Below are 113,603 nucleotides of genomic sequence, written 5' to 3'. Positions count from 1 at the left end.
GGTCTTCCGCGAGACGATCGACGACTGCGGACGCGTGCTGCTGCCGCTGATCGGTCTGGAACTGCGCGACCTCATGTTCTACGGGGCCGACGCCGAGCTGATCGACCAGATCCAGTACACCCAGCCCGCGACCGTCGCCATCGAACTGGCCCTCGCCGAACTGTGGAAGTCCTGGGGCGTGGTCCCGTCCGTCGTCACCGGGCACAGCGTGGGTGAGATCGCCGCCGCGGTGGTGGCGGGCGTCATCGACCGCGAGACCGGTCTGACCCTGGTCGCCCACCGGGCGCGGCTCATGTCGGGCACGGGACGCGGTTCGATGCTCTCCCTGGCCGCCTCCCTGGACCGCGTCACCGGCTGGATCGCCGGCACGGCCTGCGACGTGGCCGCCGTCAACGGGCCCGAGTCGGTCGTGGTGGCCGGCGTCCCCGAGGACGTGGCCGTCGTCGCGGAGCGGGCGCGGGCCGAGGACGTCAAGGCACGGGAACTGGTCATCTCCTCGGCCGCGCACTCCCGCCTGATCGAGCCCATGGTCCCCGAACTGGCCGCGGTGGTCAGCGCGATGGAGTTCCGTGCGCCGACCGTGCCGATCGTCTCCAACCTCACCGGGAAGGTGGCGGCGGCCGACGAGTACGGCACCGACTACTGGCCCCGGCACGTACGCCGGCCCGTGCGCTTCTACGAGGGCGCGCAGGAACTGCACCGCGTGGGCGCCGACTTCTTCCTGGAGCTCGGCCCCGACCAGACGCTCATCAACATGGTCACCGCGGCCGGGATCGCGCCCGCCGGTGGCGCCGTGGCCTCCCTCCAGCGGGGCAACGCGGAACGCGGCAGTCTGCTCACCGCCGCCGCCGCGCTGTACGAGCAGGGCCAGGACCTGGTCTGGAAGCAGGTGCAGTCGGCGACCGGCGGCGCGCGCGCCGAGGCGCCCGGCTACCCGTTCGCCGAGACCCGCTACTGGACGAAGGTCACCCCCGCCCGCCCGGCGGCCGTCGAGGCCGCACCGGCCACCCGGCAGCGCAGGCACTGGGGCGAGGAGCTGAGCTCACCCGCGCTCACGGGGCGGGTGTTCGCCTTCGAGCGCACCGCCGAGTACCCGCTGTACCTCAACGACCACCGGATCGAGGAGACGGTGCTCACCCCGGCCTCCTCACACCTCGCGACGATCCTGTCCGCACTGGCCGGGCAGGGCAGGCCGCTCGCCATCGAGGACTGGGTCTGCCCGCGGCCGCTCATCATCCAGGACGGCGAGCACTACGACGCGCAGATCATCGTCGACGACGGCGCCGCGGTGCCCACGGTCACCCTGCACAGCCTGACCGACCCGGCCACGGGCCGCTGGGAGAAGCACCTGTCGGGCCGGCTGGTCGACCCCGGGACGGTCCGGCAGCCCGCCGCACCGGACACCGCGGCGTTCATCGCGGCCGCCGACCGGCACATCGGCAGGGACGCCTTCTACACGTACTTCCGTGAACTCGGCTACACCCTCGGCCCGTCCTTCCGCTGGATCGAGGACGTCTGGGTCAAGGGCGACGAGGCGCTGGTGCGCTACACCGAGCAGGAGGTGCCCGACAGCCTGGACGACTACGAGCTCTACCCGGGGCTGATCGACTCGTTCTTCCAGATCATCGCGGCGTTCATGGTCGACGACGAGGTGCACCGGGCCGCCAGCCTGGCCATCCCCTTCTCGGCGTCGGCGCTCTCGTTCCCGGGCCGACCGGAGCGGGGCGGCGAGCTGTGGGCGCACGTACGAGCCCTGCAGACGCAGCCGCTGCCGAACGGCCGCATGCGGGTCGAGACCTCCGACCTGCACATGTTCAACGGCAACGGCGACAGCGTGGCCGTCGTGGACGGTTTCCGGGTGCGCAACGCCCGGCGGGCCGCCCTGCGCCAGAGCCTGCGCGGCGGAGAGCCGAACGCGTACGAGCTGTCCCTGATCGCGGACCCCCGGTTCGACGGGCAGGGCCGGCCGGGCCGTGAGATCGCGGTACTCGGCGCGGACACACCGCTGGGCGCAACGATCACCGAAGCCCTCACCGCACTCGGGCACACCGCCGCCGCCCGCACACCGGACGGCCTCGGGGCGCCGGGCGTCGACGCCGTCGTGGACGCGCGGTTCGCAGGGGGCACCGACGCCTCCGACGCCCTGCAGGCCTCCCTCGCTCTGGCCGGGACACTGACGGCCGCCCCCAGGACGGTGCCGTACGTGGTGCTCGGCGAGGCCGGTGCGGCGAGCGCCGGGCCGCGCGAAGCCCTGTGGGGGATGCTGGCCGCCCTGGAGGCGGAGGACGCCGAGCGACGGCTGCTGAGGATCACGCTCGATGACGGCTGGACCCCCGAAGGTCTCGCGGGGACGCTCACCCTGGCGCTCGACCAGGACGTGCCGGAGACCCGGCTGGTGCTCAACGGCAGCGGTACGCGCATCGCACGGCTGACCGCGGTCCCGTCCGTACCCGACACCCCCGAGTGGCGCGGCAGCGTCCTGGTGACCGGAGGCCTCGGCGCGCTGGGCCTCAGCGTCGCCCGGATGCTCGCCCAGCAGGGCGCCCCGGCCATCGCGCTGATGGGCCGCTCGGCGCCCGACGCCGCGGCACAGCAGGTGATCGACGAACTCACCGCGAAGGGCACGGCCGTCCGGGTCGTACCCGGCGACGTCACCGACGCGGCGGACTGCGCCGCGGCCGTGGCCGCCGCCTCCCAGGACGCGCCGCTGTGCGCGGTCTTCCACCTCGCGGGCGCCACCTCGGACCACGCCTTCGACCGCCTCGACGCCGCGGACTACGAGAAGGTGTTCGCCGCCAAGGCCCGCGGCGCCGAGAACCTCGCGCGGGCCACCCGCACACTCGGCCTCGACGCCTTCGTGCTGTTCTCGTCGGCCGCGAGCCTCCTCGGCTCGGCGGGACAGGTCAACTACGGCGCCGCGAACGGGTTCCTCAACGGCCTGGCCGAATCCCTGCGGGGATCGGGCACCCCGGCCACCAGCATCGAATGGGGACCCTGGGTCCCGGCGGCCAAGGGCGGAATGGCCGCGGCCGCCGAGGTGGAGCGGGCGGCCGAGCGCCTGGGCATCGGACGGCTCACCGACGAGTCCGCCGAGGTACTGCTCTCCCTGGCCCTCACCGGCGACAAGACGCGCATGCTCGCCGCCGAGGTGAACGCGACGGCCTACGCCACCGCGCTGCGCGGACACCCGCGGGCGGAACTGGTCACCGAACTGGTCACCGACAGCCAGCCGGCTCAAGCAGCGGTCCCCGGCCCGGCCGGCCCGCCGCAGGACGCGCCCGCCGAACGCGCCCGCGGCTGGCTGCGCGACCTGCTCGGCGAACTCTCCGCGGAGGAACGTGACGACCGGCTGCGCGACATCCTGCGCGACCTGGTCACGCAGACACTGGGCGACCCCGACGTCGTCTTCGACGACAGCCTCGGGTTCGAGGACGCCGGCGTCGACTCGATCATGGCCCTCGACCTCAGCGACCTGCTGGGGCACGCGCTCGCCACGGAGATCTCGGCCACCGTGGCCATCGACTACCCGAACGTCGGCGAACTCGCGCACTTCGTCATGGAGCACACCCTGTCCGATGACCCGGCAGAGGCCACCGTCCCGCCCGCGCGCAGCACAAGCGGGACATCGGTGCAGGACCTCACGGACGAGCAGGTCATCAAGGCACTGCAGAGCGATCTGACCGTAGAACTGTGAGGTGAACGATGGATTCCAACGAGATACGCCAACTGATGGAACAGCAGCTCGCGCAGTCCAAGAGGCTCAAGGCCCGCGTACGCGAGCTGGAGGCCGAGCGCAACGAGCCGCTCGCCGTGGTCGGACTGGGGCTGCGCTTCCCCTCCGCGCTGACCACACCCGACGCGTACTGGGACTTCCTCATGGAAGGCGCGGACGGCACGTCGGAGATCCCCGAGGACCGCACGGGGCTGCGGTCGGTCTACGCACCGGGCGGCCAGCAGCCGGGCCGTTCCTACGTCGAGCGAGGGGGGTTCCTGCGGGACGTCTCGCACTTCGACGCGGGCTTCTTCGGAATCTCGCAGCGTGAGGCCGACGCGCTCGACCCGCAGCAGCGCCTCCTGCTCGAGACGTCCTGGGAGGCCATGGAGCGGGCGGGGATCGCGGTGCGACGGCAGGACCGGCTCAACGCCGGCGTGTTCATCGGCATCATGAGCGCCGACTATCCCGACCGGCTCGCCCACCAGGCGGACAAGAGCGGCATCGACCCGTACTACGGGACAGGCGGCGGCCACTCGCTGGCAGCGGGCCGCATCAGTTACGTGATGGGCCTGTCGGGCCCGGCGATCAGCGTGGACACCGCCTGTTCCTCCTCGCTGGTGGCCCTGCACACCGCTGCCCAGAGCCTGCGCCGCGGCGAGTGCCGCTACGCCCTGGCGGGCGGGGCCAACGTGATCTTCGCGCCCGACCTCATGGTGTCCCTGTGCCAGAGCAAGGCCCTCGCGCCCGACGGCCGTTCGAAGCCCTTCCTCGACTCCGCCGACGGCTACGGCCGTGGCGAGGGCGTGGGCGTCATGGTCCTCATGCGGCTGTCCGACGCGGAGCAGGAGGGCCGGCCCGTCCTGGCGGTCCTGCGCGGCAGCGCGATCAACCACGACGGCGCGTCCTCCGGCCTGACCGTGCCCAACGGCCCCGCACAGCAGGAGGTCATCCGGGCGGCTCTCACCGAGGCCGGCATCGCGCCCGAGGACGTCGGCTACGTCGAGACACACGGCACCGGCACCTCGCTCGGCGACCCGATCGAGGCCCGCGCCCTGGACGCCGTCCTCGGCAGCGGCGCTCCGGGCCGCTCCACTGCGCTGGCCATCGGCAGCGTCAAGGGGCGCATCGGCCACCTCGAGAGCGCGGCGGGCATGGCCGCGCTGATCAAGGTCGTCCTGATGCTCCACCACGGGCGGATCCCGGCGGCCGGCAGCGACACGGACGGCGAACTGAACCACCTCATCCCCTGGGACCGGATGAAGCTCAGCGTCGGCCGCGAGCCGTCCGCATGGCCGGAGAGCTACGGCCGTCGCATCGCCGGGGTCAGCGCGTTCGGGATGAGCGGCACCAACGCGCACGCGGTCCTCGAGGCGTACGAGGCGGCCCCGGCCGACGCCGTCGGCCGGCCCGCGGGCACCGAGCTGCTCACTCTCTCCGCCAAGAACCCCGACAGCCTCAAGGCGCTCGTGGACGACACGGTGGCGTACCTCGCGCGGGTGGACGAGCACCGGCTGGCCGAGGTCTGCGCCACCCTGCGCGACGGACGGGTCGCCTTCGAGCACCGCATCGCCGTCACGGCCGCGACCGCCGGGGAGCTGGCGGAGCGACTCGCCGAGGCCGCCGACGCCTACACCGCGCCCGCCGCACGGCAGGCCGTCACCGAGGTCACGCTGCGCGTCACCGACGACCCCGCGCCGCTGCGGAAGTCGGCCGACGCACTGCTCGACGCTCACCCCGCGCTGCGCCAGGGCCTGAAGAAGGTGCCCGAGCGAGCCGCGGACCAGCTGACCGAGGCCCTGAAACTGCTCGGTCTGCGGGTCCGTACCGCCGACGGCGCACCGCGCACCGCCGGGGCGGTGGCGGAGCTGGAGTGGGCGGGCCACGTCCGGCCCCTGCTGACGGAGGACACCGAGGCCGCCGCGGACCTGCTGTACGGCGTCCTCGCCGAGCTCTTCGACAGCGGTGCGAACCTGCGCTTCGAAGGAGTGCGGCCGCCGGGCACGGGACGTTCCTGGGATCTGCCGACGTACGCCTTCTCGCGCAAGCGCTGCTGGATCGACGAGCCGTCGGTCGAAGGCGCGGCCTCCGGCGGCCAGGACGACGACCAGCAGGCAGCCGCGGACGCGGGCCTCGACCGGCAGGGCGTCATCGACTTCCTCGACGCGGAGCTGCGCGGTGTGATGCATGCCGACGGCCCGCTGGACGCGGACCAGACGTTCCTGGGCGCGGGCGGCGACTCGTTCACCGCGATGCAGCTCACCATCGCGATCGAGGACGAGTACCAGATCGAGGTACCGATGGAGGAGTTCGACGTCGAACTCACGCTGACCGACCTCTTCGACCGCCTGAGCGGCTACATCATCCGTCACCGCGCGGCGGAGCCGGACAAGGAGCTGAGCATATGAACCCGTTCGTGCGTCCGCACCGCAGCGACGATCCGGAGATGCGCCTGTTCGGCTTCCACCACGCGGGAGGGTCCGCCGCGGCCTACTACCCCATGATCAGGGAACTGCCGCAGAGCTGGGAGCTCCTGCTGCTCGACCTGCCGGGCCGGGGCAAGCGCCACGGGCAGCAGCCCCTGGAGCACATGGACCAGGTCGTCCGGCGAGCGGTCGCGGACATGGAGCCGTGGCTCGACGGCCGGCCGGTCGCCCTGTTCGGCCACAGCTTCGGTGCGCTGGTCGCCCTGGAGGTCGGCCGGGTTCTCGAGAGCATGGGCCGCACCCCCCTCTGGCTCGGCGTCTCGGGCCGGGTCCCGCCGAGCGTCCGCCGGGTGCCCAAGCTCTCCGAGCTGAACGACGAGCAGCTGTTGCGGGCCCTGGTGACCATGGGCGGCACGCCGGAACGCCTCGGTGACATACCGGAGTTCCGGGACCGCTTCCTCGGTATCACCCGGGCGGACCTGCGGGCGGCGGAGTCCTACGAGCCGGACCCCGGCCGGACCCCCCTGTCCTGCCCGCTGACGGTGTTCTGCGGTACGGACGACGCCTGGGCACCGCTGTCGACGATGTCGGGATGGGCCGCGGAGACAGCGACCGGGATGCGGCAGCGCGTGTACAGCGGCGGTCACTTCTACTTCCAGGGCCGCCGGGAGCTGAAGCGCCTCACGCACGACCTCGTCGACGAGATCCAGGCCGTGGCCCCCGTTACCGCCGAGGGCTGACGAAGCCTCATGACACCGGAGAGAAGCCCCGCGCCATGCGACTGATCGAGACCTCCGTCGACATCTCCGCCGACACGAACGACGTCTGGAACATCCTGGTCGATTTCGACCGCTACGCGGAATGGAACCCCTTCATCGTCCATGCCCGGGGCACGGCTGTCCGGGGCACTCTCCTGGAGATCACGATGCGTCTGGAAGACCGGGAGATGACATTCACCCCCCGGGTGACCGAGGTGGAGCCGGGCCGCCACCTGCAGTGGCTCGGCCAGTTCCGGATACCGAAAGTCTTCGACGGGCGGCACGAATTCATCATCGAACCCGCGCCGCACGGCGCGACGTTGAGGCACAGGGAGTCCTTCGCCGGGCTGCTTCCCCCTTTCCTCGGCTCGATGCTGGCCAGGACGGCCGCGGCGTTCGAGCAGTTCAACCTGGCGATCAAGGCAAGGGCGGAGGGCACGGCATGAGGACCGCGACCGTCGGTCCCGTGCGGCAGACCGCGATCCAGCTGCTGACGCCCGAGGGCGAGCGGGTGGAGCACCCGGACTACCACGTGGACCTGACACCCGAGGAGCTGCGCGGTCTGTACCGGGACATGGTCCTGACGCGCCGCTTCGACACGGAGGCCACCGTCCTGCAACGGCAGGGCGAACTGGGCCTGTGGGTACCGCTGCTCGGGCAGGAGGCCGCCCAGATCGGCTCGGGCCGGGCCGTGCGCGACGACGACTACGTCGTACCGAGCTACCGCGAGCACGGCGTCGCCTGGTGCCGCGGCGTCGACCCGATCAACCTGCTGGCCATGTTCCGCGGCGTGAACAACGGCGGCTGGGACCCGAGAACCAACAACTTCCACCTGTACACCCTCGTCATCGGTTCGCAGACACTGCACGCCACCGGCTACGCGATGGGCCTGGCGAAGGACGGCGCGGACGCGGCGGTGCTCGCGTACTTCGGCGACGGTGCGAGCAGCCAGGGCGACGTGAACGAGGCGTTCACCTTCTCCGCGGTCTACAACGCGCCGGTGGTGTTCTTCTGCCAGAACAACCAGTGGGCGATCTCGGCGCCGACCGAGAAGCAGACCCGGGTGCCGCTGTACCAGCGTGCGCAGGGCTTCGGCTTCCCCGGCGTGCGCGTGGACGGCAACGACGTGCTCGCGTGCCTGGCCGTGACCCGGTGGGCCCTGGAGCGGGCGCGCAACGGTGAGGGGCCGACGCTGATCGAGGCGTTCACGTACCGCATGGGCGCGCACACCACCTCCGACGACCCGACGAAGTACCGGAACGACGAGGAGCGCGCCGAGTGGGAGGCGAAGGACCCGATCCTGCGCCTGCGGACCCATCTGGAGAAGGCCGGCCTGGCCGACCGGGAGTACTTCACCTCGCTGGAGACCGAGAGCGAGGAGCTGGCCCGCCGGGTCAGGGAGGCCGTGAGGTCGATGCCGTCGCCCGGCCCGACGGCGATGTTCGACCACGTGTACGCCGACGGGCACGCGCTCGTCGACGAGGAGCGCGCCGAGTTCGCCGCTTACCAGGCGTCCTTCGTGGCCGAAGCAGCCGGGGAGGGCTGAGGACATGGCGGTACAGAAGCTGCCGATCGCCAGGGCGATCAACGAGTCGCTGCGCAGGGCGCTGGAGAACGACCCGAAGGTCCTGCTCATGGGCGAGGACATCGGCAAGCTGGGCGGCGTCTTCCGGGTCACGGACGGCCTGCAGAAGGACTTCGGCGAGGACCGGGTCTTCGACACCCCGCTCGCCGAGTCCGGCATCGTCGGCACCGCGATCGGCCTCGCGCTGCGCGGCTACCGCCCGGTGGTGGAGATCCAGTTCGACGGCTTCGTCTTCCCCGGGTACGACCAGATCGTCACGCAGCTCGCGAAGATGCACGCGCGCTCGCTGGGCAAGGTCAGGGTTCCGGTGGTGATCCGCATCCCGTACGGCGGCGGCATCGGCGCGGTCGAGCACCACAGCGAGTCGCCCGAGGCGCTGTTCGCCCACGTGGCGGGGTTGAAAGTGGTCTCTCCCTCGAACTCCTCGGACGCGTACTGGATGCTCCAGCAGGCCATCCGGAGCGACGACCCGGTGATCTTCTTCGAGCCGAAGCGGCGCTACTGGGACAAGAGCGAGGTCACGCTGCCCGAGCGCGGCCCCGCCGCGGACCAGGCCGTCCCGCGCGATCTGCACAAGGCCGTCGTGGCGCGTGCGGGCAGTGACCTGACGCTCGTCGCGTACGGGCCGATGGTGAAGGTCTGCCTGGAGGCGGCGGCCGCCGCCGAGCAGGAGGGCAAGTCCCTCGAGGTCCTCGACCTGCGGTCGATCTCGCCGATCGACTTCGACTCCGTACAGAAGTCGGTGGAGAGGACGCGGCGGCTCGTCGTGGTGCACGAGGCACCGGTCTTCTTCGGTTCCGGCGCGGAGCTGGCGGCCCGGATCACCGAGCGGTGCTTCTACCACCTGGAGGCGCCCGTGCTGCGGGTCGGCGGCTACCACGCGCCGTATCCGCCGGCGCGCCTGGAGGACGAGTACCTGCCGGGCCTGGACCGGGTGCTCGACGCCGTCGACCGCGCACTGGCGTACTGAGAAGAGAGTGGAACCATGGTTCGCGAGTTCAAGATGCCCGATGTGGGCGAGGGCCTGACCGACGCCGAGATCCTCAAGTGGTACGTGCGGCCCGGTGACGCCGTCACCGACGGGCAGGTCGTGTGCGAGGTGGAGACGACCAAGGCAGCGGTGGAACTGCCGATCCCGTTCGACGGGGTGGTCGAGGAGCTGCGGTTCCCCGAGGGCACGACCGTCGACGTCGGCCAGGTGATCATCACCGTAGCCGCGAAATCCGCCGAACCGGAGCCGGAGCCGGAGCCGGAGCCCGCCGGCCGTACCCCGGTGCTGGTGGGCTACGGAGTCGCCGAATCCGCCACCGCACGCCGGCCGCGCCGTCCGGCTTCCGTACCGCAGCAGGCCGCGGCGCCCGTGCTGCGGGCGCTGGCCAAACCCCCGGTGCGCAAACTCGCGAAGGACCTCGGGGTCGACCTCGCCACCGTCAGTCCCACCGGCCCCGGTGGCGTCGTCACCCGTGAAGACGTCCACGCCCTTGCCCGTCCGGCTCCTGTCCCGGCTCCTGTCCCGGCCCCCGCCCCGACCGCCGTTCCGGCCCCCGCCCCGGTGGCCGCCGGTGTGAGGGAGACACGGGTTCCCATCAAGGGCGTCCGCAAGGCGACGGCCGCCGCGATGGTCGACAGCGCCTTCACCGCACCGCATGCCAGCGAGTTCGTCACCGTGGACGTCACCCGGACGATGAGGCTCGTCGACGAGCTCAAGGCAGACAAGGACATGGCGGGGCTGCGGGTCAACCCGCTGCTGCTGGTCGCCAGAGCGCTCCTGGTGGCCATCGGGCGCAACCCCCGGATCAACGCCTCCTGGGACGAACCGGCCCAGGAGATCGTCCAGAAGAACTACGTGAACCTGGGCATCGCCGCGGCGACCCCGCGCGGGCTCATCGTGCCGAACATCAAGGACGCGCACGCTCAGACACTGCCCGAACTGGCGGCCTCACTGCAGGAGTTGGTGACCACGGCCCGTGAGGGCAGGACGTCCCCCGCCGCGATGCGGGGAGGCACCGTCACCATCACGAACATCGGCGTCTTCGGCATCGACACCGGTGTCCCGATCCTCAACCCCGGTGAGTCCGCGATCCTCGCCGTCGGCGCGATCAGACCCCAGCCCTGGGTCCACCGGGGGAAGGTGAAGCCACGCCAGGTCACCACCCTCTCGCTCTCCTTCGACCACCGCATCGTCGACGGCGAACTCGGTGCCCGGGTCCTCGCCGACACCGCTGCCGTCCTGGAACGTCCGAAGCGCTTGATCACCTGGAGCTGAGGCGGCTGTGAAACGGACTCTGGTCTTCCTGGACGCCCGGCCGTGCAGCCTGGCCGCGGTCCGCCACGCGATCCCGCTGGCCTCGCAGGACGGTCTGCTGCAGGTGGTGCTGCTCACCCCGCGGATGTCGCACGGTGTGGCCATTCTCTGGTCGCAAGGGGTGCACATGCCCGACGTCCAGGAGGACGTCACGGAGGGCACGTTCCGCGACGTGGCGGCCCTGCTGGCACCGACGGGCCTGCCATGGGACTTCTGCGAGGCGGAACACCGCGCCGTCCGTTCCCTCCCGCCGGCGGCGGACCACGACGCCCCGGCGCCCGGCGCCGCCGTCGCGGTACGTCACGAGGGCGGCCCCCTGCACATGCTCTTCGACGCCCATCGAGCGGAGAGCCTCGCCCGTATCTGGCCGCGGGGCGCCGGCGCGCCCCTGGTCGTCCCGTGCGACCACCGCCGGCGCGACGCGGGCCGGGACAGACGTATCACGGTGCGAACGTAGAAAGGGCGGGCAACCCGGCCGTGCCGCAACCGGGTTGCCCGCCCTCGCCCCGCCGCCCGGTCAGTCCAGGGCGACCGGGATCGACTCGTACCGGTACAGCTGCAGGCCGGGAGTGCGAAGCGGAGCGCCGGCCAGGCGCAGGCGGGGGTGGCGGCCGTACAGCCGGCGCAGAACCTCCTCCATCTCGAGCCTGGCCAGCGCCGCGCCCAGGCAGTAGTGGACGCCGAGGCCCATGTTCAGGGGGCGGGCGTCCGCGCGGTGCAGGTCGAGCCGGTCCGGGTCCGGGAAGCGGGACGGATCGCGGTTGGCCCCGCCCAGGAAGACGATCGTGCTGGTGCCCGCGGGAATCCGGACGCCGTCGATCTCCGCGTCCTCCAGCGCCATCCGCCGGGTGGCCTGCACCGATCCGTCGAACCGGCCCAGTTCGTCGATCACCGGGCCCAGCTTCTCCGGTGACGTCGCCAGAACGGTCCGCAGCGCGGCCATCTGGTCCGGATGCGAGGCGAGCGCGACCACCGTGTTGCCGATCAGCCCCGCGGTCGTCTCGAACCCCGACCCGAAGACGAAGGCGAGCAGGTCGACCAGTTCCTGCGCGCTGAGCCGGTCCCCGTCCGCGTCGCGCACCGCGATCAGCGCGGACAGGAGATCGTCGCCCGGCGACCTCCTGCGTTCGTCGACCAGTCCGGTGAAGTAGTCGAGTACGTGGGTGTACGCGGCATCGGCCTCGGCCAGCCGCTCGGGCTCCACCGCGACCTCGAAGACGACACTGGCCTTGCGGATCCACGCGTCGAAGGGCCCCAGGTCCTCGGGCGGCACGCCCACGAGGCGGGCGATGGTGCCCATCGTCACCGGCAGGGCCAGCTGCGAGGGGATGTCCACCACTTCGCCGCTCGCGGCTCGTTCGGCCATGGCATCGAGGGCCTGCTCGGTCAACTGGGCGGTATAGGGCCTGACCTGCTCGATCTGCCGGACGTTGAACGCTCGCGCGACCAGCCCGCGCAGCCGTGTGTGGTCGGGGTTGTTCGCCCCGGCCAGCGAGGAGAAGACGCTGACAAGGAGGGGACTCTCACGCCAGCCCGGCTGGTTCTTGTCGAACCACTCCGCGCCGACCGTGCCGAACTTCTCGCCGGAGAGCACCGCGCACGCGGCGTCGTACCCGGTCACGAACGCGCCGCCGAGCGCTTCGCTCACGTGGACGGGCGCGATCGCGCGCAACCGCGCATAGCCGGGGAACGGGTCGCGCTGCCCTTCCGGGGTGAACAGCTGGAAGAGCTCGGCGTCGGCGGGGCAGGGCGCTGGTGGATCGGGCCGGGTCGTCGTCATCGTGTGTCCTTCGGTGATCGGTCGTGCTGCGGCGTGGACGGTGGTCAGGCCCTGCGTGCGCCGACGGCGAGGCCGAGCCGGTTGGCGGTCTCCGAGTGGATCCGAAGCCCGCACTCGCGCAGGAGGCGGCGCAGGGCAGGGGCGCTGAACGACTCGGAGCGGAACCCCTGGGCACCGCGGAAGACGGTGCCGCCGTAACGGCCCGGGGCCGGCTCCGCCAGCCCCCTCGTGCACCGGGCGTAGTAGGCCCTTCGCACGGCGGTGGTGCGGGGCTGCTCGTTGAAGACGGAGACGAGGACGGTGCCGCCCAGGGAGCGCAGCCCCATGAGCGCGCGCCGGGGATCGGAAAGGTTGCCGAGGAGGTTGAACGGGAGCACGAGCAGGGGCCGGCGGCCGGGCACCTGCGCCGACCAGAGCACCGACTCCTGCGCATTGCCGACCACGGCGGTGGCCTGGGCGTCGAGGCCCTCGTCACAGATGCGCTCGCGCAGTGCGGCCACCGCACCGCTGTTGATGTCGATGCCGCAGTAGGGCAGCCCGGCGGCCCGCGCCACTTCCAGGGCCCGCCCGTCGAAGCAGCCGAGTTCCACGACGGCGTCGCACTTCTCGTCCAGCGCCGTCTTGAACGCCGCCAGACACTCCATCTGCAGATAGGTCAGGATCTCGTCGGGGAAGTGGGCCACGCTCATGATCGCGCAGGCGCCGCCCCCGTCCCGGTAGAAGTGATCAAGGTACTCGGAGGACAAGGGGGGCGGTGCCGATGCCGGTTCCGTGGTGGCGAGCAGCCCTGCGCGTGTCATCGGGCGGCTAGCGTCTTGGCGAAGTACGCGGTGTCGAAGTACTCGTGCATGCGGGTGATCCGGCCGTCCGCCACCGTGTAGACGGACACGATGCGGTTCTCGTAGGGCACCTTGTCCTTCGTCACGGAGCGGGACAGACACTCGACGGCGACCTGGTCCCCGTCGGCGATCATGCTGCGCACCTCGATCGTGTAGCCGGCCCCGGGGTCGAACAGCGCGCCCAGCGGCAGGAGGAAGCCGCCCACCACCGCGTCACGCCCCTTCCAGGTTCCGCACACCGGGTGATCGCCGGCGATCCAGAACTCCACGTCTTCGCCGAGCAGGCCGAGGACGGTGGCGGCGTCCCGGTCCGCGATCGCGCGCAGGTAGCGCTCGACGGTGGCCTTGGGCCCGTTCGCAGGGCTGTTCACGAGTGACCTCCGAGCTCGGGAACGAAAACCGGCTGGTCCGCTCCGGGGTAGATGAGGGTCTTGCGCAGCAGCCCGGCCAGGACGGCGCTGGGCATGAAGCGGGCGGCGACGTCGCGCAGCAGCCGCGGGACGGGGCGCTCCAGCTGTTCGAGGCGGGCCATGGAACGCGAGACCTCGACCATCGTGCGGGTGCGGTCGCGCTGCAGGTCCTCGTAGGACCGCAGCGCGGCGCTCAGCCCGCCGAGCCGGTCCGCCGCGTTCAACCGCCCGGCAAGGACGACAGCGTCCTCGATGGAGGAGCTGCCGCCCTGGGCCAGGCTCGGCAGCATCGGATGGGCGGCGTCGCCGAGCAGCGTCACGCGGCCGTCGCCCCACTGCTCCAGGAAGGGGCGGTCCTGACAGGGCGTGGCCATGATGGCGGACTGGGGGGTGGCGCGGACGACCGCCGTGACCTCGTCGGCCCAGCCCGCGTAGGTGCTCAGGATCTCGGCCTTGTTGACGGTGTGGGCGCGGGCGGCACGCTCGGGCACGTTCAGGCTGCCCCACCAGTAGAACCGTCCGTGCCCCACGTCATGGATGCCGAAGCGGCGGCCCGCGCCCCAGTAGTGTCCGCTGAAACCCGTCGGAAATCCGGGGTGGGCGAACTCGGTGATCGCCAGCCAGCAGAGGAAGCCGCCGTAACGGGGGACGGACGGGCCGGTGTGGGCGACCTGGTTGCGGATCACCGAACGGATGCCGTCGGCGCCGATGAGAACGTCCCCGTACGCGTCGCTGCCGTCGGCGAAGAGCACCCGCACGCCGTCGTCCGACGTCTCGTAGCGCAGCGCGGTGGCGCCCAGGTTGACGGGGGTGTCGCCCGCGGCCTCCCACAGCGCTTCCTGCAGGTCCCCTCGGTACAGGCAGATGGTGGGGGCGCCGGCCTCGCGGTCGACACGGGCGTGCGGGAGGTCGAACAGCGGGCGCCCGGTGGGCGTCATGAACTTCATCTGCTCGACCACCTGGCCGCGCTGCGCCAGACCGAGGTCCAGGCCGAGGGTGGACAGCGCGCGAATGGCGTTGGAGCCCACCGAGATGCCGAACCCCGCGGGCTTGAGCTCGGGCGCCCGCTCGTAGATCTCGACCTCCATGTCGATCCGGCGCAGAGCGACGGCGGCGGCGAGACCGCCGATGCCCGCGCCGATGACGAGGGCCTTCTTTCCAGCGACACCAGCAGCCATGTCAGTACCTTCCGGTGAGTTGGGCCGACGGCTTCGCCGGGCGTGCCGTGGAGTCGGTGAGGACCTCGGCGACGTGGTGGACGTAGCGGTCCTGGACGATCTGCATGTGATCGCCCGGGACGTCCACGACGCGCACGGCGCCCGTGGTCAGCCGGGTCCAGCCGTTGGCCGGGTCGTGGTAGAGGCTTCCGGCGAGATCGTGGACGGGTCTGAGCACGTCGGGCAGCGAGCCCTGCGCGCGGATCAGGACGAGGTCCTGGTCGGTCGGGGCGGGGCGCCAGTTGATGAGGGCGTCCCAGTTCGCGCGGAACATCTCGAAGACGCGGCGCAAGGAGGTGTCCGCGTCGCCGGCCGCGAGCATGCCGGTGCGTACGGCGAGTTCGCGGACGCTCGCGTAGGCGTCGTCCTCGTCGCGCAGGGCCCGGAACGCGTCGGGGGGCACGTCGCCGCCGTGGTCGAGCCAGAGCAGTTCCCAGAAGAACCAGGTCATGAGCGACAGCGCGTCGACCTCGGGGCGGCCGGCACTCTGGTCGAGGGCGTCGGAGTCGATGAGGAGCACGTCGGCGATCTCCTCGCCGGCGGCCCGCAGCTGGGCGGCCATCTCGAAGGCGATGTGCCCGCCGAAGGACCAGCCGCCGATGGTGTACGGGCCATGCGGCTGGACGCCGCGCAGAGCGGTCACGTAACTGCGGGCGATCTCCGGGACGGTGCGCAGGGGCTCGGTGCCCGGCGCGAGCCCGGCTGCCTGGAAGCCGTAGAGCGGCTGGTCCGGCGGCAGGGCCCGGACCAGGGGCAGGTAACACAGCACGTTGCCGCCGGTGGGGTGCGCGAGGAACACGGGCCTGCGCGTTCCGGAGCTCCGCAGGGCGACCAAGGGGCCCTGCGCGGGGGCGGATCCGCCCTCGATGTCGCGCAGGAGAGCGGCCAGGTCCCGAATCGTGGGCGCGGTGATCAGAGCCGAGACCGGGACGGCCGTGCCCAGGCGTTGTTCGATGCGGATGACCAGGCGCATGGCGGTCAGGGACGTGGCGCCCAGCTCGAACAGGTCGTCATGGACCCCCACGGCGGGCAGCTGGAGCGTCTCGGCGGCGATCTCGGCGAGCCGGCGTTCCAACGCGTCGGACGGCGCGGCGGAGGTGACCGCACGGCGGGCGAGCGGCATGCGGCGCAGCGCGGCGTCGTCGCGCTTGCCGCTGGGGGTGCGGGGAAGGACGGGCAGGCACTCCAGGTGGGAGGGGACCATGTGGCCCGGCAGCTGGGCGCGCAGTTCCCGGCGCGTCGCGTTCAGGTCGACGCTGTCCGGGTCGGCGACGAGGAACGCGGCCAGGAAGGAGGCCGGGCCCTCGCCCCGTGCCACCACCGCGGCCTCGCCGACCCCCGCCTCGCGGGCCGAGGGCGTCGCGGTGAGATGCAGTTCGACCTCGGCGGGCTCGATCCGGAAACCGCGGATCTTGACCTGGGTGTCGGTACGGCCCAGGCAGACGATGTCGCCGCTGGGGAGGGTGTAGCCGAGGTCGCCGGTGCGGTAGGCCCGTACGCCGGTGGGGTGGCCCGGCCGGGCGGGGAGCCGGACGAAGCGCTCCGCGGTGAGCTCCGGCTGCCGCTCGTAGCCGTCGGCCAGGCAGGCGCCGGTGGCGTAGAGCTCGCCCGTGGCCCCGACGGGCAGCGGGCGCAGAGCGCGGTCCAGGGCCGTGACCCCGCTGGCGTCGATGGCGGTGCCGATGGGCGGCAGCGCGGGATAGCGGGCCGGGTCGCCGGTCATGGTGAAGCCGGTGACGATGTGGGTCTCGGTGGGCCCGTACTGGTTCTCCAGGATGACGCCGGGGGTCGGCAGCGCTCCGCACAGGCGACGGATCTCGTCGGTGACACGCAGCTGTTCCCCCGCCGAGACGATCACTCGCAGCGCGCGGGGCACCAGACCGAGCGCCGCGGAGGTCTCCGCGAGCTGTTGCAGGGCCACGTAGGGGAGGAAGACGCGCTCGACTCGCTCCCGGTCGAGCAGGCGCAGCAGCGCGGGGAAGTCCAGGCGCTGTTCCTCGCTGACGAGTTGCAGCGGGGCGCCGGCGCACAGGGTGGCGAAGATCTCCTGGAGGTGGACGTCGAAGCCGAGCGCCGAGAACTGCAGCGTGGGACCGCTCACCGCGCCGCTGGGAACGCGGTTCTGCCAGTCGACCAGGCCGGACAGGGCCCGGTGCGGCATGGCGACAGCCTTGGGCCGGCCGGTGGAGCCGGAGGTGCACAGGACGTAGCAGGTGTCGGCGGGGTCGATCGGGGGCGGCTCGAAGGGAGCGGCGTCGGCCGGGAGCGAGCCCTCTGCCGTGAGCAGGGATTCGGCCGTGAGCAGGGATTCGGCCGTGAGCAGCGGGGCGTCGCCCAGCAGTCCCGCGTGCTGTTGCTGGGCGATCACCGTGAAGGGCCGGACCGCTTCGACCACCGCGGAGATACGGGCCGGTGGGTATCCGGTGTCCAGCGGGGCGACGGCACAGCCCGCGCGGAGCACGCCGAGGACAGCCGCGACGTACAGGGGACAGCGGTCCATGGCGACCCCGATCCGGGCGCCGGGCGGGGCGCCGTCGGCCAGCAGCCGACGGGCGATCACGTCCGCGGTCCGGTCCAGCCGACGGTACGTCCAGCGCTGGTCCTCGAAGGCGAGAGCGACCGCTTCGGGTGCCTCTTCCGCGCGGGCGCGGACGGTCCGGGCCAGGTCGGTGAACGCGGCGCCCGCCCCCACGCCCCCGGCGGGGGGCGCGGCCGGCTCCGGGGCCAGGAACGCCAGGTCCGCCTGCTCGTCGGGGTGGTCGACGAGGCGCTCCAGGACACGGAGGCAGGTGTCCGCGATCAGCTCGGCCTGACCGGTGGTGAAGGCGCGCCCGTCACAGTCCAGGCTCAGCCACAGGCCGCCGCCGACCGGGTGGACGATGGCGCTGACCAGCAGGCCGACGCCGCTCTCCTCCCAGGTACGCACGGACAGCAGGTCCACTCCGGGCAACTGTCGCAGCGCGTCCAGGGCGTGCAGGTGCACGTAGTTGAACGCGGTGTCGAGCAGCGGGCCGCCGAAGTCCTCCTCGATGCGGTGGAGGGGGTAGTGACGGTGCGGATAGCTCTCCCGCTCGCGGCGGAAGACCTCCTGTACGTGCTCGCCCAGGGTGCGTGGGGCGGCGTCGACACGGATCGGCAGGGTGTTGAGGAACAGTCCGGCGGTGCGGTCGGCGCCGGGCAGCTCGGAGCGGCCGTGCACGACCAGGCCCGTCGTCACGTCGTCCTGACCGGACAGCAGTCGCAGCGTCAGGCTGTACGCCGCGAACAGCGTCGACTTCAGGGGCAGTCCGTGCGCGCGGCTGAAGTCCCACAACCGGCTCCGCAGGCCGTCGGGCAGCGCGGTCAGCCGGGTGAAGCGGCCGGTGCCGCCAGGCTGCTCAGCGGTCGAGAACCTGGGCAACTGGAGAGGCACGGCCCCCCGCAGCCGTTCCTCCCAGTGGGCGCGGGCGCCCGCGGAGCGCAGCGCCTCCAGCTCCGCGGCCACGTAGAGCGCCGGTGACGGCGGGGACGTGGCATCGACGGCCGGGACGTCCGCGCCCAGTTCGTGCAGATAGTCCTGCAGCAGCTCGCTCAGCAGGCCGGCGACGCTGCCGCCGTCCAGGACGGCGTGGTGGAAGCCGAGGACGAGGTCGACGCGGTCCGCCCGGGCGTGGGCGCGGAGCTGATGGAGCGGGCCCGCCTCGAAGTCGTAGCGGTGGCAGCGCCGTTCCTCGATGTACCGGGCCAGCTCGGCATCCGCCTCGGCCTCGCCCGCCGCGCGCAGGTCGCGGCACTCGAGCGTGCCGGGAGCCTGCGGACGCACGATCTGCAGTGGCTCGGAGAAGCCGGACAGGGAGACGACGGAGCGCAGTGCGGGGTGCCGGGCCGTCAGCCGGCCGTAGGCGCGGCGCAGCCGCTCCTCGTCCCAGGGCATCCGCAGGCTGTAGTGGAAGACGTCCCGGTAGGGGCCCAGATCCTGCCGTCCTGCGCCCCCTGGTTCCGGGGCGGACGCGGAGCGCAGGCTGTGGTACACCATGCCCAACTGCAGGCGGCTGAGCGGAAAGGCGTCCCGCGCCCCCTGCCGGACATGCTGGTCCGCCTGCGACACCAGCGCGAACGGCGCGAGCGCCGTCCGTTCGCCGGCCGGGGCGGTGTGCTCCGCCAGCGCGGCCACCGTCGGATGGCGCATCAGGTCGCGGATCTCGAACCGCAGCCCGCGCCGCTCCGCCTCGACCTGCACCCGTAGCGCCAGCAAGGAGTCCCCGCCGAGGGCGTAGAAGTCGTCGTGCACGCCGGCCTCCACGCCCAGGATCTGTGACCAGACGCCGGCCAGCACGGACTCGGCACCCGCACGCGGCTGCCGGGAGGGTTCCGCCGGGTGCTCGGGCGCGGGCAGCGCGGCCTGGTCCAGCTTCCCGTTCGGCGTCGACGGCAGGGCCTCGACCCTCGTCCAGAAGGCCGGTATCAGGTGGGCGGGGAGGCTGCGGGCCAGTTCGGCACGGAGCGTCGCCGGGGAGATCTCGTGCTCACCGGTCCAGTACGCCACCAGATGGGTGCCCCGCTCCGGTGTGGTGCGGGCCACGACCGCCGCGGCGCGCACCCCCGCGACGGCCGTCAGCGCGGCCTGGACCTCGCCCGGCTCCACCCGGTGCCCACGGATCTTGACCTGGTCGTCGATCCTGCCGAGGAACTCGAACTGGCCGTCGGCCGTCCGGCGGGCCAGGTCACCGGTGCGGTACAGACGGCCGCCCGGGGTGAACGGGTCGGCGATGAACCGCTCGCGGCTGAGTCGCGGCCGGCCGAGGTAGCCGCGGGCCACCTGGACACCGCCGATGCACAACTCGCCGGGGACACCGACCGGTTGCGGTTCGTCGCCCGGGCCGAGCACGTACAGCTGCGTGTTGTCGACCGGCCGGCCGATCGGCACGCGCTTCCGGCTCCGCGCGGGGCGGCCCGAGCAGTCGTAGCAGGTGACGTCGACGGTGGCCTCGGTCGGACCGTAGAGGTTCACCAGCCGCGGGGGCCGTTCCAGAGTGGAGAAGAGGGCGTCGAACCGGTCGACCAGACCTGGCGTGAGCGCTTCACCGCTGCAGAACACGGAGCGCAGCGACGCCAGACCGGACAGCGAGGCGGGCTCGTCCTCCAGCATGTCGAGGAACGGGCCGAGCATGGCGGGGACGAAGTGCACGACGGTGACGCGGTGTTCGGTGACCGCACGCAGGATCTCGCGCGGGTCGCGGTGGGCCCTGGGCGCGAGCATCGCCACTGCCGCGCCGGACACGGCCCACCAGAACAGCTCCCACACGGACACATCGAACGTGGCCGGGGTCTTCTGGAGGATCACGTCGTGCGGGCCGACGGGGTAGCGGCGTTGCATCCACGCCAGACGGTTGACCACGGAGCGGTGCTCGACCATGACCCCTTTGGGGCTGCCCGTCGAACCGGACGTGTAGATCACGTACGCGAGACTGTCGTCGGACGGCTCGTCGGACGGCTCGTCGGACGGCTCGTCGGACAGCTCGTCGGACGGTTCGTCGGACAGCTCGTCGGCAGCCGGTGGTCCGTCGGGCGTGCGCAGGCCGTCGACGCGGATCACCGGCACGGTCGCCCCGGCCGGTACCAGATGGGCGGTCGCCTCCTCGACCAGCAGCGCGGTGGCCTCGCTGTCGCGCAGCAGGTACGCGATGCGCTCCTGCGGGTACTCGGCGTCGACGGGCACGAAGGCGGCTCCGGCGCGCAGCGTGCCCAGCAGGGCGGCCGGCAGCGCGTGGCCCCGTTCGACGAGCACCGCGACCCGGTCCTGCCGCACCACCCCGGCGTGCCGCAGGGCAGCCGCCACCTGACCGGCGTGTGTGTCGAGCGCGGCGTACGTGGTGGTGGTGCCGGCGCCGGACACCGCGATGCGGCCGGGGGTGCGCCGGGCCTGCTCCGCGAACAGGCCGTGCACCGTCGCACCGTCGGGGAGCGGGACGGCCGGCCCGTGGGCGGCCAGGAGCGCGTCCGCCCGCCCGGCGGTGTCCAGGAGCGGGATGCGGGCCGCGGCCCGGCGGGGGTCGGCCAGACCGTGCAGGAGCAGCGTACGGAGATGCTCCGCCACCTGTGCCGGTGGCAGTGCGTCGTCGAACACGTCCGGGGCGCAGTCGAGTTCGATGCGGATGGAGTCCGAGCTCCGGTGGTGGACGACCAGGATCGCCAGCGCGTCCTGGTCGTGGCGGCGCTGGTGCCCGGTGCGCTCCTGGACCAGGTTCGCGACGTCGGGCAGCTCGGGCAGGTTCAGGTAGGAGATGGTGGTGTCGAACAGCTGCCGCCGCGCGTCACCGGAGGCGGCGACGGGCCGGGGCATGTCTCCCAGCGCGAGCCTCTCGTGGCGGCGGTAGGCGCGGACGTCAGCGGCTGCCCGCTCGGCCATCGAGGCGAGTGTGCCGGTCGGGGAGACCGGGACGAGCAGCGGCAACGTGGTGGCGAAGTGCCCCACGGTGGTGCCGTGCAGCGGGCTGCGCCGGTTGAGGAACGCGACACCGAGGATCGCCGAGTCCGTGCCGTGCAGGCGGGCGAGGTAGGTGCCGAGTGCCGCGGCGACGTAGGAGAAGACGGACGTGCCGGTGGCCCGGATCGCGGCTACTTCCCCGGACTCCAGGGTGACGGACACACGCCGGTCCGCGGCGGCGGGCGCCGGGTGCCGGGTGAAGAGCGCCGGGACCGCGCCGCTGAGCCGCTCACGGAAGAAGTCCTGGTCCGCCTGGTGCTCCTCGGAGCCGCGGTAGACGATGTCCTCCTCGACGAACGGACGGTACGACGAGGAGGCCCCACCGGGTTCACCGGACCCCTCGGGTTCACCGGACCCACCGGGTCCACGGGCACAGTGGCCGTCGTTCAGCCGCTGCTCGTAGTCGGCCAGGACCTGCGTGAAGAACAGGTCGAGGGCGTAGCCGTCCGCCACGATGTGGTGGGCGCGCAGGACGATGTGGACGGTCCGCGCGTCCTGCCGCAGCAGCGTCGCGTGGAACAGCCGGTCGGTTCCCAGGCGCATGGACACGGTGAGCGCGGCGTCCACGGCCCGGCGGCACGAGGCTGCCGGGTCCGGGACCCCGCGCAGGTCGAGAACCTCCGCGCGCAGCGGCTCGCGGTCGGTCCACTGGTAGGGGACGCCGTCGAGCTCACCGAACCGGGCGAACAGTGCGTCGTGCCGGCGTGTCACACGGTCCAGACTCTCGGCCAGCACGTCGGTGTCCACCGGCCCGTGCAGCCGCTCATGACCGGCGATGGTGAACTGCGACGACTCCGCGCCGGAGCGGCACACGGTCCAGATGTCCCGCTGGTAGGCGCTGAGCGGGAAGCGCTCGTCCGCCGCCGCACCGGCGGTGCGCGTGTCACCGGGCTGCCCCCGGTCCTGTTGTTCGCCCTGCACGTCCCCGGTCTCCTCCATGTCACGCCCTCCCCGGCCGACTGTCTGCCCGAGACCGTTTCAGGGCGGCCTAAAGGCGCTCTGAAAACCGCTGCGGACGGGGTTGTGGGTGCTGCCCGGAGTTCATCGCGCGGATCTCATCGCGCGAGAGGTGAACCCGAGAGCCGGAAGACCGGATGGTTCGGTGACGAGCCCGGGGCTTCCGTCACCTCGACGCGGTCTCCGACGAAGACCGCGTCGGCGCCGCACCGGCCGCCGATGACGGTGGAGCGCACGCGGACGCCCTCCTCGAGTTCGACGACGGCCACCGCCTGAGGCGCGGCGGCAGCGCGGCGCACGACTTTGATGCTGCGCACGGTGCCCAGGCCCGCGCTGCGTTCTTCGTCGAGGTCGCCACAGCCGCAGGCAGGGCACAGGACCCGGCGGTAGGAGGCGGTGTGGCACCAGCGGCAGCGCTGGAACATCAGGGGCCCGCCGCCCGGTTGCGTGTCAGCGGTGCTCAGGTGCGCGGGGTGAAGGGCAGTTGGGGACACGCGGTCACATCCTCGGGCCGATGGGGTTACCGGTCGAAGGATGGGGGAGCGCGCTAAAGGGCGCGTTGAGCCGCGACGGGAACGGGAGCCGCCCTCACCCGTTTCCTGAGCGCGGAGCCCGGCGAGGTGCTCGGACGCGGGACCTTGACGAGGTCCGTCACACGACCGGACCGGCCGGCTGCGACGCGGGCACGGACTCCGGACCGAGCACAGGCCGCACCCTGCCTACTCGACGGAATCCAGCCAGTGATCGACCGGTCCGGCGAAGGCGTCTGAGGGGCCATCGCCGCCGCCCGCGCCCGCGCGCCGTGTCTGCGGCCCTGTGCCGCACGACCGTGCCGGCGAACCCGGCGGCGTCCACACCGGATCACCGGCCGCGCGGCGCGGACGTGCGGGACGGGCCCCGCTCCCGTTACCGCGAGGTGAGCAGTGACGTCACCGTCGCGGTGAACGGCACCTCGTCGCCCTGGTGCGCGGTGATGCGCACGATCTCCCGGCCCCGGGTGCTGCCGCACCGCTCCGCCGCGACGAAGCACGGTTCGTCGAACTCGACGAACCGGGTGAATCTCGCGTCGATGCTGGTCATGACAGAGGGACGTGGATACAGCGTGGAGTGGGCCGCCTGGCGCGCCGCCTCCAGGAGCAGCATGCCGGGGACGTGGTCGACGGGGTGGTCGAACAGGACCGGGTGGCTCACGTCGACCCGCAACTGCCAGTGCCGGTCGCCGCGTCCGGGTGCCAGAGTGACGTCCTGCGGGTCGATCCGGCCGGCCTGGTCCGGTGCGAGCGGTGCCGGAAGGCGGACCGCGCCGGCCATGGCGCGGGCGGCGTCGCAACGCGGCCCGCGCAGACGCCGGTAGACGGCGGGCGCCTGGTTGGTGAACCGGGTCACGGCGAGCCCGACGCGTCGCCCGTCCCGGACCGCCGTGGCCCGCAGCGCCATCCCGCCCAGACGTCCGGCGCGCCTGACGACGTCGGCGCCCGTCAGGTGCATCTCCACATCGGCGGGCAGCCGGTCGTGGCGCAGTCCTTCGGCCGAGACGGTGCAGCGGAAGCGGTCCCAGATCTGGCGGTGGTCCATGGGCGCCCCGTAACCGACGTGGCTGACCAGGGGCATCGTCTGACGGACACTCTCGGCGAAGAGCATCGGGTCGTGGAAGCCGTGGGCCGGGGTGTAGAAGCTGTGCGCCCGGGGCCACTGCGCGGGGGCGTGGAACGAGTCCTCGCCGATGTTCTGCCACCCGCATATCAGGACTTCGGCCTGGGCGGTCTTGTGCACGTACTGACGCGGGATCGCGCGCATCGGCAGAGGGATGTCGGCGACGGCCTCGCGGGCAGAGCTGGAACGAAGTGGTGCAAAAGTGGTGGCAGTCACGGTATACCTCTCTGCGGATCTCGTACTGACGCCAGTGCCTGCGGTAACCGCGGCCGGTAGGGATAACCTAGAGAGCGCTCTGTTTCTTTGTCGAGGGAGGATCTATGGCCGGCCCACAGCAGGAGCGGGCGGTAAAGACGAGGGCGGCCCTCGTCAGGGCCGCCGCGGAAGAGTTTGACCTGCACGGATTCTCCGGAACGAGTACGACCAAGATCGTCAAACGGGCCGGTTCGACTATGGGAGCTCTTTACTTTCACTTTGCTTCCAAGGACGAGCTGGCCCACGCCGTGATGGCCGAACAGGCCACGGATCTACCGGAGTTGGAGGGGAACGGCGGTCTGCAGCACCTGATCGACCTCACGCTCGTCCTCGCGCGGGAGCTGCAGCGCAACGTCCTGTTCCGAGCGGGTGTGCAACTGGCGGTCGAGCAGGGCGCCTTCGGCCTCCACGACGACTCCGCCTACCAGCTGTGGATCGACAACTTCGAAGAAGAGCTCCTGGTCGCCAAGGCTCTCGGCGATCTCCGGGAGGAGGTCGACCCGGCGCGGTTCGCCCAGGTCCTGGTCGCCGCGTACACCGGGACGCAGCTGCTGTCCCAGATCAAGGCGGGCCGGGAGGACCTCTCCGAGCGGATCGCGGAGCTGTGGTCGTACCTCCTTCCGGCCGTCGCCGCGCCCGGGGTCGTCGAGCGCCTGGACCTCACGGGCAGCGCCGCGGGGGCGCGCGAATGAGGCCGTGGACGGTGGCGCTCACCGGTGCCACCGGATTCATCGGCAGCGCCGTGCTGCGGCAGTTGGCCGGCTGCGTGCGGGCCGACGGCGGCCGGGTGCGGGTACGTGCGCTGGTGCGCCGCCCCGATGCCGTGCTGCCGGGCGGCGGCGCGGTCCGGCAGGTACGGGCCGATCTCACCGATCCGGCCTCCCTGGCCGGGGCCCTGGACGGGGTCGACGCCCTGGTGCACGCCGTGTCGTACGTCGGCAAGGACGCCGAGCGGTGCGCGGCGGTCAACCTGGAGGGCACCACCGCCGTCTCGGCGGCGGCCCGCGCGGCCGGGATCGGTCGGATCGTGCATCTGTCGACCGCCGCTGTCTACGGTGCCGGTCCGCACCGCGGCATCGACGTCGACGGCAGCCCGCCCGCTCCGGTCTCGGCCGCCAGCCGCAGCCGGCTCGCCGCGGAGCGGCCCGCCCTCGAGGCCGGCGCCCTGGTGCTGCGGCCGGGCCTCGTGCTCGGTGCGGGGGACCGCTGGGTCGTCCCGGCGTTCGCCGAACTCACCCGGCGCGTGCCGCCCGAGTGGCTCGGCGGCGCGGGGCTCCAGTCCCTCGTGGACGTCGGCGATCTGGCCCGGCTCGTGGCCGCCGCCGCGACCAGGCCCGACCCCCTACGGGGCGTGCACCACGCGGCTCATCCGGTACCGGTGGCGACCGGCCGCCTCAGAGCCGTGCTGAGCGCGTACGGCCTGGTGGCGCCCGCCCGGGGCAGCGCCGACTGGCAGCAGTGCGGTGCGCTCCTCGAGCGCACCCGAGGGCAGTGCGGCAAACGGCAGCTGGAGCTGCTGGCGCGGGACCACCACTACCTCAGCGAGCGGATCTGGCAGCTGCTCGGCACGGACCCGGGGCCCGGCCCGCTGGTCCGCCTGGAGCAGGCCGCGGCCTGGTACCGCGCCTTCATGACGCGCCCTCAGGACGTGTCCGCACGGCCGTGAAGCGTGCCGATGCCCTGCAGGGCGGTCTGCCACAGTTCGTCGAGGTGCTCCTGGGCGGTGGGAGGAGGGAGCGTCGCCCTGCGGGGCCGGGGCAGCAGCCCCGCCTCGACCCCGGCCACGAGGCTGCCCACCAGGAGCGCGGCGGACTCCGGCCGGGTGCCCGGGCGCAGTTGGTCGAGCACCTCCGCCTGGCGGAACCGGGCCCGCACCAGCGGCAGCCAGCCGGCCCGCCAGTCCGCGCGCAGCGCGGGCCGCTCGCGGGAGAGCCGGGCGGCCGCCCGCGCCACGCAGTCGTCGCTCAGCAGCGCGGCTATGGCCCCCACCATGCCGCCCACCGACTGCAGCGGTGTCAGCCCCCGCCGGTCGGCCTCCTCGACCACGGCGCGGGTGGCCTCGATCCCCGCGGCGCACACGGCCTGGGCCAGGGATGCCTTGCTGGGGTAGTGGAATGTGAGCGCTCCCATGGTGACGCCGGCGGCCTTGCAGACGCGGGACAGCGAGGTGCCGTCGTATCCGTGCTCGGCGAACTCCGCGGCGGCGCTGCGCACCACCCTTTCGCGGGTCAGCGCCGCGCGAGCCTGGTTGCTGTGCCCCGCCATGCGGTTCTCCTCCTGGTGTCTGTTCGCCCGGCTCGGTTCCCCCGGCCCGACACGTCAAGGCGTGAGCGCCGCAGCGTCGCGTACTCGGAGGCTAGGCCGGGCCGTCTGCTCCGTAGTCGACTTTTTGCCAGGTCAGCGCGGTGGTCACAGCCATGCCGAACGCCTCGGGGTCCAGGCGCCGGTCGTGCGCCCTTGCGCACCGGAACCAGAAAGAGAGTACTCTCTATGTTTAGCTGTGAAAGGCCGGCCGGAGAAGAGGCCCACCGCGGGTCCGCGAGGGAGGGGAGCCCGCGGATCTTGTTCGGCCAAAAACAAAGAGAGCACTCTACTTAGTATGCTCCGTCTCCCAGAAAGGGGTTGTCGCCATGGGGGCTCCAGCGATCCTGGCGGAGGACGTCTACCGCGAGGAACTGGCGAGGATCGGCGCCGAGGACGGCCGAGTGGTGTGTGTGGAGGCGCTGCCGGGCGGCGCACGGCACCCCTTCGAGACGGCCCATCCGGACCGGTTCTTCCACCTGGGGAGCGTCGAGACCGCGATGGTGAGCATGGTCGAGGGACTGGTCACCGCGGGGTACCGGGTCTTCGTCTGCGGACTGGGCACGGGCATCGGTGCGGAGCGGCTGCCCCGCCTCGCCCTGGCCCACCTGCGGACGGGCGCGTCGGTCGTGGTGCCGGATTCCCAGGTCGATCCGGTGGAGCTGCTGCGCACCCCGGGCATCCGGATCGCGGCACCCAGCGGCGTACGGGAGATCAGGGCGGTGGTGCGCAGCGCGGCCCGCTCGGGACGGCCCCATCACATCCGCATCGGCGGCGGAGCGCCGGCCGATGCGGCGGCGGACTGGGCCGGGACGGTCGACGCGGAGATCCCTCCCGTCGTCTGGGACGTCGCCCGGGACTCCGGAGCGAGCGCCGACGCGGACGTCTGCCTGATCTCGGCCGGCGAGGACGGCACGCGGCTCGCGCTGACGGTCCGGGAGCGCCGTGCGGACCTGGTCCACGCGCACCTGGTGTACCTGGACGACGGGCACCTGGCCGCCGCGGCAGGTGAACTGGCCCGGCGCCACGACCGGTTCGTGGTGCTCGGCGGTTCCCGCGAGACGGACAGGACGCGGGACCGGCTGAGCCGGCTGATGCCCGGCTGCGTCGTGCTGGAGCTGGCGCCGAGCGGCGACCCCGCCGTCGACGCCGGCCGCGTGCTCAGGGCCGTCGAAAGGCTGCGGCGATGAGCGGGTGCCGGGGCGCCCGCGCGCGGGCGCCCCGGGCCGGACGCGCTCCGCGGTCAGCCGTCGCGCGGCGGGTCCAGGAGGTCGGACCGGGCCAGCAGGTAGGCGAGGTGGGCCCGGCTGCGGCCGCCGACGAGGTCCGACGCCTTCTTGATGTGGTAGGAAACGGTCCGGCTGCTGATGGCGAGCCGCTTGCCGATCCCCGCGTCCGTATGGCCCTCCACCATGAGCTTCAGCACCGCCCGGCGGGTCTCGTCGGTCAGCAGCGGCAGCTTGTGGCCCTGGCCCAGGGTGACCGGCTCGGCCCGCTCCCAGGCATGGTCGAAGACCTTGACGAGGTAGTGGATGAGCGCCGGGTGCTCCACGGCGAGGGCGGTCGTCTGCTGGTCGTAGCGGGCGTCGGGGATGAAGGCGATGGAGCGGTCGTAGACGATGAGCCGGTCGACGACCTCGTCCAGCGTGCGCACCTGTGCGCCGGCGTCCGTCACCCGCTCGATGTAGGCGAGCGTCGGGCCGTGCGCGCGCACCGAGTGCTGGTAGAGCGTCCGCTGGCGCACTCCGCGTTCGTTCAGGCGCAGAGTGCGGGGCAGGGTCTTGCTCAGGGCGTCGGGGTCGCGGGCGCCGCCCGGATGTGCCGTGAGCAGCTCCTCGCGGCAGGCCTCCGAGGCCCTCTCCAGCGCCGCGTAGATGACATCGGCGCCGTGCAGCAGACGCACGGACGCGGCCGAGGCGCGCTGCTGCGTGCGGTACACGTCCTCGGCCGCGGACAGCGCGTCGTAGATGCCCGCCACCGTGTGCTGCTGGGCGAGGATCGCGCGCTCCAGCGGACGGGTGAGATCGTGCGACGCGATGTCCGGGGGCACCGCGACCCAGCGGCCACCGGATTCGGCCGGGCGCCGCATCAGGCTCAACTCCACGAGACATTCCGGGACTTCGTCGGATGTGGCGCCTTCCGCCAGAGCGCGGCGGTAGTGATCCAGCCCCCGCTCGCACAGGGGTACGACGTTGGGTTGTGGGCTTATGTCCGGATCTCTACACACATTTTCCCCTTGCTGAATCCCGCAATGCGCGATCCTGAGCCTACCCGCCCATGGGTTTCAGCCTTTTGCATGCCATGCTTTTTACGGCGGAAGGACGCGACGTCCATTCCGCCGAGTGGAAAGGATGGAAATGCAGAGCGGTACGATTTCGGCCCTATTTCCGCATCGGGGGCCCGGACGCCCTGTCGTGGCGGACGACGACGAGAACTGGAACGCGGTTCCTTAGCGGGACGCCTTCCGGATGAATCCGGAATAAGAACCACTATTCATATTCGCGGGGGGGCAGTGGGCGTGAATCGGCACGAGGAGACGGTCGGCATCATCCTGGCCGGCGGCAGAGGCGAGCGCGCCAAGCCGATCACGCTCAAGTCATCGGACTACATCCGGAGCAAGGCGCTCATCCCGTTCGTCGGGCGGCGTCTGGTCGAGTGGATGATGGACGCCTGCCGGGCGCAGGGCGTGCGCCGGTTCTACGTCGTGACCCACGGCCTGGAGAACCGCAACCAGATCAAGCTCCTGCTGGGCCACGGCGAGCGCTTCGGCGTGGACATCACCTACTCGCGATCCCGGTTCGACCGCTACAACGTCGGCTCGGCCGGGGCCACGCTGCACAACCTCGAACAGTGGGACCTCCAGGGCCGCGCGCTGGTGCTGCCCGTCGACTCGCTCTTCGACTTCGACCTGGCGGCGATGGAGGCGACGCACAGCGCCGAGGACGCGGTGGTCACCGTCGCCTCCGTGGCCCGTACGGCGGCGGAGATCGCCGGCAAGTACGGCGTCATGCGCACCGACGGACGCGGCCTGGTCCGGGGCTTCGTGGAGAAGCCGGGCACCGGCGAGCTCAGCTCGCTCTTCCCGGCCACCGCCGGCGACCCGGCCGCCACGCTGGCGACCAACGCCGGGATGTACCTGGTGGACTGCGGCCGCCTGCGCATGCTCGCCCGCGAGCCGGAACTCTTCCGCAGGTCCCACCAGCGCCTGGACTGGGGCGGCGACCTGCTGCCCCACCTCGTGGAGCGCGGGGTACCGGTGGCCACCCACACCATCGGACGCCTGGGCGACCTGGGCAACGTCCCCGACTACCTCCAGACGGTCCAGCTCGTGCTCGACGGCGCGTACGAGCAGATGAACCGGCTGATGGCCGCCCCCGACCGGGCGGATCCGCGGTGCTGGATCCACGAGACCAGCCTGCACACGAAGGACGACGTCGACGGCACCACCCTGGCCAAGAAGATCGACGACGGGTCGGTCGTCATCGGTCCTGGCGTCCGCATCGGCCGCGACGTCGAGATCGGGCCCGGGGTGCGCCTGGAACACACGGACGTCGGCGACGGCGCCGAGATCCGTGAGGGCGCCACCCTCGTGCGGTCGGCAGTCGGCGAGTCGGCCGTGGTCGGCAGCTGGGCCGACATCACCGACACCTACATCGGCCCCATGGCCCAGGCGCTCTCGGAGCGCGTCCGGCCGCTGCGGCTCGAGCAGTTCTCGGCCGTCGGCGACGGAGCCGTGCTCTGGCCGGGATCACGATTCTGCGGGGTCACCGTCTACCCCCGACTGCGGGTTCCGGCGCTGGTCGGCGTCCCCGCACAGACCGAGCTGAGGCGCGCCGACGACATCCTGCGCTGGGTGTGACGGCGCTCATCCCTGGAGGGCAGCACCATGCACAGCCCCATTGCAGTCATCGGAGGGGCCGGCCGGACGGGCGCGATCATCACACGTCGCCTGACCGAGGAAGGCCGGAACGTACGAGTCGTCAGCCGCGAGCCGGAGCGCACGGTGCTCCCGCCCGGAGTGGAACGCCGCCGCGCCGACGTGCGGTACGCGGACTCCCTCGGCCCCGCGCTGCGGGACTGCTCCGGCATCGTGTTCGCCGTCGAGCCCGGCATCGCCGACTCCGGCCCGCACAGCCCCGGGACCACGGTCCACGACGGGGTGCGCAACGTGCTCGCCGCGGCCGCCGACGGCGGCCTGCGCCCGCACTTCGTCCTCATCAGCCAGATATACGTGACCCGTCGTGAGCACCCCATGAACGCCTACGGACGCCTGCTCGACTGGCGGCTGCGCGGCGAGGACGAGGTACGCGGATCGGGCCTGCCCTACACCGTCGTCCGCCCCAGCTGGCTGACGGACGGCGAGGACGCGGGCGCCCGGGTCCGTCTCGAACAGCACGACCGCGGCGACGGCTGGGTCTCCAGGAAGGCGCTCGCGGAGGCGTGCGTGCAGTCCCTGCACCTGCCCGCCGCGAACGGCACGACCTTCGAGCTCTACAACGAACCCGGACAGGAGCCCGCCGACTGGGCCCCGCTCTTCGAGCAGCTGACCCTCGACCGGGTCCCCGCGGGCCCGGGGGCGCTGCGCTGAGCGGCGCCTGAGCGCCACCGCACGTCGGGGAGGTGCCGGCCGGCACCTCCCGCTCAAGACCTGCCGGGCATTCCCCCGTCACCGGCAGGAGGGACACGGGACCGGCACCACCCGCCGGTCCCGTGTCCGCCACCGCTTCCTCGCTCCGGCCGCCCCCACCGCGTGTCGCATCCCGTTTCCGGCACGCGTCGGTGAGGCCTGCCCGGATTCGGCGGCCCCTTGTCCCTGCAGCAGTGATCCGTGGCCCACCGGGATGTGGCTCACGTCTTTGATGGAGAGGGGAGAACAGTGTCCGCAGAAAACCGGCAGACGCTTCCCGAAGGCATTTCACCGGACGAATTCGCTGAGGTTCTCTCTGCGCTGCGCTCCATTCCGCGAAGCGACCAGCGGCGCTGGGGAGAAATCTATGTAGGCGGGCTGCTCTCGGTCCGCGGAAAGAAGACCATGCGCGCGGTGGCCAATGGCGCGGGCAGCGGGGCCGAGCAAAGTCTTTACCAATTCATCAGCAAGTCTCCGTGGGACGCCGACCTGGTCCGCGGCGACCTGGCACGGCTGCTCATCGAGCGGGCGCAGCCCCGCGCCTGGGTGGTGCAGCCCCTCGTGATCCCGAAGGTCGGCCGGCACTCCGTCGGCGTGGAGCGGCAGTGGGTCCCCCGGATCGGACGGGTCGTCAACTGCCAGCAGGCGATGAGTGTCTGGCTCGCCGGGGACCGGGGAAGCTGCCCCGTGGACTGGCAGCTGGCACTGCCCGAGTGCTGGACGGACGAGGAGGACCGGCGCCGCCGTGCCTCCATCCCCACCGAGGTCGGATCGTGCCCGCCCGAGCAGTGTGCCGTCGACTCGGTGAGCAAGATGGCGCGGGAGTGGGGTCTGCGCGGCCGCCCGGTGGTGATGGACCTGCGCGAGACGCCGCCGCAGCCGGTCTGCGCGGAAATGACGGAGCGTCAGATCCCGTACGTGGTCCGTATCGACCCGTCCACCATCATCCCGGTGCCGCCCGCTCCGACGCCCGTGCCGGGCGGCCCCGCCGACCAGGCCGGGGGCTGGGTCGGCTCGGCCGGGCTGCTCTCCGCGCTGCACAAGCAGCGGATGCCGGTGGAGTGGTTCGACCACACGGCCCGCAGCATGCGCGCCACCTCGGTCGGCGCCGCCCGCATCGCGCTGCGCGGGCCTTCTTCCGCGTCCGGTCGGCCGGAACGCCTCGACCTCGTCCTGCTGGCCGCCTGGGCGGACCCCGGCCGGCGCTCCCCGAGCGAGTTCTGGCTCTCCAACCTCGCCCAGGCGCAGCTCGGCACCCTGTACCGCACGGCCATGCTCACCCGACGGGTGGAGCGCGATCTGGCGGAGGTGAGCGACGGTCTCGGCATCCGCGACTTCGAGGGCCGCTCCTACCGGGGCTGGCACCACCACATGACGATGGTGTCCCTGGCGCACGCGGTCACCCTGCTCTCGCCGCCCCGCGCACAGGACCCGCCCGCGCCCGCGGACCGGGTGGTGCTCACCTCGTCCCGGGACCGGGACGACACCCAGGTGTCGTCCCGCGACAGGAACGACACCCGGGTGAGCGCCGTATGACCGGGACCGGCCGGCCCGCCGCCCTGGCCCCGAGCTCCGACGGGCTGCGCGCCGGGGACCTGGACCCGATGGTCGGGGAGCTGTGCCGGCTGCTGCCGCGCTGGCTGCCCGGCAGGCGCTGGTACGCGGGCAAGGACCATGCGCTGTCCGAGGTCCGGCCCCTCCTCGCGGAGGTCGTCGTCCCGGGCACCCCCGCGCTGGTGCAGACCGTGTTCCGCACCGACGACGGTGCCTGCTACCAGCTCCTCGTCGGCGTCGTGCCCGGCCCGGCCGGGGCCCGCCCCGGTGTCGGCGGCGACGCCGTCATCGGCAGCGTCCGTACGGCGGACGGGCGGCGGCTCACCCTCTACGAGGCGAGCACCGATCCCGGGCTGCTCTCCGCACTGCTCGAACGCTTCGTCGCGGCCGAGCCGTGCGGGGCGCTCGAGTTCCACCACGTCGGCGGGGCGGTGATCCCGGCAGGACTGCCGGCGAGGCCGCTCACCGGGGAGCAGTCCAACACCTCGGTGGCCTTCGGCGACCGGCTGATGCTCAAGGTGCTGCGCCGCGTCATGCCGGGCGCCAACACCGAACTGGAGCTGCTGACCGCGCTGGAGCGGGCCGGTGACGTGCCGAGCGCGGCGCCCCTTGCCTGGGCGCAGAGCGCCGGGTGGCAGGGGGAGGAGCCGGCCGCCCTGTGTCTCCTCCAGGAGTTCGTGCCCTCGCGCGGGGACGGCTGGAGCCTCGCGACGACGGAGGCCGAGGCGTGCATGCGCGGGACGTGCGACTCCGTCGCGCCGCTGGGCGGCTTCTTTGGCGACGCGTTCGCCCTGGGGGAGGCGACCGCGCAGGTGCACCGGGCGCTCGCCGAGCAGTTGGAGGCCCGTCCGCTGACCCTGCCGGAGGCCGTGGAGCTGACCGACACCCTCGTGGCCCGGCTCGACGACGCTCTCGTCGAGGTGCCCGGCCTCGCCCCCTACGCGCGCGGGCTGCAGACGGCCTACCAGGACCTGCGCGAAGTGGTCGGCCGCGGCAACCCGCTGCCGGTCCAGCGCATCCACGGCGACCTCCACCTCGGCCAGGCGCTGCGCGCACCGGACGGCTGGGTACTGATCGACTTCGAGGGCGAGCCGGGACACCCCTTCGAGGAGCGGCGCCGGCCGCAGCCGGCGGTCCGCGACGTCGCCGCCATGCTGCGGTCCTTCGACTACGCGGCGCACCACGCGCTCGGCGAGATCCTCGGCGTCGCGCCCGGGGAGCGGGCGCACAGCGATCCGCGCGCCACGCGCCTGTCGCGCAGGGCCTCGGCATGGGCGGTCCACAACAGGCGTGCGTTCTGCGCCGGTTACACCGCGGCGGGAGGCCAGGACCCGCGCACCAACCCCGTGCTCCTGCGGGCGTTCGAGGCCGACAAAGCGGTGTACGAGGCGCTCTACGAGGCCCGCAACCGGCCCGCGTGGCTGCCCATACCCCTCGCCGCGGTGCGCCGCCTCGCGCACGGCAGCCGGTTCGTGGGCTGACGCGGTGGCCGTCGGCCCTGCTCGGCCTCTTCCCGCGCTTTTCCGGTCCGGGGGCTCCAGTTCTCCAGTTCAGGAAGTCGAATTCCCTTCTTTGCTGTGCAAGAGAGCCGCCGCACATGATGTATGAGCCCGTCCAAAGGAGATTCAGATGATCCACCAGTTCATTCTGGCGGCGCCCAAGCCGGGTATGACCGCGCAGGAATTCCAGGACTACTGGGTGAATGTCCACGCGGTGCAGTACGCATCGAAGATTCCGCAGATCCGTAAGTACATGGTCGACACGGTGGTGGACATCGAGGGAAATCTCGGCGAGCCGGCCCTGCCCCACCAGGGCATCGCCGAGATCTTCCTGGCCAACGGCGAGGAGCAGCTGGCCTCGCTGCAGACCGAGGAGTTCCTCCAGGGCGCCCGCCTGGACGAGCCCAACTGGGCCGCGTTCTGGCAGACCATCGTCATCGACACCACGGCGCACGAGATCGTCGCCGGCCCGCCCCTGGCCAAGGGGCAGCAGTGGGTCAAGCTCACCGTCCTGCAGAAGCGCCGCCCGGGCCTGGCCCTGGACGACTACCGCAAGCAGTCCCTCGACGCGTACGCCTCGGTCGTCAAGGGCACGCCCGGGCTGCGGCGTTACCTGCACGCCCACACCGTGGACGGCGCCTACGTCTTCGGCGAGGCGGCCTTCGACAGCGTCGAGCAACTGTGGTTCGACGACGCCGACGCCCTTGAGCAGGTGCTGCGTTCGCCCTACTTCACCGAGCAGGTGAAGGCCGCGCGCGACGAGATCGCCGACGAGAAGTACGTCTTCTCACTCGCCGCCGAGGAGAACTGGATCATCGGCCCGCAGGCCCGCTGATCCCCCTGATCCGGTGGCTGAGGCGCCGCCCCCTTCCGTCGCGGCGCCCGGCCACCCATCCCGAACCGATGACCGAAGGAGTCGGCGTGCCCAGGAAGAACGCCAAGAAGATCCTCGTGATCCTGTCGGAGTACGGCTACTGGGGCGAGGAGCTCGTCGGGCCCCTGCACCACTTCGACCAGCGGGGCTACGAGGTGGAGTTCGCCACCCCGACGGGGAAGCGCGCGCACGCGCTGCCGCCGTCGATGGACCCCGAGTACATCGACCCGCCGCTCGGCCGCTCGGTCACCGGCGAGGAGGTCGCGAAGCTCACCCAGGAGATCGACGCCTCCACCCGCCTGGACGACCCGATCGACATCTCCCGCTGGGTCCCCGAGCGCCCCTACACGGCCGACGACGACTACCTGCGCAAGCTGGAGGCCTACCACCGGGCGGTCGACGTGGTGGCGCAGGAGCTCGACGACTACGACGCGCTGCTCATCGTCGGCGGCTCGGGCCCGGTCGTGGACCTCGCCAACAACGAGCGGGTGCACCAGATCATCCTGTCCTTCCTGCGCGCCGACAAGCCGATCGCGGCCGAGTGCTACGGCGTCGCGCCGCTGGCCTTCGCCCGCGACTGGGAGGACCGCAAGTCGATCATCTGGGGCAAGCACGTCACGGGCCACTGCAAGGAGTACGACTACAAGGACGGCACCGGATTCCTCGGCACCGACTTCGTGATCGGCCCGCCGCCGTATCCGCTGGAGTACATCCTGCGCGACGCCACCGGACCCGAGGGCCGCTACATCGGGAACTTCGGCAAAGAGACCTCGGTGATCGTGGACTACCCGTTCGTCACGGGCCGTTCGACACCGGACTCCTATCTGACCGGAGAAAAGGTCGTCGAGGTGCTCGAGGACGGCCTGCGTCGCTTCGGCTGGTAATTCCCGGCAACGGTTCGAGAATGCGAGAGAAGGCAGACATGGCCAGGCAGGGCAATGCGGCGATCATCGAGCAGTTCATCGCCGACGGAATTCCCTTCATGTTCGGCAACCCAGGAACGGTCGAGCAGGGATTCCTGGACGCGCTGGAGGACTATGACGGCCTCCAGTACATCCTGACCCTGCAGGAGACCGTCGCGGCCGGGATCGCGGACGGCTACGCCCGCGCCACGGGCCGGCCCGCGCTCCTGCAACTGCACAGCGGGGTCGGTCTGGGCAATGCCATCGGCATGCTCTACCAGGCCAAGCGCGGCCACTCGCCGATCCTGACGATCGCGGGCGAGTCGGGTGTGCGATACGAGTCCATGGACGCCCAGATGGCGGCCGACCTGGTCGCCATGGCGAAGCCCGTGACCAAGTACGCGACGCGGGTCACCGACCCGCGCTCGGTGCTGCGGGTGCTGCGCCGGGCGATGAAGATCGCGATGACACCGCCGATGGGCCCGGTCTTCGTGGCGCTTCCTCTCGATGTGCTCGACGCCCTCAACACCGAGCAGATCGTGCCGACGTCCGCCCCGGCCACCCGCAGCGTTCCCGCCGACGGCCTGGTGGCGCAGGCGGCGCGGCTCCTCACCGGTGCCGAGAGGCCGGTCGTCCTGGTGGGCGACGGCGTCTCGGCCTCCGGCGCCCAGGACGAACTGGTGCGGGTGGCCGAGCAGTTGGGCGCCGACATCCACGGCGTCAACTACTCCGAGGTGAACCTCGACGTCACGCACCCGCTCTACCGCGGGGACCTCGGCCACATGTTCGGCGCCGTCAGCACGGCCGCGGTCAAGGACGCCGACGCGGTCCTGATCGTCGGCACGTACACCTTCCCCGAGGTCTTCCCGGACACCGGTGACCCGTTCCGCCCGGACGCGCGGATCGTCCACATCGACCTCGACGACTACGAGATCGCCAAGAACCACCCCGTCACGCTCGGGCTCGTCGCCGACCCGAAGGAGACCCTCGCCGCGCTCGCCACGCACCTGGAGAGCAAGCTGTCCGATCTCGACCGGGCGGCGGCGGGCGAGCGTCTGCGGACCCGGCGCGAGGAGCGGCCCGCCGGGGTGGCCGACGACGGCTCCCTGCTCCACGCCTTCCTGCGGGAGCTGGCGGGCCAGGTGCCCGACGACGTGATGGTCTTCGACGAGGCGCTGACCGCGTCCGGCGCGCTCGCGGCCCACCTGCCGGGCCGCCGGCCGGGCCACTGGTTCGCGACGCGCGGCGGCTCGCTGGGCGTCGGCATCCCCGGAGCGATGGGGATCAAGCTGGCCCACCCGGACAAGACCGTGATCGGCTTCACCGGCGACGGCGGCTCCATGTACACCTTCCAGGCGCTCTACACCGCCGTACGGCACGGCATCGGCGCCAAGTTCGTCGTCTGCAACAACCGGAGCTACAAGCTGCTCGACAACAACATCGAGCAGTACTGGCGGGAGCGGGACGTCGCCCCGCACGCGTACCCGACGCCGTTCGACCTGTCCCACCCCGAGCTGGGCTTCGCGCGGATCGCGGAGGGGTTCGGGGTCGAGGCCCTGCGGGTCGAGGACCACGGCCAGGTCACCGACGCGGTCAAGCGGATGCTCGCGGACGACAGGCCGTTTCTCATCGATCTGCGCACCACCGAAGGGGGAGACCGTGGCTGACGTACCGTCCCGGGACGGGGTGCTCAGCGGGCAGAAGATCGCGATCCTGGCGGAGAGCGACTTCTACGAGCCCGAGATCGCCTACTACCAGCGCCGGTTCGCCGAGGAAGGCGCCCAGGCCGACTTCGTCACCCGGATGTGGGGCAACAAGTCGATCACCTTCACCGGCCACGAGCACCGGGCTCCGCTGACGGTGACCCGCGGCCTGGAGGAGCTGGACGACCGCGGGCTGCGCGAGTACAGCGCACTGATCGTGCCCTCCGGCATGGTCGCCGACCGGCTGCGCTACACGGAGGACATCGAGCGGCTCGCCCCCGCCACGGACCTGCTGCGCCGGGCCTTCGCCCGGTCGGGCGTGGTCAAGGGGATCATCTGCCACGGCATGTGGCTGGCCTCGTCGATCCCCTACGTGGTGCGCGGCCGCAAGGTGGTCTGCCACAACAACCTGCTGGGCGACGTGCGGAACATGGGCGCCAACTACGTCGACCAGGACGTCGTCGTCGACGGGGACCTGGTGACCGCCCGCACCGGCGACCACTGCCACCTGTTCGCCCGGACCATCATCGACGAACTCGTACTGCGAGGGGTGTGACAGCCATGACCACCACGCCAGCTGTGCCGGGAAGCCCCCGGAACGTCGACTTCACCTTCTCGGACACCATCGCGGGACGGGTGACCGGCTTCGACAGCGAGGCCCGGGTCTTCACCGTCGCCACCGCCGACGGCCGCTTCTTCGACATCAGCATCGACGGCGGCCCCAGCGCGGAGATGCTGCACAACCTCGGCGAGCCGTACCAGGACGCCACCGGCCACGTCGACGAGCTGCTTGTCGAGGACGCCTTCGTCCTCGCCCACGGCGTCTTCTACCCCCACCGCGGCACACTGCGCTTTGAAGCCAAGCGGCTGATCTTCGTGGGCCGCGACCCCGAGGACTTCCGCTTCGAGGAGGCCGGCTGGTGGGTCAGGCAGATCAGGGAGATCGCCGGCTTCTACCGCAAGGCGCAGTTCGGCGACGGCCCCGTCGACTTCGCGGACTACCGCACGGAGATCCGGCTCGGCGGTGACAAGACCGCCAGCCACGTCCAGGAGACGGACACCATCTCCCGGCTCGTCTACGGCATGGCCTCCGCCTTCCTGCTCACCGGCGAGGACGAGTACCTGGAGGTCGCCGAGCGCGGCACCGAGTACCTGCGCGAGCACATGCGGTTCGTCGACACGGACGAGAACGTCGTGTACTGGTACCACGGCCTCAAGGTCGACGGTGACGTCGAGACGAAGCTGTTCACGTCCGAGTTCTCCGACGACTACGACGCGCTGCCCGCCTACGAGCAGATCTACGCGCTGGCCGGCCCCGTGCAGACCTACCGGATCACCGGCGACCCGCGGATCAAGTCGGACGCGGACGCCACCATCCGGCTCTTCGACCGGTTCTACCTGGACCCGGAGGAGGGCGGCTACTTCTCGCACATCGACCCGATCCTGCTCAGCCCCGACCACGCCTCGCTGGGCCCCAACCGGGCCCGCAAGAACTGGAACTCGGTGGGCGACCACGCACCCGCGTACCTGATCAACCTGTATCTGGCGACCGGCGAGCGGCGCTACGCCGACATGCTGGAGTACACCTTCGACACGATCGTCGAGCGCTTCCCCGACGCCAAGAACAGCCCGTTCGTGCAGGAGCGGTTCCACCGGGACTGGTCGCACGACACCACGCACGGGTGGCAGCAGAACCGCGCGGTCGTCGGGCACAACCTGAAGATCGCCTGGAACCTGATGCGCATGAACGCCCTGCGCCCCAAGGACGCCTACCTGCAGACAGCCCTCTCGCTCGGCGAAACCATGCCCGAGATCGGCAGCGACCGGCAGCGGGGCGGCTGGTACGACGTGGTGGAGCGCGTCAAGGTGGACGGCGAGGACAGGTTCCGTTTCGCCTGGCACGATCGCAAGGCGTGGTGGCAGCAGGAGCAGGCGATCCTCGCCTACCTGATCCTGCACGGCCTGACCGGGCGCGCGGACTTCCGTACCGAGGCGCGGGACGCCCAGTCCTTCTACAACGCGTTCTTCCTCGACCACGACGAGGGCGCCGTCTACTTCAACACCATGGCCAACGGCCTGCCCTACCTGCTCGGGGTGGAGCGCCTCAAGGGCAGCCACTCGATGTCGATGTACCACTCGGCCGAGCTGTGCTACCTGGCGGCCGTCTACAACAACCTGCTGGTGGGCGGCGAGCCGATGGACTTCTGGTTCAAGCCCGACCCCGCCCGGCTGGAGAACCGCATCCTGCGGGTCTCCCCCGACCTGCTGCCGCCCGGCGCCGTACGCATCGCGGCCGTCGAGATCGACGGGCAGGAGCACACCGACTTCCAGGCGCAGGCCCTGACCGTGCGGCTGCCCGACACCCCGGGCCGGGTCAAGGTCAGGGTGCGCCTCGAGCCCGACTCCCGTACGGAGGTGACGGGATGACCGTCAAAGTCAGTTCCCGGCTCGTCGCCGGCGCCACGGTCGTCGCCCTGGAGGGCGAGATCAACTCCACCACCTCCGGGGGGCTGCAGTCCCAGCTGCTGCCGCTGATCGGGCAGGGCGCCGTCGTCCTGATCGACCTCACCGGGATCTCGTACATCTCCAGCGCGGGCCTGCGCACCCTGCTGATCGTGCACCGCCACGCACAGCAGCTGAACGCCGGGATCACGCTGGTCGGTCTCTCCGAAGAGGTCTCGTTCGTCATGTCCGCCACGGGCTTCCTGGACTTCTTCAGAATCGCCGACGATCTGGCCGCCGAGCTGGAACGGGCGGGCTGATGACCACCCAGGAGATCCGCGAGCGCGTCGACGCCTTCCCCACGCACCGGATCGGCCCGTACCACGTCCGGGCCGGCCGGCCCTTCCCCTACGGCGCCACCCCGGTGCCCGGCGGGATCAACTTCTCGGTCTACTCCGACGGCGCCACCGCGATGAGCCTGGTGCTCTTCGAGCGCGGCGCCACCCGGCCCAGCGCCGAACTGGAGTTCCCCACGGAGTTCCGCACCGGCAGCGTCCACGCCATGACGGTCTTCGGGCTCGACGCGGAGAACCTGGAGTACGGGTTCCGCGCGCAGGGCCCCTTCGACCCGTCGCGCGGCGACCGCTTCGACGCCGGCAAGGTGCTCAGCGACCCCTACGCGCGGCTGATCTCCGGCCGCGAGGTGTGGGGGCGCGAGCCGGACTGGGACAACGTCTACCACTACCGCGCCCAGGTGCTGAACGACGACTTCGACTGGGGCGGCGACCGTCCGCCCGGCATCCCCGCCGAGGACCTCGTGATCTACGAGACCCACGTGCGCGGCTTCACCCGGCACGCCTCGTCACAGGTGTCGGCGCCGGGCACGTACGCCGGTCTGCGCGAGAAGATCCCCTACCTGCGGGAGCTGGGCGTCAACTGCCTGGAGCTGCTGCCCGTCTTCGAGTTCGACGAACTGGACAACCCGCGCACCGACCCGGTGACCGGCGAGCGCCTGTACAACTACTGGGGCTACAACACCGTCTCGTTCTTCGCCCCCAAGGCGGGGTACGCCGCCACCGGCGCGCTCGGCATGCAGGCCGACGAGTTCAAGACACTGGTCAAGGAGTTGCACAGGGCCGGCATCGAGGTCGTCCTCGACGTGGTCTTCAACCACACCGCCGAGGGCAACGAACAGGGCCCGACCATCTCCTTCCGCGGCCTGGACAACGCCACGTACTACATGCTCACGCCGCGCGGCGAGTACTACAACTTCAGCGGCACCGGCAACACCGTCAACTGCAACCACCCCGTGGTCCGGGACTTCGTGCTGTCCTGCCTGCGCCACTGGGTCGCCGAGTACCACATCGACGGGTTCCGGTTCGACCTCGCGGCCATCCTCGACCGCGCCCCGGACGGCACCCCGCTGCCCAACCCGCCGCTCCTCGAACAGCTCGCGCACGACCCGATCCTGCGCCACACCAAGCTGATCGCCGAGGCCTGGGACGCGGCCGGCCTCTACCAGGTCGGGAACTTCCCCAACTACGGCCGCTGGTCGGAGTGGAACGGCAAGTACCGCGACACGGTCCGGCGCTTCGTCAAGGGCGAGCCCGGTCTGGTCGGTGAACTGGCGACCCGGATGGCCGGCTCACCCGACCTCTACCAGGGCCGGACCTCCTCCGCGTCGGTCAACTTCATCACCGCCCACGACGGCTTCACCCTGGCCGACCTCGTCTCGTACAACGACAAGCACAACGAGGCCAACGGCGAGGACAACAACGACGGCGCCAACGACAACAACAGCTGGAACTGCGGCGACGAGGGCCCCAGCGACTCCCCGCACGTACGCGAACTGCGGACGCGGCAGATGAAGAACCTGCTGACCATCCTGCTGACGAGCCAGGGCATCCCGATGATGCTGGCGGGCGACGAGGTCGGCCGCACCCAGCTCGGCAACAACAACACCTACTGCCAGGACAACGAACTCTCCTGGTTCGACTGGTCGCTCGTCGAGACCAACGCCGAGCTGCTGCGCTTCACCAGGGCGCTGATCGCCTTCCGGCACGCGCACCCGGTGCTGCGCTCCAGCGACCACCCGACCGGCACGGACCGGGTCGGCAGCGGCTACCCCGACGTCAGCTGGCACGGCGTCCGGGCCTGGGCCCCGGACTGGGCCGACCACGGCCGGGTGCTCGCGATGATGCGGTGCGGCCGGCACGCCAAGGGCGGCAGCGTGGCGGACGAGCACGTGTACGTCGCCGTGAACGCCCACTGGGAGGCGCACGACCTGGAGCTGCCCGCCCTCCCCGACGGGCAGCGCTGGCACCTCTTCGCCGACACGGGCACGGCCGTTCATCCCCTCGGCGCCGAGCCGGAGCTCCAGCACCCCGGGCGCTACCACCTGGGATCCCACTCCGCGGTCGTCCTCGTGGGGCGCGCGGCCCCTTCGACGACCGCTTGACGCAGAAGGAGAACCACCATGGCTTTCGACGTGCGCCTGAGGATCAACGACAACGTCGCCACCATCGAGCTCAAGGGCGAGCTGGACGCCTCGACGGCGGGTGAGTTCCACGACACGGTCGGCCGCGCGGCCGGCGCCGGCGCCGTCGAACTGGTCATCCGCGCCGAACAGCTCGGCTACCTCTCCAGCGCCGGACTGCGCTCCCTGGTCTTCGCCCGCCAGAAGATGGGCGACGGCGTGCGGATCGCCGTCGTGGGCGCGTCCGACCCGGTGGCGCGGACCATCAGGCTCGCCGGGTTCGACCACAGCATCGATCTCGTGGACGCCTGAAGGGACGCACCGAGATGACGTTCGACTTCGAGGCCACCGCATCCGGCGGGGCAGCGGGCGTCGCACAGGCGCCCGGGTGCGGCGACGCGAACGCACTCCGCGTTCCCGCGACGGTCGAAGCGCTGGAGCCGGTGGCCGACTTCGTCCTCGGCCTGGGCGAGCGGGCCGGCCTCCCGGAGAGCTCGCTGTACCGGCTGCGCCTGGCCGCCGACGAGCTGGCCACCAACATCGTCCTGCACGGCTACCGCGGCGAGCCGGGCGCGATCACCGTGCACGGCGGGATCGACCCCGGCCAGGTGTGGGTCCGCTTCCAGGACGACGCCCCGGCCTTCGACCCCCGGCAGGGCATGCGCGAGCCCGCGCTCGATGTACCGCTCGAAGAACGGCAGATCGGTGGCCTGGGCGTTTTCCTGGCGTTCACAGCGGTGGACGTCTTCGAGTACGAGCTGGTCGCGGGGCGCAATGTGAGCACCCTCGTGATGCGCCGGCCGGCAGCGGAGTAGACGAGGCGGAGATGGCGCAGACGAGAGTGCTGATACTCGATGAGCGGCGGTCCGTGCCGACGGGGCTGTCCACGGCCCTCGACGCCGTGGGCGCCGAGGCACACATCTGTACACCGGGCGAAGTCCTTGCCGCGTCGCCAGGCCGGATGCCGGCGGTGACCGCCCTGCTCGCCAACGCCACGCTGGCGCCCCACACGGTCAAGTCGGTGGCCCGCCGCCTGGCGGACGAGGGCCAGCAGCCCACCGTGGTGGCGTACGCGGAGCACGATCTGCACCTCCTCGACGGCCATGTGCGCGCGGGCTCGGACTACCTGCTGCCGCCCTTCCACCCGGTACTGGTGGAGGCGCGGCTGCGGGACTGCCATCAGCACGCCGAGCTCAACCGGAACATGGAGGAGGTCGCCGCCCACGCCGAACTCCTCAGCTACGAACGGGAGCTGGAGATAGGGAGGGAGATCCAGCTGGGGTTCCTGCCGGACTCCCTGCCCAGCCCGGACGGCTGGGACATCCGGGTGCGTTTCCGGCCCGCGCGGACCGTCGCCGGTGACTTCTACGACGTCTTCGAACTGGTCAACCGGCGCCGCCTGGCCCTCGTCGTCGCCGACGTGTGCGACAAGGGGGTCGGCGCGGCCCTCTTCATGGCGCTCATCCGCTCACTGCTGCGGCACACCGCCGAACAGAGCGGCCTGCAGAACCTCATCGCGGCGGACCTCATGGGCGAGGAGCCCGGCGGCGGCGAGCACACCCGGGCCATCCCCGTCGTGGGCGCGACCCCGCTGCTCAACGCCGTCGTGGGCACCAACAGCTACCTGACCCGCAACCACATCAAGCAGGGCTACTTCGCCACCATGTTCTTCGGCGTCCTCGACCCGGTGACCGGCAACCTCGTCTACATCAACGGCGGACACAACCCCCCCGTGCTGGTCAGCGGAAGCGGCGCCGAACCGGTACTCCTCCAGCCCACGGGCCCGGTCGTCGGCGTCATGCCGGACTGCACCTTCTCCCTGGGATACACGCAGATCAGCCCCGGGGACACGCTCTTCATCTACACGGACGGGGTCACCGAGGCGCGGTCGGAGAGCGGCCACTTCTTCGGCGAGGACCTCCTCGTCGAGCAGCTGACCGAGGCCTCGGTGCGCGGCGAGGAACTGCTCGACCACATGGACGGCGCGCTCAGCGCGTTCGTCGGCCAGGCCGAACAGTCCGACGACATCACCATGCTGGCCGTCCACTGGCAGGCACCGGCCGGAGCCGCCGACTGACCGCGCACCGGCCCGACCGCCGACCCCCGCAAACCGTCAGGTGGAGAACATGTCGCAGATCATCACGGTGCACTCCTACCGAGGGGGCACCGGCAAATCCAGCACGACCGCCAACCTCGGGCTGCTGCTGGCCTCCTCGGGCCTGCGGGTCGCCCTGGTGGACACCGACATCCAGACGCCGGCCCTCGACGTGATGTTCGGTGATGTCGCGCTCCCCGCGAAGCGGTCGCTGACCGACTACCTCATCGGCCGCTGCGAGATCGAGGAGGCGGCGTACGCCGTCGACCACAGCGTCGGCCACGACGGGTTCTTCCTGGTCCCGGCCAGGAGCCAGGCCACCGGCGTCAACGAGATCATGGGCCGCGGCTACGACGTCGGCCTGCTGCGCGAGGGCTTCGACCGGCTCATCGACACGCTGGCACTCGACGTGCTGCTGCTCGACACGCACGCCGGTTTCAACAACGAGACCGTGACCGCGATGGCGAGTTCGGACGCGCTCGTCGTCGTGACCCGGGCCGACCGCCTCGACCTCGCGGGCGCCAGGGAGACCACGGCCCTGGCGAGCCGGCTCGGGTTCGGCGCCCTGAGCATCGCCGTGAACATGGCCCCCGACGGCGCCGTGGACGACCGGCTGCTCGGCGAGGTGGAGAGCGCCTACGACACCCGCGTCACCACGGTGCTGCCCTACGCACCGGAAATGGTGCGGCTCGCCGGGGAGCGGGTGTTCTCCACGGCCTACCCGCACCACCCGCTGGTCTCCGGTTACCGCCGGATCATCTCCGAGGTCAGCAACGGCACCACCGCGATCCGGCGCTGACCCGGCCACCGGCCGGCTAAGCCGCCCGCACCACTCACCGGACCCGAGCACCATGGAGGGCAAGCCCATGCAGCGCGACGCGACGCGCCCGGCCGCCGAACCACGTGTGGGCCGCATCCCCATCGTGGACGTGGCGCCGCGGATCGACGACGGAGCGGGGGGCCGCAGCCCCGCCCGCGCCGTACCCGGCGAGGAGTTCGCCGTCTCGGCCACCGTCTTCCGGGAAGGACACGACGCGGTCGGCGCCGGTGTCGTCCTCACCGACCCCCACGGCCGGGCGGGCGACCTGATCCCGATGCGTCTCGTGGCCCCCGGGACGGACCGCTGGACCGCGTGGGTCAGCGCCGCGGCGGAAGGCGACTGGACCTACCGGGTGGAGGCGTGGAGCGACCCCTGGGCGACCTGGCTCCACACCGCCGAGATCAAGGTCCCGGCCGGGACCGACGCCGAACTGGTCCTGACCGAGGGCGCGTCGCTCCTCAAGGAGGCGGTCGGCACGGTCCCGGCCGCCGAGGCGGCGCGGCTCACCGAAGCGGCCGCGCTGCTCACGGACGCGCGCCGCGACGCCCAGGAGCGCCTCGCCGCCGCCACGGCGGCCGTGAGCGGCCTGCTCGCCGCCCACCCGCCCCGCAGACTGCTCACCCGCTCCCCGGAACTGCCGCTGCGGGTGGACCGGGAACGGGCCCTGTACGGCGCGTGGTACGAGTTCTTCCCCCGGTCCGAAGGGGCCGTGCCCGCCCGCACGGTGGACGGCGTCACCGAGCCCCCGCGGCCGGGCACGCTGCGGACGGCGGCCAAACGCCTCGAGGCCGTCGCGGACATGGGCTTCGACGTGGTCTACCTCCCGCCGGTCCATCCGATCGGCACCACCCACCGCAAGGGCGCGGGCAACACGCTCGAAGCGGGTCCGCACGACCCCGGCTCGCCCTGGGCGATCGGGTCGGCCGAGGGCGGCCACGACGCCGTCCACCCCGAACTCGGCACCATCGAGGACTTCGACCACTTCGTCGCGCGCGCCGCCGAACTCGGCCTCGAGGTCGCCCTCGACTTCGCCCTCCAGTGCTCCCCGGACCACCCCTGGGTCACCGAGCACCCCGAGTGGTTCCACCACCGCCCCGACGGCTCCGTCGCGTACGCCGAGAACCCGCCGAAGAAGTACCAGGACATCTACCCGATCGACTTCGACACCGATCCGGACGGACTGCACACGGAGTGCCTGCGCGTGCTGCGGCACTGGATGGACCACGGCGTACGGATCTTCCGCGTCGACAATCCGCACACCAAACCCGTCGCCTTCTGGGAACGGCTGATCGCCGCGGTGCACGAGGGCGACCCCGACGTGCTCTTCCTCGCCGAGGCGTTCACCCGCCCGGCCATGCTGCACGCCCTGGCCCGCGTGGGATTCCACCAGTCGTACACGTACTTCACGTGGCGCAACTCCAAGGACGAGGTGGAGAGCTACCTCTCCGAACTGGCCGGCCTCGGCGGCGAGGAGAGCGCCGCCTACCTGCGGCCCAACCTCTTCGTGAACACCCCCGACATCCTCAACGCCTACCTCCAGTACGGCGGCAGAGCGGCCTTCGCCGCGCGTGCCGTACTCGCCGCGACAGCCGGTCCGGCCTGGGGGGTGTACGCCGGGTACGAGCTGTACGAGAACGTACCGACGGGGCCCGGCAGCGAGGAGTACCTGGACTCCGAGAAGTACCAGCTGCGCCCCCGCGACTGGGCCGGCGCGCAGGACGCGGGCGACTCCCTGGCCCCGCTGATCCGCGCGCTCAACGACATCCGGCGCGCCCATCCGGCCCTCCGCCGACTGCGCAACCTCCGCTTCCACCGCACCGACAACGACGCGGTGACCTGCTACTCCAAACGGACCGCCACAGGCGACTGGGTCCTCGTGGTGCTCAACCTCGACCCGCACGAGACACGCGAGGCGACGGTCACCCTCGACCTGCCCGCCCTCGGCGTCGAGCGCTCGGAGACCTTCGCGGTGCGCGACGCCCTGTCGGGCGAGGAGTACCGCTGGGGCCGCGACAACTACGTACGCCTCGATCCCCGGTATCGAGTGGCCCACATACTCACGGACGGGACATCGCAGTCGTGACCACCGCACAGCGCCCCTCGGCCCTGCCCGCCACCCGCCTCAAGCGGCTCACCACCGGAGAGTTCAGCGACCCGCACGCCCTGCTCGGCCCGCACCCGGCCGCCGAGGGCGTGACCGTACGGGTGCTGCGGCCGCTCGCCGACCAGGTGTGGCTGACCACGCCGTCGGGCGAGCCGCTGACCGGGCTCGCGCACGAGGGCGAGGGTGTCTTCGCGGGCCGCCTGCCGGGCCCGGCCGTGCCCGACTACCGGGTGCGGGTCCGCTACGGCACCGATGCGTACGACTACGACGACCCCTACCGCTTTCCGCCCACCCTCGGCGAACTCGACCTGCACCTGATCCGCGAGGGCCGGCACGAGCAGCTGTGGCGGGTGCTCGGGGCCCGGGTCTGCGCGCACGAGTCCGGCTGGGGCCCGGTGGCCGGGGTGGCCTTCGCCGTGTGGGCGCCGAACGCCCGCGCCGTGCGGCTCGTCGGCGACTTCAACCACTGGGACGGCAGAGCACACCCGATGCGCTCGCTCGGCGCCTGCGGGGTGTGGGAGCTGTTCGTCCCCGGCGTCGAGGAAGGCTGCCGGTACAAGTACGAGATCGCCACCCCGGACGGCCGCTGGACCCAGAAGGCGGACCCGCTCGCCACCTCGGCCGAGCAGGCACCGGGCACCGCCTCCCGCGTCTTCCGCTCCCGCCACACCTGGAGCGACGACGCCTGGATGGCGCGGCGCGGCGAACGCACCGTGGACCGCTCCGCCATGAGCGTCTACGAGGTGCACCTGGGATCGTGGCGGCCGGGCCTCGACTACCGCGGCCTGGCGGCGGAACTCCCCGCCTACGTCAAGGCGCTGGGCTTCACGCACGTCGAGTTCATGCCGGTGGCGGAGCACCCGTTCGGAGGCTCGTGGGGCTACCAGGTGTCGTCCTACTACGCCCCGGCGGCGGGCCTCGGCAGCCCCGACGACTTCCGGGCCCTGGTCGACGCGCTGCACCGGGCCGGCATCGGCGTCATCGTGGACTGGGTCCCCGCCCACTTCCCCAAGGACGACTGGGCCCTCGCGCGCTTCGACGGGACCGCGCTGTACGAACACCCCGATCCGCGCCGCGGCGAACACCCCGACTGGGGCACGCTCGTCTTCGACCACGGGCGGGCCGAGGTACGCAACTTCCTCGTCGCCAACGCGGTGTACTGGTGCGAGGAGTTCCACATCGACGGCCTGCGCGTCGACGCCGTCGCCTCCATGCTCTACCTCGACTACTCGCGCGCCGACGGCGCCTGGCTGCCGAACGTGTACGGCGGCCGCGAGAACCTGGAGGCGGTCGAGTTCCTCCAGGAGACGAACGCCACGGTGGTCCGCCGCTGCCCCGGGGTGGTGACCATCGCGGAGGAGTCCACGGCGTGGGACGGCGTCACCCGCCGCACCGACCTCGGCGGCCTCGGCTTCGCCCTGAAGTGGAACATGGGCTGGATGCACGACTCGCTGTCGTACATGGCCGAGGACCCGGTGCACCGCCAGTACCACCACCACTTGATGACGTTCCCGATGGTGTACGCCTACGCGGAGAACCACACCCTGCCGATCAGCCACGACGAAGTGGTGCACGGCAAGGGTTCGCTGCTGACGAAGATGCCCGGCGACCGCTGGCAGCAGCTCGCCAACCTGCGTGCCTACCTCTCCTTCATGTGGGCCTTCCCCGGCAAACAACTCCTCTTCATGGGGCAGGAGTTCGCCCAGGACACCGAGTGGTCCCACGAACGCGGCCCGGACTGGTCCGTCCTTCGCCGCAGCTCGCACGCGGCCGTGCGCGAGCTGGTGCGCGACCTCAACCGCGGCTACCTCGACGACCCCGCGCTGTGGAGCCTCGACACCGAACCGGAGGGTTTCCGCTGGATCGACGCGGACGCCGCCGAGGACAACATCTACTCCTTCGTACGCCACGGAGAGGGCGGTGAGTCGCTGGTCTGCGTCTTCAACTTCCAGCCCACGATCCGGCGCGACTTCGTCCTGGCACTGCCCGAGGCGGGCCCGTGGACCGAGGTGCTCAACACGGACGCGACCCGGTACGGAGGCTCCGGCGCCACCAACCCCGGACCCGTCCACGCCGTCCCCGAACCCCGGCAGTCCCTGCCGGCCTGCGCGCGCGTGACCCTGCCGCCGCTGGGCGGCGTGTGGTTCCGCAAGCAATGACGCAGTCTTGAGGAGAGACGATGCCCGCTCCCCGCCTGAGGACCACCCCGCTGCCCGGCATAGGGGTGCAGTACGAGCTCACGACCCGGCGGCACGACACGCTGTCGGTGATCGCCCACCGGGACAGCAAGCGCACCCTGAACGTGCATCACGACGACGACCCGGACTCCTGCGGCCTCTCGCTGCCGCTGACCGCCGCGGAGGCACTGTCCCTCGCCGACGCCCTGCTGCCCGGGCACAACAGCCCCAATCTGCTGCACACCAGCGACTTCGGGCTCCTGGCCGAGCAGATCACCATCACCGGAACCTCGTACTGGAACGGGCGCACCCTGGGGGAGACCAGGATGCGTACCGACACCGGGGCCTCCGTCGTCGCCGTCATGCGCCGCTCCCACGCCGTCCCCTCGCCCGGCCCCGACTTCCGGCTGCACGGGGGCGACACCGTGATCGTCATCGGCACCCGGGAAGGCGTGGACGGCGCCCACGAGATCCTCGAGCGGGGCTGATCACATGCACTCCGCGGTCTTCCTGATCGAGTTCGGCGCGATCGTGCTGGCCCTCGGCCTGCTCGGCCGGTTCGCCGTACGCCTCAAGTTCTCGCCCGTTCCGCTCTACCTGCTGGCGGGCCTGCTCTTCGGCGCGGGCGGCATCGTCCCGCTGGGCGGCAGCGAGGAGTTCATCGAGGTCGGCGCCGAGATCGGGGTCGTCCTGCTGCTCCTCATGCTGGGCCTGGAGTACACGGCGGCGGACCTGGTCGGCCACCTCAAGACCCACGCCCCCGCGGGCGGCGTCGACTTCCTGCTCAACGCGCTCCCCGGAGCCGCCGCGGCGCTGCTGCTCGGCTGGGGGCCGGTGGCCGCCGTGGTCCTCGCGGGCGTCACCTGGGTCTCCTCGTCCGGGGTCATCGCGAAGGTGCTCGGCGATCTGGGGCGGCTCGGCAACCGGGAGACGCCCGTCGTGCTCAGCATCCTCGTCCTCGAGGACCTGGCGATGGCCGTGTACCTGCCGATACTGACCGCGCTGCTCGCCGGTTCGGGACTGCTGGCCGGCAGCGCGACCCTGGCCGTCGCCCTTGCCGCGGTCGGCGTCGTGCTGCTCGCCGCGGTGCGCTACGGGCGGGTCATCTCCCGTTTCGTCTCCAGTGACGACCCCGAGAAGCTGCTGCTCGTGGTCCTCGGCACGACGCTGCTCGTGGCCGGGGTCGCGCAGCAGCTGCAGATCTCGGCGGCGGTGGGCGCCTTCCTGGTCGGCATCGCCCTCTCCGGCGAGGTCGCCGAACACACCCACCATGTGCTGATGCCGCTGCGCGACCTGTTCGCCGCGGTGTTCTTCGTCTTCTTCGGCCTGAACACGGACCCCGCGACCATCCCTCCGGTGCTGCTGCCCGCCCTCGTGCTGGTCGTGGTGACCGCCGCGACCAAGGTGGCCACGGGCTACTGGGCGGCGCGACGGGCCGGTGTCGGTACGCGGGGCCGGTGGCGGGCGGGCGGCGCGCTCGTCGCCCGCGGCGAGTTCTCCATCGTGATCGCCGGGCTCGGGGTCTCCTCGGGGGTCGATCCCACCCTCGGCTCCTTCGCCACGGCCTACGTCCTGCTGCTCGTCGTCCTGGGCCCGCCCGCGGCCCGTTTCATGGAGCCGCTGGCACAGTGGCTGCCGGCACCGGGGAACCGGCGGCGCGCGGTGCCGGCGGCCGTGGAACCGGGGACCGAGCTCGCGCGGAAGAGCCCGGCGCGCCGGTGAGTCCGCGGCCGCCGGCCGACAGCAGAGCAGGCCACCCGTGCGGGTGGCCTGCTGCGTGGTCGAGGACGGGTCAGCTGTGCGGGGGGCCGTCGGCCGCCGGAGCGTCCTGCGCGAGGTCCGGGAAGCGCAGGGCCAGGACGAGCACCGCGCTCAGCACACAGACGGCGGCGGCGGCCAGGTAACCGGCGTGGAAGCCCGCGAGCCGCCCCGCCGCTCCGTCGCCGCCGGCCGCGGCGGCGACGGCGACCAGGACCGCCACGCCGACGCTGCTGCCCACCTGCTGCGCCGTCACGTTCACGGCGCCCGCCACACCGTGCCGGTGCGCCGGAAGGCCCTCCAGGGTGGCGGACGTCATCGCCCCGAACCCGATTCCCTGGCCCACACTCATGACCGCGATGCCGGGCAGCATGTCCGTCCAGTACGTGCCGTCCTGCGGAGTCAGCGCCCACAGGGCGACACCGGCGCCGATCAGCACGAGACTCGCCGCCATGAGCTTCTTGTAGAGGGCAGGGGTGATGAACCGTCCGGTGACCTGAGAGCTGACGATCACGATCAGCCCCATGGGAACCACCGCGAGAGACGACTCGAACGGCGAGTAGCCCTGCATGTCCTGCATGTACAGGGGCGCGAAGAAGAGCAGCCCGCTCACGCCGGTGTAGTAGGCGGCGCCGGTCACCGTCGCGGCCTTGACCGGGTTGCCGCGGAAGATCTGCAGCGGCAGCAGCGGGTCCTTCGCACTGCGCTCGCGCAGGACGAAGCCGGCCAGGGCAGCCAGTGCGAGGACGAGCGCCACCAGTGTCCGCGGCCGCGCCCAGCCGTGATCGCTGCCGCTGGTGACGCCGTACACCAGGAACGCGAGGCCCACGGTGACGAGCAGCGCACCGGGCAGGTCCAGCGAGCTGCGCCGCGGGGTGTCCTTGGGCAGCAGCATCCGTACCGGGACGAGTACCGCCGCACTCGCCACGACACTGACGACGAAGACCGAACGCCAGCCGAACAGATCGGTGAGCACGCCACCGGCGATGAGACCGGCGCTGAAACTGCTCGCCCCCGTCGCCGCGTACACCGCGAGAGCTCGGTTGCGCCGCGGGCCCTCCGGGAAGATCTGACCGAGCATGGCCAGCGACGCCGGGCCCGACAGCGCGGCCCCCACGCCCTGGAGCGCGCGGGCGGCGATCAGTACGGGCAGGGCCGGCGCCAGGGCGGCCCCCAGCGACGCGACGGCGAACAGGGCCACCCCCAGGGCGAAGATCCGCCTGCGTCCGATGATGTCCGCGGCCCGGCCGCCGAGCAGCAGGACACCGGCGAAGGTGATCGCGTACGCGGTCATGGCCCACTGGAGGGTGGTGCCGGAGGCGTCGAAGCGGGCACCGATCGCGGGCAGGGCGGAGTTGATGACGGCCACGCCGCTCACGTCGAGCGCGAGGGCGGCGGAAAGCAGGATCAGCGCGCCCCGGTGCCGTTGCCCGGAGTCCGCCCGGCGCGGCGCCGCGGAGGCCGGGTCCGCGGATCCGGCACCGGGCGGTGTGCCTGTGGTGTGGGCCGATGGGTCAAGTGCCATGGGGTTTCTCGTCTTTCTGCGCCCTTTCGAGCAGGTCCGAAGGGTTCCGAGGGAAAGGGCACGGTGGGGGGCGGGCAGGACGGACAGCGCTACTGGGTCAGCGGCGCGACCACGAGTGAGGGCACCGTGAGGTGGCCCGGCTGCGCGGCGACGTAGGCGATCACGTCGGCGATCTCCTCGGGGCAGAGGGCCCGGTGCTCGGTGTGCAGGCGGTCGACCACGTCCTGCGGGAGATGGCGGCCGACGTCGGTGGAGGCGAGTCCCGGCCGCAGGTCGGTGACCCGGGTGCGGTGTTCGAGGAGTTCCGCGCGGAGCGTCGTGGAGATGGCGCTCACGGCGGCCTTGGAGGCGTTGTAGGCGGCGTAGCCCGGGGCGAACATCGAGGTGCCCGCGATGGACGACACGTTGACGATGTCCGTCGTACGTCCGGCCCGCGCGGCCTCGATCAGGCCCGGGAGGAACGCCGCGGTGGTGTTCAGGACGCCGAGGATGTTGGTGTCCACCATGGCCCGCCACTCCTCGAACCGCCGCTCGACGAGGGGTGCGGCGTGCATCACCCCGGCGTTGTTGACCAGGAGGTCGGGTGTGCCCAGCTGCCGGCCGGTGCTGCGAGCCGCCTCGGCGAGCTCCTCCGGGGAGGCCACGTCGCAGACGAGGGCCAGCGCCGTGCCGCCCGCCGCCGTGACCTCCTTCGCGACGGCCTCGACCGCGCCGGGCCGCCGGGCCAGGAGGGCCACCGCCGCACCTTCCCGGGCCAGTCGGCGGGCGGCCGCGGCGCCGATGCCGCCGGAGGCTCCGGTGATCACCGCGACGCGGCCGGCGAGCGGCGCGGAGGACGGTTCGGCCCCTGCCGCTTCTTCCGGAGAGGGGAGAGAGGACATGATGCTCCGTTCGGGTTCGCCGTGGTGCGGACGGCAGACGGAAAACGGGTGGCCGACGGCCCCGGGCGAGCGGGTCCCTCGGCCACCCGGGACAGCGGTGGGCGGACGCGGTGCGTCAGCTCTCCCGCGCGAGCTCCCGGGCCAGCGGGTGCTCGGCGCCGAAGGTGGCGACGGCGATGTCGTGCGGCGACCTGCCGTCGTGGCCGAGCAGATCGGTGCGCGCCCCGGCGGCTGTCAGCACGCGCGCGCAGTCCTCGTAGCCGTGCCACAGCGCGTCGTGCAGCGGTGTGTAGCCGTTGGTCGCGCCCTGGAAATCCAGGTCGATCCCCGGTGCCTCGACGAGCAGGGCGGTGATGTCGGCGTGGCCGTTGTAGACCGCCTTGTGCAGCGGCACCGCGCCGAAGGTCGGTTCGACGGCGTTCACGTCGGCGCCGGCCGCGAGCAGCGCGCGGACGATGTCGGTGTGTCCGTCCCGGCTCGCGACGAGCAGCGGGGTGTGCGCGTCGTTGAACCCGGTGACGACGGGGAAGCGACGGTCCACCTCCGCGCCGCTGCTCAGCTCCGTCCGCACGGCGGCGAGGTCGCCCTTGGTGACCGCCGCCATGAGCCGCTGCTCGGCCGCCTCCGACTCGTCGTGCGCGGTGCGTTCCTTGAGCAGCCGCTCGGCCTCCAGCAACTGCTCCTTGCCGCGCGTGTTGACGTTCAGCTCGTACTCGAAGTGCTCGCGCATCGAGAAGCCGTAGTGGGTGGAGAGCCCCAGGCCCGCGTCGGCCGAGAGCAGGTATCCGGCGACGGCGGGCCACTTGTACCAGAGCGCGTCCATCAGCGGGGTGTGTCCCGTGGTCGCGGCGACCGCGTCCACGAACGCCCCTGCCTCCACCAGCACGCGCACGGTCTCCAGGTCACCGCCCTGAACCGCCTTGTGCAGGGCGGTGCCGCCCGCCCGGCTGTCCGTGGTGAACACGTCGCCTCCGGCCGCGATCAGCTCGCGCACGATCCCGGCCGCTCCGACCCCGGCGGCCGCCTGCAGGGCCGTGAGACCGGACGCGGGGTCCCGGTGGTCGGGGTCCGCCCCGTCCTTCAGGAGCCGTTGCACCTCGGGCAGGTCACGGCGCAGGACCGCCCCCAGCAGGCGCTCGTCGAGGTCCGCCTTGAACGCGGCGACCTCACCGGCGGGGTCGAAGTACACCTTCCAGCGGACGATCCGCCCCTGGTCGTCGAGTTCGAGGCGGTGGCTGTCCTCGATCTCGAAGGGGACCTTCGTCCGGGTGTGGAAGGCCTTCGTGTAGACGCGGGCGTACGCCACCGCTCCCTCGGCCACGAGCTCCCGCAGCTCGTAACTGACGACCTCGGTCGTCTCGCCCCTGACGCGGAACGCCTCGGCGACCGCGTCACGGCCGACGTGTTCGCCGAGGTAGTCGATGACCGAGTTCCATTCGTCCTTCGGCAGTTCGAAGACGATGGAGGGCGAGAGCGTCGTCAGGACGTGGTCGAAGTCGCCCCGGCCGATCGCCGCGAACCACTCCTCCAGCACCTTTCGGGTGCGCTGTGTGTCCATGTCTGCAGTGCCTCCGTGGTGTGTGGGTGGATCAGGCCAGCCGCTGCGACACGGGCGCCAGGCGGAAGGCGTGATGGAAGAACGTGTCCGCGCCCGCCTGGTCCTGGGCGAAGTTGGTGGCCTCGACGACCCGGCCGTTCTCGATGCGCCAGAGCAGGACCCAGGTCATGTCGATGTCGTTGCCGTCGCCGAGTTCGCTCCAGCCCCGGTGCACGTCGACCACGTGGTTGTCGTCGGCGCCGAAGTAGATGCGGTCCGCCTTGAAGCCGGCGCTGCCCAGCCGGTCGAAGAAGGCGATCACCTCGTCGACGCCCTCGTGGGTGCCGGAGAGCGGGTGCCGGCCGGGGATGTGCCACCGCACGTCGGGCGCGAGGATCTCGTTGCGCATGGTCTCCAGGTCGTAGGCCGCGTAGGTCTGGAAGAAGCGGTCGACCAGAGCCTTGTTCTGCTCCGCCGCCGACAGCGATGCCTCGGTCGTCATCTGTGTTCTCGCTTTCCTGTGGGTGAAGAGGTGTGCAGTTTCCTGACGGGCCGTCAGCGAATGGTGCCGACGAGCCCGTCGGAGGAGTCCGCCGGCTGCGACGGCCCGGTCACCGGCGTCGCGGCAGCGTCGTCCGGCGGAGTCGGCGGAGTCAGGAACCGGGTGGCCCAGACCACGGGGAGCGCGACGACCAGAGCGATCATGGCCACCAGCGGAACCGCGTCCGCGCCGTGGGCGGACAGGGCCCAGCCGCCCAGGGCCGCTCCCAGGGCGATCCCGGCGTTGGCCGCCGAGGCTCCGAGGGTGGCGGCGAGATCCTTGCCCTCGCCGGCCAGGGAGATGACGCGGAGCTGGAGGGAGGACGTCACGCCGAAGCCCACCAGCCCCCAGACGGCCAGGAGGAGTCCGGCCAGGACGGCGTTGTCGCCGTACACATAGAGGGCGCCCAGCGCGGCGATCAGCACGAGGTTGCCGGCCAGCAGGGTGCCGGACGCGTTCTTGTCCGCGAACCGGCCGCCGCCGAAGGTACCGATGGCGCTGCAGACACCGAAGATCAGCAGGAACGCGCTGACGGCCCCGGACGGAATGCCGGTGACGTCCTCCACGTACGGAGTCAGGTAGGTGAAGGCGACGAACTGCGAGCCCATGAGCAGCAGATAGGCCGCCAGCATGGCGAGCACGCGGGGCGCGAAGGCATGCCGGGCCTGGGATCCGAGGTTCTCGGTGTCCGAGCTGCTCACGTGCGGCACGGTGAGCGCGACGATGACCAGCGCGAGCACGCCGAGCCCCACGACGCAGAGGAACGTCGCCCGCCAGCCCAGACCCTGTCCGACGACGGTTCCGACGGGCACACCGAGCACGGTGGCGACGGAGATGCCGCCGAACACCAGGCTCACGGCCTGGCCACGGCGGTCCGCCGGTACGAGGCCGGTGGCCACGGACGTGGCGGCGCCGACGAACAGCCCGTGCAGGGCGCCACAGACGGCACGCGCGACGAACAGCAGCCCGAAGACGCCGGTGACGACGGCGATGACGTTGCCGGCGACGAAGACCGCGAGAGCGAGCAGGAGAACGGTGCGCCGGGGCAGCCGCATGGTCAGCGCGGTCAGCAGCGGCCCGCCCACGGCGATACCGAGCGCATAGGCGGTGACGAGGAGACCGGCGGTGCCGGCGGAGACGTCGAGATCGTCGGCGATCACGTTCAGCACTCCGACGATGACGAGCTCCGCGGTCCCGACGACGAAGGAGCCGAGGCCGAGCGCGGCGAGCGCGAACCGGCTGCCGGGCGTGGCGGAGTCACTCATGGCGGGCTCCCTCGGGCTGCGGGACGGGCGGGCGGCACATCAGGCGTATTCCAGGTCGAGCTGTCCGATGAGCCCGGCCCGCTCCGTGAACTCGTACGTGGCCCGGAAGCCGTCCCCGCTCTCTCCCTTGTGCGCGAACCGGAGCAGCAGCGTGGTGCCGTCGGGCTTGGGGGTGTCGTCCAGGACCGTCAGACGGCCGCCTATGACCTCCGCGGCGGCCCACTCCTTGATCGCGTCGCGGCCGCGGAAGGTCCGCCCGGGTTCGTTGAGGACGGCGTTCTCGTGGAAAGCGGCGGCGAGCGCGTCGACGTCCTCGTTCGCCACGGCGTCGACGTAACGCTGTGCCACCGGGTTGTCGGCGGGCTTGCCGGATTCGCCCCTGGCCTGCTGCACCGTGCCGGCCGAGGCCGTGGCCGAGGCAGCCCTCGATGCCGGCTCGTCGTCGCCACCGGAGCAGCCGGTGAGCAGCAGGGCCGTCAACGCCAGCGGAAGGATGATGCGGTGGCGCATATGTTTCTCCCAGAGGTGTGGGGGTGCATGGACGGTGGTCGCCCGGAGACTCAGACCTTGTAGCGCTGCTTGACGTCGTCGGCGAAACCGACGTAGTCGCGCAGCGGCCAGACCTTCTCGAACTCCAGGTACTCGCGCATCGGCAGCCGGCCGAGGGCGGTGCGGTCGAGTTCTTCGGCGTCCGGAGAGTCGATGATGGCTATGACGCGCTTTTGCGCCGCGACCTTCCAGATGCCGACGCAGAATCCCGAGTCGACCGTTTCCTGAGCGTGCGCGGCCTCGTCCTGTTCGAGCTCCCACAGCTCGTCGAGCGAAATCCGGCCCTCGTGGTTCCACTTCATCTGGACGTAGAAAAGCACGGCAACTCCCTCAAGTCCTCGAATGATTCGTCGGCTTCGGTCCGAAACGGCGATTACCGAACATGATGGAAGGAGGCGGGAAGCGGCACCAAAAAGCGGTCCTCGACTATCTGAACTCCGCCGGCGAACAATGAGCGCGGGTCACCAGCCGATCCTGCGGCGGTCGCGGAAGAACCCGCCCGTGGGGCCGTCGTCGGGCAGCCGGGCGAGCCAGGCCACCGTGTCGGCACCGTCCTCGACGCTCGTCGGCGCGGCCCGCCCGCCCATGTCGGTGCGGACCCAGCCGGGGCACACGGCGTTGACCTTGACGGTGTCGGGCACCGCGGCGGCGACCACCAGGGTCAGCGCGTTGAGCGCCGCTTTCGAGATCCCGTAGGCGGCGGGCGAGGGCACGTTGTCGGTGAGGGCGCCGCCGCCCGAGGACACGTTCACCACGCGGCCGAACCCGCGCCGGGCCATCGCGGGCACGAAGGCCCGGCAGAGGTGGAAGGCGCCCATGAGATGGACGTCGAAGGCGTTGCGCAAGGTCTCCTCGTCGAGAGAGAAGAACCCGGCGGTCGGGTAGATGCCGGCGTTGTTGACCAGGATGTCGACCTCGGTCCCGGCGGCGGCGAGCCGTTGTGCGCAGCTCTCCACGCTCCGGGCGCTGGTGACGTCCAGTTCCTCGGCCCGGATCCGGGAACCGCCCAGCGCCTTGGCGGCCGCGGTGCCGCGGGCGAGGTCGCGGGCGGCCAGGACGACGTTCAGGCCGGCGCGGTCCAGTTGGCGGCAGGTCTCCAGACCGATTCCGCGGTTGGCGCCGGTGACCAGCGCGGTCCGGGTGCGTACCGGATTCACGGTGCGGACTCCTCTGTGGGTGGTCGTCAGACGGCTACGTGCCCGGATTGCGGGGCGCTGTCGTCGCGCAGGGCACGGATGATGGGAGACGGGTCCGTGTAGGACTTCCAGCGGACGATCCGGCCGTCGCGGACCGTGAGCCACTGGACGAATTCGATCTCGAACGTGGCGCCGGTGGCACGCACGGTGGACAGTTCATGGACGACGCCCGCGGCCTGGCAGCCGTCGACCACCAGGTTCACCAGTTTCTCGACCCGTACGTCCACCGCGTCGTGGAATATGTCCAGCGTGGCGAGAACGGCGTCCCGGCCGCGGTGGGTTCCTATCCACTTCATGTCGTCGTTGTAACTGGGAACGGGAATGTAATTGATCCACTCGACGTCCTCGGCGAGCGTGTCGACGGCGGCGTCGAAGTCGCCCGATGTCAGCGCCTCGAACCACCGTTGGGCAACCCTCCGGGTCTCTTCCGTGGCAGTGGCCATGGCAGTGGTCATGAAAACTCCTGGGGATGAGGGGATTTCCGGGGGCGCCGAGCGCGGGCCTGCCGAGTGCCGGGCATGTGGTGGGTCGCCTGGAACATCGCTGTCGTGACGGCGGCGTCGCCCACCACGTCGGTTCTCTCAGTTCTCAGTTCTCAGTTCTCAGTGGTAAAGGTGCGCCATCTTCTTGGTCCAGCGGTGGTCGCTGAGCAGGGCGGCACCGATGAGCACACCGAGCACGACGACCTCGATCACGGCCGATCCGTAATGGCCCACCGGGATCGCCAGTACGGCGAGCAGCGCAGCGGTGAAGTGGAAGCGCTGCGGGCCGATCTTCAAGATCCCGTGGAACCAGGCGATGCCGCCGAGATACAGCGCCACACCGCAGGCCAGCGCGGTGGACGGGGCCCCGGCCAGTGGTTCGTAGGGGTGCACGATGGTCTTCTTCACCGCCGCCGCGATCAGGATCAGTCCGAGCAGCATCGGGACGTGGGCGTAGAAGAACGCGGCGAGGGCCAGGCGCGAGCGGTGCACCGCGTCCTGGCGTTCCAGGGCGAGCTCGGCCCGCCAGGCCTTCTCCGACTCGTCGAAGTACACCCACCACAGACCGGCCGGGATGACGAAGATGAGGACCGCTGTGGTCACGACGGACGGCGGCGCCTGGCCCCCGTCGGTGCCGATGCCGAGCGCCAGGAACGAGTCCCCGAGCGCGATGATCATGAGCAGGCCGTGCCGTTCCACGAAGTGGCCCGGTTTCAGCTCGAAGCCCGACACGCCGGTCAGCACGGGCGCGATGACCTCGAGCCCGACCGCCGTGATCCACAGCGCGTACACGACCCACCCGTCGAGGAAGCCGGCCCAGATGATGAGAGCCGCGCCCACCGTGTGGAACGGCGCGATGCGCAGCATGTTGCGGGCCGCCTGGGTACCGCCGAGCGCGAAGAGGGTGGCGTGCACGGAGACGATCACCAGATAGCCGATGCCGAACGCGACCCCGTCCCCGTGGAAGGCGTTCGGGGTCGCCAGACCGATGACCAGGAACGAGGCCATGCCGAGCAGCAGCAGGATCCGGTGGTGCCTGCGATGCGGCGGCAGGTGATTGGTCAGCCACGCGTATCCGCCGTACATCCACCACAGGAGCCAGAAGATCAGCAGTACGCGGCCGACTCCCCGCACCGTCATGTCCCGGCTCAGGACGCGGGCGAGCTGAGTGAAGTTGAAGACGAACGCGAGATCGAAGAACAACTCCAGAGTGGTGACTCGAGCGCCGCTTTTCGGAGAGGTGTCCACAGACGATGCAGTGGGCTCCACGGTCTCCTCTTGCTTGCGGAAACCCTCTGCAAGTCTCGCGGAAGTCGTTTGAGACATGTCTGGGAAACTAACGGCCGCGCAGGTGGTCCGGTCAAAAGGTTCCGGCGGACAACATGAGGTCGACGAGCGCGCGCCACAGGCTCTCAGCGGTCCAGGACGCGCCGGTACACGGCGTGCGCCCGCTGCGCGGCGACGTCCCAGCCGAACTCCTTCCGGGCCCGGGCGAGACCGGCCGCGCCGAGCCGGGCGGTGTGGTCGGGGTCGGCGAGGAGCCGGTTCACCGCGGCCGCGAGGTCGGCGGCGAAGCGCCGGGGGTCCAGGGGCGTGCCGCTGCCGTCCTGTTCCTGCTCGACGGTGACCAGGAGCCCGGTCTCGCCGTCCGCGACGACCTCCGGGATGCCGCCCGTCGCGGTGGCGACGACGGCTGTACCGCAGGCCATGGCCTCCAGGTTCACGATGCCCATCGGCTCGTAGAGGGACGGGCAGACGAACACCGAAGCGTGGGTGAGGAACTGCAGCAGCGAGGTCCGGTCGAGCATGCCGTCGATCCGTACGACACCGTCGCGCACCCGGCGCAGTTCGTCGACCAGCGCCGCGGTCTCGGCCGCGATCTCGGGGGTGTCGGGTTGGCCGCAGCACAGGACGAGCTGGGCGCGGGGGTCCAGATCGAAGGCCGCGCGCAGCAGTTGGGGCAGCCCCTTCTGCCGGGTGACGCGGCCGACGAACAGGACGATGGGCCGGTCGGGGTCCACCCCGTGCCGCTCGAGCGCCGCGGTGCCGTGGTCGGGGCGGTAGGTCCGGGTGTCGATGCCGTTGTGCACCACGTGCACCCGGTCCGGGTCCACGTCGGGGTAGACGCGCAGGATGTCCTGGCGCATGCCGTGCGACACGGCGACCAGCGCGTCCGCGCTCTCCAGCGCCGACCGTTCCACCAGGGACGACAACGCGTAACCGCCGCCCAGCTGTTCGGTCTTCCAGGGGCGGAGCGGTTCGAGGCTGTGGGTGGTGGCGACATGGGGGATGCCGTACAGCACCTGCGCGAGCCGGCCGGCCGCGTTGGCATACCAGGTGTGGCTGTGGACCAGGTCCGCGCCCGCGCAGGCCGCGGCCATCTCGACGTTCACCCCGAGGGTGCGCAGGGCGGGGTTCCGCTCCCCGGGCAGGTCGCGTTCCGCGTAGGCGGTCACGTCCTGTCCGTCGCGCGGTGCCCCGAAGCAGCGCACCCGCAGATCGACCAGTGGGCGCAACTCCTTCGCGAGTTCCGCGACGTGGACACCGGCGCCCCCGTAGATCTCCGGAGGGAACTCCTTGGTGAGCAGATCGGCGCGTATGCGGGGTGAAGGAGCGGGCGACTGCACAGGCATGACGACTTCCCTGGGTCCGTGGACGCTGACAAGCGCGGCGCTCGCCTCACCCGGGCGACGGCACCGGGCCGCCGGGCCCTGTGCGGCGGCGGACGGCGCGACGACGGGCCGGCCCCGCGCCCCGAGGCCCGCTGCCGTCATTCGGCGTGACCATAACCAAGGCAGGAGGAGACCGTGAGAAGCGAGGACGTACAACCTGAAGTCGTGGCGACCGGGCCGTCACCGAAGAGAAATGGGCCTTCCCCGCCCCGGAAAATCAATGTCGACGACGAAGTCATGAAGTCTCGACGAGAACGACCCGGCAGCTTGACACCGAATCGACCATTCCCCATACCGTGCATCGCGGAGCGCAGCTGCGCCGCCAGGACGAGGCTGGACGGAAAGGGAGATCCATGAACCCCAACGGTGACGTGCGTGTCGAGGGGGTCACCCTCCCCAGCGCGGGGGTCGACCTGCGCGGCGACCTCTACCGGCCGGCGTCGCAGCCGGCGGGGGAGTCCTCCTCCCCGGCCGTACTCGTGGTCGGCTCGTGGCTCACGGTCAAGGAACAGATGGCGGGTCGCTACGCCGCCGGACTCGCCCAGCGGGGCCTGACCGCCCTCGCCTTCGACTTCCGCGGATACGGGGAGTCCAAGGGTGACCCGCGGAACTTCGAGTCCCCGGAGCGCAAGATCGAGGACATCGTGAGCGCCGTCGCGTACCTGAAGTCCCGCCCCGACGTGGACGCTTCGCGCATCGGCGCGCTCGGCATCTGCGCCGGCGCCGGGTACATCGCGGTCGCCGGCTCCCGCGAGCCGGAGATCCGCTCCGTCGCCATGGTGGCTCCCTGGCTGCACGACGCGACGCTGGTCGAGTCCATCTACGGCGGCCCGGACGGCATCCGCGAGCGGATGGCCCTGGGCGAGACGGCCCGGACGAAGTACGAGTCGACGGGCGAGGTCGACTACATCCCCGCGGCCAGCGACACCGACGAACGAGCCGCGATGTACGGGCCGTTCGACTACTACCTGCGGGCCGACCGGGGCGCCGTCCCGCAGTGGGGCAACCGGTTCGCCGTCATGAGCTGGCCGCAGTGGCTGACCTTCGACCCCATCGCCGTCGCCCCCCGGTGCACGGCACCCACGTACATGCTGCACAGCCCGGACGCCGCCGTCCCGGACGGCGCCCGCCGCTTCCACGAGGCGCTGACGGCCCCCAAGGAACTGCGGTGGACGACGGGCGGCCAGTTCGACTTCTACGACCAGGAATCCACGGTGGCCCCGGCCCTGGACTCGGTGCGGACCCACTTCGAAAAGACGCTGTGACGCCGATCCGGCCCATTTCATGACGGGCACGCGCATCACCCTCGTCGGCGCGGCCACCGTCGCGGTGGCGACCGTCGGGTCAAGGGGGCCGGCGGGCGTGGGCTGCGTGGCCTAGTGGGCCTGCGTGGCCTGCGTGGCCTGCGTGGCCTGCGCGGCGTGCGTGGCCTGCCCGGCTTGCGCGGCCTACGCGGTGTGCGCGGCCTGGGTGGCTGCGTGGCCTGCGTGGCCTGCGTGGCCTGCGTGGCCTGCGTGGCCTGCGCGGCCTGCGCGGCCTGCCCGGGCGTCGCGGGCGCTACGGGCGCTACGGGCGCCGCGGGTGTCTTCGTGCCGGTCGAGGCGTTCACCGCTGACGAGGCCGCCGCCGAAAGGGTGGCCTTACGGCTGGTCACCGCACCGGTGGACCGTCGACCCCGTCATCAACTCCGGCGCAACCGCCGCGCGATGGCCCCCAGCAGCTCATCCAGCGCGCCCTTGTGCGTCCGCCCCCGGTGCCGCGCCAGCCCCACCCGGCTCGGGGAGACCCCGCTGACCGGACGGAACACCACGTCCGGGTGGAGGTGGAAACGAGCCGCCGACGCCGGGGCCAGCGCCACGCAGCCACCGGCCACCGCCCCGAGCCACTCGTCGGGGCGGCTGGTGACGGCGCCGACCCGGACCGGGCGCCCGTCCCGCTCCTCCGTCGCCAGCCAGTGCTCCCTCCAGGCCCCGGTCTCGGCTCCGGCCGCGACGAACGGCTCGTCCCAGAGCTCGGAGAATTCCACCGTCTCGCGGTCCGCCAGCCGATGCCGAGCCGGGAGCAGCACCCCGCGCTCCTCAGCGAACAGATCCAGCACCGTCAACCTCTCCTGCCCCGGGAACGGCAGACGCACCACCGCCGCATCCACCTCGCCCCGGGCCAGTCCGGCGCTCGGGTCCGACCAAGCGGACTGCCGCAGCTCCACCCGCCACTCCGGCCGCGCCCGGCGGAACTCGGCGATGACTTCAAGTCCGGCACCCACCGCGCCCGCGTCCAGGAAGCCCAGGCGCAGCACCCGCGCCACCCGGCCGACAGCCAGCGCCGCCTCGTCCCAGCCGTCCAACAACGCGGGTACCCGTGCGGCGAGTTCACGGCCTGCCTCGGTCAGCGCCATCCCCGACCGTGAACGCGTGAAGAGCCGTACCCCGAGGTCGTCCTCCAGGCGCCGGATCTGCTTGGTCAGCGCGGGCTGCGAAACGAACAGCCTCTGTGCCGCCCCGGTCAGGGTGGTTTCCTCCGCCACCGCGGCGAAGTACCGGAGCAGGCGTGTGTCCACATCCATGCCAGCAGGTTATAGAGGCAGGTATTGGACGGCGCCGAAGCGCCCGGGGACCCTGAAGGCATGACCGGAACCCAGCTCGCGCTCCTCGTCGTCACGTGGCTCACCATCGTCAGCAATGTGGGTATCGCCGCCGCCGACCTCGCCGGAGCGCGCTTCGTACTGGCCAACTCGGCGGAGGTGGGCGTCCCCCGGTCCTGGCTGCCTCGGCTGGCCGCCTGCAAGCTGGCCGGCGCGACGGGCCTCCTCCTCGGCCTCCTCGACGCCGCGCTGCGCCCTCTGGCCGCCGCGGCTGCCTGCGGTCTCGTCCTGCTCTACGCAGGCGCACTCGCCTTCCATCTGCGCGCCCGCGTGCTGTACAACCTCGCGTTTCCCGGCTTCTACCTCGCCACTGCCGTCGCCTCGCTGGCCCTGACCCTGAGCGCGTCCTCCTGAGGCGTGTGGTCACAGGCTTCCGCACGCCGCCGACGAGGCCGTCGGGCTGCCCCGTGACTGTCCCGCCCTCGGGCCAGGCCGCTCGCACGGCGTCGACATTCGACCGGCGGCGGCCACTTCGCGGCCCGGGAACAGCCCGGCTACTGGCCAAGGCCGACTCCGACACGTGAGGGCGTCACCGGCCTACATGGTTATCGCTTGACGGTGCGGATCGGCTTCCATGTGCCGCAAAAAGTCTACGGCCGTATACTTGACAGCGGCGGCACATCTCTCCGGTCATCACGGCCGGCGAGGCCCGAGCGAAGGACGTGGACATGAACCTGAATCTGACCGGAAAGCGCGCGCTCGTCACTGGATCGAGCGGCGGACTCGGTGAAGCCACGGCGAAACTGCTGGCGGCCGAGGGCGCCTCGGTGCTGATCCACGGCAGGGACGAGGAGCGTGCGGAAAAGGTCGCCAGGGAGGTCCGTGGGGCCGGCGGAGACGCTGCCGTCGTTCTGGGCGACCTGGCCGACGACGAGGCAGCCGCCGAGGTCGCCCGGGCGGCCACCGCCGGCGGCCCCGTCGACATCCTCGTCAACAACGCCGGTTTCTACCGGCATCTGTCATGGACGCAGGCGACCCCCGACGAGTGGCGTGACACCTACAACGTCAACGTGGTGTCGGGGGTGCGGATGATCCAGCACCTCGTCCCCGCGATGCGGGAGCGCGGCTGGGGCCGGGTGATCACGATCGGCGGCGGTCTCGCCTCCCAGCCGATGAACACGCACCCGCAGTACAACGCCACCTTGGCGGCCCGGCACAACCTCGCCGTGTCGCTGGCCCGCGACCTGAAGGGCACCGGCGTCACCTCGAACGTCGTCTCGCCCGGGGCGATCCTCGTCGAGGCCACCAAGGAACTCGTCACCCACATCGGTCCCGCCCGCGGCTGGGGCGACACCTGGGAGGAGATCCGGCCCAACGCCGTCGAGGCTCTCATCCCCAACGACCAGGAGCGCTTCGGCGAGCCCGACGAGATCGCCGGGGCGGTGGCGTATCTGTGCAGCGAGTACGCGCAGTACATCAGCGGCGCCACCATCCGCGTCGACGGCGGGCTCATCCGCTCCGCCTTCTGAACGCCCGTTCTTCGGTCAGTCGTCGGGATTCTCCGCGCCGGCGTCGGGCGCGGCTCCGTCTCCGGCCTCCGCCGTGAGGGGCTGGAGCATGGCCGTGAGCAGTTCCGCGAGGTCGTCGTCGGCGGCCTCGGCGAGCGCGGTGGTGCCGACGACCGTGCGCAGCAGCCACACCCCGGCGACCAGGGCAAGGCCGAGCTGGGCCCGAACCTCTGCCCCGGGCTCCGGCAGCAGCCCCGCCAACCGGGCGCCCACATGTGTCTCGATGCCCTGGCGAAGGGCGTCCGTCGCCTCGGGGTCCGGCACCGAACGCAGCATCAGCAGGAACGGGTCGAGACGCTCGGCACCGGGCCCGGTGCGCTCGGCGAGGGTGTGCGCCAACGCCTGTGACAGCTCTCGGCGCTCGTCGCCCACCACGGTCGGCGGTTCGAAGGCCCGGTCCACCGCCTGGGCGAACAGCCGGTCCTTCGAGCCGAAGTAACGGTTGATCATCATGGCCGTCACCCCCGCCCGTTCGGCGATCTGCCGCACCCCGGCCCGCGCATAGCCGTGCTCCGTGAACTCGACCACCGCCGCGGCGAGGATCGCCTCGCGCGTCGCGGCGCCGTCACGCTTACGGGGAGGTTGCCCAGCATCCATGCACAGCAGCATAGGTCGGTTCGGTGACGCACCCCGTCCCTGCCACGGGCACGACAGGACGGGTGTCATCGGCCGGATGTGAAGGTCTACGCGAGGCTCGGCTCGGCTTGGCTCGGCTCACCTCGGCACCCGAGAAAACGTGCAGTAACTGCCTTGACAGGTGGCGAGCGCGTCGACATGATTTCATCACCGCCTCAAGCGGTGACTTCGGTGGCTTCGGTGACACGAGCGGAGCGCGATGAGGCGGCCGATGAGATCCACGACCTTTCGACCCTGATGGGGAGCACAGTCTGGGTGCAACGGCACCACGCGAAGTGGCCGCGCGAGGAACATGCGGAGGCGTCGACTTCCGTCGAATGACCTAAGCGTCAACTCCGCCGACAGAGCCGTCAATTGACTGTTGTCGCGCCGTGGGGCCCACGGACACAGTTGTCACCGGACGGCGGCATCGAGCCCGACCGAGTGCTCGAAGCAATGCATCCCCAACTCTGGACACGTCATGTGACGTGCACATGTGTCGCCGTCGCAGAAGACGCACACCTACCACTTGGACGGGAAACATGAAGAAGGCTCTGACGGCACTCGCGGCAGGTGTGCCGCTGGTCGCGGCGGCGGTATGGCTGCCGACCGCCTCGGCCGACGAGACGCGCGATACCGCCGCCACCGCCGCCACCACCACCGCCGCCGCCTGCGCGGCGCCGTCCGTGAAGGCTCCGGCCGGCACGAGGGTGGAGTCCGTGACCGCGGTCCGCCAGGCCGGCGGCACCATCCAGGGCACCGGGCTGCTCGGCGGCGAGGTCTCGGGTGTCCCGGCGTTCTGCCAGGTGACGGTCGTGCTCACCCACCCGGGAGAGGGCGATCACGCCAAGGTGCAGACCTGGCTGCCCGAGCAGGAGTGGAACGGCCGTTTCCAGGCGATCGGCGGCAGCGCCTTCAGCGCCGGTGACAACGGCGTCGGCCTGGGTACCGCGGTGAAGAACGGCTACGCGGTGATGACGACGGACGCGGGCGTCGGTGACGTCCTGGACACGAGCTGGGTCCTCGACGACAAGGGCCGGGTCGACCGCACGGCGCTGAAGAACTTCGCCTCCCGCTCCCAGCACGAGGCCGCGGCCGTCGGCAAGGCGGTCGTGAACGGTGTCTACGGCAGGCACGCCGCCTACTCCTACTTCACCGGCTGCTCCACCGGCGGCCGCCAGGGCTACATGGAGGCCCAGGCCTACCCGGACGACTACGACGGCATCCTCGCGGACGCGCCCGCCATCAACTGGGACGAGTACGAGGTCGCCACCCTGTGGCCGCAGGTGGTCCTGAACAACGAGAAGACCTACCCGACCGACTGCGAGCTGAAGGCGTTCACCGACGCCGCCGTCAAGGGCTGCGACAAGCTCGACGGCGTCAGGGACGGCCTGGTCAACGACGCCTCCCGCTGCGACTTCGACCCGCGCCGGCTGATCGGCACCAAGGTCGACTGCAAGGGTGAGGAGCTGACCATCACGGCGGCCGACGCGGCCGTGGTCCGCAAGATCTGGGACGGCCCCCGCACCACCTCGGGCCAGAAGCTCTGGGCGGGCGTCCCGGTCGGCGCCGACCTGACGGGCCTGGCGCACTCCGAGCCCGACAAGAGCGACGGCGTGGTGAAGGGTGTGCCCTTCCCGGTCCCCGCCGCCTGGGTCCAGCTCTTCCTGGCGAAGGACCCGTCCTTCGACCTCACGAAGATCACCTACAGCGACTTCACGAAGCTGTTCAAGCAGTCCCAGGCCGAGTACGACGAGGTCATCGGCACCGACGACCCGGACCTGTCGGACTTCCGCAGGTCCGGCGGCAAGCTGATCACCTGGCAGGGCGACACCGACCAGTTCATCCCCGCCCAGGGCACCGTGCGCTACCACCAGCAGGTCGGGCGTGAGTTGGGCGCCAAGCGGGTCGACGACTTCTACCGGGTCTTCCTCGCCCCGAACACCGACCACTGCGGCCTCAACGGCCAGGACGGTTCGGCCGACGGCCTCGCCGCGCTGACCGCCTGGGTCGAGCACGGCAAGGCGCCCAGGACCCTGCCCGCCACGCTGGTCGACACCGATGGCGAGAAGGTCGAGCGCGACCTGTGCGCCTATCCCGCGGTGTCCCACTACAAGGGCCACGGCGACCCCGCCCTCGCCTCCAGCTTCCGCTGCGTCTCCCCCCGGAACTGACCGGGTCGGCGACGACCTCCTGACCTGAGAAAGGCCGAACCTCCATGAGCACACAGAGGGCGACCGCGACCACCCGGACAGCGTCCGCGACCACCCAGGCGGCCACGGACGAACGATCCTCCCTGCTGAAGCTGTACCTCGGCCGCGGCCTCCTCGCCGTGGCCTGGGCCCTGGCGTTCGCCCGGGCCCACGAGGACGCCGACGCGGTGGCGATCACCCTGCTGGTCGTCTACCCGCTGATCGACGCGGTGTCCTCGCTGCTCGACCACCGCGCCACCCCCGAGGGGACCGAGCGCAGGGTCACCGCGTTCAACGGGGTGCTCAGCGTGCTGGCCGCCCTCGCCATCGGTGTGGCCGGCGCCGGCGGCGAGGCACCGGTGCTGCATGTGTTCGGCGCCTGGGCCGTCGTATCGGGTGCCGCTCAGGTGATCGTCGGAGTGCGGCGGCGCGGCCCCGAGTTCGGCAGGCAGTGGCCGACGCTGATCTCGGGCGGGCTGTCCTTCCTCGTCGGCATCACCTACAACATCCAGGCCGCGGGCGACCATCCGTCGCTGGACGCGCTGTCGGTGTACGCCACCGGCGGCGGGGTCTGGTTCATGCTCCAGGCGCTCCTCCTCGGCCGGAAGTCCCGCCGGCTGCGCACCCGGACCGCCTGACGGCCGTAGCCCAGCTGGCTCCTGACACCTATGGGAGAACCCGTGACGATCGATCGACGCTCTCTTCTCCGTACCAGCGGTGTCGCGGCGGCCGGCGCCCTCGGCGTCGCCGCCCTCTCCTCGACTGCCCAGGCCGCTGACTCCGGCCCGACCGACGGTGTGACCAGGACCCTGCTGCAGGAACACCCGTCCCCGGCCGAGGGCTGGGAGACGGTGCAGACCCTGGTGCAGATCCCCCGGCACAAGGAGTCGGGCCGGCACAGCCACCCCGGAGTGGAGGTCGGCTACATCGTCCGCGGCGACGTCCTCATGAAGTTCGACGACAGGCCGTCGGTCCGGCTGCGCACGGGCGACCCGTTCTTCATCCCGTCCGGGACCATCCACAACGCCGTCAACGTCGGCAAGGTGACGACGATGATGCTCTCCACGTATGTCGTCGACGAGGACGAGCCGCTGGTGACGACGTACTAACCGTCGACCGGGTCCACCACCGGAATGCACGTCACACGCGGGAAGACGACCCCGACTGTCCCCCCCGACTGTCCCCCCGACCGTTCCTCCGCACTGTTCCTCTGAATTCCAACGAACCCATCCGGGTGAAGGAGCTGCAATGAAGCTGGCGAAGAAGGCAATGGCGAGTGCCGGTATCGCGATGACGGCGGGCGCGCTCGTCGCAGCCGTGACGACGGTCCCCGCGACGGCCGCCGCCGCCGCGAGCACCATCAAGCTGTGCCAGGACTCCTACAACTCGTCCAACCGCTGCGACTACGAGTACTACGCCTTCCCGAACCTGACCAACGGCAGCGACGGGAACTTCCAGGACAGCATCTCCTACATCAGCAACTACTCGGGGCGGACCTGGTGCCTCTTCACCGATAACAACTACGGCGGCATCCAGGGCGTGTTCCAGGACAACTACACCTGGAACACGCTCAGTTACCCCTACAACGACTCCATCTCCTCCGGCCGCCCCTGCTGACCCAGCGCTGACCCAGCGCTGTCCACGGCGGGCCGGCGCTCCTCCAAGGACGACGGCCCGCCCCCTTCTCCCCGCGGAGTCAGGAACTGTGAAACCGATCCGTGATCGCGCGGTACTGGCCTTCCCCGTACTGGCAGCCGGGGCCCTGCTCGCGTCAGGCTGCGCAGCCCCGGAGGAGCCGAAAGCCCCGGCATCCCCGAACCCCTTCGCACACACCTTGCGGGAGCTTCTTCCGCAGGGAGGCGAAGCAAGAGGCCAGGACGCCGGGAACCGGCAGATCGGTCCCCCGACTTCTGCCTCCGTGACCTTCAGGAGGAACGGGTCCGAGGGGCTCGTGGAAGTATCGGCGAGCCGTCTCCCGACGTCCATCGGTCCGCAAGCGCTGAGCTGCCCGGACAGTGCACTGCACCCGCGCAGTAGCTGCACGACGAAGAACTATCGCGGGGCGAAACTGACATCCGACGATTCCCCGGTCGACGAAACCCGCCCCACGGCGGCCCGGCGACTCACCACCGTTCTCACGTACCCGGACGGCCGCCAGCTCGCGATCTCGGTGTCGAACGCCCCCGCCGCCCCGCCGGCCCCGGCAAAGCGGAACTCCCCGCACCGAAGCCCTTCCCTGCCCCTCACGCGCCAGGAGCTCGCCGCCATCGCCGGATCGCCCGCCTGGAAGCCGATCCTGGCGGAGCTGCCGCCGCCGGAACACCGGCCCGCACCGGACATCGACCAGTCCATGCCGGCGAAGCGCATCACACGTGTCATCGCCGCCACACTGCCCCGGGGTGTACGGGTGGCCGACGTGAGCGGACAGCCCGGCTACGGCCATCTCACCGTCGACGACGGACAGGGCAAGTGCCTCATAGCCGTCACGGTGCAACGCTGGAGACCGGCCGACCCGACCATCGGCAAGGTCTTCAACAACGCCCGGGAGTTCGCCGACGGCACGCTCGTCATGACCGGCACCGGTCCGGCCACGAACGGTGGCCGAGGCGCGCTCGAATGGCGGGCCGACTCCCTGCGCCCCGACGGCCTCCGCGTACTGGCCACCGAAGTGAACGCCCGCGCCTATCAGCTCCCGGGAACGCGCCGCACCCCCGTACTGAGCCCCGCCCACCTCGCCGAGCTCGTACGCAGCGACGCGTGGCGCAGAGCCTGACAACCTCCCGCACAGCGCATGCCACCGGTCGGGGTCACCGTTTCGACAGGTTGCATTCCAGTGGCTCACCATCCAGAATGGTTACGTGAACCATGCCTTTCCCTGCGGGACGCTCCCCCTGGACTTCGTCGGCACGCTGCGCGCGCGGCGCAACGAGCTGCCGACGGAGAAGCTCGCCACCCCCGAGCTGCTCGACGACTGGTTCGTGGAGTCCGGGATGCTCGACCTGGCGCCGGGCGCCGGCGAGGTCGACCTCGCCCTCGCCGTGGAGCTGCGGGAGTCGATCTACTCCCTGGTGACGGCGCGCATGGACGGCCGGGCGCTGCCCGCCGACGCGGTCGCCGAGGTGAACCTCCAGGCGTCCGGCATGCCCGTGACGCTGCGGCTCGGCCCGGACGGCGCGACCCGCACCGGCTCGGTCTCCCAGGGGCTCGCGGCGCTCGCCCGCGAGACCGTCGAGATCATCGGCGGCGAGGACGGCGACCTGCTGCGCGAGTGCGCCCGCCCCGAGTGCACCCAGACCTACCTCGACCGCTCACGCGGCCACCGCCGCGAATGGTGCGCCATGCGCACCTGCGGCAACCGGGTCAAGGCCGCCAGCTACCGCGCCCGCCAGCACAGCACCCAGGGCTGACAGGGCTGACAGGGCTGACAGGGCTGACCTCCGCCCTCTTCCGATCTTCCGACGGGCCCGCAGGCCGCAACGCCCGCAGGGCCCGTTCGTCGTTCCGCGTACCCGCGCCGCACCCCAGCCGGTGAGGCCGGTCAGGCCGGTCCAAGGCCCTTCAGCAAGGTGTCGACGACGAGGTCCGCCGCCTGCCCGTCGGTCAGCTCGGGCATGCGCCGCACCACGAGATGCATCAGCTCGGGCAGCAGCGCCTGCGCCCATCCGTCCGGCATCGCGGTACGGAACGTCCCCTCTTCGACGGCGCGTTGCACGAACGCGTCGACCTCCCGGACCGAGGCGTCGCGCCGCTCGCGGATCGCGTCGTCGGCGAGCATGTGGGTGAGATCGACCGGCCAGGCCCGGTTCACCGCGATGATGTTCTCCACGTAACGGTGCAGGGCCACCGCGACCGGGGCCTCGCGCAGGCGCGCGTCGGCGATGGCCCGCTCGATGGCTTCGAGGCGGGAGACGTAGATCGCCGCGAGCAACTCCTCGCGGGTGTCGAACCGCCGGTAGACGGTCCTGCGGTCGACGCCGGCCTCCGCGGCGATGCTCGCGATGCTCGCGCCCGGGTCGGCGGCGAGCATACGTGCGCCAGTGGTCAGGACAGCTTCGAGATTGCGTGCGGCGTCGGCCCTCATGGACGTCAGTCTAATCGAACCTTGTGCCCGTACTCGCGTGAAACAGCACGTGCACGGGCGGATGACATGGTCAAGCACCTCATACGCGGGACGCTTCCAGCCGCCGCATGTTTGACAGCGACGTATCTGCACCACTCCCCCCTCCTTGACATGTATGTAAGCAGGGGAGAGCCTTGTCACCGGTCAAGACGGTGATTAAATGGGGCGGGTGTGTGAAACGTATGTATCCGCCGAGCGACAGGAGGAGCGACGTGATCAGCAGACGCAGGGTGTCCCAGGCGGTGGCGGCGGGGATGGCGGCCGGTACGGCCGGAGTCTCCGGAGCGGGTCAGGCCGTCGCCGCCCAGGGACTCGGTCCGCTGCGGCATGTGCGCACCGAGGTCCTGGACATCGCCTACCACGTCGTCGGCCCGGCCGACGGCGTGCCGGTCATCCTGCTGCACGGCTGGCCGTTCAGCCCGGCCGGTTCCTACGCGGAGGTGGCGCCGCCGCTCGCCGACCACGGTTTCCGGTGCTACATCCCCTACCTGCGCGGCCACGGCGAGACCAGGTTCCGCCACCGGGACACCTTCCGCTCCGGTCAGCAGGCCGCCATCGGCGCGGATCTGATCGAGTTCATGGACGCCCTCGGCATCCGGCGGGCCCTGTACGCCGGGTACGACTGGGGCGGGCGCGCCGCCAACGTGGCCGCGGCCCTGTGGCCCCACCGCTGCACGGGCCTGGTCTCCGTCAACGGCTACCTCATCCAGAACATCGCCCGCGCCCAGGAGCCCCTCGCCCCCTCCCTGGAGCTGGGCTTCTGGTACTTCTTCTACTTCCTCACCGAGCGCGGGGCCAAGGGCCTGGAGCGCGACAGGGAGGGCCTGGGCCGCGTCGTCTGGCAGCGCAACTCGCCCGAATGGCGGTTCACCGAGGCGGAGTTCGCGCAGACCGCGCAGCTGTGGACCAACCCCGACTACGTCGCGGTCACCCTGCACAGCTACCGCCACCGCCTCGCCGCCGCCCCGGGCGCGCCCCGCTACGAGAAGCTGGAGCGCCGCCTGCTCGGACAGCCGACGATCCCCGCGCCCACCGTCACCCTGGACGGCAAGGCCGACGGCGTGACGCCCTGGACCGACGGCAGTTCCTACAGGCCGCACTACACCGGGCCCTTCGCCCACCACGTGGTCCCCGGCGCCGGCCACAACCTGCCCCAGGAGCGTCCGGACGCCTTCGTCTCCGCGATCCTGGAGGTCCACGACCTGGGCTGAGCCCGGCGCGGCCGGGGCGCCGGGGCACCGCCACCGGCTCTCAGTACAGCGCTCCCGCGCTTTCCCCATGACATGCAGCCCCGGACGAACGCGGTGAGAAAACGGGCCAGCTCCACCGGCTCGTGCCCGCGCACGCTGCCGCGCCTCCCACGGAAGCCGCCCGAACGCCGCCCTGTCCAACCACACTCTCCGAGGCGCCGCTCGAGCTGCTCAACCAGGAACTGAACTGGCCTGCTGGATCGAGGAGTTGGCCGAACTCGAGCGGAACATCTCCGCCGAGTCGGCGCGCGACTTTCGAACCCGTAACCGCCTTGACTGGTTACGTGTGAGCGTGGAGAGTGGTGGCTGTCCGACACACACGCGGACGCAGTCCACGAAGTGGAGAACGGCCATGAACGAGGAAGCCACCATCGACACCGCCGCGGCGGCGCGGCACACGCGCTTCGGCAAGCTCCCCGAGCGCATCCGCGTCGAGGACACCACCCAGAGCGTGGACAGCGGGCTGGACGCCGAGGTCAACGGCGGATACGACCCCGAGGGGCGGTGGCAGCACTTCTCCTGCCTCGCCTTCGATCTGGGCCTGTGAGGGGGAGGGTTCTCTCCCAGGCAGAAACCTGGTCGGCCACCCCGGCACCAGCGTGAAGGAGCAGACGTCCGGCACCTACGCGCGGCGGACGGCGGAGCGCGGTTTCGTCACCCTCGCGTTCGACGCCGGGTACCAGGGCGAGTCCGGCGGCCTGCCGCGCGGCCTGGAGGACCCCGCCCAGCGGGTGGAGGACTTCAAGGCCGCTGTCTCCTTCCTCAGTACGCGGGACGAGGCCGACGCCGACCGCGTCGGCCTGCTCGGCATCTGCGCCTCCGGCGGCTACTTGCTCTCCGCCTCCGGCGGCGACCACCGCGTCCGGGCCGTCGCCACCGTCAGCGGTGTGGACGTCGCCCGCCGGTTCCGGCTCGGTGCCGACGGCGCCCAGGACCCGGCCGTCTCCGTCACCTCCTGGGTGGCCGTCGACGTCCACCAGCGGGCCACCGGGCCGAAGGAGCTGTACTGGATCGACGGCGCCAGCCACGTCGACCTGTACGACGACGGCAAGGTCGACCGTCGTACCGCGTCCGCTCCGACGGCGCGCATGGTCGTGCGGGCCGGTCGGCCGCCGACATTAAGTCATTCGACTGTCGCCTCCCGACCTGCGCCTGAATGATCCTGAGTCGGTCGCCCGCGTGCCGGTGCGCGTGAAGGTCGTCATGCTCGGAGGAGCCAACCGTGAACCGTACGCCCGTCGTCTTCATCCATGGTGAGTGGCTGCACGCGCTGTCCTGGGAGTCATGGGCCGGGCGCTTCACCGGGCGTGGGTTCCGCACTCTCACCCCAGGCTGGCCGGGGGAGGCGCCGGACGCCGGGGAGATGCGCCGCTCTCCCGCGTCCTTCGGAGACCTCGGCCTGGCAGCGCTGACGGAGCATTACGCGGGAATCGTGCGCTCCTTCGACACGGCGCCGGTCCTCGTCGGGCACGCGGTCGGCGGTCTTGTGGCCCAGCACCTGATCGGTGTCGACCTCGGCCGGGCAGCGGTGGCCATCGCGCCCGCCCCCGTCAACGACATCCCGCTGCCCGGACACCGGTCCGCACTGTGGCCCGGGGACAGCGATGGTGCCGGTCCGCGGGTGTCACTGCGCCCGGAGCGGTTCCGCGCGCTCTTCGCGAACACCCTCGACGCGGCGGAGGCCGAGCGGCTCTTCGACCGGTACGTGGTGCCCGCCCCCCGCCAACTCCTAGCCGAGCTGGGCGGCACAAGAACGGAACGCGGCCCGTACGCCGCGGCGGACACCGGCAACACCGGCCGGGGCCCGCTGCTGCTGATCTCCGGGCAGGAGGACCTGCTCGTCCCGGACTCCGTCACCCGGGCCGCGTACAAGGCGTACGGGGATTCCACGGCCGTGACGGACCTCAAGCAGTTCGCGGACCGCGCGCACTCCCTCGTCGTGGACAACGGCTGGCGCTACGTCGCCGACCACGTCCTCGGCTGGCTCGACGACCAGGGCGTCCGGACACACTGACCGCCCGCGGTCACACGTGTCGCTCGCCGAGAACCTTGGCGAGGGCGTCGCGCAGCGCGGCGCGGGAGCTGATGCCGAGCTTGGGGAAGACCCGGTACAGGTGTGAGCTGACGGTGCGGGGTGAGAGGTGCATCCGCTGACCGATCTCCTTGTTGGTCAGACCGCTCGCCGCGAGGTCGGCGATACGGCGCTCCTGCCAGGTCAGGGCGGTGAGTTCGGCCGAGGGCGCGAGCGGGGAGGCGCCGGTGGCCAGGAGCTCGGCCCGGGCGCGCTCGGTCCAGGTGGGTGCCCCGAGCCGTTCGAAGGTCTCCGCGGCAAGCGTGAGCGGCAGGCGTGCGGCCTTGCGCCCCCGGGTGTGGCGGAGCCGGATGCCGTGCGCGAGACGGATGCGCGCGAGCTCGTAGGGATGGTCGGCGGCGTGCGGGTGGGTCTCGGCGCGGTGGTACAGGGTCTCGGCCTCGGCGGGGTCGGCGGTCGTCATGGCGAGGGCGCCGTAGGTGATCAGGGCGAGGCGGGGGGAGAGGCCGGGGAGGTGAGCGGCCTCGGCCGCGAGGGCGTGGGCGTGGGCCTGTTCGGCCCGCCCGGTGTGCAGGGCCGCTTCGACGAGGTCGAGGAGGGTGCGGGGCGCCTGGTGGGCGTAGGCCCTGAAGGTGCCGGGAGGTGTGATGCCGATCGCGTGGAGGTAGGCGGCCTCGTAGTCGCCCTCGGTGAGGGCGGCGGTGGTGCCGATGGTGTCGGTGATCTGGGTGAGGAAGCCGACGCCGCGCGGGCGGGCCCAGGCATCGACGACGGCCTGCAGTTCCCTGGCCCGCTCGAGATCACCCCGCAGCGCGGCGATCTGCCCCAGATAGGCGCGGGAGTGATACGTGAACAGGTCATGCCGGCGCGCCGTCGTCAGCTCCAGACACCGCTCCCCGGTGCGCTCGGCCGCACCCCACTCACCGGCCGCGATCTGGCCGAGCATGATCAGGTGCAGCATCGTCATGCCGTCGGCAAGGGCGCCCGTCTCCACCTCGCGGTCCACGGTGCGCTGCAGATGGGGCCGGTACCGGCTGAGGATGTCCACGTGGTACGCGGCGACTCCCAGCCGGGTGACGTCCCACGGCTCCCGGTCGCCGAGGGCGGCGAAGGCGCGCTCGACCCGCTCGTGCACACCGGCGCCGCGGCGCACCACGTCGCCCCAGGCGTCCTGGTAGATCCGCGAGTGCGGGGACACCAGGTCGCCCAGGCCGTCCAGGAGTTCATGGGTCCGCTCCCAGGCGGCCTCGTCACTCGCGTACTGGCTGATGGCCAGCAACAGGTCGACGAGGCGGGTGAGGACGGTGTCCGGTTCGCTCACCCCCGCCTCGCGCATGCTCTCGATCGCCGCGCAGACCTGGCGGTGCGAGGAGCGGACGTCCCCGTCCTCGAAGAGCGCGACATACCCCGAGGTGACCACCGAGCTCGGTGACGCGCCGGGTCCGGCGCCGGTGCGGATCAGCCGGCGGGCCTGGTCCAACTGGCCGGAGTGGCCGGCGATGTAGGCCGCGCTGCCCAGGCGCCGGGACCGTTCGCCGTGGCCCTCGCTCAGCTCCGCGGCCCGGGTCAGCCAGGCCACGGCGGCCTGCGCGCCGCCCTGCACCGTCGCCGAGTCCGCGGCCGCCTCGAGGACGGCCGCGACCTCGTCGTCGGGGTCGACCGTCGACGCCGCCAGGTGGGTGGCACGGCGTTCCAGATCGTCCCGGTGCACCTCGGCGAGCATGGCGTGGGCCGCTCGTCGTTCGTTGGGTGTCGCCGTCTGGACGACGGTCGAACGCACCAGGGGGTGGCGGAAGACGAAGTCGCCGGTGAGCGGATCGACGTCGAGCAGGCCGCAGTCCGCCGCCTCGTCGGCCCCGGTCATGCGGTAGCGGGTGCCTCGCGGGCGGCCGGCGCTCGCACCGGCACCGTCGAGCGCGCCGCGCAGCAGTTCCGCGCGCACCTCGTCGCGCAGTGCCTGGATCCGGTCGCCGTACACGTGCTGCAGGCGCACGGGGAGCGGGATGCCGGTGTACCCGAGCAGTTCTCCGGAGGTGCGCCCCGACCGCCGTACGTACGGGGGCAGTTCGAGCAGGGCCAGCGGGTTGCCCTGCGCCTCGTCGAGGACGAGCCGGCGGATCCGGGGGGCGAGGCCCGGGTGGCGGGCGTCGAGGAGCTGCTCGGAGGCGTTCTCCGACAGTGTGGTCACCGGCAGTTCCGGCAGCGCGGCCGTGTCGAAGCCCGAGCGCAGGTCGGCGCGGAGCACTACGGCGAGCTTCACCGAGCTGCCGGTCAGCCGGCGCCCGACGAAACCGGTCACCTCGGTGCTGGAGGCGTCCATCCACTGGCCGTCGTCGAGCATGAGCAGCAGGGGTTGCTGTGATGCCGCGAGGGAGAGCAGGTCGAGCACGGCGATGCCGAGCGTCATGACCGAGGGAGGTGTGCCCTGACTCCGGCCGAAGACGACGTCGAAGACCCTGCGGTGCACATCGTCGAGGCGGTCGATGGAGGACAGCAGGGGGTACAGGAACTGGTGCAGACCGGCGAACGGCAGCTCCGACTCCGCCTCGACCCCGGCGGCCCGGACGACCCGATACGTGTGCGCCGCCGCGAGGTCGGCGACATGTCCGAGGAGTGCGCTCTTGCCCACGCCCGTGTCACCGCGCAGGACGAGGGACCGGCCCCCGCTGTCGGCCACGAACGCCGCCAGCACCTCCTGCTCGCTCTCCCGGCCGATCATTGTCCCCTCGAGCGACTCCACGATCCCCACTTCCTTCGCCGCCGGGAGGCAGGAGTGTGCGGTGCGCTTCTCCGTCGCCCGACACGCGCGGCCCACCCCACCCCACCCCGCCCCACCTCACGCAGCAGAGTCTCACACGTATGCGAGACACATATGAGTCACCGTTTAAGTGCTACGGCGCGGTGGCAGTTTAGTAGGTGAGTGGCGCATCTGCGAGTCGCATCATGCGATGCGACCGGCACACCGCCCAGGCGATCACTCCGTCACTCTCGAAAGGACCGACCTGACGTTCACGGGACGGAAGACACAACGGTCCGCACCGCCCGCGGCAGGCCACCCTGTACGGGGATCGCGGCGAAGTCGGTGTACAGCGCGACAGCGGGGCGGTTCCACGCCAGGACGTCAAGGCACCGGCCGAGGACGAGCGCGGGCGTCTCCGGCAGCTGGGCAAGGAGCCGGCGCATGGCGGGCCGTACCCGCTGGGCGGGGCGGCGGGTACGGCGCGGCAGGCCGTCGCTCCGCCCGGCCACCTCGTAGAGGCAGCTCTGCCGGTCCGTACCGCCGACTCATCACCACTCTGACCGGTGATTAAGGTTTCATGCGCCATGTCGCCCGGCAAGGGGGTGGCTTAGCGGGGCGCCGGGCCGGTGGGGCGCGGGAACTCAGAGGTGGTCGGCGTCGACGACGGCCTGGGCGAAGGCGGTGGGCGCCTCCTGCGGCAGGTTGTGTCCGATGTCGGCGATCGTGCGGTGCAGGTAGGGGCCGGTGAAGTGGGTGCGGTAGCCGGAGCCGTCGCCGGGCGGCGGGGTGAAGGGGTCGAGAGCCGCGTCGAGGGTGACCGTGGGCACGCCGATGGAGGGCTGGGCCCACAGCCGCTTCTCGTGGCGGTCGTAGCGGGGCTCGCCCTTGACCAGGCCGATGCGCCAGCGGTAGTTGAAGAGCACGATCGCGGCGTAGTCGGGGTTCTTGAAGGCCTCGGCGGTGCGCTCGAAGACGGCGTCCGAGAAGTTCCAGTTCGGGGAGACCAGCGTCCACACGTAGCGGCACAGCGCGATGCGCTTCTTCTCGTCCTCCATGGCCGTCTTGCCGCGCTCGCTCGCGAAGTACCACTGGTACCACCAGTTGTGTTCCGCGGCCGGGGCGAGGGGCTCGGCCTGCGCGTTGACATCGGTGATCAGGTAGCCGCTGGTGGAGACCATGGACGTGACCCGCTCGGGCCACAGGGCGGCGATGACGTCGGCGGTGCGTGAGCCCCAGTCGAAGCCGGCGAGGAGCGCCTTGGGGATCTTCAGGGCGTCCATGAACGCGATGACGTCGAGGGCGACGGCGGACTGTTCGGCCGTGCGCGGGGTGCGGTGGGACAGGAAAGTGGTGCTTCCGTGTCCGCGCAGGTAGGGGACGAGGACCCGGTAGCCCTGGTCGGCGAGGAGCGGGGCGACGTCGACGTAGCTGTGGATGTCGTACGGCCAGCCGTGCAGGAGAAGGACGACGGGGCCGCGCGCGGGGCCGAGTTCGGCGTAACCGATGTTCAGCACGCCCGCCCTGACGTGCTTGAGCGTCGGGAAGCCGGTGTGGGTACCGGGGGTGACCGTGGGCAGGACGGGGGCGGCGGAAGCGGAGGAGGCGCCCGGCCGGGGCGCTGCGGACGCCGCGGACGCGGAGCCCTGCAGCCCGGCCAGCGAGACCGCGGCCGCGCCGGTCCCCAGACCGACGGCCTTGCTGAAGACACGCCTGTTGATCATGTCAAACCCTTTCGTATGTGCTCTATGGCCAGCGGCACACACTCTGGTTCGCCGGGTGACCGGCGACAACAGTCATCTGACGGTCGGACGGGGACGACGCCGCCGGACACACACGGAACACTTGCTAAGTCATGCGACTGACGCGCGGGACGCCCATGCCGTGTAGAAACGTGTCTACCGCGAGATCGGCCGCTTCACCGGCACTCAGGTGTGCCTGCTGGTGCGAGGCGTCCCGGCGGCGGCGCACGGCTCGACGGCGAGTATGCGCGCCCCGGTGGTCAGGACCGCTTCGAGATTGCGTACTGCGTCGGCTCTCACCCCTCAACGGTAGCTCTAGCGAGGAGCTTCGGAGCTTTAAAGCCATCTGAGCAAGCAACTAGTGGCAGCAAGTGCTACATTGCAGTGTCACTTATGGTGCCACTTGAAGTGCCACTTGAAGTGCCACTTGAAGTGCCACTTGAAGTGCCACTTGAAGTGCCACTTGCGGGGTCGCTTTCGATGTCACTTGCAGATCGCCTGGTCAGTCCCTGTGAACTGAACCGACAGCACTGGAGACGAGAACGCTCATGATCACCTACGACAAGCTCTACATCGGCGGCTCCTGGGCCGAGCCGAGCGACCCGGAGCCGCTCGACATCGCCTCACCGCACGACCGGTCGCTGATAGGCCGTGCCGCCCAGGCTCGCCCGGCGGACATCGACCGGGCGGTGGCCGCGGCCCGCGCCTCCTTCGACAAGGGGGAGTGGCGACTGACTCCGCCGGCGGAGCGGATCGCGCTGCTGCGCCGCTTCAACGCGCTGCGCGAGGAGAACGCGGACCACGTCGCCCACCTGATCTCCCTGGAGAACGGTTCGGCGGGCTGGTTCACCCGGGCCGGACAGCCCGGCCTGACCCGGCAGGCGAACGCCTACCTCAAGGCGGCCGAGGAGTTCGGCTGGGAGGAGACCCTCGCCCCCTCCGATCCGTCCTCGCCCGTACGCAGTGTGGTGCGCCGGGAGGCGATCGGCGTGGTCGCCGCGGTGATCCCGTGGAACTCACCCTTCTCCTCCGCCACTTCGAAGATCATCCCCTCGCTCCTCGCGGGTAACTCCGTGGTTCTGAAGGTGTCTCCGGAGAACTCGCTGAGCATGGGCTTCCTCGCCGAACTGCTCGAGCGGGTGGGGCTGCCCGAGGGGGTGATCAGCGTGGTGCCCGCGGACCGGGCGACCAGCGAGTACCTGGTGTCGCACCCGGACGTCGACAAGGTCGCCTTCACCGGCTCCACGCGGGCCGGCCGCCGGATCGCCTCGATCGCCGGCGAGCAGCTCAAGCGCGTCAGCCTGGAACTGGGCGGCAAGTCGGCGGCCGTCATCCTCCCCGACGCCGACATCGACAAGGCTGTCGCGGGCCTGAAGTTCGGCTCGCTGCTCAACAACGGCGAGTCCTGCATCGCCCAGACCCGTGTCCTCGCGCCGCGCGAGAAGTACGAGGAGGTCGTCACGGCCCTGAAGGATCTGGTCGGCTCGCTGAAGGTCGGCGACCCGAACGACCCCGACACCTTCATCGGCCCGATGATCCGCCCCGACCAGCAGCAGCGGGTGCGCGACTACATCCAGCTCGGGATCGAGGAGGGCGCTCGCCTGGTCGTCGGCGGCCCGCAGATCCCCGAGGGGCTGGAAGCGGGCAACTATGTGACGCCCACCGTCTTCGCCGACGTCGCCAACTCCATGCGCATCGCGCAGGAAGAGATCTTCGGACCGGTCCTGGTCGTCATCGCCTACGAGGACGAGGACGACGCCGTCCGGATCGCCAACGAGTCCGAGTACGGCCTCTCCGGCGGCGTCTGGTCCGCCGACGAGGAGCACGCCCTGGCCGTCGCCCGCCGCATCCGCACCGGCACCGTCACCGTGAACGGCGCCTCCGTCGCCTTCGACGGCCCGTTCGGCGGCTTCAAGGCCAGCGGCATCGGCCGCGAGTACGGTGCGGTCGGCCTCGGCACGTACACCGAGTACAAGACCATCACGACCATCGCCGTCTGACGCGGCCCGCGATCCAAGCCCCCTCCACGTAACCGCCTTGACGGGTGATGAGGGTGCTGCCATGCTCACGTCGCTGCTGCCGCTCCGGGGCCCAGGTGTCGGGCGGAGGTGTCTATCGGTCCTGTTTCACCAGGGCGTACATGACGGAGCGCTGCTGCTTGTGCCGCCGGATACGTCCCTTGGCGACGAGGGACTCGAGGGTGTTGCGCACCACCTGCGGTGTGGGGCTGCGGTCAGGGTGCTTCTTCAGCAGCTCGTCCCGCAGCTCCTTGGCCAGGAGCGGCTCGTCGGACTGGTCGAGCAGCCGCATGAGCAGGTCCCCGAGCAGAGCCTGACGCGGCTTGCCCTCGGCGCCGGCCCTCGCAGGTGTCGTGGGCCGCGAAGTGGCTCCGGCCGCTGCCCGCTTCGACTTCGCGGTGTCCGGCCCGTCCTGCAGTTGCTCGGGCAGGCGGGACGCGTCGGCGAAACCCTCGTACCGCTCGGCGAGGCTGATGATGTCTCCCAGGAGGGCTTCCTCCTGTTTCAACATCGAGATCCTCTCCTTCAGCTCCTGCTGCAGGCGGCGGTTCTCCTCCAGATCCGACGCGGCTTGCTCGATGTACCGCGATCGGAGCGCGGCGGCTGACTGGCTGGTCACAACCGTTCACTCCCTCGATATGTATGACGCGCGCATGGTACCCACGTCACGAGGTACATGCTGATAAGTGTCGACGGCCGAAGTCCCGACATGTTCGCTCCAACGATAAGCGCTGAAGCACCTGTGCACACAGGAAGGGACAGCTCGCCGTCGCCGCACCGTGGTCATACGTATCTAGGCGGAGCGGCGTGTACAGGAAGAATGTGTGCGAGCCATCCTGGCCGGGCCCGGCCCTGCCCCGTAGCGCTGTCCTGTGTCACAACGAAGGCGGCCGCCCTCTCCAGGCTCACATACATATCTACGTCCTGGTCATGGTGTGTCCGTGGGAGGGCGCCCGGGTATCACTCGCCGCCGCCGTCGCCGCTGTTCCACAGATCCTGTCCGTCCTTGGCTATGGCGACAGTGCCGTCGGCGCGGAACTCGAGCAGCGCGCCGCCCTCGGGATACCCCGTGTTGGTGGCCCATACCGGCTTGTCGTCGGCGGTGTAGACGACCAGGTTGCCGTCCTCCTGGAACACCGCCTTGTAGTTCTCGCCGGACGTTCCGGAGGCCCAACGGCGCCGGTCGTCGCTGTAGGCGACAAGGTTGCCGTCCTCCTGCATGGCCAGCTTCACATGTGCCGTCTGGAGGAAGTCACCGGTCTCCAGCGTCTTGCGGGCGCGGACCGTCATCGTCTCCGGAAGCCCGGCGACCGTGTCGGTGCTGAACAGATCGCGGCCGTCCTTGGTGATGGCGACGTCGCCGTCGGCGCGGAGTTCGAGGACCGCCCCCTTGGAGGCACCGGTGTCGGAGGCCCAGACCGCCTCGTGGGCGGCGTTGTAGACGACCAGGTTGCCGTCCTCCTGGAAGGCCGCCTGATAGTTCTCGCCGGACGTCCGGGACGCCCAAGTGGGCTGGTTGTCCTCGTCGTAGGAGACCAGGTCACCGTTCTTCTGCATGACCAGTCGCACATGAGCCGTCCGGAGGGACTGCCCGGCCTCAAGTACCTTGCGGCCACGCACCGTCAGCGACTGCGGCAGCTCCTTGCCCGCCGTACCACCGCCGGAGCCGCTGTGACTCCCGGACGCCTTCGGCTCCTTGGAGTCGGCGGCCGAACCGGAGCTCTGGAGCGCGAGGACGGTCGTAGCGACGACCGCGACGACGGCCACCGCGCCGACGGCGAGGAACGGTGTGCGGCGGTACCAGGCCGGTCGTGTGCCGGGCGCGGTCATGGCCGCGGACGCACCGGCCGGATCCGCGTACGTCGGAGGCGGCAGGAACCGCGTACCGGCGGCGACCGTGGGAGCCGGGTGCGCCACTGGGGCGGTGGGAGCGCCACCCGGGGCCGGGGCCGGGGGCGCGGCGCCATCTGCGCCAGACGGCAGGGCACCGGCACCGGCACCGACACTGCCAGCGGCAGCGGCGACGGCCGTCGTGTCCTCCCCGGACCCGGACGGTGCCGACGCGGTGATCCGCTGGTAGGCGGGGTGCCGCACGACGTCGATCTCGCTGTCGCACAGCTCCACGATGCGCTGCGGACCGGGCCGGCGGGCCGGGTCCTTGTCGGCGCAGGACCGTATCAGCCGGGCCATCTCCTCGGGAACGCCCGCGAGGTCCATCTCCTCGTGCACGGTGCGGTAGGAGACGGTGGCCACCGAGCCCTGGCCGTACGGCGCTCGCCCGGTGAGGCAGTAGGCCATGGTGACGCCCAGCGCGAAGACGTCGGAGGCCGGTCCGCTCTCGCCCCGGGTGAGGGTCTCCGGCGCGATGAATCCAGGGGTGCCGATGGCGGCACCGGCCAGCGTGATGTTGGCCATGGTCTCGCTGCGGGCGATACCGAAGTCGATGAGCTGGGGTCCGGTGGCCGAGAGGATGACGTTCTGCGGCTTGATGTCACGGTGCAGCACGCCGTGTACGTGGATGTCGGCCAGCCCCTCGGCGAGAGCCGCCAGGACGGCGCGCGCGAGGTCGGCCGGGAACGGCCCGGAGGCGTCGACCGCGTCGGCGAGCGTCGGTCCGGGCACGTACTCGGTCGCCATCCAGAAGGGCGGGGTGGTGACTTCGGCGTCGATGAGGGCGGCCGTGAACGCGTTGCGGACGGTGCCCAGGGTCTCCACTTCCCGCCGGAACCGGTCCAACGCCTCGGGATCCGCCTGGAGATGGGCGTTGACGACCTTCACCGCGGCGGGCCGCCCGCCCGGAGTCCGCCCGAGGTAGACGCTGCCCATCCCCCCGGAACCGAGCCGGCCGAGCAGCCGGTAGCGACCGATGTGTGTCGGATCGGACTCTTCCAACGGGTACACCTGACACGCCCTCCAGGCAGGTCGAACGCAGGGATCCGTACGGCACGGATCGCGGCAACGAGGCTGGTGCCCAAGGCTCCCCGCACCGGAGTGCCGGTTCCGGCGCCACCAGCAGTGAGCGCGCAGGCACCGGCCGCGATGCGCCGCCGGCTCCCCTGTTGACCTGCACTCCTTCGACCCTGCCCCCATCGGGAAGCTTATAGGGACTTCGCGGCTCGACACCGCCCGCGTCCCCGACACCGCGCTCGACGGCACAGAGCGTCTTACAGGTTCCTGATGCAGAAGTAGGCGAGCCGTTCGGCGGCGGCGTCGACATACTCGGGCTCGTCGTACCTCTCGTAGCGCCCGGCACCGTCGATCACCCCAGACGAAAAGCGTTCGCCTCGACGGTAGGGGTCCTCGAGGTCCGGCCCGGATCGCGGCGGCGGCGCTGCTGCTGCCCAGGGCGAGTGTGACGGTGTATGTCCGCAACCTTGTCGCCAACGATGGACCGCAAGATAAACGCGGCCATATGGTCCGGCGACGCCAACGGCCGCGGCGGCTACTCCACGTACCTCAACCAGTGCCCGCGCGTGGAGAAGTTCCGCACCATCATCGGCACCCCGGCCGGGACCAACGACCTCCTGACGGCCTACAAGGTCAACCAGACGGCCGTCGCCGGCGCCGCTCGCTGCTAGAAACAAGTGGGGGACGCGGGACGAGGCAGGAAGGGTGATTTCGACGCCATGGCAGAACAGACCCCGGCCGAACAAGCACTGAGCAGCTCCTACGTGACCGCTGACGGAGTGCGGTTCGATGTCGCGCAGCTCTCGGTCGAGCAGCTTGCGGACCGTAGCGCGACATTGACGTACGAGCTGTCCGTGCGACGCCAGGGCCACCCGGACGAACACTGGGTGGTCGCTCTGCCCTGGAACGACAAGTCCTGGGCAGATGTCCTCGCCTCGCCCGCGCCCCCTCCCGACCGACTGAACCAGCTCCTGTGCCTCGTCCGTGCCCACATCGAGGAGTGGTGGGACACGAAGGACCACAACCGGAAGTCGGCAAGAATGGGCCGCCAAGTCACCTGACCCCCGCGACGGGGCCCGAGGCCGACGCCGGCCTTGGCGAGAACGTTGATGACGGCATGCTCGCGTGCGGCGCGGATGTCGTGGACGTCGCGGGCGGCGACCGCCAGGGCGGGTGAAGCCTGGAGGAGGCACCCCTTCGGGTCGGCCGGCGTGTGTCCACGCCGGCGGCCTCGGCGCGTCGGTTCAGGCCGTGCCCGTCTTCTCCAGGCAGTCGCGCGATGGTGCGCCCGGCACGGGCCGTGGACGGCAGTCGGGTGCCGGGCCGCGCGTGCAGGCGGGACGGGGCCGTCTCAGTCTGCGGGGGTCGAATCTTCCGTGGCGGCGGCGCGGCGGTATTGGGCGTTGAGACGCTGGGCTTCTTCGAGTTGGTCCTCGAGGATGATGATGCGGCAGGCGGCCTCGATGGGGGTGCCCTGGTCGACGAGTTCGCGGGCGCGGGCGGCGATGCGTAGCTGGTAGCGGGAGTAGCGGCGGTGGCCGCCCGTCGAGCGCAGCGGGGTGATGAGGCGGGCTTCGCCTATGGCGCGCAGGAAGCCTTGTGTGGTGCCGAGCATGTCGGCGGCCCGGCCCATGGTGTAGGCGGGGTAGTCGTCGTCGTCGAGACGGCCGAAGGAATCGCTTGCTGTCATTTACACCTCGTTCGTGGAACGCGTCGAGGGGCCCGGGTGCCATGTGGCACCCGGGCCCCGAAGGAACTGCTACACCATCTGCCGGCCCTGGTACTGCGCCGGCCTTCTGTGTCCGCCCGCCCGACCTGGAAGCTGTCGGGACTGCGGGGATCGCGGTTGCTTGACCGGAGACCACCTCACTATCGATGTCCTGCGGTACCCGGACCCACCAATTCTGTCCGGGCGATCCTGATGGCGCGGGCTCCTCCGTTCTTCCCTCTGGGGTCGATCACTTGCGTACTGCTGTCCTGCGTCTTGCTTGTGGCCTGTCACAGCACCACCTTCGCCAGCCAGCCCCGTCGCCCGTCGTGCATCTGCCCTGGCTTGGAACCCCACTGCCGAACCTCCCGGCGCGCGCGTCCGCAGCCGACGCCTTCACCGAGGTACTGCTCACTCACCTGCACTGCGGGGTACTGCTGTTGCGGGTACTGCGGTACTGCTTTGCGGTGGTCCCTGATCACTGCGGACCACCCGGTCCGGCCGTCAGCCTCGTCGCCGTCCTGCAACCACCCTGGCTTCGAAACTCCACCGCCGCACCGTCCTGCACACTGCAACTGCGGGTACTGCTGCCCGGTCGTCTCTGCCGGACCCAGCTGGATCTCTGCTGACGAGAGAAACCATAGCCACACCACCCCGCAATGTCTACTCCGGCCGACATAGATTTTCCTGCCCCGGGCGGGGAGACAGTCGACACCAGCCACGGGACGGCGACCTCGCCGCCGCGAACACCGCAGTCGCTCCGTTCTCGACCCCGTGAATGACTGCGGAGGCTTGGGTCCGGCCCTGTGAAGTCGACACCCCGACAACGGATCTCGATGGTCCTGCGACGGGACATCCCCGGGTGATGCGCGTCTGCGTGTGCCGGGGGAGGTGCGGTGCCGGCGGCGAACAGTGCGGCGCCGGCCTGCATCGCCGTGCCTCAGGCCCGCCGGGTCCGTGCGCACCAGGCCTTGGCTACGGTCACGGTGGCATCGAGTGGCATCGAGCGGGATCGAGCGTGATCGAGCGTGATCGAGTGGCATCGAGCGGGACACCGGCGACCGCTCGAGGCGATCAGCACCCGCCGCGCGCCGCTGGTCAGCGAGGACGGGTGCGTCGCCTCGCTGACCCGGTGTGGCCGGCCGGCTCAGTGGGCTCAGCGCACGTCCACGCAGTCACCGGTGGCGGTGACCGGCGGCGTGGTGGAGGTGCCCTCGAACTTGTAGCGGTAACAGCGGTCGGTGGTGGCGGTGCGCGTCTGCTTCTCGACGCCCGCCAGGCTGCCGGTGCCGGTGAGGTGGCTGCTGGTGGTGGCGTACGAGCCGGTCAGCGAACGCTCCTGGAGGCGGACGGTCTGCTGGGTGTAGCCCGCGTACTTGTGGGTGTCCCAGTTGGCGCGCTCCAGCTTGCCGGTGACCGTGATCGTCTTGCCCTTGGCGACGGGCTCGGGGGCTGCGTTGTTGCTCAGCCGGGACCAGCGCTTGAGGTACCAGGTCTTGGCGTTGTCGGTGTCCACGTCGGTGGCCGCGTCGGTGATCGCCCAGAGGGAGATCTTCCAGACTCCGGCATCCTCGTTCGTCAGGAAGCTCCGGGGATCCATCTTGAAGGTGGCCGTGCAGCTGTACGTGGTGTCGCCGGACCGAACGCAGAGGTCGGCGTCCGCCTCGAACTCCTCCGAGTTGAGGAACCGCTCCATTCCGCTGCCGGTGTCGGTGCCACGCCAGAGCGACGCGTTGGTGCCGTAGAGCTCCGACCCGCCGCTGATCGTCCACTTCACGGTGACCGTCTGCGTGTTCGTCGTCCCGACGCGGGCGGTGTTGCTGCCGTTGACGGTGACGCCGGAGACGACGGTGGAGTCCGCACTGCTCGCGGCGAAGGTCTTGGGCGCGGCGGTCTTCGCCGCCGCCGCGTCTGCGGCCGCGGCCTTGCTCTGCTTCAGCGCCTCGGCCGCGCCGGTCCCGTCCGCCATGGCGGACGGTGCGACGAGCAGGCCGATGGCGAGCCCGGAGGCGGCCAGTGCGCTGACGCCCAGGGTCACCTTCTTGCCGGACGTCAACTTATCGCGGGAGTGCTGGGACATGAGAAGGCTCCGTTATCGACTATCGGCGGGCGGATGCAGGTCGCGGGACAGGCGGACCCACATCACGCACGGCCACAGCGGCCGCGGAGTATTGATCGGCGATGCGGTGAAAAGGTTGTACGCGCGCGGCAGTTGAGGCGTGTCGGGTGCATCACCGGGCGGTGTCATGTCACACAGGGGTCGCGTCACGGCCCGTCGCCGCCTCGGTGCGATGCGCACCCTCCGCCACCACGCGCGGGGGCAGACCCCGCAGCAGCACCTCCTGCCCGAGCGCCGCCGCCGGCTTCGTCGCCGCGCTGGAGACCACGAGGGCGTCCCGGGCGGAGAGGTCTGTGCCATGCGGCCATGGACGTACCGGCGGCGGGCTGCCTCAGCGCGCTCGCAGACCGTTGATCGCGGCGTCGACCGCGGCCAGCGCCGCCTCCCTGTCGAGGCCTGCCCTCGATACGAGCGAGAGGCCTTGGACGACGTACAGCAGTAGCTGGGCCTGGGCCTCGGGGGTGGCGCTGTCGGTGACTTCCCCTTCGGCCTGGGCCCGGCGCAGTGCTTCGGTGACGATGCCGGTGAAGCGGCGGTACGAGCGCGCGACGACATCCGTGGCTTCGCTGTCGTGGGGGACGAGTTCGGCGCTCGTGTTGCCGACCAGGCAGCCGTGCGGCATGCCCAGGTCGGAGACGAATTCGTCCAGGCGGGCCGGGTGAGTGAGGACCTCGCGGAGCGCCGGCAGAAGGGGGGCGGTGTCGAGCGCGGCGGTCAGGCGCCGCTCGTACACGTCCCAGTAGAGCCTGACGGCTTCGAGGTAGAAGCGGCGCTTGTCCCCGAACGTGCCGTAGAGACTGCCGCGACGGTCTACGGTGCGGCCAAGGCAGGGCTGCTGTCCTACGCCCGAGGGCTGACCTACGAGTTGAAGGACCGGGGCGTACGCGTCAACGGGCTGAGCCCGGGGCCGACCGTCACCAACGCGCTCGCGCCGCTCGGCCCCGAGCGTCAGGCGGCCGTCTGCGAGGAACTCCGCCGGACCGTGCCCCTCCACCGCCTGGGAACGGCCACCGAACTTGCGAAGGCGGCCGTGTATCTCGCCTCGGACGAGTCCGCCTACACCGCCGGCACCGTGCTGCGCGTCGACGGCGGCATCGGAGAGCTCGCCTACTGACATCACCTCGCGTCCTGCGTGAGGGCGAGGGCGAGGGCGAGGGCGAGCATGTCAGGGAAGACGCACGGCGTGCCGTCGTTCCGGAAGCTGCCGGGGCAGCCGTCGAGGGCGTTGCGCGCGTCGTACGGCCGCGGGTTGCCGTCGCCGCCCGAGTCGCCGACGTATGAGAGGGGGCGGCGGCGCCACCGGGCCGACGCGGCGGCGCGACGGGTCCGGATGGCGCAGGACGGGAGCCCCGCGTCGCGGGGCTCCCGTCGGCACTCCGTCCGCGTCGACGCCCCTCTTCACCGATTCGACCGGTCTGCTTGACGATCTCTAGCCGACTGGTCTACTTTCATCTCACGCAGTCAACCACTCCTGAAAGAGGTAGCGACATGACGAAGATCCTGATGGTGCTGACGTCGCACGACCGGCTCGGCGACACCGGTCAGCGGACCGGGTACTGGCTGGAGGAACTGGCCGCCCCCTACTACCGGTTCAAGGAGGCGGGCTGGGACATCGTGCTCGCCTCCCCCGAGGGCGGCCGACCGCCGCTGGACCCGACCAGCGCCAAGCCCGACTTCCAGACCGACCTCACCCGGCGCTTCACGCAGGACGCGGAAGCCCAGGCGCAGCTGGACTCGACCGTGCGGCTCGACGCGGTCTCGGCGGCGGACTTCGACACCGTCTTCTACCCGGGCGGGCACGGCCCGGTCTGGGACCTGGCCGACGACCCGGTCTCCATCGCGCTCCTGGAGCAGTTCCTCGCGCAGACCAAGCCGGTGGCGCTGGTGTGCCACGCACCCGTCGCGCTGCGACACGTACGCACCCCTGACGGCAACCTCGCCGTCGCGGGCCGGCTGGTGACCGGCTTCACCGACACCGAGGAGGAGACCATCCTCGCCATCAAGGGCCTCCAGGAGATGGGCGGCAAGGGAAAGGCGGCCGAGGTGATGCCGTTCCTGCTGGAGGACGACCTCCTCGCCCGCGGCGCCCGGTACACGAAGGTCGCCGACTACGGCGAGAACGTCGTCGCCGACGGACTGCTCATCACCGGACAGAACCCGGCCTCCTCCGGCCCCGCCGCCGACGTCCTGGTCAAGACGATCGCGAACGGGAGTGCCAAGTGAGCGCCTACGTGGTCATGATCCGCGAGCACCTGCGCGACGCCGCGGAGCTGGAGACGTACACGGCGGGAGCCCGCGCCGCGCGCGCCGGGCACGACATCACCCCGCTGGCCGCCTACGGCCGACTCGACGTGCTCGAAGGCCCCGCCGCCGAGGGCGTGCTGATCAACCGTTTCCCTGACCGGGAGGCGGCGCTGGCCTGGTACCACAGCGAGCAGTACCAGGCCGCCGTTCCGCACCGGCACCAGGCCGCCGACTACCGTGTGCTCATCGTCGACGGCGTCGACGGGTAGGTGTGTCGGCGTGTGTCGGCGTGTTCCCGGAGGAGCGAGAAGCCTCTAGGAGACTGGTCTAATCTGATGCTAGGCTTTCGCCATGCCAGTCACCAAGACGGAAACGCGCAAGATCGTTCTGGACACCGCACGCCGGATCGTGGCCTCGAAGGGCTACAGCGCGGTCGGCATCAACGAAGTACTCGCCGCGGCGGGAGTTCCGAAGGGGTCGTTCTACCACCACTTCAACTCCAAGGACGCCTTCGGCGAGGCGATGATGCAGAGCTACTTCGACGACTACCTCGCCACCATCGACGGCATCGCCGCCGACAAGAGCAAGACCTCTGCCGAGCGCCTGATGAGCTACTGGCAGAACTTCTACGACACCCAGGCCGTGGACGACTGCCAGGGCGGCTGTCTGGTCGTCAAGCTCGCCGCGGAGATCGCCGATCTCTCCGAGGCGATGAGGGAAGCGACGAAGGTCGGGACCACGGGGATCGTCGACCGGCTGGAGCGGATGATCGACGACGGCATCGCGGACGGATCGGTGAGCGTCGATGACGCCCCCCGCGCGACGGCCGAGACCCTCTACAGCCTGTGGCTCGGCGCGAGCATGATGACGAAGATCCATCGCAGCTTCGCCCCTCTCGACCGCGCCATGACTGTCACGCGCCGCACCCTGCACATCTGACACACACACGCACGCACAAACCGCCGTCAGCGGCGCCCGACTTCGGGCGCCGCGCGGAAGTAAACCGGTCTAATGGTCAAGAGTAGACCGGTCTAAGAGTCGCAAAACAGGGAGACAGGCCTCATGACCGACCTCATCCACTCCGACGCCAGTGAGCTCGCCGAACTGATCCGCAGCGGCAAGGTGACCTCCGTCGAGGTGGTGCAGGCGCACCTCGACCGCATCAAGGCCGTCGATCCGCAGATCAATGCCGTCGTCACGCTCGCCGACGGCGCGCTCGAGGCAGCGAAGGCCGCGGACGAGGCGCTTGCGGCGGGGGAGGAGGTCGGGCCGCTGCACGGGGTGCCGTTCACGGTCAAGGACTCCTTCGACACCGCCGGGGTGCTGACCCAGCGCGGTTCCCCGGTCTTCGCCGGCCGCGTCCCGGACTCGGACGCCACCAGCGTGGCCCGTATGAAGCGGGCCGGCGGCATCCTCCTGGCCAAGACCAACCTGCCCGAGTTCTCGTACTCGACCGAGTCCGACAACCTCCTGTCGGGCCGCACGAACAACCCCTGGAACCTCGATCGCACGCCCGGCGGTTCCAGCGGCGGGGAATCGGCGGCGATCGCCGCCGGCATGTCACCGCTCGGACTCGGCAGCGACCTGGCCATCTCGGTCCGCGGGCCGGCCGCCCACACCGGCATCGCCGCCCTCAAGGCAACCCACGGACGCATCCCGATGACCGGGGTCTGGCCGCGGGCACCCCGCCGCGACTGGCACGTCGGCCCGATGGCCCGCACCGTCCGCGACCTCGCCCTGGCCTACTCGGTGCTCTCCGGCCCGGACGGCGCCGACGGCTTCGCCACCGTGCCGCGCGCCTTCGACACCGGCCTGGGAGCCTCGCCCGACCGGCCGGTGCGCGTCGGCTGGCTGGTCGACTCCGGACTCGGCCCGATCGACGCGCAGGTCGCCGCCACCGTACGGGCGGCCGCCGAGGCCCTCGGGGGCGCCGGGATCCAGGTCGAGGAGGTGAGCATCCCGGCGCTCGAGCGGGACAACCCTCTCGACCTCTTCTACCGGCAGCACGTCATGGAGGTGAAGCCGGCCTTCCGGGAGGTCACCACCGGGCACGAGGGCCAGATGGGCAAGGTCTCCACCGCCATGCTCGCCGGCCCCGACACGTCCCTGGAGGACTACGTCTTGGCCGAACAGGGCATCGAACGCCTCCGGGACGCCTTCACCGAGTACTTCCAGCACTACGACGCCCTCCTCCTCCCGGTCCTGCCCGTCCCCGCCCACGAACACGGACTCACCGAGTTCACCATCAACGGTCAGACGGTGGACGCCGCCCACATCCAGACGGCGACCATCCCGTTCAACCTGACCGGCCTGCCGGCCCTGTCCATGCGGTTCGGCACCAGCAGCGAGGGCCTGCCCATCGGCGTACAACTGGCAGCCAACTGGCACGCCGAGTCGACGATCCTGCACATCGCCTCGCTGCTGGAATCCCTCAGCCCCGTCCGTGATCAGCACCCCGCCCTCTGACAGCGGCTTCTGATCGACACTGCGGGCGCCGCAAGGAGCGAGAGAACCCTCCCGCCCCTTGCGGTGCCCGCATCCGCACCCACCGGCGGCGCCGCTGTACCACCGCCGCGGGCCAGGGACGAGACACGCGCACGCAGTGGTGCTCGCCGCCTCCGCCCCGAGCCGGCCGGCCGCGCGCCGCGCGCGGCGGTCCTCCGAGGACGGCCGTCCCCGCACGGCCACCACGACCCGACCCATCGACGAGGACAGACATGAACACGTTCATCATCGGGATAGCCGGCAAAGTCGGATCCCTCCTGGCACGCGAGCTGATCGCACGAGGCGACGACGTCAGCGGACTGGTCCGCAAGCCCGAGCAGCGCAGAGCGCTCGCCGAGCTCGGTGCCGACGACAGGTTGGGGGACCTCACGGCCCTTTCCGCGGACGAACTCGCCGAACTGATCGGCCCGGCCGACGCCCTGGTGTTCACCGCCGGAGCCGGCGGCGCCGGCAAAGAGGCCACCACCGCCATCGACGGCGACGGCGTCGTGAAGGCGATCGAGGCCGCACGTCTGGCCGGTGTCCCCCGCTTCGTCCTGGTGTCGGTGTTCCCCGAGGCGTGGCGCGAGCGCAACCTCGGAGACGACTTCGACCACTACATCGCCGTGAAGAAGACCGCCGACATCGCCCTCACCACCAGCGGACTCGACTGGGTCATCCTGCGCCCGGCCGCTCTCACCGACGCCCCCGGGCAGGACACCGTGGCACTCGGCCCCGCCGAGACACACGGCGAAATCCCCCGCGCCGACGTGGCCCGGACCCTCGCACACCTCCTCCACGAGCCCCGCATCAGCCGACAGATCCTCGAACTCACCACCGGCAGCACTCCGATCCCGGACGCGGTACGCGCGAACGTACGCACGCGGTGAAAGGGGAAGCGACTGCCCGTCACGGTGCGGAACGCCGTACGGTGCGGAACGCCGTGGTGGGCAGAGCGTAGCCGCGGGCGATGTTGCCCGTGGACTGTGAGCCGATCAACTGGGCTACGGTCAGGCGGGCGACCACCGGGGCGTCCATGGCGTGGTCATGGCGTGGTCATGGTGGGAGTGCGGCACGGCCACCGCGCCGAGCCGGCGGATTTAGGGGACGGTTCGGGAGAGCGAGGCCGTAGCCGCAGGCTCGCGGCAGCGCGGCGCGGCGCGGGCGGGGCACTGGCACGGAACCCCTGGCGGCAGAGCCCTCTGGTGCGCACGGGTCCGCCTGCGGATCAGCTGGGTGTGGTGGCGGGCTGACCGGCGATGGCGGTGAGGCGGAGCCTGGTCTCGTCCTCGCTGCCGGGTGCGGCGGTCATAATGACGATCTTGAGGTCGAAGTCGCCGTCGGTCAGGATGTCGCAGTCCACCGTGACCGGTCCGACGGCGGGGTGATGGACCGTCTTCTGATCCTCCCGGTGGGCGGCGACGCCTCCGGCCGCCCACAGTTCGGCGAACCTCGTGTTGGCGCTCAGGTCACGGATCAGCGTGGCCAGGCGTCTGTCCTGGGGGTAGCGGCCGGTGGCGCGGCGCAAGTCGGAGACGACGGCGGCGTCGGTGGCCTCCCGATCCGCTTCGGTCACGCGCCACCGTGCGAGATGGGCGGGCCCGTCGTCCAGGGGAAACCTGTCGCGGGCGAAATTGCGCAGCCGCGCCGGTGAGGCGGAGGGGTCGCCCACGAGGCCGGCCCATCCGCGGTTCCACCACACCAGCTGCCAGTCCGCCGCGAAGACCGCGACCGCGACGTCCCCGAGCCGGGCGAGTACCCGTTGCACGCCGGGGGTGAGGTGGTCGGAGACCGTGCCGTCCGCCGGAGGGGCGAGGCGCGCCAGCCGGTACAGGTGGTCGCGTTCGGCCGCGGACAGTTGCAGGGCACGAGCCAGGGATGCCACCACCGGCGCCGAGGGGGTGGTGGCCCTTCCCTGCTCCAGGCGTACGACGTAGTCGACGGACATCCCGGCGAGGTCGGCCAGTTCCTCGCGCCGCAGCCCGGTGGCGCGGCGTCCCGTCGCCACCGGCAGCCCGGCGGCCGACGGAGGAAGCCTGTCGCGCCACGTACGGATCATCGCGCCCAGGCCGACGCCGGGTGTCGTCGTCATGAGGGCCATTCTCCCCGAATACCCGGCCGCCCGTGCGGCCTGAGGGTGGTACGGCCTTTCCTACCGTCGAAGCGTCCCTGGCCCTGCTCTCCCGGCCTGGACCAGAGCTCCGAGCTCCGAGGACCTGCTCGTGCCCAGGAAGTGCCCAGGAACCAGAAGGAGCGGTTCGAGGTGTGCCTTCGCCAGGTGCAGGGGCTTCGCCTTGCCGAAGGCCTCCGCTGCAGCGGAGGACACGCCGCACCGTGGGAGCAGGGCGACATGATCTGGGACAGCCTTCAGGACATCCTCCGGCTCCCGCACGCGCCGGCAGCATGGACGCGTCGAGACCGGCTCCCGCGCTGCGCGCCGCACCACGTGCCGGCCCAGTGGTGGGAGGCCGCACAGGTCGCGCACTACCGCGAGCAGGTACTGCGCTGACCACAGAGCTCGGCCACCATCATCGCGCTGTTGTGGCTGCGCGGAACACTTCGGGCCCGCCGGGCTGAAGCCTGGCGGGCCCGAAGTGTTCCGCGGACTCACGTGGAGGAAGGTGGAGGAAGAAGGGTTCTTCTCACCGGTAGATCAGGGCTGCACCGTGGTGAGTGTGATGAGGGCGTCCGCCGCCGGGCCGGAGGAGGCGGGGTTCTGGCCGGTGATGAGCTGGCCGTCCTGGACGACGTAGGGCTGCCAGTCGCCGATCTTGGAGTAGAGGCCGCCGAGGCTCTTGAGTTCGTCCTCGACGAGGAAGGGGACGACGTCGGTGAGGGCGACGCCTTCTTCCTCGGAGTTGGTGAAGCCGGTGACCTTCCTGCCGTGTACCAGGGGCGTGCCGTCTTCGTTGACGGCGTGGCGCAGGACGCCGGGTGCGTGGCAGACCAGGGCCAGGGGCTTGCCGGAGCGCAGGGTCGTCTCGATCAGGCGGGCGGAGACGGTGTCTTCGGCCAGGTCCCACAGGGGGCCGTGGCCGCCGGGGTAGAAGACGGTGTCGTAGTCGTCGGCGTTGACCGAGTCCAGACGTACGGTGGCCGCGAGGGCGCGGGTGGCCTCGGGGTCCTTCTCGAAGCGGCGGGTCTCGTCGGTCTGGTTGGCGGGTTCGTTGCTCTTGGGGTCCAGGGGCGGTTGGCCGCCCTTCGGGGAGGCGAGGGTGATGTCCCAGCCCGCTTCCTTGAACCGGTAATAGGGGGCGGCGAGTTCCTCCAGCCAGAAACCGGTCGCGCGGCCGGTGTCGCCGAGCTTGTCGTGCGAGGTGAGAACGATGAGAACCTTCATGGTGCTTGCTCCTGTTGCTCGGTGGGCCACTTGCTGCGGGCGAGGCGAGTGGCACGGGAACGTGATGCGGGGACGTGATGCGGGGACGTGATGCGGGGACGTGATGCGGGGACGTGATGCGGCGGGTTGAGCCGGGCGCGGGCCTTCGGCGCGGCCCGGCCCGGCCCGGCGGGATGCGGCTTACTGGGCGAGGAAGGCCAGCAGGATCTCGTTGACCTCGGCGGTGTGAGTGATGATCAGTCCGTGGGGGGCGCCGTCGATCTCGGCGTACTGCGCGGTGGGCAGGGCCTTGGCGAAGCGCCGGCCGGTGGCGTCGATGGGCAGGGTGCGGTCGCCGGTGCCGTGGACGATCAGAGCGGGAACGTCGATTTTGGGGATGTCGGCGCGGAAGTCGGTGGGCCAGGTGAGGGGGGCGGCGGCCGAGGCGATGGCTCCCGATCCCGCGGCGACGTTCCAGGCGTTGCGGACCGCTCCTTCGCTGACACGGGTGCCGAGGTTCTCGTCGAGGTTGAAGAAGTCGTTGTAGAAGTCGGAGAAGAAGGCGTACCGGTCCTTCTTGACCGCCTCGGAGACGCCCTGGAAGAAGGAGGCGGGCGCGGCGCCGTCGGGGTTGTCGTCGGTGATCTGCAGGAACGGTTCCAGGGAGGCCAGGAACACCGCCTTGGCGACCCGCGCCGAACCGTAGGTGGACAGGTAACGGGCCACTTCGCCGGTGCCCATGGAGAACCCGACGAGCACCGCCTCGCGCAGATCCAGCGCCTCCAGTACGGCGTTCAGGTCGGCGGCGAAGGTGTCGTAGTCGTAACCCGTGGCCGGCTGGCTGGACTTGCCGAACCCCCGCCGGTCGTAGGTGACGACCCGGTAGCCGGCCTCCAGCAGCGCCGACGTCTGTCCGTCCCACGAGTTCCCGTCCAGCGGATAACCGTGGATCAGCACTACAGGCTGGCCGGTCCCCTTGTCCTCGTAGTGCAGCTCGATGTCCGTGCTGTTTTCCGTGCCGACCTTGATGTGTCCCATGACCGTCAACCTCCGAAGCTGTGCCGCCTACCGGCGTGTGCCGCGTTCCGACAACCAGAACTATACGACTGGTCTACTCGGACGTCAACGATGCCCGCCCTGCGCTCGCCGGGCACCTCACGAAGCGAAGTCGGCGGGTCGTGAGCGGCACAGCCCAGGGGTCGGTCGCGGACGGCCCAGGGGTCGGCCGCGGACGGCCCAGGGGTCGGCCGCGGACGGCTCGGGCGGCCTGCTCGACGAGGCGAGTGGCCGCCCGGGGTGCGGGAGGCGGAACGTCGACGTTGACACGGTGCTCTCGTGGCGACATCCACGTCCACGTCCGCGTCCACGTCAACGTGACATCGATGCCGGCGCCGGTATCAGGGATCGGCTGTCGCCGATGCCATCGGGGCCCTGGCTTTGTTCGCGACTCGGGACGGCGGTTGTACACGAGCGAGTTTGGGAGGCACCCGTTTCCACGGTCGGGCAGTGTTCACGGGTTGTGAAGGCAGTGGGGGCTTGCCAGGACAGCGTCGGGGTGTTCCCAGTGACAGGCCCTGGTCATGCCGTGAATGTCGAAGGCCGAGCTGTACGCGGCGATCCGGCGGGACCACCGAGTCGGCATGACGATGCGGCAGTTGGAGCGCAAGCACAGCGTTGCCTGGCGGACGGTGCGCAAGGCCCTGGGCCCGGCCTGGCCGGAGCCACGCAAGCCGCTGCCGCCGCGGCCGTCAGCGCTGGATCCGTACAAGGCGGTGATCGACGGGATTCTGCGGGCGGACCTGGACGCGCCGCGCAAGCAGCGGCACACGGACACCCGGATCTTCCACCGGCTGGCCGGGGAAGACGGCGCCGACGTGTCCTATGCGTTGGTCAGGGGCGATGTCGCCGGCCGAAAGCCCCGGATCGCGGTGGAGGCGGGCACGGCGCCCATCGAGGTTCATCCCGCACACCCACCCGCCCGGCATCGAGGCGGAGGCCGACTTCGGCGACGCGGCCGTGCAACTGGCGGGAGAGCGTGCGAGGAGGAGACCTCAGGCGGGCAGTCTCGTGTCGATGACGAAGCTGATTTCGATGACCTGGCCGGGCAAGGTCAGTTCAGGGACGCCCAGGACCGTGCTGGCCGGGCGGTGGTCGCCGAAGTACCCCAGGTTGCCCTCCGCCGTCGCCGCGGCGTTCTGCCGCAGGTTCACCACGTACAGGGTCTGCGAGACGACCTGGTTCCGGGTGGAGCCGTAGTGGTCCAGGACCTTGTCCATGTTGGCGTAGGTCTGCTTGAGCTGGGCGGCGAAGTCGCCCGCGTAGAGGAACTCGCCTGCCTCACCGAACGAGAGCTGTCCAGAGACATGGATCAGCTCGCCGGACTTGATCGCCTGTGAGTAGCCGAAGTCGCTCTCGGCCGGCACGTTGTAGTTGAAGACGTCCATGGTGGTCACGGTGCGCGCCCTTCCGGTGTGCTCTCTTGTAGTTACTCAGGGACTGTAGGAGAGTCATGGCTGACCTGGAAGAACGCACTTTTCCGTGACTGAGGAACCCAATGGTGACCAAGCAGCTGCTCAAGGGCCTGCCCGAGGACGCTGACCTGCGGCGCGCGGACTCCCTCGCACGGGAGATCTTCTCGGACGTCGCCAACAAGTGGGCGCTCCTGATCATCGAGGCGCTCGGCGAGCGCACCCTGCGCTTCAGCGAGCTGCGCAACGAGGTCGAGGGCGTCAGCCACAAGATGCTCACCCAGAACCTGCGCATGCTGGAGCGCAACGGCCTGGTCGACCGGAAGGTGCACCCCACCGTGCCACCGCGAGTCGAGTACACCCTCACCGGGCCGGGCCGGGCCCTGCGCACCGCGGTCGACGCCATTTGCGGCTGGACCCACCAGCACCTCGGGCACATCGAGAGTGCGCGCGGCCGTTTCGACGCCTGACGGGCCGGCGGCGACACCCTCGCGCGTTGCGCGATTCCCTGATCGATCTCACGTCGGTGGCACCGACGTGGCCCGCGCTCCACCTGGTCGGGCTGCCGAGCCATCCCGTGCCACAGGTGCGGAAACAGACATGTCACAGGCGGCTGACCGCCCCATGGATGGCTGCCGCCAGCTTCTCGGCGAGCGGTAGCAGGCCTCGTAGACGACTGGTCTACTTATGACGTATGGTCGTGCCCATGAGTACTTCAGAGATCACGGCTCTTTCTGGTCCCCCCACCGCTGTCGACCTACCGAATTCCGGCGGCGACGGGCCGGTTCAGGGTGCGTTTTCTTCCGGCGCCGACGCACCGGCCGCGGCGGAGACATCGGTGAAGACGTCGGTGAAGACGTCGACGAGGGCTCCGTGGGCCGCGTGGATGCGGCCGGCGGCCGCCGTCTTCACCGTGGGGTGGGGGGCAAACATGTTCGCTTCCGTCCTGCAGGTCTACCGCGGCGACTTGAGCGGATCTCAGGTCAACGGCTTGTTCGGCGCCTACGCGCTGGGGCTCATCCCCGCTCTGCTGGTCATGGCCCGGCTCTCCGACCGTCTCGGCCGGCGGCGTGTGCTCCTGGGAGCCCTGCTGCTCTCCGCGCTCGGCTCCGCGGTGATCCTTTCCTCCGGCGGGGCGTTCGGGACGGTCCTGGCCGGACGGATCCTGGTCGGCATCAGCGCGGGCGCGGCATTCGGACCGGGAACGGCATGGATCAAGGAACTCTCCGACACCGGTAAGGCCGGTAAGGCCGGTAAGGCCGGTAAGGCCAGGGAGGAGGGAGCGGGAGCGCGGCGGTCGGCGGTCGCGCTGACCGCCGGGTTCGCGGTCGGACCACTGCTGTCCGGAGTCATCGTCCAGTGGTTGCCTTCACCCCAGACCGCGGCCTACCTGGTGCACATAGCACTGGTGGCACTGACAGTGCCGGTGGTGTGGCGTGCTCCCGCGGCGGCTCCGTCCGCCGCCGGGCGAGGCAAGGCCAGGCCGCACCCGGGTGCCGGGCCGATGAAGGTCCTCACCAGCCGTGTCTTTCTGACCGCGGTGCTTCCCACCGCGCCCTGGGTCTTCGGGGCCGCGACCGTCTCGCTCGCGGCGCTGCCCGTGCTGGTGCCGCTGGGCGGGTACGGCGCCGTCGGCGGAGGCGTGGTCGCCGCCATCACCCTGGGCAGTGGGATCGCGGTGCAGCCCGGGGCGCGACGTCTGGCCCGGCGCTCCCCGGCCGCGCCGTTCCGGGCCGGAATGACGGCGGTGATCGCGGGGCTGCTCACCGCTGCGCTCACCGTGGCCACCGGTTCACTGGTCCTGATGCTGGTCGCAGCGGTCGTCCTGGGATCGGCCTACGGTCTCCTGCTGGTGAGCGGCCTCCAGCTCGCGGAGTCACTCGCCGGCCCGCAGAACATCTCGACCGTGATCGCTGTCTTCTACAGCCTCACTTACGTGGGATTCGCCTTCCCCGTCCTCGTACAGGTGCTCGGCAAGGTCTGGGATCCGGTCACCGTCCTGGCCGCCGGCTCGGCGCTCGCGGTGGTTGCTCTGGCCACGACGCTGATCGCCTGGCCGGTACGACGGACAGCACGGGCCGGGTCCTGATCGGTCGATGGGGAAGCGGGCCCCACCGCTTACAGAGGGTGGGATCACCCGCGTACGGGGGAAGGGATCAGCCGCGTACGGGGGGACGGGATCACCCGCGTACGGGGGGACGGGATCAGCCGCGTACGGTAGCCGGCGCTCCGGTGACCGCGGTGAGTCGTAGCTTGGTCTCGTCCTCGCTGCCAGGCATCGCGGTCATGATGACGATCTTGTGTTCGGAGTCGCCTTCGCTCAGCACATCGCAATCCACCGTGACCGGGCCCACCGCCGGATGCTCGATCGTCTTGTGGTCCTCGCGGTGCGCGGCCACCTCGCCGTGCGCCCACAGCTCGGCGAACCTCTTGTTGCCCGCGTTCAGTTCACGGATCAACGTGGCCAGGCGACGGTCCCGGGGGAAGCGGCCGGTGGCGCGGCGCAGGTCGGAGACGACGGCGGCGTCGGTGGCGTCGCGATCGGCCTCGGTCACCGGCCACAGCGCCAGGCGCGCCGGGCCGGCGTCCACCGGAAACCTGTCGCGGGCGAAGTTGCGCAGCCGCGGCGGCGCGGCGGAGGGGTCGCCCAGCAGGGCGGCCCAGCCGTGGTTCCACCACACCAGTTGCCAGTCCGCCGCGAACACGGCGACCGCCACGTCCCCGAGACGAGCGAGCACCCGCCGCATGCCAGGTGGCAGATGGTCGGAGAGCACGCCGTCCGTCGGCGGCAGCAGCCGGGCGAGCCAGTACAGGTGGTCCCGCTCCGCGGTGGACAACCGCAGGGCGCGCGCCAGGGACGCCACCACCGACGCCGAGGGCGTCGTGGCCCGCCCCTGCTCCAGGCGCACGACGTAATCGACCGATACCCCGGCCAACTCGGCCAGTTCCTCGCGCCGCAGTCCGGTCGCCCGGCGCCCGCGGGTCACCGGCAGCCCGGCGGCCGACGGGGGCAGCCGGTCCCGCCAGGTGCGGATCATCGCGCCCAATCCGGTTCCGGGTGCCGTCGGCATGTTCTCCGTCATTCTTCATCCCCGGTCATACGTGTGGACCCCAAGGTGGTACTGGTCTTCCTACCGACGAAGCGTCCCTGGTCCGCCTCCTTCACCTCGGCCACTATCGAACGCATGACGATCACTTTCATCACCGGAGCCAACAAGGGTCTCGGCCGGGAGACCGCCCGCCGTCTGACCGAGTGCGGGCACACCGTGCTCGTCGGAGCCCGCGACCGCGAGCAGGGCGAGGAGGCGGCCGCCGCGCTCGGCGCACGCTACGTCCCCATCGACGTGACCGACGACGCGTCCGTGGCCGCCGCGGCCGCAAACGTCGCGGAGCACGAGGGCAGGATCGACGTCCTGATCAACAACGCCGGTGTGCAGGGCCCCGTCGGCGACCCCAGCGACCTCACCGCCGCCGATGCCCTCGCCGTCCTCGACGTCAACGTCATCGGCGTCGTCCGCACCACCACCGCGTTCCTGCCGTTGCTGCGCCGATCGGACGACCCTGTGATCGTCAATGTCAGCAGCGGCATGGGCTCCCTCGCTCTCACCCACGACCCGGACCGGCCCGAGTCGCACGTCATCGCGCCGCTCTACACCTCCTCGAAAGCCGCGCTGACGATGCTGACCACGCAGTACGCCAAGGCGCTCAAGGACATCCGGGTCAACGCCGCCGACCCCGGTTACACCGCGACCGACCTCAACGGTCACAGCGGGCCCCAGACCGTCACCGAGGGCACGGACGCGATCGTCACCCTGGCCACCGAGAAGCCCGGCTCCGGCACGGGGCGCTTTCTGTTCCGTCATGGCGAGATCGCCTGGTCCTGACAGCACCGCGCCGGAACCCGCCGCAACCGATGAGAACGCCCAGTACTCGATGCCGGTACAAGTCGCACTGCCTGTAACACTCGGACAGGTTGTTCGCCGCCGCTACACGTGCAGCAGTTGGCGTGTCATGGCCATCGTGGTGTCGAGGGGACCGAGACTCCGATGGATCTTGGCCATGACGCTGGCGCCGAGCCACATGTCGTACAGAACCTGTGCCGTCTCGCGCGGTGCGTCGTCGGTCGTGATCGATCCGTCTGCGCGGCCGCTGGTGATGGCCCGCTCAAGGCGGTCGACGATGGCGGTCGTGCCCTCCTTGAGGGCCAGCCGCATCGGCTCGGAGAGGTCGGCGACCTCGGCCCCGAGTTTCACGGCGAGACACTTGCCCTGACACTCGTCGAAGCTCTGCGTCTCCCGCCACGACTCCCAGTAGGCCATGAGGCGCTCGGCGGCGGATCGGTCGGGCTGCGCGAGTACGCGGTCCATGTCGGCGAGGTACTCGTCGAAGTAGCTTTGCAGCAGGGCCTCCCCGAAGGCGTCCTTGGAGGAGAAATAGTGGTAGAAGGACCCCTTCGGTACGCTGGCCGCCGCAAGCACCTCGTTGAGGCCGACCGCGGAGTAGCCCTTGTGCGCCATGATCCGCTGGGCGGTGTCGAGAATGTTCCGGCGTGTGTCGGCATTGCGGGTTGTAGTGGCTGGCATGTTTGTCAGTATAATCCAAAATAGACCAGTCGTCTAATTTAGATGGCGCAGCAAGCGAAGCAATTCGCTGCGTTGTGCCTCGCCAAGAGGGGCGAAGAGGTCTTCCAGCACGCCGATCGACAACCGCCGCCCCTCCGCGACCGCCGCACGGCCCGCCTCGGTGAGGGTGTGAACCGTTCCGGGTTCGGTAGAGACTCGATACGCCGCACTCCGTACGTTCCCCTGCGGCCGGTGTGGATCTCGCGGATCTGCAAGATCCATTGTCAGACTCTCCACACCACCGGAATCACCTCAGAACTCGCGGGCTTCGTCTTTGACCCCCGCCAGGCGGCCGGGGGCTGCGACTGGACGACGAGGCGCCGGCCGAGCTGCCGGGCGGGAGCGGGATGTGTGTGCTCCCTTTGACGTGTGTGCTCCCATTTTTGATACGCGGACGATATGTGCCCGCTCGTAACATCGGGAGTATGCGTGTATTGATCGTCGAGGACGAGCCCTACATGGCGGAAGCCATCCGCGATGGTCTGCGCTTGGAAGCGATCGCGGCCGACCTCGCGGGCGACGGCGACACCGCCCTGGAATTGCTGAGCGTCAACAGCTATGACATCGCCGTCCTCGACCGCGACATCCCCGGCCCTTCCGGTGACGAGATCGCCAGGCGCATCATCGCCTCGGGCAGCGGCATGCCGATCTTCATGCTGACCGCGGCCGACCGTCTCGACGACAAGGTGTCCGGGTTCGAGGTCGGCGCCGACGACTACCTCACGAAACCATTCGAACTGCGGGAACTCGTCCTCAGACTCCGGGCGCTCGACCGCAGACGTGCCCACAGCCGGCCTCCGATTCGCGAGATGGCAGGGCTGCGACTGGATCCGTTCCGACGCGAGGTCTACCGGGACGGTCGTTACGTCGCGCTGACGCGCAAGCAGTTCGCTGTGCTGGAGGTCCTCCTCGCCGCCGAGGGGGGTGTCGTCAGCGCTGAGGAACTTCTGGAGCGCGCATGGGACGAGAACGCCGATCCGTTCACCAATGCTGTCCGAATCACCGTCTCGGCACTGCGCAAGCGTCTCGGTGAGCCGTGGATCATCGCTACGGTCCCCGGCGTCGGCTACCGAATCGGTGCGCAGCCGCAGGCCGCAGACGCAGGAGGGAACCGTGGGTAGGGCACCTGGATTGAGTGTCCGCCTCAAGCTCACCCTCAGCTATACCGGGTTCCTCGTGCTCGCCGGTGCCTTGCTGCTTGCCGCCATGGGAGTGTTCCTTCTGCAGCAGGGGTGGCTGCAGACCAATGAAAACGGGGCATGGAAAGCAAATCCGGTCACTTCTTTCGTGCGTGGGTTCGCACCAACGGCAGCCGCAGTAATGGCGTTCCTCCTCGTGTTCGGCCTCCTGGGGGGATGGTTCCTCGCCGGCCGTATGCTCGCCCCCCTGGCCCGCATCACCAAAGCCACCCGCACAGCCGCTACGGGATCGCTCTCGCACCGTATCCAGATGCCGGGACGGCAGGACGAATTCCGCGAACTTGCCGACGCCTTCGACGCGATGCTCGAACGGCTTGAAGCACACGTCGCTGAGCAGCAGAGATTCGCCGCCAACGCCTCGCACGAACTACGCACCCCACTGGCCATCTCGAAATCACTTCTGGACGTGGCCCGCACCGATCCATCACACGACGCCGGCGAGGTCCTTGACCGCCTCCAAGCAGTCAACAGCCGAGCGATAGACCTGACCGAAGCATTGCTCCTGCTCAGCCGCGCCAGCCAGCGGTCCTTCACCCGAGAACAGGTCGACCTGTCCCTCCTGGCGGAAGAAGCCACCGAGACGCTGCTCCCCCTCGCGGAGAGGAACGGCGTCACCATCGAGACCCGCGGCGTCGTCACCCCCACGAGCGGATCGTCGGCCCTTCTGCTGCAACTGACCATGAACCTCGTGCACAACGCGATCGTCCACAATCTGTCCGAACAGGGCACGGTGTGGATTACTACCAGCGCCCACCCCGGCACCGCGATGCTCACGGTCGAGAACACCGGTGAGAAATTGACTTCACACCTGGTCTCGACGCTCACCGAACCATTCCAGAGAGGTACCGAGCGCATCCACGCCGCCCAGGCGGGCGTTGGCCTCGGCTTGGCCATCGTCACCACCATCACTCGCGCACACGACGGCACCCTCACCCTCACCCCGCGCGACACCGGCGGCCTGCGCATCACGGTGCGACTGCCCGCGCCCACGTCCGCGCGGCCCTGACACACGCCTCGCCGATCATGCGGGGGCGCGGCCGTGACGACGCGAGGTGTCTCGCGCCGACTACGGCTGGGCGACCAGATCCGACACCTTCGCCGAAGAGCCCGCTCCGGCCTCAGTGGGTGTCCTGCTGACGGATCGCACCGGCGCCGCCATGTGCCCAGCCGTGCTTGACGGCTGCGCGCGGACGGCCGCCGACCCGGCCAGGCCTGTGAGAGCGGCCCCGTCCGTAGCGGACAGCCACCGCGATCGGCCGATGGCCGGTTCGGCGAACACCGGGCCGGCCGGCGCAGCGGAACCGACGACGTATCGGAACAGACGACGTATCGGCAGCGTATTGAAAACTGCATACGCACCGGCAACACCCCGTTTCCTTGAATGGGGACATGACCTACAGCGAGCCAGTGGAAATCACTGCATTCGGATGCGGGCGGGACGAAGCAGCATGGTTCCGTGAGCTGGCGCCCCGATTCGGAGCGGCACCGAGGATCACGGAATCCGCGGTGTCGGAGGACAACGTCCACATGGCGTCCGGAAACCGGTGCGTCAGCGTCGGGCACAAGACCCGGATCACGCGGGAGACACTTCGTGCGCTGAGCCGAGTCGGCGTCTCCTACATCTCCACCCGGAGCATCGGGTACGACCACATCGACGTGGACTGTGCGCGCCGTGTCGGCATTTCCGTCGGGAACGTCTGCTATTCCCCCGACGGCGTCGCCGACTACACGGTGATGATGCTGCTGATGGCGGTGCGCCACGCCAAGTCCACCGTCCGCCGCGCGGATGTGCACGACTACCGGCTGCACGATGTTCGGGGGAGGGAACTGCGCGACCTGACTGTCGGCGTGGTCGGGACGGGGCGCATCGGCACGGCCGTCACGGAAAGGCTCCGCGCTTTCGGATGCCGGACAGTGACGTACGGAAGCCGCGCAGGTGCATCCGATGCGTTCGGCGACGAGATGTCGCTCGATGAGCTGCTGAGAACGAGCGACGTCGTCACGCTCCACACACCGCTCAACGCCGAGACGCACCACCTTCTCGACCGTGAGCGCATCCAGCGGCTGAAACCCGGCGCGTTCGTGGTCAACACCGGGCGGGGCGCCTTGATCGACACGGTCGCGCTGGTCGCGGCGCTGGAGGACGGACGCCTGGGCGGTGTCGCCCTCGACGTCGTCGAGGGGGAGGAAGGCGTGTTCTACGCCGACCGACGAAACGCGCCCATCGACAGCAAGCCGCTGCTGCGGCTGCAGGAAATGCCGAACGCGTTCATCAGCCCGCACACCGCGTATTACACCGACCGTGCCCTGAGAGACACGGTCGAGAACTCGATCGTCAACTGCCTGGAATTCGAGAGCAGGAATCAGCATGCTTGAGGCAAAGCTTCGGATCGGCATCCTCTTCGGGGGCTGCTCGGAGGAACACCCCATCTCCATCAAGTCCGCGCTGGAAATCGCACGGAACCTCTCCCCGGACACCTACGAGCCGTACTTCATCGGAATCACGCGCGACGGCGCCTGGAAACTCTGCGAAGGCCCCGCCACCGACTGGGAGAAAGGCGCTCACCGGTCCGCTGTGCTGTCCCCGGACCGCGATGTGCGCGGACTGCTCGTTCTTGACCAGGGAAAGTACGAGACGGTCGGCCTGGATGTCGTCGTGCCCGTGCTGCACGGCAAACTCGGGGAGGACGGCGCGATCCAGGGGCTGCTCGAGCTGTCCGGAATCCCGTACGTGGGCTGCGACGTGCAGAGTTCCGCGGTGGGCATGGACAAGTCCCTCGCTTACGCCGTCGCCGCCGGTGCCGGAATCGCCACGCCGAATTTCCGGACGGTCGCGGTGGGAGAGGCCATCGACGCCGGCCGGCTCACCTATCCCGTCTTCGTGAAGCCGGCCCGCTCGGGATCGTCCTTCGGGGTCAGCAAGGTGACGCATGCGGAAGAACTGCCGGCCGCGCTGGACGTCGCCCGGCGGTACGACACGAAAGTCCTCATCGAGGAAGCGGTCGTCGGCAGCGAGGTGGGATGCGCCATCCTGGGTGCCGGAACGGACCTGATCGCGGGGGAAGTCGACCGTATCGCCCTGTCCCACGGGTTCTTCCGGATCCATCAGGAGGACGCACCCGAGACCGGCTCCGACAACGCGACGCCGATCGTCCCCGCCGATATTCCGGCTGGATCCCGGGCCCGCGTCCAGGACGTGGCGAAGGCCGTCTACCGTGCCCTGGGCTGCCGCGGCCTCGCCCGCGTGGACCTGTTCCTCAAGGACGACGGACAGATCGTCCTCAACGAGGTCAACACGTTCCCCGGAATGACCTCCTACAGCCGCTATCCGAGGATGATGGCCGCCGCCGGGGTTCCGCTGCACGAAGTGATCGACCGTCTGGTGACCGGCGCGCTCGCCCGGCCCCTGCCCTCCACGGAGCAGGCCGATGCGTGACGACTTCGTCTTCATGGACGAGTTCATGCCCGGGGTCCGCTGGGACGCCAAGTACGCCACCTGGGACAACTTCACCGGAAAACCGGTCGACGGATACCTGGCCAACCGCATCGTCGGTACCAGGGCTCTGTGTGCGGCACTGCAGAGCGCCCGAGAAGAGGCGGCCTCGCACGGATTCGGCCTGCTTCTCTGGGACGGATACCGCCCGCAACGTGCCGCGGACTCCTTCCTGCGCTGGTCCGGGCAGCCGGAGGACGGCCGCACCAAGCAGCGCCACTACCCCCGTATCGACCGGCCCGAAATGTTCGAGAACGGATACGTGGCCGCCAGGTCGGGCCACAGCCGGGGCAGCACCGTCGACCTGACGCTGTATCAGCTGGAAAGCGGCGACCTCGCCGCCATGGGCGGCGACCACGACCTCATGGACTCGGTCTCGCACCATGGAGCGGCAGGAATCTCGCAGGTCGCGGCGGACAGCCGCAAGCGTCTTCGCTCCATCATGGAGACCAGCGGATTCAGCTCCTACGCCTGCGAATGGTGGCACTACACACTCACGGACGAGCCCTACCCGGACACCTACTTCGACTTTCCCATCACACAGGTGAGCCTGAGATGAATACAGCCCGTCTCGGGCAGCCTGGCCGGAGCCGGAGCCGGAGCCGGAGCCGGAGCCGGAGCCGCAGCCCGCCCCCGACGCCGAGCGGCAAGGGCGGCATCCCACCCGACCCCAACCCCGTATCGCCGGCGTATCGAGAACTGCATACGCCCCGGAAACACCCGGCCGCCTTCACTGAAGTCATGACTCGAACCCAGCCATCCCTCGCCCCGCACCCTCTCTCCCTCACCGAGATCGCCGCGCTCGTCGGCGGCCGGGCCACGGGGGACGCGACGGTCACAGTGAGTGCGCCTGCCGTCCTCGACAGCCGGCACGGGGAACCGGGCGGTCTCTTCGTCGCCATGGCCGGTGAGCGCGTCGACGGCCACGACTACGCCGGCCGCACCCGTGCGACCGCCGTGCTCGGTTCACGGCCGACACCGCTGCCCACCGTCGTCGTCGACGACGTACCGACCGCACTGCGGGCACTCGCCGCCCACTCCGTGGCCCGACTGCGCGAGCGGCTGACCGTCGTCGCGGTGACCGGCTCGCAGGGCAAGACCAGCACCAAGGATCTGCTGTCCGTGGTCCTCTCGGGCGCTGGGCCGACCGTCGCCACACACGGTTCGTACAACAACGAACTCGGCGTGCCCCTGACCATGCTGCGCGCCGACGCGCACACCCGTTTCCTCGCCCTCGAAATGGGCGCCCGTCACGTCGGCGACATCGCCCACCTCACCGGCCTGGTCGCACCCGACATCGCGGTCGTGCTCAACGTCGGCCAAGCCCACATCGGGGAGTTCGGCTCGCGCACGGCCATCGCACGGACCAAGGGCGAACTCGTGCGCGGCCTCGCACCCGGCGGCACCGCCGTCCTCAACGCCGACGACCCGCGCGTCGTCGTGATGCGTGCGCTGACCGACGGGCCGGTCCTGACCTTCGGCACCGACGCACACGCCGACGTGTGCGTCCAGGACCTGGCCCTCGACCGCGCGGGCCGGGCGACCTTCACGCTGCGCACCTCCGACGCCCGGGCCCGGGTCGCGCTGCCGTTCGTGGGTGCCCACCAGGCACTCAACGCGGCGGCCGCCGCCGCGGCGGGACTCGCAGCCGGCATTCCCCTGGTCACCTCGGCGGTGGCCCTCAGCACCGCTTCACTGTCCAAATGGCGACTGGAACTGCGCACCCTCGCCAGCGGCGCAACCCTGCTCAACGACGCCTACAACGCCAACCCCGACTCCACCCGAGCCGCCCTGCACACGCTCGCCGCGATGTCGGCCCGGCGCCGCATCGCCGTACTCGGCGCGATGCTCGAACTCGGCGCCGACAGCGAGGCCGAACACCGAGCGGTGGGCGAGTACGCGGCCGCACACGCCGACCTGGTGGCCGTCATCGGCGAAACCGCCCGTCCCATCGCCGACACCGCAAGGGAGCGGGCGGTCGCGTTCCCTGACAACCAAGCGGCCGAAGCCTGGCTGCACGAGATCCTCACCGAAGGCGATGTCGTCCTCGTCAAGGCGTCGCGCGGCGCCCGCCTCGACGAGGTGGCCGCCGCACTCAGGTAACCGTGCGGCGCGGGCTCAGCGCCCGTGCCGCATGTACAGGGCGAAGGCGCGATAGACCAACGTGCGCAGCGGCAGATCCCACTCCCCGACGTACCGCACCGCACGCCCCCCGGTGCCCACCTTGAACCGGACCAGGCCCACCTGCGGATCAACGGCGTCGAGCGTCGGCGTGATGCCCCGCATGTCGTACACGTCGCAGCCCGCCGCCAGTGAATCGCGGATCATCGCCCACTGGCACGCGTGGGAACCCCGCACCTCACGCCTGGCCGTCGACGAGGCGCCATACACGTACCAGGAGTGTCCGCCGACCCGCACCAGGACCGTCGCGGCCACCAACACACCCTCATGGCGTGCCAGATAGAGCGCGATCCGCCCAGGATCCTCGGCGCTCAACTCCGCGAACATCGTCTCGAAGTACGCCAACGGCCGCGGCGTGAACCCATCACGCGCGGCGGTGTGTAGGTAGAGCTCGTGGAACGCCGCGAGGCCCGACGCACCACCGACTGTGACCTCGACCCCCGCCTTCGCGGCCTTCTTGATGTTGCGGCGCCACTGCTGGTTCATGGCCTTCAGGACATCGTCCTCGGACCTTCCCGCCAGCGGCACCTCGTACGTGAACTGCGGCTGCCCGGCCCCGAACCCGTCCTCAGGGTTCTGCGGCAGCCAGCCGTCCGCCCGCAACCGTCGGCTCACCCCGGCACCGACCGGATCGACCTGCCCATCGGAGAGCTCGGTCAGCCGCCGCGCCCCCGGATCGGCCACACCGTCCTTGACCTGCGCCGCACCCCACATGTGCGTCCGCACCGGTGGGCACAGCCGAATCGCGAACGCGCCACCGGCCCTGAGGTATGCCGCCAGCGGGTCGAGCCACGCACCGACCTCCCCGGACCAGGCGATATCTGGGCCCCACGGCAGATACGCAAGCGTGAACCGCGACAGTCCCGGCACCGGCCGGTGCAGGACAAGCCCCGCCCCCACAAGCCGCCCACCCCCGAACCATCCCAGCGACTCACTGCGCCACTCCGTCTTCACCCGCCCCCACGCGGGGGTCTGCGCGAAGTTGACCGACCGTTGCGCCCGTACGAAGGCCAGGTGGGCGGCGTCGCTGATCGGTGCGACACTCAGCGTCACAGAAAGGGGCAGGGGTGTTGGTTCGCGAGAGGACATGGCGCCAGCCAAGTCGGCCCTGTGTTGTCGGCGCGTATCCGCTTTTCGATACGCCCACGATACGCACCGCTCAGGCGCTCCGCCCCATGCGCTGCTCAGTAACCGCGATCCGGCCGGCCCCCCCCGCGACCTGGCCGTCTCCGGCATGGACCTGCCGGCGCTCAAGGAACTGACCGACCAGGCCGGCGGCACGTACGAGAAGGACCCGCGAAGGCCGTGCCCGGCGTGCCGGCGGCCCACGAGGTGGGTGCACGGCTTCCACGGACTGAGCTGTACTGAGATTTGTGGAGCCCCTCATGCCAGGGTTACGGTCCTGGCGAATGAGAACCACCAGCACCATGGCAGCACCCCGTGAATACCCCGATGAGCTCCGCGAGCGTGCCATCCGCGAGGCCCAGGCCACCGGCCGCCCCGTCGCGCACGTGGCCAAGGATCTCGGCATCCATCCCGAGGCCCTGCGCGGCTGGGTCCGCCAGTGCGAGGCCGACCGCGGCCAGCGTGACGACCGGCTGACCACCGCCGAGCACGACGAGCTCAGGCAACTCCGCAAGGAGAAAGCCGAGTTGAAGCGG

At 70.8% G+C, this 113,603-nt stretch carries 103 protein-coding genes and 1 pseudogene (1 of these 104 running past the window's edge); 63 read left to right on the top strand and 41 right to left on the bottom strand.

Annotated elements, in window-relative coordinates; all coding sequences use genetic code 11:
- The 8 genes in view from ACH4RC_RS33100 to ACH4RC_RS33065 are tightly spaced (at most 35 nt apart) and all read left to right on the top strand, a layout consistent with a single transcriptional unit that may run on beyond the window.
- Positions 1-3,694: the final stretch of an SDR family NAD(P)-dependent oxidoreductase gene (locus ACH4RC_RS33100; RefSeq protein ID WP_398207461.1), read on the top strand. Its footprint begins 5,384 nt before the window's first position; only the last 3,694 of its 9,078 coding nucleotides appear in the window; its start codon lies beyond the left edge, outside the window; its stop codon occupies positions 3,692-3,694.
- 8 nt (positions 3,695-3,702) lie between these two features.
- Entirely contained in the window at positions 3,703-6,120 is a 2,418-nt protein-coding gene (locus tag ACH4RC_RS33095; protein ID WP_398207459.1) for a beta-ketoacyl synthase N-terminal-like domain-containing protein, read from the top strand.
- Positions 6,117-6,878, top strand: a complete 762-nt coding sequence (locus tag ACH4RC_RS33090; RefSeq protein WP_398207457.1) for a thioesterase II family protein — start codon at positions 6,117-6,119, stop codon at positions 6,876-6,878. Before ACH4RC_RS33095 ends, ACH4RC_RS33090 begins: the two co-directional genes overlap by 4 nt.
- A 35-nt stretch (positions 6,879-6,913) precedes the next feature.
- On the top strand, positions 6,914-7,342 hold the full coding sequence (locus ACH4RC_RS33085; protein WP_398207455.1) for an SRPBCC family protein: 429 nt from the start codon (positions 6,914-6,916) through the stop codon (positions 7,340-7,342).
- Positions 7,339-8,442: a pyruvate dehydrogenase (acetyl-transferring) E1 component subunit alpha gene (gene pdhA, locus ACH4RC_RS33080; protein ID WP_398207453.1), complete on the top strand. Its 1,104-nt coding sequence runs from the start codon at positions 7,339-7,341 to the stop codon at positions 8,440-8,442. Before ACH4RC_RS33085 ends, pdhA begins: the two co-directional genes overlap by 4 nt.
- A gap of 4 nt (positions 8,443-8,446) precedes the next feature.
- On the top strand, positions 8,447-9,451 hold the full coding sequence (locus ACH4RC_RS33075; RefSeq protein WP_398207451.1) for an alpha-ketoacid dehydrogenase subunit beta: 1,005 nt from the start codon (positions 8,447-8,449) through the stop codon (positions 9,449-9,451).
- Between the two features lie 15 nt (positions 9,452-9,466).
- Entirely contained in the window at positions 9,467-10,747 is a 1,281-nt protein-coding gene (locus ACH4RC_RS33070) for a dihydrolipoamide acetyltransferase family protein (protein ID WP_398207449.1), read from the top strand.
- A gap of 7 nt (positions 10,748-10,754) precedes the next feature.
- Complete coding sequence (locus ACH4RC_RS33065; RefSeq protein WP_398207448.1) at positions 10,755-11,243, top strand: hypothetical protein; 489 nt, start codon at positions 10,755-10,757, stop codon at positions 11,241-11,243.
- A 60-nt stretch (positions 11,244-11,303) separates the two neighbouring features.
- Here ACH4RC_RS33065 and ACH4RC_RS33060 read toward each other — a convergent pair whose 3' ends face one another.
- From ACH4RC_RS33060 to ACH4RC_RS33030, 7 genes are all read right to left on the bottom strand, one after another.
- Positions 11,304-12,566, bottom strand: a complete 1,263-nt coding sequence (locus ACH4RC_RS33060; RefSeq protein ID WP_398207446.1) for a cytochrome P450 — start codon at positions 12,564-12,566, stop codon at positions 11,304-11,306.
- 44 nt (positions 12,567-12,610) lie between these two features.
- Positions 12,611-13,366: a methyltransferase domain-containing protein gene (locus tag ACH4RC_RS33055; protein WP_398207444.1), complete on the bottom strand. Its 756-nt coding sequence runs from the start codon at positions 13,364-13,366 to the stop codon at positions 12,611-12,613.
- Entirely contained in the window at positions 13,363-13,776 is a 414-nt protein-coding gene (locus ACH4RC_RS33050; RefSeq protein ID WP_398207442.1) for a nuclear transport factor 2 family protein, read from the bottom strand. Before ACH4RC_RS33050 ends, ACH4RC_RS33055 begins: the two co-directional genes overlap by 4 nt.
- Positions 13,773-14,993: an FAD-dependent monooxygenase gene (locus ACH4RC_RS33045; RefSeq protein WP_398207440.1), complete on the bottom strand. Its 1,221-nt coding sequence runs from the start codon at positions 14,991-14,993 to the stop codon at positions 13,773-13,775. Before ACH4RC_RS33045 ends, ACH4RC_RS33050 begins: the two co-directional genes overlap by 4 nt.
- A 1-nt stretch (position 14,994) precedes the next feature.
- Positions 14,995-22,437 carry an amino acid adenylation domain-containing protein gene (locus tag ACH4RC_RS33040; RefSeq protein WP_398207438.1) on the bottom strand — a complete coding sequence of 2,481 codons (7,443 nt, stop codon included), beginning with the start codon at positions 22,435-22,437 and terminating at the stop codon, positions 14,995-14,997.
- A 116-nt stretch (positions 22,438-22,553) separates the two neighbouring features.
- The gene (locus ACH4RC_RS33035) at positions 22,554-22,949 is read right to left on the bottom strand and encodes a Zn-ribbon domain-containing OB-fold protein (RefSeq protein ID WP_398207436.1); all 396 of its coding nucleotides are present in this window, start codon (positions 22,947-22,949) and stop codon (positions 22,554-22,556) included.
- 412 nt (positions 22,950-23,361) lie between these two features.
- The gene (locus ACH4RC_RS33030; protein ID WP_398207434.1) at positions 23,362-24,324 is read right to left on the bottom strand and encodes a ScbA/BarX family gamma-butyrolactone biosynthesis protein; all 963 of its coding nucleotides are present in this window, start codon (positions 24,322-24,324) and stop codon (positions 23,362-23,364) included.
- A gap of 104 nt (positions 24,325-24,428) precedes the next feature.
- Between ACH4RC_RS33030 and ACH4RC_RS33025 the strand changes: the two genes are divergently transcribed.
- Both ACH4RC_RS33025 and ACH4RC_RS33020 read left to right on the top strand, forming a co-directional pair.
- Complete coding sequence (locus ACH4RC_RS33025; protein WP_398207432.1) at positions 24,429-25,055, top strand: ScbR family autoregulator-binding transcription factor; 627 nt, start codon at positions 24,429-24,431, stop codon at positions 25,053-25,055.
- 11 nt (positions 25,056-25,066) lie between these two features.
- A complete protein-coding gene (locus tag ACH4RC_RS33020) occupies positions 25,067-26,029 on the top strand; it encodes an NAD-dependent epimerase/dehydratase family protein (RefSeq protein ID WP_398207430.1) in 963 nt (320 codons plus the stop codon).
- Here ACH4RC_RS33020 and ACH4RC_RS33015 read toward each other — a convergent pair.
- Positions 26,005-26,628, bottom strand: coding sequence for a TetR family transcriptional regulator (locus ACH4RC_RS33015; protein WP_398207428.1), 624 nt, complete (start codon positions 26,626-26,628; stop codon positions 26,005-26,007). The genes ACH4RC_RS33020 and ACH4RC_RS33015 overlap by 25 nt on opposite strands.
- Positions 26,629-26,993: 365 nt before the next feature.
- On the opposite strand from ACH4RC_RS33015, the gene ACH4RC_RS33010 reads away from it, so the two are divergent.
- Positions 26,994-27,854: a transketolase gene (locus ACH4RC_RS33010; RefSeq protein WP_398207426.1), complete on the top strand. Its 861-nt coding sequence runs from the start codon at positions 26,994-26,996 to the stop codon at positions 27,852-27,854.
- A 53-nt stretch (positions 27,855-27,907) separates the two neighbouring features.
- On the opposite strand, the gene ACH4RC_RS33005 is transcribed toward ACH4RC_RS33010, so the two are convergent.
- A complete protein-coding gene (locus ACH4RC_RS33005) occupies positions 27,908-28,768 on the bottom strand; it encodes a LuxR C-terminal-related transcriptional regulator (RefSeq protein WP_398207424.1) in 861 nt (286 codons plus the stop codon).
- A 414-nt stretch (positions 28,769-29,182) separates the two neighbouring features.
- On the opposite strand from ACH4RC_RS33005, the gene ACH4RC_RS33000 reads away from it, so the two are divergent.
- From ACH4RC_RS33000 to ACH4RC_RS32910, 19 genes are all read left to right on the top strand, one after another.
- The gene (locus ACH4RC_RS33000; protein WP_398207422.1) at positions 29,183-30,523 is read left to right on the top strand and encodes a sugar phosphate nucleotidyltransferase; all 1,341 of its coding nucleotides are present in this window, start codon (positions 29,183-29,185) and stop codon (positions 30,521-30,523) included.
- A gap of 27 nt (positions 30,524-30,550) precedes the next feature.
- Complete coding sequence (locus ACH4RC_RS32995; RefSeq protein ID WP_398207420.1) at positions 30,551-31,252, top strand: SDR family oxidoreductase; 702 nt, start codon at positions 30,551-30,553, stop codon at positions 31,250-31,252.
- A 240-nt stretch (positions 31,253-31,492) separates the two neighbouring features.
- Positions 31,493-32,827, top strand: a complete 1,335-nt coding sequence (locus ACH4RC_RS32990) for an IS701 family transposase (protein ID WP_398207418.1) — start codon at positions 31,493-31,495, stop codon at positions 32,825-32,827.
- Positions 32,824-34,326, top strand: coding sequence for a maltokinase (locus tag ACH4RC_RS32985; protein WP_398207416.1), 1,503 nt, complete (start codon positions 32,824-32,826; stop codon positions 34,324-34,326). Before ACH4RC_RS32990 ends, ACH4RC_RS32985 begins: the two co-directional genes overlap by 4 nt.
- 148 nt (positions 34,327-34,474) lie before the next feature.
- Positions 34,475-35,179 (top strand): EthD domain-containing protein, encoded by a 705-nt coding sequence (locus ACH4RC_RS32980; RefSeq protein WP_398207415.1) that lies wholly within the window; start codon positions 34,475-34,477, stop codon positions 35,177-35,179.
- A gap of 86 nt (positions 35,180-35,265) precedes the next feature.
- Complete coding sequence (locus ACH4RC_RS32975) at positions 35,266-36,102, top strand: type 1 glutamine amidotransferase domain-containing protein (protein WP_398207413.1); 837 nt, start codon at positions 35,266-35,268, stop codon at positions 36,100-36,102.
- Positions 36,103-36,122: 20 nt separating this feature from the next.
- Positions 36,123-37,787, top strand: a complete 1,665-nt coding sequence (locus ACH4RC_RS32970; RefSeq protein WP_398207411.1) for a thiamine pyrophosphate-binding protein — start codon at positions 36,123-36,125, stop codon at positions 37,785-37,787.
- On the top strand, positions 37,780-38,379 hold the full coding sequence (locus tag ACH4RC_RS32965; RefSeq protein WP_398207409.1) for a DJ-1/PfpI family protein: 600 nt from the start codon (positions 37,780-37,782) through the stop codon (positions 38,377-38,379). Before ACH4RC_RS32970 ends, ACH4RC_RS32965 begins: the two co-directional genes overlap by 8 nt.
- Before the next feature lie 5 nt (positions 38,380-38,384).
- Positions 38,385-40,250 carry an AGE family epimerase/isomerase gene (locus ACH4RC_RS32960; protein WP_398207408.1) on the top strand — a complete coding sequence of 622 codons (1,866 nt, stop codon included), beginning with the start codon at positions 38,385-38,387 and terminating at the stop codon, positions 40,248-40,250.
- Positions 40,247-40,585, top strand: coding sequence for an STAS domain-containing protein (locus ACH4RC_RS32955; RefSeq protein ID WP_398207406.1), 339 nt, complete (start codon positions 40,247-40,249; stop codon positions 40,583-40,585). The genes ACH4RC_RS32960 and ACH4RC_RS32955 overlap by 4 nt, the downstream gene beginning before the upstream one ends.
- The gene (gene glgX / locus ACH4RC_RS32950) at positions 40,585-42,723 is read left to right on the top strand and encodes a glycogen debranching protein GlgX (RefSeq protein WP_398207404.1); all 2,139 of its coding nucleotides are present in this window, start codon (positions 40,585-40,587) and stop codon (positions 42,721-42,723) included. The genes ACH4RC_RS32955 and glgX overlap by 1 nt, the downstream gene beginning before the upstream one ends.
- A gap of 18 nt (positions 42,724-42,741) precedes the next feature.
- The gene (locus tag ACH4RC_RS32945; protein WP_398207402.1) at positions 42,742-43,053 is read left to right on the top strand and encodes an anti-sigma factor antagonist; all 312 of its coding nucleotides are present in this window, start codon (positions 42,742-42,744) and stop codon (positions 43,051-43,053) included.
- A 14-nt stretch (positions 43,054-43,067) separates the two neighbouring features.
- Positions 43,068-43,556: an ATP-binding protein gene (locus tag ACH4RC_RS32940; protein WP_398207400.1), complete on the top strand. Its 489-nt coding sequence runs from the start codon at positions 43,068-43,070 to the stop codon at positions 43,554-43,556.
- Between the two features lie 11 nt (positions 43,557-43,567).
- On the top strand, positions 43,568-44,818 hold the full coding sequence (locus ACH4RC_RS32935) for a PP2C family protein-serine/threonine phosphatase (RefSeq protein WP_398207398.1): 1,251 nt from the start codon (positions 43,568-43,570) through the stop codon (positions 44,816-44,818).
- A 49-nt stretch (positions 44,819-44,867) separates the two neighbouring features.
- On the top strand, positions 44,868-45,635 hold the full coding sequence (locus ACH4RC_RS32930) for a P-loop NTPase (RefSeq protein WP_398207396.1): 768 nt from the start codon (positions 44,868-44,870) through the stop codon (positions 45,633-45,635).
- Positions 45,636-45,702: 67 nt separating this feature from the next.
- A complete protein-coding gene (locus ACH4RC_RS32925; protein ID WP_398207395.1) occupies positions 45,703-47,739 on the top strand; it encodes a maltotransferase domain-containing protein in 2,037 nt (678 codons plus the stop codon).
- Positions 47,736-49,919 carry a 1,4-alpha-glucan branching protein GlgB gene (gene glgB / locus ACH4RC_RS32920; protein WP_398207393.1) on the top strand — a complete coding sequence of 728 codons (2,184 nt, stop codon included), beginning with the start codon at positions 47,736-47,738 and terminating at the stop codon, positions 49,917-49,919. Before ACH4RC_RS32925 ends, glgB begins: the two co-directional genes overlap by 4 nt.
- Positions 49,920-49,939: 20 nt before the next feature.
- Positions 49,940-50,425: a cation:proton antiporter regulatory subunit gene (locus tag ACH4RC_RS32915; protein ID WP_398207391.1), complete on the top strand. Its 486-nt coding sequence runs from the start codon at positions 49,940-49,942 to the stop codon at positions 50,423-50,425.
- Between the two features lie 4 nt (positions 50,426-50,429).
- On the top strand, positions 50,430-51,659 hold the full coding sequence (locus ACH4RC_RS32910) for a cation:proton antiporter (RefSeq protein WP_398207389.1): 1,230 nt from the start codon (positions 50,430-50,432) through the stop codon (positions 51,657-51,659).
- A 70-nt stretch (positions 51,660-51,729) separates the two neighbouring features.
- Here the strand turns inward: ACH4RC_RS32910 and ACH4RC_RS32905 are convergent, their stop codons facing one another.
- From ACH4RC_RS32905 to glgA, 11 genes are all read right to left on the bottom strand, one after another.
- Entirely contained in the window at positions 51,730-53,220 is a 1,491-nt protein-coding gene (locus ACH4RC_RS32905) for an MFS transporter (protein WP_398207387.1), read from the bottom strand.
- 89 nt (positions 53,221-53,309) lie between these two features.
- Positions 53,310-54,101, bottom strand: coding sequence for an SDR family oxidoreductase (locus ACH4RC_RS32900; RefSeq protein ID WP_398207385.1), 792 nt, complete (start codon positions 54,099-54,101; stop codon positions 53,310-53,312).
- Positions 54,102-54,216: 115 nt separating this feature from the next.
- Entirely contained in the window at positions 54,217-55,659 is a 1,443-nt protein-coding gene (locus ACH4RC_RS32895; protein ID WP_398207383.1) for an ankyrin repeat domain-containing protein, read from the bottom strand.
- A 31-nt stretch (positions 55,660-55,690) separates the two neighbouring features.
- Positions 55,691-56,140, bottom strand: coding sequence for a nuclear transport factor 2 family protein (locus ACH4RC_RS32890; protein ID WP_398207381.1), 450 nt, complete (start codon positions 56,138-56,140; stop codon positions 55,691-55,693).
- A gap of 53 nt (positions 56,141-56,193) precedes the next feature.
- Positions 56,194-57,444 (bottom strand): MFS transporter, encoded by a 1,251-nt coding sequence (locus ACH4RC_RS32885; protein ID WP_398207380.1) that lies wholly within the window; start codon positions 57,442-57,444, stop codon positions 56,194-56,196.
- A gap of 39 nt (positions 57,445-57,483) precedes the next feature.
- On the bottom strand, positions 57,484-57,954 hold the full coding sequence (locus ACH4RC_RS32880; RefSeq protein WP_398207378.1) for a nuclear transport factor 2 family protein: 471 nt from the start codon (positions 57,952-57,954) through the stop codon (positions 57,484-57,486).
- Between the two features lie 50 nt (positions 57,955-58,004).
- Positions 58,005-58,313: a muconolactone Delta-isomerase gene (locus ACH4RC_RS32875; RefSeq protein WP_398207377.1), complete on the bottom strand. Its 309-nt coding sequence runs from the start codon at positions 58,311-58,313 to the stop codon at positions 58,005-58,007.
- A gap of 141 nt (positions 58,314-58,454) precedes the next feature.
- Positions 58,455-59,150, bottom strand: a complete 696-nt coding sequence (locus ACH4RC_RS32870; RefSeq protein WP_398207375.1) for an SDR family NAD(P)-dependent oxidoreductase — start codon at positions 59,148-59,150, stop codon at positions 58,455-58,457.
- A 26-nt stretch (positions 59,151-59,176) separates the two neighbouring features.
- Positions 59,177-59,644 carry a nuclear transport factor 2 family protein gene (locus tag ACH4RC_RS32865; protein WP_398207373.1) on the bottom strand — a complete coding sequence of 156 codons (468 nt, stop codon included), beginning with the start codon at positions 59,642-59,644 and terminating at the stop codon, positions 59,177-59,179.
- A 147-nt stretch (positions 59,645-59,791) separates the two neighbouring features.
- Positions 59,792-60,997, bottom strand: coding sequence for a low temperature requirement protein A (locus ACH4RC_RS32860; RefSeq protein WP_398207372.1), 1,206 nt, complete (start codon positions 60,995-60,997; stop codon positions 59,792-59,794).
- An 86-nt stretch (positions 60,998-61,083) separates the two neighbouring features.
- On the bottom strand, positions 61,084-62,304 hold the full coding sequence (gene glgA / locus ACH4RC_RS32855; protein ID WP_398207370.1) for a glycogen synthase: 1,221 nt from the start codon (positions 62,302-62,304) through the stop codon (positions 61,084-61,086).
- 392 nt (positions 62,305-62,696) lie between these two features.
- Between glgA and ACH4RC_RS32850 the strand changes: the two genes are divergently transcribed.
- On the top strand, positions 62,697-63,608 hold the full coding sequence (locus ACH4RC_RS32850; RefSeq protein WP_398207368.1) for an alpha/beta hydrolase: 912 nt from the start codon (positions 62,697-62,699) through the stop codon (positions 63,606-63,608).
- Between the two features lie 416 nt (positions 63,609-64,024).
- On the opposite strand, the gene ACH4RC_RS32845 is transcribed toward ACH4RC_RS32850, so the two are convergent.
- Positions 64,025-64,906, bottom strand: coding sequence for a LysR family transcriptional regulator (locus tag ACH4RC_RS32845; RefSeq protein WP_398207366.1), 882 nt, complete (start codon positions 64,904-64,906; stop codon positions 64,025-64,027).
- Between the two features lie 60 nt (positions 64,907-64,966).
- Here ACH4RC_RS32845 and ACH4RC_RS32840 point away from each other — a divergent pair, with 60 nt between their 5' ends.
- A complete protein-coding gene (locus tag ACH4RC_RS32840; RefSeq protein ID WP_398207365.1) occupies positions 64,967-65,338 on the top strand; it encodes a DoxX family protein in 372 nt (123 codons plus the stop codon).
- 314 nt (positions 65,339-65,652) lie between these two features.
- A complete protein-coding gene (locus ACH4RC_RS32835; protein WP_398207363.1) occupies positions 65,653-66,453 on the top strand; it encodes an SDR family NAD(P)-dependent oxidoreductase in 801 nt (266 codons plus the stop codon).
- Positions 66,454-66,468: 15 nt separating this feature from the next.
- On the opposite strand, the gene ACH4RC_RS32830 is transcribed toward ACH4RC_RS32835, so the two are convergent.
- The gene (locus tag ACH4RC_RS32830; RefSeq protein WP_398207362.1) at positions 66,469-67,089 is read right to left on the bottom strand and encodes a TetR/AcrR family transcriptional regulator; all 621 of its coding nucleotides are present in this window, start codon (positions 67,087-67,089) and stop codon (positions 66,469-66,471) included.
- A gap of 560 nt (positions 67,090-67,649) precedes the next feature.
- Between ACH4RC_RS32830 and ACH4RC_RS32825 the strand changes: the two genes are divergently transcribed.
- The 6 genes from ACH4RC_RS32825 to ACH4RC_RS32800 all read left to right on the top strand — a co-directional run bounded on the left by ACH4RC_RS32825 (position 67,650) and on the right by ACH4RC_RS32800 (position 72,706).
- Positions 67,650-69,281 (top strand): tannase/feruloyl esterase family alpha/beta hydrolase, encoded by a 1,632-nt coding sequence (locus ACH4RC_RS32825; RefSeq protein WP_398207361.1) that lies wholly within the window; start codon positions 67,650-67,652, stop codon positions 69,279-69,281.
- Positions 69,282-69,325: 44 nt separating this feature from the next.
- Positions 69,326-69,937 (top strand): DUF308 domain-containing protein, encoded by a 612-nt coding sequence (locus ACH4RC_RS32820; RefSeq protein ID WP_398207359.1) that lies wholly within the window; start codon positions 69,326-69,328, stop codon positions 69,935-69,937.
- A 42-nt stretch (positions 69,938-69,979) separates the two neighbouring features.
- Positions 69,980-70,408 carry a cupin domain-containing protein gene (locus ACH4RC_RS32815; protein WP_398207358.1) on the top strand — a complete coding sequence of 143 codons (429 nt, stop codon included), beginning with the start codon at positions 69,980-69,982 and terminating at the stop codon, positions 70,406-70,408.
- A gap of 139 nt (positions 70,409-70,547) precedes the next feature.
- Positions 70,548-70,916, top strand: a complete 369-nt coding sequence (locus ACH4RC_RS32810) for a hypothetical protein (protein ID WP_398207356.1) — start codon at positions 70,548-70,550, stop codon at positions 70,914-70,916.
- A 301-nt stretch (positions 70,917-71,217) separates the two neighbouring features.
- Positions 71,218-72,072: a hypothetical protein gene (locus tag ACH4RC_RS32805; RefSeq protein ID WP_398207355.1), complete on the top strand. Its 855-nt coding sequence runs from the start codon at positions 71,218-71,220 to the stop codon at positions 72,070-72,072.
- An 85-nt stretch (positions 72,073-72,157) separates the two neighbouring features.
- Positions 72,158-72,706 carry a CGNR zinc finger domain-containing protein gene (locus ACH4RC_RS32800; protein WP_398207353.1) on the top strand — a complete coding sequence of 183 codons (549 nt, stop codon included), beginning with the start codon at positions 72,158-72,160 and terminating at the stop codon, positions 72,704-72,706.
- Between the two features lie 131 nt (positions 72,707-72,837).
- On the opposite strand, the gene ACH4RC_RS32795 is transcribed toward ACH4RC_RS32800, so the two are convergent.
- On the bottom strand, positions 72,838-73,326 hold the full coding sequence (locus tag ACH4RC_RS32795) for a TetR/AcrR family transcriptional regulator (RefSeq protein ID WP_398207524.1): 489 nt from the start codon (positions 73,324-73,326) through the stop codon (positions 72,838-72,840).
- A gap of 305 nt (positions 73,327-73,631) precedes the next feature.
- Here ACH4RC_RS32795 and ACH4RC_RS32790 point away from each other — a divergent pair, with 305 nt between their 5' ends.
- From ACH4RC_RS32790 to ACH4RC_RS32775, 4 genes are all read left to right on the top strand, one after another.
- Positions 73,632-74,630 (top strand): alpha/beta fold hydrolase, encoded by a 999-nt coding sequence (locus ACH4RC_RS32790; RefSeq protein WP_398207351.1) that lies wholly within the window; start codon positions 73,632-73,634, stop codon positions 74,628-74,630.
- A gap of 391 nt (positions 74,631-75,021) precedes the next feature.
- Positions 75,022-75,216, top strand: a complete 195-nt coding sequence (locus tag ACH4RC_RS32785) for a hypothetical protein (protein WP_398207349.1) — start codon at positions 75,022-75,024, stop codon at positions 75,214-75,216.
- The gene (locus ACH4RC_RS32780) at positions 75,203-75,829 is read left to right on the top strand and encodes an alpha/beta hydrolase (RefSeq protein ID WP_398207523.1); all 627 of its coding nucleotides are present in this window, start codon (positions 75,203-75,205) and stop codon (positions 75,827-75,829) included. The genes ACH4RC_RS32785 and ACH4RC_RS32780 overlap by 14 nt, the downstream gene beginning before the upstream one ends.
- 62 nt (positions 75,830-75,891) lie before the next feature.
- Positions 75,892-76,683: an alpha/beta hydrolase gene (locus ACH4RC_RS32775; protein ID WP_398207348.1), complete on the top strand. Its 792-nt coding sequence runs from the start codon at positions 75,892-75,894 to the stop codon at positions 76,681-76,683.
- 10 nt (positions 76,684-76,693) lie between these two features.
- On the opposite strand, the gene ACH4RC_RS32770 is transcribed toward ACH4RC_RS32775, so the two are convergent.
- The 3 genes and pseudogenes from ACH4RC_RS32770 to ACH4RC_RS32760 all read right to left on the bottom strand — a co-directional run bounded on the left by ACH4RC_RS32770 (position 76,694) and on the right by ACH4RC_RS32760 (position 81,162).
- Complete coding sequence (locus ACH4RC_RS32770) at positions 76,694-79,420, bottom strand: AAA family ATPase (RefSeq protein ID WP_398207522.1); 2,727 nt, start codon at positions 79,418-79,420, stop codon at positions 76,694-76,696.
- Positions 79,421-79,764: 344 nt separating this feature from the next.
- Positions 79,765-79,974 (bottom strand): annotated as a pseudogene (locus ACH4RC_RS32765) (transcriptional regulator); the annotation flags it as partial.
- A 108-nt stretch (positions 79,975-80,082) separates the two neighbouring features.
- The gene (locus ACH4RC_RS32760) at positions 80,083-81,162 is read right to left on the bottom strand and encodes an alpha/beta fold hydrolase (protein ID WP_398207346.1); all 1,080 of its coding nucleotides are present in this window, start codon (positions 81,160-81,162) and stop codon (positions 80,083-80,085) included.
- Between the two features lie 566 nt (positions 81,163-81,728).
- Between ACH4RC_RS32760 and ACH4RC_RS32755 the strand changes: the two genes are divergently transcribed.
- Positions 81,729-83,180: an aldehyde dehydrogenase gene (locus ACH4RC_RS32755; protein ID WP_398207345.1), complete on the top strand. Its 1,452-nt coding sequence runs from the start codon at positions 81,729-81,731 to the stop codon at positions 83,178-83,180.
- A 112-nt stretch (positions 83,181-83,292) separates the two neighbouring features.
- Here the strand turns inward: ACH4RC_RS32755 and ACH4RC_RS32750 are convergent, their stop codons facing one another.
- Positions 83,293-83,817, bottom strand: a complete 525-nt coding sequence (locus ACH4RC_RS32750) for a hypothetical protein (protein ID WP_398207343.1) — start codon at positions 83,815-83,817, stop codon at positions 83,293-83,295.
- 341 nt (positions 83,818-84,158) lie between these two features.
- Complete coding sequence (locus tag ACH4RC_RS32745) at positions 84,159-86,090, bottom strand: protein kinase (RefSeq protein WP_398207341.1); 1,932 nt, start codon at positions 86,088-86,090, stop codon at positions 84,159-84,161.
- A 494-nt stretch (positions 86,091-86,584) separates the two neighbouring features.
- Here ACH4RC_RS32745 and ACH4RC_RS32740 point away from each other — a divergent pair, with 494 nt between their 5' ends.
- A complete protein-coding gene (locus ACH4RC_RS32740) occupies positions 86,585-86,776 on the top strand; it encodes a hypothetical protein (RefSeq protein WP_398207339.1) in 192 nt (63 codons plus the stop codon).
- A 48-nt stretch (positions 86,777-86,824) separates the two neighbouring features.
- Positions 86,825-87,166, top strand: coding sequence for a hypothetical protein (locus tag ACH4RC_RS32735; RefSeq protein WP_398207338.1), 342 nt, complete (start codon positions 86,825-86,827; stop codon positions 87,164-87,166).
- A 290-nt stretch (positions 87,167-87,456) separates the two neighbouring features.
- Here the strand turns inward: ACH4RC_RS32735 and ACH4RC_RS32730 are convergent, their stop codons facing one another.
- The 4 genes from ACH4RC_RS32730 to ACH4RC_RS32715 all read right to left on the bottom strand — a co-directional run bounded on the left by ACH4RC_RS32730 (position 87,457) and on the right by ACH4RC_RS32715 (position 90,665).
- Positions 87,457-87,795 (bottom strand): MerR family transcriptional regulator, encoded by a 339-nt coding sequence (locus tag ACH4RC_RS32730; RefSeq protein ID WP_398207336.1) that lies wholly within the window; start codon positions 87,793-87,795, stop codon positions 87,457-87,459.
- 1,174 nt (positions 87,796-88,969) lie between these two features.
- Complete coding sequence (locus tag ACH4RC_RS32725) at positions 88,970-89,893, bottom strand: calcium-binding protein (RefSeq protein WP_398207334.1); 924 nt, start codon at positions 89,891-89,893, stop codon at positions 88,970-88,972.
- A gap of 169 nt (positions 89,894-90,062) precedes the next feature.
- On the bottom strand, positions 90,063-90,200 hold the full coding sequence (locus tag ACH4RC_RS32720; RefSeq protein WP_398207333.1) for a hypothetical protein: 138 nt from the start codon (positions 90,198-90,200) through the stop codon (positions 90,063-90,065).
- A gap of 63 nt (positions 90,201-90,263) precedes the next feature.
- The gene (locus ACH4RC_RS32715) at positions 90,264-90,665 is read right to left on the bottom strand and encodes a TetR family transcriptional regulator C-terminal domain-containing protein (RefSeq protein ID WP_398207331.1); all 402 of its coding nucleotides are present in this window, start codon (positions 90,663-90,665) and stop codon (positions 90,264-90,266) included.
- Between ACH4RC_RS32715 and ACH4RC_RS32710 the strand changes: the two genes are divergently transcribed.
- From ACH4RC_RS32710 to ACH4RC_RS32685, 6 genes are all read left to right on the top strand, one after another.
- The gene (locus ACH4RC_RS32710; RefSeq protein WP_398207329.1) at positions 90,546-91,046 is read left to right on the top strand and encodes an SDR family oxidoreductase; all 501 of its coding nucleotides are present in this window, start codon (positions 90,546-90,548) and stop codon (positions 91,044-91,046) included. The two genes, ACH4RC_RS32715 and ACH4RC_RS32710, sit on opposite strands and share 120 nt — an antisense overlap.
- A 374-nt stretch (positions 91,047-91,420) precedes the next feature.
- Entirely contained in the window at positions 91,421-92,155 is a 735-nt protein-coding gene (locus ACH4RC_RS32705; RefSeq protein WP_398207327.1) for a type 1 glutamine amidotransferase domain-containing protein, read from the top strand.
- Positions 92,152-92,445 carry a DUF1330 domain-containing protein gene (locus ACH4RC_RS32700; RefSeq protein ID WP_398207326.1) on the top strand — a complete coding sequence of 98 codons (294 nt, stop codon included), beginning with the start codon at positions 92,152-92,154 and terminating at the stop codon, positions 92,443-92,445. The genes ACH4RC_RS32705 and ACH4RC_RS32700 overlap by 4 nt, the downstream gene beginning before the upstream one ends.
- 82 nt (positions 92,446-92,527) lie before the next feature.
- Positions 92,528-93,115, top strand: coding sequence for a TetR/AcrR family transcriptional regulator (locus tag ACH4RC_RS32695; RefSeq protein ID WP_398207325.1), 588 nt, complete (start codon positions 92,528-92,530; stop codon positions 93,113-93,115).
- Between the two features lie 123 nt (positions 93,116-93,238).
- Positions 93,239-94,642: an amidase gene (locus ACH4RC_RS32690; RefSeq protein WP_398207324.1), complete on the top strand. Its 1,404-nt coding sequence runs from the start codon at positions 93,239-93,241 to the stop codon at positions 94,640-94,642.
- Positions 94,643-94,893: 251 nt separating this feature from the next.
- On the top strand, positions 94,894-95,550 hold the full coding sequence (locus ACH4RC_RS32685) for an NAD(P)H-binding protein (RefSeq protein ID WP_398207322.1): 657 nt from the start codon (positions 94,894-94,896) through the stop codon (positions 95,548-95,550).
- Positions 95,551-95,569: 19 nt separating this feature from the next.
- On the opposite strand, the gene ACH4RC_RS32680 is transcribed toward ACH4RC_RS32685, so the two are convergent.
- Both ACH4RC_RS32680 and ACH4RC_RS32675 read right to left on the bottom strand, forming a co-directional pair.
- The gene (locus tag ACH4RC_RS32680) at positions 95,570-95,698 is read right to left on the bottom strand and encodes a hypothetical protein (RefSeq protein ID WP_398207321.1); all 129 of its coding nucleotides are present in this window, start codon (positions 95,696-95,698) and stop codon (positions 95,570-95,572) included.
- Positions 95,699-95,888: 190 nt separating this feature from the next.
- On the bottom strand, positions 95,889-96,752 hold the full coding sequence (locus ACH4RC_RS32675) for a helix-turn-helix transcriptional regulator (RefSeq protein WP_398207320.1): 864 nt from the start codon (positions 96,750-96,752) through the stop codon (positions 95,889-95,891).
- 258 nt (positions 96,753-97,010) lie between these two features.
- Between ACH4RC_RS32675 and ACH4RC_RS32670 the strand changes: the two genes are divergently transcribed.
- Positions 97,011-97,169 (top strand): hypothetical protein, encoded by a 159-nt coding sequence (locus tag ACH4RC_RS32670; RefSeq protein ID WP_398207318.1) that lies wholly within the window; start codon positions 97,011-97,013, stop codon positions 97,167-97,169.
- A 144-nt stretch (positions 97,170-97,313) separates the two neighbouring features.
- Here the strand turns inward: ACH4RC_RS32670 and ACH4RC_RS32665 are convergent, their stop codons facing one another.
- The 3 genes from ACH4RC_RS32665 to ACH4RC_RS32655 form a co-directional block, all read right to left on the bottom strand.
- Entirely contained in the window at positions 97,314-98,000 is a 687-nt protein-coding gene (locus ACH4RC_RS32665; protein WP_398207316.1) for a type 1 glutamine amidotransferase domain-containing protein, read from the bottom strand.
- Between the two features lie 180 nt (positions 98,001-98,180).
- Positions 98,181-99,017, bottom strand: a complete 837-nt coding sequence (locus ACH4RC_RS32660; protein ID WP_398207314.1) for an alpha/beta fold hydrolase — start codon at positions 99,015-99,017, stop codon at positions 98,181-98,183.
- A 1,013-nt stretch (positions 99,018-100,030) separates the two neighbouring features.
- Positions 100,031-100,432: a RidA family protein gene (locus ACH4RC_RS32655; protein WP_398207312.1), complete on the bottom strand. Its 402-nt coding sequence runs from the start codon at positions 100,430-100,432 to the stop codon at positions 100,031-100,033.
- 101 nt (positions 100,433-100,533) lie between these two features.
- On the opposite strand from ACH4RC_RS32655, the gene ACH4RC_RS32650 reads away from it, so the two are divergent.
- Positions 100,534-100,917, top strand: a complete 384-nt coding sequence (locus ACH4RC_RS32650) for a winged helix-turn-helix transcriptional regulator (protein ID WP_398207310.1) — start codon at positions 100,534-100,536, stop codon at positions 100,915-100,917.
- Between the two features lie 316 nt (positions 100,918-101,233).
- On the opposite strand, the gene ACH4RC_RS32645 is transcribed toward ACH4RC_RS32650, so the two are convergent.
- A complete protein-coding gene (locus ACH4RC_RS32645) occupies positions 101,234-101,380 on the bottom strand; it encodes a hypothetical protein (protein ID WP_398207308.1) in 147 nt (48 codons plus the stop codon).
- On the opposite strand from ACH4RC_RS32645, the gene ACH4RC_RS32640 reads away from it, so the two are divergent.
- Positions 101,379-102,536 carry an MFS transporter gene (locus ACH4RC_RS32640; RefSeq protein ID WP_398207306.1) on the top strand — a complete coding sequence of 386 codons (1,158 nt, stop codon included), beginning with the start codon at positions 101,379-101,381 and terminating at the stop codon, positions 102,534-102,536. The genes ACH4RC_RS32645 and ACH4RC_RS32640 overlap by 2 nt on opposite strands.
- Before the next feature lie 115 nt (positions 102,537-102,651).
- Here the strand turns inward: ACH4RC_RS32640 and ACH4RC_RS32635 are convergent, their stop codons facing one another.
- Positions 102,652-103,518, bottom strand: coding sequence for a helix-turn-helix transcriptional regulator (locus tag ACH4RC_RS32635; protein ID WP_398207521.1), 867 nt, complete (start codon positions 103,516-103,518; stop codon positions 102,652-102,654).
- A 114-nt stretch (positions 103,519-103,632) separates the two neighbouring features.
- On the opposite strand from ACH4RC_RS32635, the gene ACH4RC_RS32630 reads away from it, so the two are divergent.
- The gene (locus ACH4RC_RS32630; RefSeq protein WP_398207304.1) at positions 103,633-104,331 is read left to right on the top strand and encodes an SDR family NAD(P)-dependent oxidoreductase; all 699 of its coding nucleotides are present in this window, start codon (positions 103,633-103,635) and stop codon (positions 104,329-104,331) included.
- 102 nt (positions 104,332-104,433) lie between these two features.
- Here ACH4RC_RS32630 and ACH4RC_RS32625 read toward each other — a convergent pair whose 3' ends face one another.
- Positions 104,434-105,030: a TetR/AcrR family transcriptional regulator gene (locus ACH4RC_RS32625; RefSeq protein ID WP_398207302.1), complete on the bottom strand. Its 597-nt coding sequence runs from the start codon at positions 105,028-105,030 to the stop codon at positions 104,434-104,436.
- Between the two features lie 464 nt (positions 105,031-105,494).
- On the opposite strand from ACH4RC_RS32625, the gene ACH4RC_RS32620 reads away from it, so the two are divergent.
- The 6 genes from ACH4RC_RS32620 to murF all read left to right on the top strand — a co-directional run bounded on the left by ACH4RC_RS32620 (position 105,495) and on the right by murF (position 111,864).
- On the top strand, positions 105,495-106,190 hold the full coding sequence (locus ACH4RC_RS32620) for a response regulator transcription factor (RefSeq protein WP_398207300.1): 696 nt from the start codon (positions 105,495-105,497) through the stop codon (positions 106,188-106,190).
- A complete protein-coding gene (locus ACH4RC_RS32615) occupies positions 106,183-107,274 on the top strand; it encodes a sensor histidine kinase (RefSeq protein WP_398207298.1) in 1,092 nt (363 codons plus the stop codon). Before ACH4RC_RS32620 ends, ACH4RC_RS32615 begins: the two co-directional genes overlap by 8 nt.
- A 383-nt stretch (positions 107,275-107,657) precedes the next feature.
- Positions 107,658-108,644 (top strand): D-isomer specific 2-hydroxyacid dehydrogenase family protein, encoded by a 987-nt coding sequence (locus tag ACH4RC_RS32610; RefSeq protein ID WP_398207296.1) that lies wholly within the window; start codon positions 107,658-107,660, stop codon positions 108,642-108,644.
- Positions 108,637-109,704: a D-alanine--(R)-lactate ligase gene (gene vanA, locus ACH4RC_RS32605; protein WP_398207294.1), complete on the top strand. Its 1,068-nt coding sequence runs from the start codon at positions 108,637-108,639 to the stop codon at positions 109,702-109,704. The genes ACH4RC_RS32610 and vanA overlap by 8 nt, the downstream gene beginning before the upstream one ends.
- Positions 109,697-110,320 (top strand): D-Ala-D-Ala dipeptidase VanX, encoded by a 624-nt coding sequence (gene vanX, locus ACH4RC_RS32600; RefSeq protein ID WP_398207293.1) that lies wholly within the window; start codon positions 109,697-109,699, stop codon positions 110,318-110,320. The genes vanA and vanX overlap by 8 nt, the downstream gene beginning before the upstream one ends.
- Before the next feature lie 182 nt (positions 110,321-110,502).
- Positions 110,503-111,864: a UDP-N-acetylmuramoyl-tripeptide--D-alanyl-D-alanine ligase gene (murF, locus tag ACH4RC_RS32595; RefSeq protein WP_398207291.1), complete on the top strand. Its 1,362-nt coding sequence runs from the start codon at positions 110,503-110,505 to the stop codon at positions 111,862-111,864.
- A 15-nt stretch (positions 111,865-111,879) separates the two neighbouring features.
- Here murF and ACH4RC_RS32590 read toward each other — a convergent pair whose 3' ends face one another.
- The gene (locus tag ACH4RC_RS32590; RefSeq protein ID WP_398207520.1) at positions 111,880-113,031 is read right to left on the bottom strand and encodes a lipid II:glycine glycyltransferase FemX; all 1,152 of its coding nucleotides are present in this window, start codon (positions 113,029-113,031) and stop codon (positions 111,880-111,882) included.
- Positions 113,032-113,351: 320 nt separating this feature from the next.
- Here ACH4RC_RS32590 and ACH4RC_RS32585 point away from each other — a divergent pair.
- A partial coding sequence (locus ACH4RC_RS32585; RefSeq protein ID WP_398207289.1) for a transposase occupies positions 113,352-113,603 on the top strand: 252 nt, incomplete at its 3' end.

It is taken from the genome of Streptomyces sp. NPDC016845, from assembly GCF_044332585.1.
Classification (GTDB): domain Bacteria; phylum Actinomycetota; class Actinomycetes; order Streptomycetales; family Streptomycetaceae; genus Streptomyces.
Note: the sequence above shows the minus strand (reverse complement) of the source record. Positions and strands in the feature narration are given on the sequence as shown.

What these genes read in the sequence shown, in the direction of transcription:
- glgX (WP_398207404.1), top strand. Translation starts at nt 40,585, where the DNA reads ATGACCACCCAGGAGATCCGCGAGCGCGTCGACGCCTTCCCCACGCAC.
- ACH4RC_RS32880 (WP_398207378.1), bottom strand. Translation starts at nt 57,954, where the DNA reads ATGCGCCACCGCATCATCCTTCCGCTGGCGTTGACGGCCCTGCTGCTC.
- ACH4RC_RS32665 (WP_398207316.1), bottom strand. Translation starts at nt 98,000, where the DNA reads ATGAAGGTTCTCATCGTTCTCACCTCGCACGACAAGCTCGGCGACACC.
- ACH4RC_RS32960 (WP_398207408.1), top strand. Translation starts at nt 38,385, where the DNA reads ATGACCACCACGCCAGCTGTGCCGGGAAGCCCCCGGAACGTCGACTTC.
- ACH4RC_RS33040 (WP_398207438.1), bottom strand. Translation starts at nt 22,437, where the DNA reads ATGGAGGAGACCGGGGACGTGCAGGGCGAACAACAGGACCGGGGGCAG.
- ACH4RC_RS32620 (WP_398207300.1), top strand. Translation starts at nt 105,495, where the DNA reads ATGCGTGTATTGATCGTCGAGGACGAGCCCTACATGGCGGAAGCCATC.
- ACH4RC_RS32645 (WP_398207308.1), bottom strand. Translation starts at nt 101,380, where the DNA reads ATGTTTGCCCCCCACCCCACGGTGAAGACGGCGGCCGCCGGCCGCATC.
- ACH4RC_RS32955 (WP_398207406.1), top strand. Translation starts at nt 40,247, where the DNA reads ATGACCGTCAAAGTCAGTTCCCGGCTCGTCGCCGGCGCCACGGTCGTC.
- ACH4RC_RS32770 (WP_398207522.1), bottom strand. Translation starts at nt 79,420, where the DNA reads ATGATCGGCCGGGAGAGCGAGCAGGAGGTGCTGGCGGCGTTCGTGGCC.
- ACH4RC_RS32895 (WP_398207383.1), bottom strand. Translation starts at nt 55,659, where the DNA reads ATGGACACACAGCGCACCCGAAAGGTGCTGGAGGAGTGGTTCGCGGCG.
- ACH4RC_RS32740 (WP_398207339.1), top strand. Translation starts at nt 86,585, where the DNA reads ATGGACCGCAAGATAAACGCGGCCATATGGTCCGGCGACGCCAACGGC.
- ACH4RC_RS32590 (WP_398207520.1), bottom strand. Translation starts at nt 113,031, where the DNA reads ATGTCCTCTCGCGAACCAACACCCCTGCCCCTTTCTGTGACGCTGAGT.
- ACH4RC_RS32650 (WP_398207310.1), top strand. Translation starts at nt 100,534, where the DNA reads ATGGTGACCAAGCAGCTGCTCAAGGGCCTGCCCGAGGACGCTGACCTG.
- ACH4RC_RS32845 (WP_398207366.1), bottom strand. Translation starts at nt 64,906, where the DNA reads ATGGATGTGGACACACGCCTGCTCCGGTACTTCGCCGCGGTGGCGGAG.
- ACH4RC_RS32835 (WP_398207363.1), top strand. Translation starts at nt 65,653, where the DNA reads ATGAACCTGAATCTGACCGGAAAGCGCGCGCTCGTCACTGGATCGAGC.
- ACH4RC_RS32915 (WP_398207391.1), top strand. Translation starts at nt 49,940, where the DNA reads ATGCCCGCTCCCCGCCTGAGGACCACCCCGCTGCCCGGCATAGGGGTG.
- glgA (WP_398207370.1), bottom strand. Translation starts at nt 62,304, where the DNA reads ATGCCTGTGCAGTCGCCCGCTCCTTCACCCCGCATACGCGCCGATCTG.
- ACH4RC_RS32985 (WP_398207416.1), top strand. Translation starts at nt 32,824, where the DNA reads ATGACCGGGACCGGCCGGCCCGCCGCCCTGGCCCCGAGCTCCGACGGG.
- ACH4RC_RS33075 (WP_398207451.1), top strand. Translation starts at nt 8,447, where the DNA reads ATGGCGGTACAGAAGCTGCCGATCGCCAGGGCGATCAACGAGTCGCTG.
- ACH4RC_RS32660 (WP_398207314.1), bottom strand. Translation starts at nt 99,017, where the DNA reads ATGGGACACATCAAGGTCGGCACGGAAAACAGCACGGACATCGAGCTG.
- ACH4RC_RS32865 (WP_398207373.1), bottom strand. Translation starts at nt 59,644, where the DNA reads ATGACCACTGCCATGGCCACTGCCACGGAAGAGACCCGGAGGGTTGCC.
- ACH4RC_RS32860 (WP_398207372.1), bottom strand. Translation starts at nt 60,997, where the DNA reads ATGTCTCAAACGACTTCCGCGAGACTTGCAGAGGGTTTCCGCAAGCAA.
- ACH4RC_RS32840 (WP_398207365.1), top strand. Translation starts at nt 64,967, where the DNA reads ATGACCGGAACCCAGCTCGCGCTCCTCGTCGTCACGTGGCTCACCATC.
- ACH4RC_RS33010 (WP_398207426.1), top strand. Translation starts at nt 26,994, where the DNA reads ATGGGGGCTCCAGCGATCCTGGCGGAGGACGTCTACCGCGAGGAACTG.
- ACH4RC_RS32885 (WP_398207380.1), bottom strand. Translation starts at nt 57,444, where the DNA reads ATGAGTGACTCCGCCACGCCCGGCAGCCGGTTCGCGCTCGCCGCGCTC.
- murF (WP_398207291.1), top strand. Translation starts at nt 110,503, where the DNA reads ATGACTCGAACCCAGCCATCCCTCGCCCCGCACCCTCTCTCCCTCACC.
- ACH4RC_RS32935 (WP_398207398.1), top strand. Translation starts at nt 43,568, where the DNA reads ATGGCGCAGACGAGAGTGCTGATACTCGATGAGCGGCGGTCCGTGCCG.
- ACH4RC_RS33015 (WP_398207428.1), bottom strand. Translation starts at nt 26,628, where the DNA reads ATGGCGGGGCACAGCAACCAGGCTCGCGCGGCGCTGACCCGCGAAAGG.
- ACH4RC_RS32680 (WP_398207321.1), bottom strand. Translation starts at nt 95,698, where the DNA reads ATGGACGCCCCGGTGGTCGCCCGCCTGACCGTAGCCCAGTTGATCGGC.
- ACH4RC_RS32635 (WP_398207521.1), bottom strand. Translation starts at nt 103,518, where the DNA reads ATGCCGACGGCACCCGGAACCGGATTGGGCGCGATGATCCGCACCTGG.
- ACH4RC_RS32690 (WP_398207324.1), top strand. Translation starts at nt 93,239, where the DNA reads ATGACCGACCTCATCCACTCCGACGCCAGTGAGCTCGCCGAACTGATC.
- ACH4RC_RS32980 (WP_398207415.1), top strand. Translation starts at nt 34,475, where the DNA reads ATGATCCACCAGTTCATTCTGGCGGCGCCCAAGCCGGGTATGACCGCG.
- ACH4RC_RS32755 (WP_398207345.1), top strand. Translation starts at nt 81,729, where the DNA reads ATGATCACCTACGACAAGCTCTACATCGGCGGCTCCTGGGCCGAGCCG.
- ACH4RC_RS32630 (WP_398207304.1), top strand. Translation starts at nt 103,633, where the DNA reads ATGACGATCACTTTCATCACCGGAGCCAACAAGGGTCTCGGCCGGGAG.
- ACH4RC_RS33045 (WP_398207440.1), bottom strand. Translation starts at nt 14,993, where the DNA reads ATGGCTGCTGGTGTCGCTGGAAAGAAGGCCCTCGTCATCGGCGCGGGC.
- ACH4RC_RS32995 (WP_398207420.1), top strand. Translation starts at nt 30,551, where the DNA reads ATGCACAGCCCCATTGCAGTCATCGGAGGGGCCGGCCGGACGGGCGCG.
- ACH4RC_RS32810 (WP_398207356.1), top strand. Translation starts at nt 70,548, where the DNA reads ATGAAGCTGGCGAAGAAGGCAATGGCGAGTGCCGGTATCGCGATGACG.
- ACH4RC_RS32925 (WP_398207395.1), top strand. Translation starts at nt 45,703, where the DNA reads ATGCAGCGCGACGCGACGCGCCCGGCCGCCGAACCACGTGTGGGCCGC.
- ACH4RC_RS32610 (WP_398207296.1), top strand. Translation starts at nt 107,658, where the DNA reads ATGACCTACAGCGAGCCAGTGGAAATCACTGCATTCGGATGCGGGCGG.
- ACH4RC_RS32795 (WP_398207524.1), bottom strand. Translation starts at nt 73,326, where the DNA reads ATGCTCGCCGCCGACCCGGGCGCGAGCATCGCGAGCATCGCCGCGGAG.
- ACH4RC_RS33060 (WP_398207446.1), bottom strand. Translation starts at nt 12,566, where the DNA reads ATGACGACGACCCGGCCCGATCCACCAGCGCCCTGCCCCGCCGACGCC.
- ACH4RC_RS33070 (WP_398207449.1), top strand. Translation starts at nt 9,467, where the DNA reads ATGGTTCGCGAGTTCAAGATGCCCGATGTGGGCGAGGGCCTGACCGAC.
- ACH4RC_RS32905 (WP_398207387.1), bottom strand. Translation starts at nt 53,220, where the DNA reads ATGGCACTTGACCCATCGGCCCACACCACAGGCACACCGCCCGGTGCC.
- ACH4RC_RS32820 (WP_398207359.1), top strand. Translation starts at nt 69,326, where the DNA reads ATGAGCACACAGAGGGCGACCGCGACCACCCGGACAGCGTCCGCGACC.
- ACH4RC_RS32685 (WP_398207322.1), top strand. Translation starts at nt 94,894, where the DNA reads ATGAACACGTTCATCATCGGGATAGCCGGCAAAGTCGGATCCCTCCTG.
- ACH4RC_RS32900 (WP_398207385.1), bottom strand. Translation starts at nt 54,101, where the DNA reads ATGTCCTCTCTCCCCTCTCCGGAAGAAGCGGCAGGGGCCGAACCGTCC.
- ACH4RC_RS32675 (WP_398207320.1), bottom strand. Translation starts at nt 96,752, where the DNA reads ATGACGACGACACCCGGCGTCGGCCTGGGCGCGATGATCCGTACGTGG.
- ACH4RC_RS33085 (WP_398207455.1), top strand. Translation starts at nt 6,914, where the DNA reads ATGCGACTGATCGAGACCTCCGTCGACATCTCCGCCGACACGAACGAC.
- ACH4RC_RS33095 (WP_398207459.1), top strand. Translation starts at nt 3,703, where the DNA reads ATGGATTCCAACGAGATACGCCAACTGATGGAACAGCAGCTCGCGCAG.
- vanA (WP_398207294.1), top strand. Translation starts at nt 108,637, where the DNA reads ATGCTTGAGGCAAAGCTTCGGATCGGCATCCTCTTCGGGGGCTGCTCG.
- ACH4RC_RS32890 (WP_398207381.1), bottom strand. Translation starts at nt 56,140, where the DNA reads ATGACGACCGAGGCATCGCTGTCGGCGGCGGAGCAGAACAAGGCTCTG.
- vanX (WP_398207293.1), top strand. Translation starts at nt 109,697, where the DNA reads ATGCGTGACGACTTCGTCTTCATGGACGAGTTCATGCCCGGGGTCCGC.
- ACH4RC_RS32695 (WP_398207325.1), top strand. Translation starts at nt 92,528, where the DNA reads ATGCCAGTCACCAAGACGGAAACGCGCAAGATCGTTCTGGACACCGCA.
- ACH4RC_RS33025 (WP_398207432.1), top strand. Translation starts at nt 24,429, where the DNA reads ATGGCCGGCCCACAGCAGGAGCGGGCGGTAAAGACGAGGGCGGCCCTC.
- ACH4RC_RS33055 (WP_398207444.1), bottom strand. Translation starts at nt 13,366, where the DNA reads ATGACACGCGCAGGGCTGCTCGCCACCACGGAACCGGCATCGGCACCG.
- ACH4RC_RS32930 (WP_398207396.1), top strand. Translation starts at nt 44,868, where the DNA reads ATGTCGCAGATCATCACGGTGCACTCCTACCGAGGGGGCACCGGCAAA.
- ACH4RC_RS32725 (WP_398207334.1), bottom strand. Translation starts at nt 89,893, where the DNA reads ATGTCCCAGCACTCCCGCGATAAGTTGACGTCCGGCAAGAAGGTGACC.
- ACH4RC_RS32735 (WP_398207338.1), top strand. Translation starts at nt 86,825, where the DNA reads ATGGCAGAACAGACCCCGGCCGAACAAGCACTGAGCAGCTCCTACGTG.
- ACH4RC_RS32940 (WP_398207400.1), top strand. Translation starts at nt 43,068, where the DNA reads ATGACGTTCGACTTCGAGGCCACCGCATCCGGCGGGGCAGCGGGCGTC.
- ACH4RC_RS33090 (WP_398207457.1), top strand. Translation starts at nt 6,117, where the DNA reads ATGAACCCGTTCGTGCGTCCGCACCGCAGCGACGATCCGGAGATGCGC.
- ACH4RC_RS32945 (WP_398207402.1), top strand. Translation starts at nt 42,742, where the DNA reads ATGGCTTTCGACGTGCGCCTGAGGATCAACGACAACGTCGCCACCATC.
- ACH4RC_RS32730 (WP_398207336.1), bottom strand. Translation starts at nt 87,795, where the DNA reads ATGACAGCAAGCGATTCCTTCGGCCGTCTCGACGACGACGACTACCCC.
- ACH4RC_RS32625 (WP_398207302.1), bottom strand. Translation starts at nt 105,030, where the DNA reads ATGCCAGCCACTACAACCCGCAATGCCGACACACGCCGGAACATTCTC.
- ACH4RC_RS32825 (WP_398207361.1), top strand. Translation starts at nt 67,650, where the DNA reads ATGAAGAAGGCTCTGACGGCACTCGCGGCAGGTGTGCCGCTGGTCGCG.
- ACH4RC_RS32850 (WP_398207368.1), top strand. Translation starts at nt 62,697, where the DNA reads ATGAACCCCAACGGTGACGTGCGTGTCGAGGGGGTCACCCTCCCCAGC.
- ACH4RC_RS32970 (WP_398207411.1), top strand. Translation starts at nt 36,123, where the DNA reads ATGCGAGAGAAGGCAGACATGGCCAGGCAGGGCAATGCGGCGATCATC.
- ACH4RC_RS32670 (WP_398207318.1), top strand. Translation starts at nt 97,011, where the DNA reads ATGATCTGGGACAGCCTTCAGGACATCCTCCGGCTCCCGCACGCGCCG.
- ACH4RC_RS32910 (WP_398207389.1), top strand. Translation starts at nt 50,430, where the DNA reads ATGCACTCCGCGGTCTTCCTGATCGAGTTCGGCGCGATCGTGCTGGCC.
- ACH4RC_RS32705 (WP_398207327.1), top strand. Translation starts at nt 91,421, where the DNA reads ATGACGAAGATCCTGATGGTGCTGACGTCGCACGACCGGCTCGGCGAC.
- ACH4RC_RS32830 (WP_398207362.1), bottom strand. Translation starts at nt 67,089, where the DNA reads ATGGATGCTGGGCAACCTCCCCGTAAGCGTGACGGCGCCGCGACGCGC.
- pdhA (WP_398207453.1), top strand. Translation starts at nt 7,339, where the DNA reads ATGAGGACCGCGACCGTCGGTCCCGTGCGGCAGACCGCGATCCAGCTG.
- ACH4RC_RS32640 (WP_398207306.1), top strand. Translation starts at nt 101,379, where the DNA reads ATGTTCGCTTCCGTCCTGCAGGTCTACCGCGGCGACTTGAGCGGATCT.
- ACH4RC_RS32760 (WP_398207346.1), bottom strand. Translation starts at nt 81,162, where the DNA reads ATGATCAACAGGCGTGTCTTCAGCAAGGCCGTCGGTCTGGGGACCGGC.
- ACH4RC_RS32785 (WP_398207349.1), top strand. Translation starts at nt 75,022, where the DNA reads ATGAACGAGGAAGCCACCATCGACACCGCCGCGGCGGCGCGGCACACG.